The sequence below is a fragment of the Labilibaculum filiforme genome, from assembly GCF_002843315.1.
Lineage (GTDB): Bacteria > Bacteroidota > Bacteroidia > Bacteroidales > Marinifilaceae > Labilibaculum > Labilibaculum filiforme.
In genome coordinates, this window is the sequence record NZ_MVDD01000003.1 from 1 (window position 1) to 115,343 (window position 115,343).

The 115,343-nt window shown below is 35.3% G+C and carries 83 protein-coding genes and 2 riboswitches (1 of these 85 running past the window's edge); of the genes, 36 read left to right on the plus strand and 47 right to left on the minus strand.

The window, feature by feature from the left end:
* Positions 1–362: 362 nt before the first annotated feature.
* The 8 genes from BZG02_RS04940 to BZG02_RS04975 all read right to left on the minus strand — a co-directional run bounded on the left by BZG02_RS04940 (position 363) and on the right by BZG02_RS04975 (position 7,015).
* Entirely contained in the window at positions 363–932 is a 570-nt protein-coding gene (locus BZG02_RS04940) for a hypothetical protein (RefSeq protein ID WP_101260306.1), read from the minus strand.
* A 1-nt stretch (position 933) separates the two neighbouring features.
* Entirely contained in the window at positions 934–1,323 is a 390-nt protein-coding gene (locus BZG02_RS04945) for a hypothetical protein (RefSeq protein ID WP_101260307.1), read from the minus strand.
* A 159-nt stretch (positions 1,324–1,482) separates the two neighbouring features.
* A complete protein-coding gene (gene blaOXA / locus BZG02_RS04950) occupies positions 1,483–2,262 on the minus strand; it encodes a class D beta-lactamase (protein WP_101260308.1) in 780 nt (259 codons plus the stop codon).
* A 238-nt stretch (positions 2,263–2,500) separates the two neighbouring features.
* Positions 2,501–3,382 (minus strand): DUF695 domain-containing protein, encoded by an 882-nt coding sequence (locus BZG02_RS04955; RefSeq protein WP_101260309.1) that lies wholly within the window; start codon positions 3,380–3,382, stop codon positions 2,501–2,503.
* 167 nt (positions 3,383–3,549) lie between these two features.
* Entirely contained in the window at positions 3,550–4,329 is a 780-nt protein-coding gene (gene blaOXA, locus BZG02_RS04960) for a class D beta-lactamase (RefSeq protein WP_101260310.1), read from the minus strand.
* A gap of 121 nt (positions 4,330–4,450) precedes the next feature.
* Positions 4,451–5,557: a tyrosine-type recombinase/integrase gene (locus tag BZG02_RS04965; RefSeq protein ID WP_101260311.1), complete on the minus strand. Its 1,107-nt coding sequence runs from the start codon at positions 5,555–5,557 to the stop codon at positions 4,451–4,453.
* Positions 5,558–6,026: 469 nt separating this feature from the next.
* Positions 6,027–6,185, minus strand: coding sequence for a hypothetical protein (locus BZG02_RS20765; protein ID WP_180335638.1), 159 nt, complete (start codon positions 6,183–6,185; stop codon positions 6,027–6,029).
* Positions 6,186–6,811: 626 nt separating this feature from the next.
* Positions 6,812–7,015, minus strand: a complete 204-nt coding sequence (locus tag BZG02_RS04975) for a hypothetical protein (RefSeq protein WP_101260313.1) — start codon at positions 7,013–7,015, stop codon at positions 6,812–6,814.
* Positions 7,016–7,279: 264 nt separating this feature from the next.
* On the opposite strand from BZG02_RS04975, the gene BZG02_RS04980 reads away from it, so the two are divergent.
* The gene (locus BZG02_RS04980) at positions 7,280–7,486 is read left to right on the plus strand and encodes a hypothetical protein (RefSeq protein ID WP_101260314.1); all 207 of its coding nucleotides are present in this window, start codon (positions 7,280–7,282) and stop codon (positions 7,484–7,486) included.
* A 30-nt stretch (positions 7,487–7,516) separates the two neighbouring features.
* Here the strand turns inward: BZG02_RS04980 and BZG02_RS04985 are convergent, their stop codons facing one another.
* Positions 7,517–8,638, minus strand: a complete 1,122-nt coding sequence (locus BZG02_RS04985) for a DEAD/DEAH box helicase (RefSeq protein ID WP_101260315.1) — start codon at positions 8,636–8,638, stop codon at positions 7,517–7,519.
* A 296-nt stretch (positions 8,639–8,934) separates the two neighbouring features.
* On the minus strand, positions 8,935–9,411 hold the full coding sequence (locus BZG02_RS04990; RefSeq protein WP_101260316.1) for a hypothetical protein: 477 nt from the start codon (positions 9,409–9,411) through the stop codon (positions 8,935–8,937).
* 234 nt (positions 9,412–9,645) lie between these two features.
* A riboswitch (cobalamin riboswitch) is annotated at positions 9,646–9,833 on the plus strand.
* 451 nt (positions 9,834–10,284) lie between these two features.
* Between BZG02_RS04990 and BZG02_RS04995 the strand changes: the two genes are divergently transcribed.
* The 4 genes from BZG02_RS04995 (at position 10,285) to BZG02_RS05010 (ending at position 15,584) form a co-directional block, all read left to right on the plus strand.
* Positions 10,285–11,940: a putative transporter gene (locus tag BZG02_RS04995; protein WP_101260317.1), complete on the plus strand. Its 1,656-nt coding sequence runs from the start codon at positions 10,285–10,287 to the stop codon at positions 11,938–11,940.
* Between the two features lie 68 nt (positions 11,941–12,008).
* Positions 12,009–13,550, plus strand: a complete 1,542-nt coding sequence (locus BZG02_RS05000; RefSeq protein WP_101260318.1) for an acyl-CoA carboxylase subunit beta — start codon at positions 12,009–12,011, stop codon at positions 13,548–13,550.
* A 31-nt stretch (positions 13,551–13,581) separates the two neighbouring features.
* Positions 13,582–15,069 carry an acetyl-CoA carboxylase biotin carboxylase subunit gene (locus BZG02_RS05005; RefSeq protein ID WP_101260319.1) on the plus strand — a complete coding sequence of 496 codons (1,488 nt, stop codon included), beginning with the start codon at positions 13,582–13,584 and terminating at the stop codon, positions 15,067–15,069.
* Between the two features lie 2 nt (positions 15,070–15,071).
* Positions 15,072–15,584 carry an acyl-CoA carboxylase biotin carboxyl carrier protein subunit gene (locus tag BZG02_RS05010; protein WP_101260320.1) on the plus strand — a complete coding sequence of 171 codons (513 nt, stop codon included), beginning with the start codon at positions 15,072–15,074 and terminating at the stop codon, positions 15,582–15,584.
* 213 nt (positions 15,585–15,797) lie between these two features.
* Here BZG02_RS05010 and BZG02_RS05015 read toward each other — a convergent pair whose 3' ends face one another.
* Both BZG02_RS05015 and BZG02_RS05020 read right to left on the minus strand, forming a co-directional pair.
* Positions 15,798–16,508 (minus strand): anaerobic ribonucleoside-triphosphate reductase activating protein, encoded by a 711-nt coding sequence (locus BZG02_RS05015; RefSeq protein WP_101260321.1) that lies wholly within the window; start codon positions 16,506–16,508, stop codon positions 15,798–15,800.
* 11 nt (positions 16,509–16,519) lie between these two features.
* Positions 16,520–18,673, minus strand: coding sequence for a ribonucleoside triphosphate reductase (locus BZG02_RS05020; protein ID WP_101260322.1), 2,154 nt, complete (start codon positions 18,671–18,673; stop codon positions 16,520–16,522).
* Between the two features lie 107 nt (positions 18,674–18,780).
* Positions 18,781–18,964, minus strand: a riboswitch (cobalamin riboswitch).
* Between the two features lie 532 nt (positions 18,965–19,496).
* Here BZG02_RS05020 and BZG02_RS21190 point away from each other — a divergent pair.
* From BZG02_RS21190 to BZG02_RS05075, 12 genes are all read left to right on the plus strand, one after another.
* Positions 19,497–19,631 (plus strand): hypothetical protein, encoded by a 135-nt coding sequence (locus tag BZG02_RS21190; protein ID WP_281253649.1) that lies wholly within the window; start codon positions 19,497–19,499, stop codon positions 19,629–19,631.
* A 351-nt stretch (positions 19,632–19,982) separates the two neighbouring features.
* The gene (locus BZG02_RS05030; RefSeq protein WP_101260324.1) at positions 19,983–22,394 is read left to right on the plus strand and encodes an Ig-like domain-containing protein; all 2,412 of its coding nucleotides are present in this window, start codon (positions 19,983–19,985) and stop codon (positions 22,392–22,394) included.
* A 286-nt stretch (positions 22,395–22,680) separates the two neighbouring features.
* Entirely contained in the window at positions 22,681–23,064 is a 384-nt protein-coding gene (locus BZG02_RS05035) for a hypothetical protein (RefSeq protein ID WP_101260325.1), read from the plus strand.
* Between the two features lie 341 nt (positions 23,065–23,405).
* Entirely contained in the window at positions 23,406–24,140 is a 735-nt protein-coding gene (locus tag BZG02_RS05040; RefSeq protein WP_101260326.1) for a peroxiredoxin, read from the plus strand.
* Positions 24,141–24,314: 174 nt separating this feature from the next.
* The gene (locus tag BZG02_RS05045) at positions 24,315–26,423 is read left to right on the plus strand and encodes a hybrid sensor histidine kinase/response regulator (protein WP_101260327.1); all 2,109 of its coding nucleotides are present in this window, start codon (positions 24,315–24,317) and stop codon (positions 26,421–26,423) included.
* A gap of 254 nt (positions 26,424–26,677) precedes the next feature.
* Entirely contained in the window at positions 26,678–28,114 is a 1,437-nt protein-coding gene (locus BZG02_RS05050; protein WP_180335639.1) for a TlpA family protein disulfide reductase, read from the plus strand.
* Between the two features lie 264 nt (positions 28,115–28,378).
* Positions 28,379–30,052 carry an asparagine synthase B gene (gene asnB / locus BZG02_RS05055; RefSeq protein ID WP_101260329.1) on the plus strand — a complete coding sequence of 558 codons (1,674 nt, stop codon included), beginning with the start codon at positions 28,379–28,381 and terminating at the stop codon, positions 30,050–30,052.
* Positions 30,053–30,361: 309 nt separating this feature from the next.
* Positions 30,362–31,345, plus strand: a complete 984-nt coding sequence (gene rlmF, locus BZG02_RS05060; RefSeq protein ID WP_101260330.1) for a 23S rRNA (adenine(1618)-N(6))-methyltransferase RlmF — start codon at positions 30,362–30,364, stop codon at positions 31,343–31,345.
* A 545-nt stretch (positions 31,346–31,890) separates the two neighbouring features.
* Positions 31,891–33,009 (plus strand): family 16 glycosylhydrolase, encoded by a 1,119-nt coding sequence (locus tag BZG02_RS05065; protein ID WP_101260331.1) that lies wholly within the window; start codon positions 31,891–31,893, stop codon positions 33,007–33,009.
* 178 nt (positions 33,010–33,187) lie between these two features.
* Complete coding sequence (locus BZG02_RS20770) at positions 33,188–33,340, plus strand: hypothetical protein (protein ID WP_180335640.1); 153 nt, start codon at positions 33,188–33,190, stop codon at positions 33,338–33,340.
* 275 nt (positions 33,341–33,615) lie between these two features.
* Positions 33,616–33,747, plus strand: coding sequence for an IS3 family transposase (locus tag BZG02_RS21290; RefSeq protein ID WP_425432611.1), 132 nt, complete (start codon positions 33,616–33,618; stop codon positions 33,745–33,747).
* Between the two features lie 279 nt (positions 33,748–34,026).
* A complete protein-coding gene (locus tag BZG02_RS05075; protein WP_101260333.1) occupies positions 34,027–35,142 on the plus strand; it encodes a LamG domain-containing protein in 1,116 nt (371 codons plus the stop codon).
* Positions 35,143–35,474: 332 nt separating this feature from the next.
* Here the strand turns inward: BZG02_RS05075 and BZG02_RS05080 are convergent, their stop codons facing one another.
* The 12 genes from BZG02_RS05080 to BZG02_RS05135 form a co-directional block, all read right to left on the minus strand.
* Positions 35,475–36,443, minus strand: coding sequence for a glycoside hydrolase family 130 protein (locus tag BZG02_RS05080; RefSeq protein ID WP_101260334.1), 969 nt, complete (start codon positions 36,441–36,443; stop codon positions 35,475–35,477).
* A 12-nt stretch (positions 36,444–36,455) separates the two neighbouring features.
* Positions 36,456–37,757 carry an MFS transporter gene (locus BZG02_RS05085; protein ID WP_101260335.1) on the minus strand — a complete coding sequence of 434 codons (1,302 nt, stop codon included), beginning with the start codon at positions 37,755–37,757 and terminating at the stop codon, positions 36,456–36,458.
* 33 nt (positions 37,758–37,790) lie between these two features.
* Positions 37,791–40,022 (minus strand): GH92 family glycosyl hydrolase, encoded by a 2,232-nt coding sequence (locus BZG02_RS05090; protein WP_101260336.1) that lies wholly within the window; start codon positions 40,020–40,022, stop codon positions 37,791–37,793.
* A gap of 361 nt (positions 40,023–40,383) precedes the next feature.
* Entirely contained in the window at positions 40,384–42,402 is a 2,019-nt protein-coding gene (locus tag BZG02_RS05095) for a glycoside hydrolase family 97 protein (protein WP_101260337.1), read from the minus strand.
* Positions 42,399–44,441 (minus strand): kojibiose hydrolase, encoded by a 2,043-nt coding sequence (locus tag BZG02_RS05100; RefSeq protein WP_101260338.1) that lies wholly within the window; start codon positions 44,439–44,441, stop codon positions 42,399–42,401. Before BZG02_RS05100 ends, BZG02_RS05095 begins: the two co-directional genes overlap by 4 nt.
* Positions 44,442–44,554: 113 nt before the next feature.
* On the minus strand, positions 44,555–46,222 hold the full coding sequence (locus tag BZG02_RS05105; protein WP_101260339.1) for a PNGase F N-terminal domain-containing protein: 1,668 nt from the start codon (positions 46,220–46,222) through the stop codon (positions 44,555–44,557).
* A 216-nt stretch (positions 46,223–46,438) separates the two neighbouring features.
* Positions 46,439–48,733 carry a GH92 family glycosyl hydrolase gene (locus BZG02_RS05110; protein ID WP_101260340.1) on the minus strand — a complete coding sequence of 765 codons (2,295 nt, stop codon included), beginning with the start codon at positions 48,731–48,733 and terminating at the stop codon, positions 46,439–46,441.
* Between the two features lie 6 nt (positions 48,734–48,739).
* Positions 48,740–51,022 carry a GH92 family glycosyl hydrolase gene (locus BZG02_RS05115; RefSeq protein WP_101260341.1) on the minus strand — a complete coding sequence of 761 codons (2,283 nt, stop codon included), beginning with the start codon at positions 51,020–51,022 and terminating at the stop codon, positions 48,740–48,742.
* 104 nt (positions 51,023–51,126) lie between these two features.
* On the minus strand, positions 51,127–53,184 hold the full coding sequence (locus BZG02_RS05120) for a LamG-like jellyroll fold domain-containing protein (protein ID WP_101260342.1): 2,058 nt from the start codon (positions 53,182–53,184) through the stop codon (positions 51,127–51,129).
* Positions 53,185–53,406: 222 nt separating this feature from the next.
* Entirely contained in the window at positions 53,407–55,281 is a 1,875-nt protein-coding gene (locus BZG02_RS05125) for a LamG domain-containing protein (protein WP_101260343.1), read from the minus strand.
* Positions 55,282–55,348: 67 nt separating this feature from the next.
* Entirely contained in the window at positions 55,349–56,908 is a 1,560-nt protein-coding gene (locus BZG02_RS05130) for a SusD/RagB family nutrient-binding outer membrane lipoprotein (protein WP_101260344.1), read from the minus strand.
* A gap of 19 nt (positions 56,909–56,927) precedes the next feature.
* Positions 56,928–60,089: a SusC/RagA family TonB-linked outer membrane protein gene (locus BZG02_RS05135; protein WP_101260345.1), complete on the minus strand. Its 3,162-nt coding sequence runs from the start codon at positions 60,087–60,089 to the stop codon at positions 56,928–56,930.
* A 444-nt stretch (positions 60,090–60,533) separates the two neighbouring features.
* Here BZG02_RS05135 and BZG02_RS05140 point away from each other — a divergent pair, with 444 nt between their 5' ends.
* The gene (locus tag BZG02_RS05140) at positions 60,534–63,059 is read left to right on the plus strand and encodes a hypothetical protein (RefSeq protein WP_101260346.1); all 2,526 of its coding nucleotides are present in this window, start codon (positions 60,534–60,536) and stop codon (positions 63,057–63,059) included.
* A 180-nt stretch (positions 63,060–63,239) separates the two neighbouring features.
* Here BZG02_RS05140 and BZG02_RS05145 read toward each other — a convergent pair whose 3' ends face one another.
* The 4 genes from BZG02_RS05145 to BZG02_RS05160 form a co-directional block, all read right to left on the minus strand.
* Positions 63,240–64,667, minus strand: a complete 1,428-nt coding sequence (locus tag BZG02_RS05145; RefSeq protein ID WP_101260347.1) for a glycoside hydrolase family 125 protein — start codon at positions 64,665–64,667, stop codon at positions 63,240–63,242.
* A gap of 19 nt (positions 64,668–64,686) precedes the next feature.
* Positions 64,687–65,790, minus strand: a complete 1,104-nt coding sequence (locus BZG02_RS05150; protein WP_218972148.1) for an ROK family protein — start codon at positions 65,788–65,790, stop codon at positions 64,687–64,689.
* Between the two features lie 25 nt (positions 65,791–65,815).
* Complete coding sequence (locus tag BZG02_RS05155; RefSeq protein WP_101260348.1) at positions 65,816–66,973, minus strand: MFS transporter; 1,158 nt, start codon at positions 66,971–66,973, stop codon at positions 65,816–65,818.
* 63 nt (positions 66,974–67,036) lie between these two features.
* The gene (locus tag BZG02_RS05160; RefSeq protein WP_101260349.1) at positions 67,037–68,032 is read right to left on the minus strand and encodes a LacI family DNA-binding transcriptional regulator; all 996 of its coding nucleotides are present in this window, start codon (positions 68,030–68,032) and stop codon (positions 67,037–67,039) included.
* 352 nt (positions 68,033–68,384) lie between these two features.
* On the opposite strand from BZG02_RS05160, the gene proC reads away from it, so the two are divergent.
* Positions 68,385–69,182: a pyrroline-5-carboxylate reductase gene (gene proC, locus BZG02_RS05165; RefSeq protein ID WP_101260667.1), complete on the plus strand. Its 798-nt coding sequence runs from the start codon at positions 68,385–68,387 to the stop codon at positions 69,180–69,182.
* A gap of 50 nt (positions 69,183–69,232) precedes the next feature.
* Here the strand turns inward: proC and BZG02_RS05170 are convergent, their stop codons facing one another.
* Complete coding sequence (locus BZG02_RS05170) at positions 69,233–71,320, minus strand: PKD domain-containing protein (protein WP_101260350.1); 2,088 nt, start codon at positions 71,318–71,320, stop codon at positions 69,233–69,235.
* 308 nt (positions 71,321–71,628) lie between these two features.
* On the opposite strand from BZG02_RS05170, the gene BZG02_RS05175 reads away from it, so the two are divergent.
* Positions 71,629–72,009, plus strand: coding sequence for a response regulator (locus BZG02_RS05175; protein ID WP_101260351.1), 381 nt, complete (start codon positions 71,629–71,631; stop codon positions 72,007–72,009).
* A gap of 16 nt (positions 72,010–72,025) precedes the next feature.
* Here BZG02_RS05175 and BZG02_RS05180 read toward each other — a convergent pair whose 3' ends face one another.
* The 5 genes from BZG02_RS05180 to BZG02_RS05200 all read right to left on the minus strand — a co-directional run bounded on the left by BZG02_RS05180 (position 72,026) and on the right by BZG02_RS05200 (position 78,387).
* The gene (locus BZG02_RS05180) at positions 72,026–73,210 is read right to left on the minus strand and encodes a SpoIIE family protein phosphatase (RefSeq protein WP_101260352.1); all 1,185 of its coding nucleotides are present in this window, start codon (positions 73,208–73,210) and stop codon (positions 72,026–72,028) included.
* Entirely contained in the window at positions 73,210–75,063 is a 1,854-nt protein-coding gene (locus tag BZG02_RS05185) for a [Fe-Fe] hydrogenase large subunit C-terminal domain-containing protein (protein ID WP_101260353.1), read from the minus strand. The genes BZG02_RS05180 and BZG02_RS05185 overlap by 1 nt, the downstream gene beginning before the upstream one ends.
* A 36-nt stretch (positions 75,064–75,099) precedes the next feature.
* The gene (locus BZG02_RS05190; RefSeq protein WP_101260354.1) at positions 75,100–75,351 is read right to left on the minus strand and encodes an NAD(P)H-dependent oxidoreductase subunit E; all 252 of its coding nucleotides are present in this window, start codon (positions 75,349–75,351) and stop codon (positions 75,100–75,102) included.
* A gap of 126 nt (positions 75,352–75,477) precedes the next feature.
* Positions 75,478–76,662, minus strand: a complete 1,185-nt coding sequence (locus BZG02_RS05195; protein ID WP_101260355.1) for a SpoIIE family protein phosphatase — start codon at positions 76,660–76,662, stop codon at positions 75,478–75,480.
* Between the two features lie 9 nt (positions 76,663–76,671).
* Positions 76,672–78,387 carry a [Fe-Fe] hydrogenase large subunit C-terminal domain-containing protein gene (locus BZG02_RS05200; RefSeq protein ID WP_101260356.1) on the minus strand — a complete coding sequence of 572 codons (1,716 nt, stop codon included), beginning with the start codon at positions 78,385–78,387 and terminating at the stop codon, positions 76,672–76,674.
* A gap of 684 nt (positions 78,388–79,071) precedes the next feature.
* On the opposite strand from BZG02_RS05200, the gene BZG02_RS05205 reads away from it, so the two are divergent.
* The gene (locus BZG02_RS05205) at positions 79,072–79,278 is read left to right on the plus strand and encodes a hypothetical protein (protein ID WP_101260357.1); all 207 of its coding nucleotides are present in this window, start codon (positions 79,072–79,074) and stop codon (positions 79,276–79,278) included.
* A 31-nt stretch (positions 79,279–79,309) separates the two neighbouring features.
* Positions 79,310–81,679 carry an ABC transporter permease gene (locus tag BZG02_RS05210; RefSeq protein WP_101260358.1) on the plus strand — a complete coding sequence of 790 codons (2,370 nt, stop codon included), beginning with the start codon at positions 79,310–79,312 and terminating at the stop codon, positions 81,677–81,679.
* 78 nt (positions 81,680–81,757) lie between these two features.
* Here BZG02_RS05210 and BZG02_RS05215 read toward each other — a convergent pair whose 3' ends face one another.
* The gene (locus BZG02_RS05215) at positions 81,758–82,135 is read right to left on the minus strand and encodes a RidA family protein (RefSeq protein WP_101260359.1); all 378 of its coding nucleotides are present in this window, start codon (positions 82,133–82,135) and stop codon (positions 81,758–81,760) included.
* 71 nt (positions 82,136–82,206) lie between these two features.
* On the opposite strand from BZG02_RS05215, the gene BZG02_RS05220 reads away from it, so the two are divergent.
* The gene (locus BZG02_RS05220) at positions 82,207–82,779 is read left to right on the plus strand and encodes an anthranilate synthase component II (protein ID WP_101260360.1); all 573 of its coding nucleotides are present in this window, start codon (positions 82,207–82,209) and stop codon (positions 82,777–82,779) included.
* A gap of 55 nt (positions 82,780–82,834) precedes the next feature.
* On the opposite strand, the gene BZG02_RS05225 is transcribed toward BZG02_RS05220, so the two are convergent.
* Positions 82,835–85,471, minus strand: a complete 2,637-nt coding sequence (locus BZG02_RS05225) for a putative LPS assembly protein LptD (protein ID WP_143470421.1) — start codon at positions 85,469–85,471, stop codon at positions 82,835–82,837.
* A gap of 164 nt (positions 85,472–85,635) precedes the next feature.
* Here BZG02_RS05225 and BZG02_RS05230 point away from each other — a divergent pair, with 164 nt between their 5' ends.
* The 10 genes from BZG02_RS05230 to BZG02_RS05275 all read left to right on the plus strand — a co-directional run bounded on the left by BZG02_RS05230 (position 85,636) and on the right by BZG02_RS05275 (position 96,454).
* Complete coding sequence (locus BZG02_RS05230) at positions 85,636–86,814, plus strand: N-acetylmuramoyl-L-alanine amidase family protein (protein WP_101260362.1); 1,179 nt, start codon at positions 85,636–85,638, stop codon at positions 86,812–86,814.
* Positions 86,815–86,870: 56 nt separating this feature from the next.
* Positions 86,871–88,100, plus strand: a complete 1,230-nt coding sequence (locus tag BZG02_RS05235; protein ID WP_101260363.1) for an MlaD family protein — start codon at positions 86,871–86,873, stop codon at positions 88,098–88,100.
* Between the two features lie 389 nt (positions 88,101–88,489).
* A complete protein-coding gene (dnaA, locus tag BZG02_RS05240) occupies positions 88,490–89,920 on the plus strand; it encodes a chromosomal replication initiator protein DnaA (protein ID WP_101260364.1) in 1,431 nt (476 codons plus the stop codon).
* Positions 89,921–90,024: 104 nt separating this feature from the next.
* Positions 90,025–90,885, plus strand: coding sequence for an EamA family transporter (locus BZG02_RS05245; RefSeq protein ID WP_101260365.1), 861 nt, complete (start codon positions 90,025–90,027; stop codon positions 90,883–90,885).
* A gap of 24 nt (positions 90,886–90,909) precedes the next feature.
* On the plus strand, positions 90,910–91,521 hold the full coding sequence (locus BZG02_RS05250) for an IMPACT family protein (protein WP_101260366.1): 612 nt from the start codon (positions 90,910–90,912) through the stop codon (positions 91,519–91,521).
* 387 nt (positions 91,522–91,908) lie between these two features.
* On the plus strand, positions 91,909–92,814 hold the full coding sequence (pyrB, locus tag BZG02_RS05255; protein WP_101260367.1) for an aspartate carbamoyltransferase: 906 nt from the start codon (positions 91,909–91,911) through the stop codon (positions 92,812–92,814).
* Positions 92,815–92,846: 32 nt separating this feature from the next.
* A complete protein-coding gene (pyrI, locus tag BZG02_RS05260; protein WP_101260368.1) occupies positions 92,847–93,305 on the plus strand; it encodes an aspartate carbamoyltransferase regulatory subunit in 459 nt (152 codons plus the stop codon).
* Positions 93,306–93,435: 130 nt separating this feature from the next.
* Positions 93,436–94,095, plus strand: a complete 660-nt coding sequence (locus BZG02_RS05265; protein ID WP_101260369.1) for a hypothetical protein — start codon at positions 93,436–93,438, stop codon at positions 94,093–94,095.
* Between the two features lie 403 nt (positions 94,096–94,498).
* Positions 94,499–95,986 (plus strand): dihydrolipoyl dehydrogenase family protein, encoded by a 1,488-nt coding sequence (locus BZG02_RS05270; protein WP_101260370.1) that lies wholly within the window; start codon positions 94,499–94,501, stop codon positions 95,984–95,986.
* Between the two features lie 156 nt (positions 95,987–96,142).
* Complete coding sequence (locus BZG02_RS05275) at positions 96,143–96,454, plus strand: hypothetical protein (protein ID WP_101260371.1); 312 nt, start codon at positions 96,143–96,145, stop codon at positions 96,452–96,454.
* Between the two features lie 164 nt (positions 96,455–96,618).
* Here the strand turns inward: BZG02_RS05275 and BZG02_RS05280 are convergent, their stop codons facing one another.
* The 3 genes from BZG02_RS05280 to BZG02_RS05290 form a co-directional block, all read right to left on the minus strand.
* Entirely contained in the window at positions 96,619–97,134 is a 516-nt protein-coding gene (locus BZG02_RS05280; protein WP_101260372.1) for a hypothetical protein, read from the minus strand.
* 51 nt (positions 97,135–97,185) lie between these two features.
* The gene (locus BZG02_RS05285; RefSeq protein WP_101260373.1) at positions 97,186–97,545 is read right to left on the minus strand and encodes a hypothetical protein; all 360 of its coding nucleotides are present in this window, start codon (positions 97,543–97,545) and stop codon (positions 97,186–97,188) included.
* Between the two features lie 247 nt (positions 97,546–97,792).
* On the minus strand, positions 97,793–98,113 hold the full coding sequence (locus BZG02_RS05290; protein WP_101260374.1) for a hypothetical protein: 321 nt from the start codon (positions 98,111–98,113) through the stop codon (positions 97,793–97,795).
* 860 nt (positions 98,114–98,973) lie between these two features.
* On the opposite strand from BZG02_RS05290, the gene BZG02_RS05295 reads away from it, so the two are divergent.
* Entirely contained in the window at positions 98,974–101,319 is a 2,346-nt protein-coding gene (locus tag BZG02_RS05295) for a TonB-dependent receptor (protein WP_101260375.1), read from the plus strand.
* Positions 101,320–101,378: 59 nt separating this feature from the next.
* On the opposite strand, the gene BZG02_RS05300 is transcribed toward BZG02_RS05295, so the two are convergent.
* The 4 genes from BZG02_RS05300 to BZG02_RS05315 form a co-directional block, all read right to left on the minus strand.
* Positions 101,379–102,248: a family 16 glycosylhydrolase gene (locus BZG02_RS05300; RefSeq protein ID WP_101260376.1), complete on the minus strand. Its 870-nt coding sequence runs from the start codon at positions 102,246–102,248 to the stop codon at positions 101,379–101,381.
* A 107-nt stretch (positions 102,249–102,355) separates the two neighbouring features.
* The gene (locus tag BZG02_RS05305) at positions 102,356–103,033 is read right to left on the minus strand and encodes a TonB-dependent receptor plug domain-containing protein (RefSeq protein ID WP_101260377.1); all 678 of its coding nucleotides are present in this window, start codon (positions 103,031–103,033) and stop codon (positions 102,356–102,358) included.
* Between the two features lie 122 nt (positions 103,034–103,155).
* On the minus strand, positions 103,156–104,700 hold the full coding sequence (locus tag BZG02_RS05310; protein ID WP_101260378.1) for a sulfatase family protein: 1,545 nt from the start codon (positions 104,698–104,700) through the stop codon (positions 103,156–103,158).
* Positions 104,700–106,325 carry a DUF5060 domain-containing protein gene (locus BZG02_RS05315; RefSeq protein ID WP_101260379.1) on the minus strand — a complete coding sequence of 542 codons (1,626 nt, stop codon included), beginning with the start codon at positions 106,323–106,325 and terminating at the stop codon, positions 104,700–104,702. The genes BZG02_RS05310 and BZG02_RS05315 overlap by 1 nt, the downstream gene beginning before the upstream one ends.
* Positions 106,326–106,579: 254 nt before the next feature.
* Here BZG02_RS05315 and BZG02_RS05320 point away from each other — a divergent pair, with 254 nt between their 5' ends.
* Complete coding sequence (locus BZG02_RS05320) at positions 106,580–107,671, plus strand: SGNH/GDSL hydrolase family protein (RefSeq protein ID WP_101260380.1); 1,092 nt, start codon at positions 106,580–106,582, stop codon at positions 107,669–107,671.
* Between the two features lie 78 nt (positions 107,672–107,749).
* On the opposite strand, the gene BZG02_RS05325 is transcribed toward BZG02_RS05320, so the two are convergent.
* The 3 genes from BZG02_RS05325 to BZG02_RS05335 all read right to left on the minus strand — a co-directional run bounded on the left by BZG02_RS05325 (position 107,750) and on the right by BZG02_RS05335 (position 112,821).
* Complete coding sequence (locus BZG02_RS05325) at positions 107,750–109,891, minus strand: T9SS type A sorting domain-containing protein (RefSeq protein ID WP_101260381.1); 2,142 nt, start codon at positions 109,889–109,891, stop codon at positions 107,750–107,752.
* 296 nt (positions 109,892–110,187) lie between these two features.
* Positions 110,188–111,306 (minus strand): glycoside hydrolase family 88/105 protein, encoded by a 1,119-nt coding sequence (locus BZG02_RS05330; RefSeq protein ID WP_101260382.1) that lies wholly within the window; start codon positions 111,304–111,306, stop codon positions 110,188–110,190.
* 219 nt (positions 111,307–111,525) lie between these two features.
* Complete coding sequence (locus BZG02_RS05335) at positions 111,526–112,821, minus strand: BNR-4 repeat-containing protein (RefSeq protein ID WP_101260383.1); 1,296 nt, start codon at positions 112,819–112,821, stop codon at positions 111,526–111,528.
* A 209-nt stretch (positions 112,822–113,030) separates the two neighbouring features.
* Between BZG02_RS05335 and BZG02_RS05340 the strand changes: the two genes are divergently transcribed.
* Positions 113,031–114,182 carry a hypothetical protein gene (locus tag BZG02_RS05340; protein ID WP_101260384.1) on the plus strand — a complete coding sequence of 384 codons (1,152 nt, stop codon included), beginning with the start codon at positions 113,031–113,033 and terminating at the stop codon, positions 114,180–114,182.
* Positions 114,183–114,259: 77 nt separating this feature from the next.
* Here BZG02_RS05340 and BZG02_RS05345 read toward each other — a convergent pair whose 3' ends face one another.
* Positions 114,260–115,343: the 3' portion of a RagB/SusD family nutrient uptake outer membrane protein gene (locus BZG02_RS05345; protein ID WP_101260385.1), read on the minus strand. The gene runs 440 nt beyond the window's last position; only the last 1,084 of its 1,524 coding nucleotides appear in the window; its start codon lies off the right edge, out of view; its stop codon occupies positions 114,260–114,262.

Sequence of the window (115,343 nt, forward strand, 5' to 3'; positions counted from 1 at the left end):
CTTTAAAACCAAAGTCATTCAAATCAATACTATCAACAAATAAATCGATTAATCGAACTTCATTGTCTTTAGCAATTGATTGGTCTAATGAGATGGGAAAAAGATGAGTTTGCGTTCTGTCTTGTCCGTGTATAAACCTCATACTCTAAGATAACAAAGTGCTGAAAATCTTTCAAATATAGGTGTGTTTACTTATTAACAACTTATCAAGCTTTTTAGACAGTCTGACGGTGCGTATATGACTAGTTGGCAGTTTGCGGCGCTATTTCCTATCAGCCCGCAACCAAAATCAATGCGGCATTAAACCGCTGAATACCAAGTAAATACTGCCATTAGTTATATACATTGTTGGGCATAGTTTATTATTCATTATCAATCAGTTGAATGTTTTTTATAATCGGATAGTTCCAGAATCCTTTTTTCAAATCAATCCTTACTTGTCTTGTTTTTTGAGCGTCCTTAAAATAATATGAACTCAATTTTAGTTTCCTATCAATTCCGTCAATTTTTACTGTAATAATCGGAACTAAATAACTTCCTCGATTTCTCTCGGTTTTATGTTTTAATTCAAGTTTTTGAATATAATAATCATTTGTCTCTATTTTATCTGTTGACAGTAAATCATTTGATTTTAGAAATATAAATATTACAATAAATCCAATGGTCAGGTTATGAAACAAAGACCAAATAATTCCAAGTTCTCGCTTATAAAACTTAATAAAAATCAAAGTAATCAACACAGAAGTGACACAACCAATCCAAATTAAAATGTTTATCGGAATCAATGAATTTTTGAAATCGAAATATATTATCAATAAACAGACTAATCCAATGATTGATATATTTTGATAGTATATTCCAAATTTCTCTCTCGCTTTGAAAATATGAGCAAAGTCAATAAGTTGATTTATGTCTTTCTTAGTAAATGGCATTTTATATCGAAGTCAAAATCATAATTACATAAAATATTAATCCAGTCAAAATTAGTTGAATACGTCTTTTAGCTTTAAGGGTATATCCGTCTCTTTTTAAATACCATCCATGAAATAATTCTCGTGGCCAAAATAGAATCATCCAAATTTTCTCGAAAACTGAATAATCCTCCTCTGATGCAATTTTTAGTTCTGTTTCAATCTGCTCATTAAACTCCTTCTCAAGTTCTGAATATCTCGAATCAATCTGAGTTTGGCTTAATCCTCTTTTTTTTAATTCACCTTTTGATATATCAATCGCTGATTGTTGCCACTCATCTATACTACTTTTGCTTATCAGTATCAACTCGTCTGTATCTCTTGATTCAATCGGTGGATTGTATTGTGTCATGGTGTCTCTTTAAATTATGCCCAACGGTAAATTGTATGAGTAGTGGCAGATTGCGTGGTAGTTTCCTGTCAAACCGCGACGCAGTTTGAGCGGGCTACAAAGATTGATATTTACCACATCGCCTGCCATTACTTATACAAAATGTTGTAGCCAGTGTTTTTATTCAATTATCTTTTGTTCTTTTAAAATATCGTAAGTCAATGTTTTTCTTAGTTCCCCTTCGCTTGAATTTTTCATATCTATATTCAATGCAAAAATCCAAACATTATCTTTTGTTTCAACATATCCGACATTCCAACCAATATTTTGACTCCAACCGGTTTTGGAATGAATGATATAATTTTGAGTTGAATCTGAAATCATAATTCCTTTTACCGTTTCTTGAATGTCTTTATCGAAAGGTAATTCATTTCTAACTAATTTTTCAAGAAAATCAATTTGCTCGTTTGCAGAAATTGCAAGATTGCCATCAAGCCAAAATCTGTCAATTTTATTTTCAATCTTTTTATTACCATAATTTGTTTTATCAATCCATTCTTGCATTTTCTCTTTTCCAGTCCTACGTGCCAATTCTTGGTAAAACCATACGCAAGAAATTGGTAATGCAGATTTCATAGTTTGGTCTTTATTCCACAAATCAAAGCTTCTGTTTATTCCATCCCATTTAATTGTATCATTGATATTTGCGATTGATGATTCTTGCAAAGCTATCATTGAATTTAATATCTTAAAAGTCGATGCAGGAACAAATTCTTCATTACTTCTTTCCTTGTTGTAAATTAGCGGTTCGTTTGTATTCATATTTTTCAGGACAAAAGTTCCATTAACATAATTTTCTTGGAAAAATTTCTCCCAATTATCTGTGCTTCCATGTTGTTTACAACTTGCTAATCCAAATAAAGCTAAAATTAATATTATCGTTAATTCTTTTATTCTCATAATAATGCAGGGTCTCTTTAACATTGGCTACAACGTTGAGTATAAGAAATGTAAGTGATTTCGAAGCACTTACCTATCAAATTGCACTGAGCCAAATTTGCGATTAGACACAAATTTACTTTTTTAAAACAACCCGTCAAATCGCAGATTTGGCGGAGCTGATTAAACGCTCTAAAGTTCCCTAAACTACTGAGCCACTTATGTTTTTTATACATTGTTACCTGCTGGCATTTATTCATTATTCCTTTTCAATCGATGTTTCCCATCCATCATAATCTCCATTGCACTCATTTGCTAAATTCCACAAATACAGCACATATTGGTCAACACTATTTAAATCAACTTTATCAACTCTCTTTATGTGCAATCGATATGGAAATTCTCCAAATGACTTATCAAAGTCGCTCAAAACAATCCCAAATCCTTCATTCTTAATCTTAACAAGAAAGGTTTCTCTATCTGAGTCTGTTTTGAAGAAAATCCAATGGTCAACTTGTCTTTCTTTTTCTAATTTATCACCACCTTTTTCAAGTTGTTCAACTACAAGTCTATTTTGTATGCTTTGATATTGCTGTGGTGAAGGATATAAGAAGTCAAAATACCCACCCCAATCAGAATCTTCTTTGATTCCGTAATCAAATTGATAATCGGGAAATATGACCATAGTTTCAGAAATTGTCTTTTCGTATAAAGTCGAACTTCCAATATAGAAATATAAGTCACGTTTAAAATCAGAAGTCAACCTACCTACGAATGTTAAATCGAACTTTTGTTTCAACGCGTCTACCAATTTGTCCTCAATGTTAAATAGTTTTGAACTTTCCTCTTGTGAAGACAATCCATCTTCTCTGGGATTATTCATTTTTATCGAAATCCACATGACGTTAGGTTGACTTTTAATTGGAGCAATATTTTTTAATCCTAAGTCAAGATAAATAGAGCTTAATTTGTCATCCACATTTATAAAATAGAAATCCCATTTTTCTTTGTGTGTTACAGTCGTTTCTATTTTTTGAACTTCCTCTTTTTGTTTTCCTAAAATCTTATCGAATAATCCCATTGTGATTGCAATTATGATAGCTCCAATTATTATTAATCCTATTATTATAAATCGTTTCATTTTATGCAGTGTCGTTCATTATGCTTGCAGGTAACGTTGAGTATATGAGTCGTTGGGCTTTTTGAAACACCTAACTTTTAATTTAATATGCCGTTTATTAATATTTATCATATCCAATTTAACTACCACTCGCCCAATGCCTTATATACATTGTTGTAGCCAGTGTTTTATTTAATTATTCTTTGCTCTTTTAAAATATCGTAAGTTATTACTTTTCTGATAGGTGCCATTTTTATGTCATTCATATCTATGTTCATAACAAATATCCAAATATTATTTTTTGCTACAATATATCCGACATTCCAACCGATATTTTTACTCCATCCTGTTTTTGAATGAATAACATAATTTTCAGTTGAATCCGTAATCATTATGTTTTTAACAGTTTCCTGAATCTTTTTATCAAATGGCAATTCATCTTTTATCAGTTTTTCAAGAAAATCGATTTGCTCATTTGCTGAAATTGCAAGTTTTCCATCAAGCCAAAATCGGTCAATTTTATTATCAATTTTTTTATTGCCATAATTTGCTGCATTTATCCATTTTTGCATTTTCTCCTGACCTGTACTACGAGCTAATTCTTGATAAAACCATACACAAGAAATTGGTAATGCTGTTCTCATTGTTTGGTCTTTATTCCAAGGTTTATATTCTCTATCCACTCCGTCCCATATAATTGTATCGTCTACACTTGCAATTGATGAAACTTGTAATGCAATCATTGAATTTAGAATTTTAAAAGTAGAAGCTGGAACAAATTCTGTATCGCTTCTTTCTTTGTTATAAGTTAAAGTTTTACTCGTGTTCAAATTTTTTAATACAAATGTTCCATTTACATTATTGTCTTGAAATAATTTTCCCCAATTATCTATGCCTTTGTTTTGATCACAGCTTGTCAAACCAACAAAAATAATTGTCAATAATATTGTTAATTTTCTTATTCTCATAGTTATTCAGTCTCTCCTTTACATTGGCTACAACTCCTAAATAAAGCAATGGGCTTTATTTCGTTTATATTTTTTTAAAAAGTGTATTTACCGACCCATATCGGGCGGTAATGTACACATATTATGATGAATCACTAAATATGTCATCAATTGGGTTCTTTATTTGACTAATATTTTGAGTGGAAACATGAGTGTAAATTTCGGTTGTTTTCGACGAACTATGCCCCAGTAAGTTTTGAATGTATCGTAAATCCGTACCTTGTTCCAATAAGTGTGTTGCGAATGAGTGGCGCAGGGTGTGTGGACTAATTTTTTTCTTAATTCTGGTTTTTGTACATGCTTGTTTTAATATATTCGCTACACTGGTGGTACTATACTTGCTTCCAACTTCCTGCCCTTCAAATAAATATACTTTTGGCTTGTAATTTTTATAGTAATCTCTCAATTCATTTACAAGTAGGGGCGACAGTAAAGAAACCCGGTCTTTATTTCCTTTGGCATTTTTTATTATTACTAATCCCCGTGTAGAATCAATATCGCTCAGTTTTAAATTAACTAATTCACTTCTCCTGAGTCCTGCCGAATAAATTAACGATAGAATACATTTGTGTTTTTTATTTGTACAGCTATTAATAATGGCTTTTACTTCAAGTTTGCTAAGTACGGTGGGCAATATTTTAGCCTTATTGGCACGATCTATCTTGTAAACTTTTCTATCATTACCTAAAACTTTTTCGTAGTAAAATTTAATGGCATTGATTCTTTGGTTCTGCTGACTGGTAGAAATGCTTTTGGTCTTTATTAATTTCAGAATGTACGTATTGGTTTCATCTGTGGTGATATCGAGTAGGTTTTTGTCTGAAAAATGTTTTTGAAAATCATTAAAATAACTGGTGTATATTTTTATAGTTTGTGGGCTGTACCTTTTTTGTTCCAGTTTCTCAAGGTATCCTTTAGGAAGCTTTAATTTAAACTTTGTATCTTTTTTAGTGCTTGTAATACTCGTTTTTTGATCAGTAATAATAATTTCATCCGAGGCGAATACCTCCTTAAACTTCTTGTAATCGAAATCTTTCCGGGCTATCCACCAGCATTTTTTGGTTTGACTCCAACGGGCAGGAAAATTCTGCTTTAGTAGGTTCACAATTTCTGTATTGTAGTCAAATTGAATTGCTACTACTTCTTTATTGCGATGCTCGTTAGCCGATAGGTGGATTTTTGTGCTCATTAAATGCTGTTGTTGCGAATGCTCTAAATTATAAAACGAATACTGTTTATCAAAGTAGAATCATGCTAAATAAGACAGGGAAGGGACTGAGCTTTTTTGCCTTATCCTACAAAATCAAAAACATCCCCAGCCTAAGCCAGAGATGTTTCCTTCTTTCAGTTGTATGTAGTTGTTAAAAAGAATTCCAATTGCTTGAATCGGTATTCCAGTTGTAGGTAGTTAATCGGGATGTTGAATTCCCATTTGTTGAATTCCTATTCCTTACAGTAGTAAGAATATAGCTTACAGGTAAAAGGATATTGCTTACGCCCAAATTAAACCCCTTACACATAAAAAGCCTGTTCTTACAGCTAAAGAATACCTCCTACATGTGTTTTGTGGCATCTTACAGGTATTTTGGTATTTCTTAACAGGTAAAATACCCGCCTTACAAGTACGAGGGCGCCCTACGCGTGACTTTCAGCTATTATTACTCTTCAATAGTTTCTTTTTTTGTTTTTCTTGAGTTGCGCAAATACTCACTCGTATACCTCTTCTGTTTCTCTTCGTCGTTCCAAAAAGCATATTTTCCGTAGGTACGAATTTCATCAACCAACTGCTTTAAGTAAGTGTAGGCTCTGTCGCGCATTATTTTTTCCGGGCGATAGGTACTGTTTTTTGCACCATCTATTTTTTGCCATAAATCGTAAAGTTCATGAGCGAATCGATCTGATTTTTCTGCAATTCTATTAGACTTATATCATTTCCCGCATTGTAATCGATCTTTATATACTGGCTATTTATTTCATCTCGATACGTATTGTATTTTTCAATTCTAATAAATGAGATTGTATCAGATTTATAAAAGCTCTCATTCTTATTATTAACAAACCAATTAGTGTCCTTTAAGTCTATATTATAGTGCTTCTGACCTGAAACATATTCGGTCAAAATAAATACAAGAAATATTATAATTAAAGTTCTTTTCATAATTGTTGCTAACGTATGTGTAACATCCTATTGATGTTATATCACCTATCTGTTGTTTTATGTAAGTTGTTGTTATCCTTTTTGTTATCTGCTAAAATTACGTCTATCGGACTTATTATTTTTGCAAGAGATGTTTTACTTAGGTGGGTGTAAATCTCACTTGTTTTTTTATTCTTGCCCACTAAAAGTAAGCATAAAACAGAAAAACAATCCAGCTTATTTGTCATCAATAAAAATAATGTGAAAGGAGGCTGGGGTCTTGTTGTTTATAGTTCTATTTGTTTGTTACCTTTTTAAAGTGAAGTGACTTGGTAAGGGTGTAGTACCAAAAAACTCCAATTTGCAGGCTTTTCGCTTCGACCGCGCACCTTTTTGCACCGATTTGGTACCTTTTAGCTTCGGCATCGATCCTTTTTGCACCGGTTTGGTACCTTTTTGCACCGGCATCGATCCTTTTTGCACCGGTTTGGTACCTTTTAGCTTCGGCATCGATCCTTTTTGCTCCGGTTTGGTACTTCTGAGGTACCCCTATGACCTGTTCAATAGAAGTCAATTATTTTTTTTTAATACCCGAAAAATTCATTCTTCTAAATCCTCTATTAATAGGGGGAAATAAGAAGTAAAACTCTGCTTCACACACTACTACTTAGCCTATTTACAGACTTAACTAAGCTCAACTTATTGTTTAATAAATGCAAGTTTTACATTGTATCGACTTGCCACAAGCTAAAGAATGAAATTCATTAAAAATAAATGCTTGATGGTTCTAATGGTCGGGAATATCGCAATTTATTTTGGAAGTGCTTGCAATATGGCTTAGATGTAAAGGAGTATCAGCAAATAATTGTTCAAAAAAAAGACGCGAACGAAGCGCGTCTTTTCAATTTGTATTTTATTGGTGCTGGTCAAGCACAAGCTTTTGCTTTGCTTATTCCTTATTTTTCAGACGCTAACAAGTGAAAAAAAAGCTGTCAGGTCTTATCAGTAAAACTATTTTCTTGGTCGAATTTGGTTAAAAGCAATGTTTAATGCCTTTTGAAAATAGCGAAGGTTTTTTAATTCTTTGCTATTCACCAGCGACAGGGAAACGCCTTCTTTACCGGCCCGGGCAGTTCGTCCGCTACGGTGGGTGTAATATTCCTCTTTATCGGGCAATTCGTAATGCACCACAAAAGAAAGATCCACAATATCGATTCCACGAGCCGCAATATCGGTGGCAACTAAAATCCGCAGACTTTCATTTTTAAATGCGCGCATTACTTTATCGCGTTCAATTTGCTTTAAATCGCCATGAATGGCATCGGTAGGAATATTTTTTGCAACCAACTGTTTGGCCAATAGTTGCGCCGAAGTTTTGGTTTTACAAAATACTACTCCTCTATTTTTTTGCTCCGATTTTAAGAACTGAACCAAAATGTTCAATTTTTCGTTGTCTTCGCAGATCAGAAACTGATGCTGAATATTTTTATTGACTACATTTTTGCCACTCACCTCAATTTTGTGTGCGCTTGGCGAAAAGTGTCTTTTTATTATCTGCATAATTTCTTTAGGCATGGTAGCCGAAAACAACCAACGGTTTTCTACGCTTGTAAGGTGAGTCAAAATCTCATCCAGCTGCGTTTTAAATCCCATGCTCATCATTTCGTCGGCCTCATCCAAAATTACGGTTTTCACCTGACTCAAATCCACTGCTTTTCTCTTCACCAAATCGATTAATCGACCTGGGGTTGCAACAATAATGTGTGTTGGACGGCGCAAAGCGCTAATTTGTATCTCAATTTTTTCGCCACCATAAACCGACTCTGTAAAAATTTTATCGGAGTACTTGGTGAACTTGAATAGCTGCTTGGCAATTTGCTGTCCTAACTCGCGGGTAGGACAAAGAATTAAACCCTGAACCTTATCGATTTTCGGATTAATTCGGTGCAGCAATGGAATTCCAAATGCTGCTGTTTTACCTGTACCGGTTTGGGCCTGTCCAATTAAATCGGTGTTTGCCTGAAGAAGTACCGATATTACTTCTGCTTGTATTTGAGTAGGCTTAGTAATATTAAGATCGTTTAATCCCTTAATAATATCTTTATTTACGCCTAATTCCTTGAAATTTTCCACAACAAATAATTTAAATAGTTCGCAAAGATACAGCAAACAAAGAATAAAGAACAATTAAAATGAATAATTAAAGGGAAAAGATTGAATAAGAAAGCAGATGTAAAACGAAAAGGTTAAAATTCTTTGAATATTTCTTAAGCTGCACTGACTGAAGCAAAAGGCCAATCGTAAATTAAGCAAACCCTTCTTTTTTTATGCGCTGATGTACCCAAGGGACGCAAATGATATTAGTTCGGGAAAAAAGATCATAACCAATACCTCCGCAAGGTAAAAAAGCGGTAGTGAACCGCGATTACTTAAAACAATTCCCGGTGTTCTTCATTTTCGATTTGCATGGCATGCACCAATGTCCACTTAAAAGGATAGGATTTGCTTAAGGTATACAATACCATAATCCATGGTAAAAACCATACTAAATCCTGAGTGTAAGTATAGGCTAACAAGCTAACAAGACCTGCTAAGGCACTAAAAATCATTTTAAAGGAATATGCTTTTCTAAAATACTTCAGCTTCTCCTCCAGACTGTCGTACAAACTCACATATTCTAATTTCTTTTTATAAATCATCTCCGAAAGGATGATTTCGACGATAAGCATCGAAATTCCTATTACATTTTTCCAAATTGGAAGGTTAAAATGGTCGTTTATGTTTATAAAGGAATAGTTTTCGCTAACAGCAAGCACCCCAAGTTCTAATTCTATAATAACAACAATAAAAAATGCCGAAACCAATCCGAACCTTGTCCATTGAACCAATTGTTGTAAATTCTTCATAATAATAAATCGAGTAGTTTAATAATATTTTTTCCTTAGTCGAAGAAGGCTGACAATCTTAGTGAATAATCGGGTGAATTTGGGCAGTACTACTCAAAAAGGCTGCTTTTTTAAACTTATTTAACACACAAACGATTCCTGGTAATTCTCGAAACCGAAGAACTTTTTCATCGAAGGCGATCCATCAAATAAACAATAGAAATTTGTTTTGCGTATTAAAAAATTAATATATTTGCTCCCGTTAACGAATAAGATACCCCTTAAAAAGGGTTTAATAGGGAATCACGTTTAAATCGTGAGCTGACGCGCAACTGTAATTCCAATAGCAGTTTGCAACACAAAAGCCACTGTTCCAATAAGAAGGAATGGGAAGGCGTTGCAACAGGAAAAGCCAGGAGACCTGTCTTATTTTAATTAGATTGATGCTTTCGCGACATGAAGCTAAAAATCAGGATTCACTAATCGATTGAAAGTTCCCTTTCAATTTTCAACTCCTGTTTTTTTTATTGAATAAGCGCAAAGCAGACAATTTCACATTAAAATTGTATTGTAATGCAAAAAATTAGCACAACTCCTCGCGCAACGGAGAAAGCACAACCTACAAATGCAAAATGCATTTTGATTTTACCCACAGGCTTTTCTCCAAAAAAGAAAAACTCTTTTCATCCATTCCAACAAAATTGGCATCGCCCAAACTGATTCCTTCATGCACTTAGAATCAAGTTCGAGCTGGTGCTTTCATTTCTCAATTCTGTAATCTTGGCTTCATATCCCAAGAAATGGAAGTGCCGGCTCTTTTGTTAAACTACCCTTTAAATACACAGCAATGATCTCATTTACAGATCTTGCCTTTCTTAACGCAAGTAAATCAACATGGAACTATTAGAACTATTCACTAAAGCAGGCACAGCATCAACTATTATCATTATCTGTCTGGTTGCCGTTTTGGGAATTTTATTTGGAAAATTATCCTTCTTCAAAATTAAATTAGGCATTGCCGGAATCCTATTTTCAGGTTTACTAATTGGTCACCTGGGTGCCATTACCGATGCACAGGTATTGCATTTTATTAAAGAGTTCGGATTAATTCTTTTCGTGTATTCAATTGGTTTGGAAGTAGGGCCTCGATTTATCTCCTCTCTAAAAAAGAACGGGTTAAAAATCAATTTGCTGGCAACGGGAATTGTTATTTTAGGTTTTATTATCGCAGTTGCAATTAAATTTATTTTCGATGTTCCCACTTCCGTGATTACGGGAATAATGTGCGGTGCGGTAACCAATACGCCAAGTTTAGGTGCGGCCCAACAAACCATTGGCGATGTAATGGGTGCCGGCGATTCTATCGAAATTGCTGGTATGGGATACGCCGTAGCCTACCCTTTCGGGATTTTTGGAATTATTATCAGTATGATTCTGCTTCGCTTATTTTTTAAAATAGATGTGAAAAAAGAAGAAGAACAATACAAGAAAGAGCTAACCGGACTCCAAGGAAAATTAATCGCCATTAATATCGAAATTACCAACCAAAACCTGTTTGGTAAAAGCATTCAATTTCTAAAAGATACATGTAATAAAGACTTTGTTTTATCGAGAATTAATCGAAAGGGCGACTTTATTGCTCCCGATGGTGAAATTATTCTTGAACAAGGAGACGTGTTATACGGAGTATCGGTTGCATCCAACTTTGATAGCATTAAGCTGAACCTAGGAAAAATAAATACCACCAAAGAATTTGAGATATCCGGTAAGCTGGGAATAAAACAAGTACTGATTACCAATAAGAAATTAGCTGGGAAAAGTATTAAACAAATTGGAATATCCCGACAATTCCCTGTAAATATCACCCGAATTTACCGAAATGGCAATGAACTTATGCCCACCGAAGAAGATAGTATTGAATTTGGTGATACGGTGCGTATTGTTGGCGAAAAAGAAGCATTAAATAAGGTGGCCTTGATGCTCGGCAATTCTGTAAAAGAGTTATCTCATCCTAACATACTACCCATTTTTATGGGAATACTACTTGGCATTCTTATTGGCATACTCCCTATTAATATACCCGGATTACCAGCACCAGCCAAACTTGGTTTAGCCGGTGGCCCCTTATTAATTGCACTGATACTTGGGCATAAAGGACGAATCGGAAAATTAGATTTCTATATGACTCCCAGTGCCAACCTATTCATCCGCGAATTAGGGATTGTATTATTCCTTGCGTGCGTTGGAATTTCGTCGGGAAAATATTTTGTGCAAACCCTTTTAAACGAAGGATATATCTGGATGATTTACGGCATAACCATCACCTTTATTCCGCTTATCACATTTGCCATTATTTCCCGAATCATGAAACTAAACTATCTGTCTATTTGTGGTTTACTATCCGGATCGATGACCGATCCACCAGCTTTAGAGTTTGCCAATTCTATTGCTCCGGTTCAGGCACAATCAACGGCATATGCAACTGTATATCCTTTGGTAATGTTCCTACGAGTTTTACTTGCTCAGCTGTTCATCTTGCTTTTTACCTAAAAAAAAGCATAAACCTGTAATGCATTAAAAACGACCAATACATTCATTAAAACTTATACCAAAAAACAATGAAAGACAACAGAATACCATTTCAAAAATATGCATGCCGACAAGAACAGTTGGCAACACAATACAATTGGGAATATTTCTCGAAACAACACCAAAAAGGAAAACTGACTGCTAAAGAAAGAATTGAAATCCTGTTCGACGAAGGAAGCTTTGAAGAAATTGATGCTTTTGTAAAACCAGCCGGAAATATCACAACTAACGTTTATGGGGATGGCGTAATATGTGGTCATGGTAAAATTAACGGACGCAAAGTATTTGCCTTTGCACAGGATTTCACCTTTATGGGAGGTTCATTAGGGGCTGTTCATGCAGATAAAATTATGAAAGTGCAGGATATGGCTCATAGTATGGGACATCCTATTATCGGATTGATTGATTCGGGAGGAGCAAGAATACAGGAAGGAATAGCAAGTTTAGCTGGATATGCAGGGATTTTTCATCGTAATGTGAAATCTTCGGGTGTCATTCCTCAAATATCAGTAATTCTGGGCCCTGCCGCTGGTGGTGCCGTTTACTCTCCTGCCCTTACCGATTTTATTTTTATGACCCGACAAACGGCATACATGTTTGTTACGGGGCCCGATATTGTAAAAGAAGTTTTAAACGAAGAAATTAATTCGGAAGATTTGGGTGGTGCAAGCATTCACAGCTCGAAAAGTGGAGTTGCTAATTTTATTTACGATGATGAGGAAAATACCCTTTTGGGAGTTCGAAAGCTACTACAGTACCTTCCCTCGAACAACGTAGATTTTCCACCCGCACCAATTCAAGATGCCATTGCTCCCGACAATCCCCAAAAATTAGGCATTATTATACCCGAAGAAGCCAACATTCCTTACGATATGATAGATATTATTCAAAATATTATCGATAAAAACAGCTTTTTCGAGATATCGGAAAATTTTGCCGGAAATATAATTACAGGACTGGCTCGTTTGCAAAATAAAGTGATCGGAATAGTTGCCAACCAACCAAAAGTATTGGCTGGAGTACTAGATATTAATTCGGCAGAAAAAGGCGCTCGTTTTGTTCGCTTCTGCGATGCTTTTAATATTCCCCTACTCGTTTTGGAAGATGTACCCGGATTTTTACCCGGAAGTGATCAGGAACATTCGGGAATTATTCGCCGAGGAGCAAAATTACTTTATGCGTTCAGCGAAGCTACCATTCCCAAAATTACAGTTATTGTGCGAAAAGCATATGGGGGAGCCTACATTGTTATGAATAGTAAAAATATGGGAGGTGATTTTAATTTTGCCTGGCCAACTGCCGAAATTGCCGTTATGGGACCCGAAGGTGCTGTAAAAATTCTTTACCGAAAGGAACTTGCACAATCAAAAAATGCCGAAGAGCTTAAAGCGCAACTAATTACTGATTACAAAGAGAATATTGCAAATCCCTACATCGCCGATGAAAAAGGATATGTCGACGAAGTTATTGCACCCGCTAACACCCGGCCTAAGTTGATTTCCGCTTTTGATGCTCTGGAAAATAAATTCATGGAAAAAAGCGCGAAAAAGCACGGAAATATTCCTTTGTAAACACTTAAAAACAAATTCACATTCAAAAAAAATGATTAAATCGATATTAATAGCAAACCGTGGTGAAATTGCAATTAGAATTGCTCGTACTGCTACCAATATGGGGATCATGGTATATTGCATTCAAACCAATCGCGAAGCAAATGCCTTGTATCTGGAATATGCCGATGAAATAATTACTCTGGAAGAAAATCCCAACGGCTCTATCTTCTTAAATGCCGAAGAACTTATTCGAATAGCAAAGTTACATCATATTGAAGCAATTCATCCAGGTTATGGTTTTCTTTCCGAATCGCCTTATTTAGCAAGCCGGTGCAAAGATGAAGGCATTCTATTTATAGGTCCAAGCGAAAAAGCCATTTATACTATGGGAAACAAAGGAATGGCTCGAAATATTGCTCAAAAAAGTGGTATTCCGGTATTAACAGGCAGTACAAGTAATATTACCAATTTTTACGATGCTAAAGCCTGGGTAGACCAAATTGGATATCCGGTAATTATGAAAGCCGTAGCCGGCGGTGGTGGGAAAGGAATGCGCATTGTTCGAAAAGCTGACGAATTAGAATTAATGTACAAATTGGTAAGAAACGAAGCCAAATCGGCTTTTAACGACGATTCTCTTTTAATTGAAAAATACATAGAAAATCCTAAACACATTGAAATACAAGTGCTGGCCGACCGATATGGAAACGCCATTCATTTGTTCGAACGCGAATGCTCCATTCAGCGCAAGCATCAGAAATTAATGGAGGAAGCTCCTTCCATTGCCCTTACCGATGAAATGAGGACAAAGATGGGAGAAATGGCCCTTTTCCTTTGTCGAAAAATTAATTATCACACGCTAGGAACAGTTGAATTTTTATTGGATGAAGACAATAAATTCTATTTTCTGGAAATGAATACCAGAGTGCAGGTAGAACATCCGGTAACCGAAGCCATTACTGGAATCGACTTAATTGAACAGCAAATAAAAACTGCTGCCGGCGAAAAATTAGAATTGCAGCAAAATGACATACAGAAAAAAGCCTGGGCAATTGAATTACGAATAAATGCAGAGGATGTACAGGCCGATTTCGCACCTAATCCTGGAATTATTGATAAAATGGAATTTCCAGAATGTAGCTTTCTGCGTGTTGATACAGGTTTTGAAAGTGGAAAACTAATTCCTCAAAGCTTCGACTCTTTAATTACCAAATTAATTATTACCGGAGAAAATCGACAAGAAGCGATTGAGCATGCTAAAGCTGTAATTGAAAATACAGTTATAAAAGGAGTAAAAACAACCATTCCATTTTTTAAACAAGTGCTCAACCATCCCGATTTCATTAATGGCACCTACAACACTTCTTTTATAAGCAAAAAGCTTAACAAACCTTTTTTTCAGGAAAAAGAGGAAGAAAAAACGGCTGCAATAATGGCTCTGCAAGCTTACCTAAACGAAAAACAGAAAATAGAAAGTAACTTAACTCAGGAAGAGGATTCTGCATGGGCTAAGAAAATGAGAATTAAACTTTTTTAAACATGACACTACTTAAAAAAAATAAAAACTTTGTGCTTTCGGGCGATCAATGCTACCACTTAAAAGCACAAAACTATCAGGTTCTTTCTTCCCGATCGAAAAAAGATAGATTTACGATACAAGAAACAGAAAATGAATTTATAGTAAGCTATAAAGAAAAGAACTTTATAGGCGAAATTGCTGACTTAAAACAGAACAAATGCACGGTATTGATCAACGGAAACACCTACCGTTTTACAATCGACACCGAAGCATCCTTTGAGAGAAAAGAAAAACTACAAAAAAATAAACCTATTAAAATTAATTGTAATGTACTTGCTCCTATGCCAGGTAAAATAACCGAAGTATTAACTAGCGAAGGGAGTTTCATTGAAAAAGGCAACCCACTGGTATTACTCGAAGCTATGAAAATGCAAAACCAAATATTGGCTGCTCAAGATGGAACTGTATCTAAAATATTAATAAAAGATGGTGATAGTGTAATGTCTAATCAGGTACTAATAGAAATGGTCTAGTTTTGGCGATTAGTGATACCAATTTAATTTCAAAAGCAACTCCAATAAAAAGATGTGATTTTTAAATATATCAATACAAAAAAGTAATTGGTATAGTTAAAACAGCTACATTTTAAATGCTGAGTTGTAAAGTTAATTTGGTATTAAATCCCCTGCCGAAAGTTTTCTGCTTACGTGCAGGGGATTACCAGTAACTACTATTGTTTACAAACACTAAATATTGCCAGTTACATTACTGTTTACATCCTTATTGTAACCAATCATCTCCTCTATTTCTAAAGGAGAATAGCTGGAATAAGTTTCAAAATCGGCATCCAACACTTTGTGCGGTGAAAAGGCTTGTAGATTATATTTGCAATCTCCTTCGAGCAGTTCACACATTTTTCGAACATCCAAACTGGAATGACACTCGCGAATAAGTGTAGTTCTAAACTCTACTTGCAGCGAAGCATCCTTCAAAATTTCGATCGTCTTTTTAACGTTCAGCAATTGATTTTCGGTAAACTGATTTCCAACCAGCTTTTGGTATGCAGGCAACTCAGGAATTGTTTTCAAATCCATCGCAACATAGTCAATCAATTTCTGTTGCAAAAGCAATCGTAACAGCTTTGGATTTGTTCCATTCGTATCCAATTTCACATACAAACCTAAGTCCTTCACTTTACGGATAAAAGGTATCAAATCGACTTGTACGGTAGGCTCTCCGCCAGTAATCACCAGAGCATCTACAAATCCTATCGATTTTTTTAGGTAGTGAAACACGGTCTGCTCATCAACGGTATCTCCCATTGGATGACAATTCGGTATTAATTCCCAATTATGACAGAATTTACATGCCATATTGCAACCTTGCGTAAAAATTACAGAAGCTATTTTCCCAGGACAATCAATTAAACTGTTCTTTATAAATCCAGATATTTTCATTTCGAACCCCTTTAAACCAAGTCTAAGATTACTTCCTTCACAATTGCTCTTTTATCAAATAGTTTTCGTTCTTTAAACTCTTGTCGTTTTCCTTCATTCCATTGATGCACAGGACGTAAATAACCTACAATTCTCGAGAAAACTTCACATTCTGTCCGCTTACCCAAGTTGGCACATTTAGGACACAATTCATGTTCTCCATAAATATAGCCGTGCTCATGGCAGATACTAAATGTAGGCGATAAGGTAATATAAGGCAGGTGATAATTACCGGTTATTTTTTGCAGGAGCAACTTCACGGCATCTATCGAAAGTTGCTTTTCTCCAATAAAAGTATGAAACACAGTTCCTCCGGTATATTGAGTCTGTAATTGATCCTGTAAGCTTAAAGCCTCGAATAAATCGTCGGTATAGGCAACCGGAAGCTGCGAAGAATTGGTATAGTAAGGTGCTGCTCCTTTTTGGTAATTCTCCTGATTCGCCACAATTATATCCTTGTAGGTTTTGGTATCGAGCTGTGCCAATCGATAGGTGGTTCCTTCGGCTGGAGTAGCCTCCAAATTGTAGATATTCCCGGTCTCCTCCTGAAATTCCTGCAACTTTTGTTTCATAAAATCAAAAATACGAAGTGCAAAAGCGTTTCCTTCTTCCGAAACCAAATCGCTTCCTATAAAATTCAGACAACATTCATTCATTCCCACAATGCCAATGGTAGAAAAATGATTCTGCCAAAACTTCCCATTCCTTTGTTTTAAATGACGCAGGTAAAATTTTGAGTAAGGAAACAAACCATTCTCCGTTAAATTTTCGATCACTTTACGTTTTATCTCCAAACTATTTTTCCCCAGCTCCATTAAACGAGCCAAGCGCTTAAAGAATTCCACTTCGTTGCTCGATTCATAGCCTAAACGAGGAAGATTTATGGTAACCACCCCTACCGAACCAGTTAACGGATTTGCACCAAATAAACCGCCTCCTTTTCGGGCCAATTCCCGTTTATCCAATCGTAACCTGCAACACATGCTTCGCACATCATCGGGCGACAAATCGGAGTTCACAAAGTTGGAGAAATATGGAATACCATATTTAGCGGTAATTCTCCAAATATTTTCATACTCTGGTTTGTTCCAATCAAAATCGGAGGTAATATTATAGGTAGGTATCGGAAAAGAAAATACGCTTCCATTGGCATCCCCTTCCTCAATTACTTCGGCAAACAGAGCATTAAAAATATCCATTTCGGCCTGAAAATCACCATAGGTTAATTCCTGCGCTTTCCCTCCAATAATTACAGGCTCATCTTTCATAAATGCAGGAACATTTAAATCCATTGTTACATTGGTAAACGGAGTTTGAAAACCAACTCGCGTAGGAACATTTACATTAAACATGAATTCCTGCAATGCTTGTTTTACCTGTTTTCTATCCAGCTGATCAAATCGAATGAAAGGAGCTAGTAAGGTATCGAAATTAGAGAATGCCTGCGCTCCCGCTGCTTCTCCCTGCATGGTATAAAAAAAGTTGACCACCTGTCCTAATATGGTTCGGAAATGCTTAGCGGGCTTACTCACCAATTTTCCCGAAGCACCTTTAAAACCAGTAATTATAAGATCTTGTAAATCCCATCCAACACAGTAAACACTTAAAAAACCCAAATCGTGAATGTGCATGGCTCCATTTTTATGCGCATCGCCAATCTCCTGAGGATAAATTTTATTCAACCAGTATTGCGAGCTAACAATGGTAGAGATATGCTGATTTAAACCTTGCAGGGAATATGAAGAATTGGCGCTCTCTTTCACCCGCCAATCCTGAAGATTCAAATAATCATCTACCAAATTTAAATTGGAAAAAAGCTCCTTGGTATCCCGTACCGACTCGTGCTGTTTGCGATACAAAATAAAAGCTTTGGCTACCTCAAACAAATCGTATCGAAACAAGGTTCTTTCTACCAAATCCTGAATTTCCTCTACATTGGGAATCCCATCAAATTGGATATCTTTCTCAATTTGCTTTACACAAAATTCAATTAGTTCTGTTCGCTCCTCTCCAACAGCCCGAAAAGCTTTTGCAATTGCTTTGTTAATTTTATCAAGCTTAAATTCCACAACCTGACCATTTCTTTTCCGAATTTGAGAATCGGATACACTACCATTAATTTTCATTCTATTGTAATTTTTGTTTTGAAAAAAATGATAGCTTCTGAGGAAAATATAGAATAGGAAGATAGGTTAAAATACATATCCTCATTCTCTGCTTTTCTCCCGAAAGCTACGAATAATCATTACAGGCAGGTCTTCTGGCTTGTCCTATTTTGGTTTGCCTTCCCATTTTATTTGAGATAAAAACAGTGGCTTTGTGAACCAAAAAAATTGGACTTACAGCTGCGGGGACAGCTCACGAATTAAACGTGATTCCCTATTATTCCTTTCGGAACCTATAAATCGAAACAATTTTACACATAAATAATAAGTTAAACAATTCTTGTTACTAACAACCAATCGTTAACCGCCTGATTTTCTATCACTCTTAACCGTTCATAACTTTTATATTTCGCTCCAAGTTTTCAATTACCACAACTTTAGCATGCGCAAGCCTGCCTATTTTTAGTACAGCTTGCAATAGAACTGTGTACTTTTAATTGGAAACTATTGCACTCAATTATGTACGAACTAAGAAATCTGGACCTATTATCAACAGAGCTCTTCTGTAACTCTCAACAATTATAGTACGGATCAAAACGAATACCCCACCCCTTCCTAATTGTGGTATTGAGGCATATATGTAGGAGAATTCCCCACTTATGCACCACTTTAAAAATCGCACATCCTTCACCTCTTTCTCTATTCCCCTGATTCATATCATATAAGTGCACAGGTAGAAATAACTGGCATGCATCTTGGTTTTTATTATGTATTAAAGTGAAGCAAAAATTCATTTTTCACGTTTCAAATCACCCAATCCGATTTAATTAAAATTAAATACATAATGAAGATGTATAAATCACTAAGTGCAATTACGGCAACAAAATTGGCAGTAAAGAATTCCACCCAAACCAAGAAGTTTACATCGTTGCCTCATTCATTATTTAAAATACCATTAACTACCTATAAGTACGGCTAGGAAAATAGAAACGAATTGACAATCAAAATAATATATATCATCACTAATAATTCTATATGAAACGTCCATGACAAGGGTGTTTTGACACACAGGGGGATGATTATTCCGGCATGGTAAGTTCCATATGGCAACTAAAAAACAAATAATAATCATATGAAACGTCCATGACAAAGTTGTTTTGACACACAGGGAAATGATTATCCCAACATGGTAAGTTCCATATGGCAACTAAAAAACAAATTATAATCATATGAAACGTCCATGTATAAAGCTTTCTACACACAGGGAAATGATTATCCCAACATGGTAAGTTCCATATGGCAACTAAAAAACAAATAATAATCATATGAAATGAAAATTACACACAAAACTTTAAAAAATTCCATTTTTGTAAGATGGTGTAGCAATTTAAGTTTGCTTCTAGTATTCCTGTTTCTAATTACGAGCACAAAGGCTCAATCTCCAGCAGGAACGCATGGTACTATTCACTGTAACACTGCAGAACAGATACTTGAAGCAATGGAGAATGCAAAACCTGGCGATGAAATTATTATCGCGTCGGGTACTTATATTGCAACAAAGAAAACACAAGCACCAGATAATCGTGGCAAATGGGCACGTTTTGTAGGTATAGGCAGTGGAAATTCAACAAAGCCTATTACCGTGCGAGGAGCAAGTTTAACCAATCGCCCTATTTTACAAGGACCTACCGGTGATTATAATGGCTACACCATGCGAATTTTTGGCAATTACTGGATAATTAAGGATTTAATAATCACAGAAGGTGCAAAAGGTTTGGTTTTAGACCGATCTTATGATTGCCAATTAACCAATATTCTAGTCCACAATGTTGGCGATGAAGGCATTCACCTTCGCGATGGCTCTAGCAATAATGTGGTGAACAAATGCGAAATAATGAATACAGGAGTTGTTCAAGCTAAATATGGAGAAGGCATATATGTAGGATCTGACAAAAACCAACATACTACCGACCCAAGTAAAACGGACTATAATCCTTATTGCTTTGATAATACCATTGAAAATTGCAAGATTGGACCTGATGTTGCCGCCGAAGGTGTTGATGTTAAGGAAGGCACACAAAATACCATAATTCGTAATTGTGAATTCTCTGCAAAAGGGATTTCAGGCGAAAATAGTGCCGATGCTTTTATTGATTTAAAAGGAGCTCTTGCTTTTGTATATAACAATACTTTTAATGTAGATGGATCTGCAATTCTAGCTGCTGGTATTGATATACTGGATAGAGGTACGAACGATAATACCGGTTACCGAAATGCTGTTTTTGATAATGATTTTTACTTGGGTTCGGGAAACGATGCAATTCCAAGTGTGCGTTTTAAGCAGGGTGATCCTAAGGAAACGCATTTTTGGGATAATAGACGTCATCCTGAATCGCCGGAACCGGAAGCTTACTGGACAAAAGACATCACATACAGCTGTCCTTCCTGGAACATTGTTTCCTGCAATGATGATAATCCTGCAAATCATGCTCCTTCGGTAAGCATCTCATCCCCAAGCAACAACGAGGCATTTACAACCGGATGTAAGCTTACATTTACAGCCAATGCAAGCGATTCCGATGGTAATATTGCTAAAGTGGAGTTCTACTTAGGAGGAACTAAAATTGGTGAAGATTCTGACGAAGAATACAGTTTCACCAAAAATAACATGGCGAATGGAACCTATTCCATTACTGCAAAAGCTACGGATAACGATGGTGCATCCACCACGTCTGCAGCAGTCAGCTTTAAAGTTGAAAACCCTGCTTCTGTGCCGGTTACAAGTGTGGTTATGAGTCCAACAAGCGTTACATTAGCAAGAGGGGAAACATATGATCTTCATGCAGCAGTAGCTCCCTCTAATGCTTCGAATAAAAATGTTTCTTGGAGCTCAAGCGCTACTTCTGCAGTAAGGGTAAACAGTTCAGGAATTGTTACTGCCGTAAAAGCTGGTAGTGCAACAATTACAGCTACAAGTACCGATGGAAATAAAACAGCAACTTGTGCTGTAACTGTTACAAGCGATGATAACAATGGGGACAATAATAGCAATTGTAACTTTGAACCAATGGAAGTGGCATTCCCATCCATTAACACTTCGTATAGCAATATTTATATAACTGATAATGGTCCGGACCTGAGTAATGTTAAAAAGTTTAGTATTAATTGGAACCTAGTTAACAATGGCTTATACACTTTTGCTTTTAATACTCACAATGGAACTCCTGAATGGTATGCAGATCTAAAATCGAAAGTAAGCCAGTCCTTAAATAGTTCTCAACCATCTATTACCATTTTGGGTAGCGGATTTTCAGGCTTCGATGGCAATTACTACACAATAATGGATGGCGATAATTTGGTGTTGGTTGAAAAATCCAATTCCTATTCCATTTATTTTAGCAACAGCAGCACCGCACCAAATTGTGACTCATTTAAATCTACTGTAAAAACTTATCAAAGCGAATTAAATCCTACCAACAGCAATTTAATTACTGATAACAGTGATTTAAATTCTGTCTCCATCTATCCAAATCCTGTTACATATGGCTATCTAAACATTAAAGGCTTAAACGAAGAAAAGATGGACATCGTAGTAAATAATATGCTTGGTCATACCGTCCTAATAAAAACAGTTTACACCAATCAATGTAAAATTGATGTATCTAGTCTTAGAACTGGCTCTTATATCCTAGTGGTTAAAGGAAAAAAAAGGCACACTTCTAAATTATTCAATAAATTATAATACTTAATTATTAAACCAGATAGATCCAATGATTATTTGCCGAATTAAAATTTGTTATGGATGTATTTGTAGGTCAAATATTTTCGCTCAAGAAAAAAATAAAATATTACGGATGCAGGAACAACCGGAACTTCAATAAATTTAAAAATAAACACTACTACTACATTTTTAAAGTTGTCCATTTTATGGGCAGCTTTTTTTTAAAATCGTTCGTTGTATCAATAGAAGCGCTTTATTTTTGTGTAACTAATCTGATCTTCCTATATTTATTTGAAAAGAAGCAGACATGAAATTCAAATACAAAATATCTCCCGGTTTAAAATTAATTAATGAATACTATTGCGGATATTTCAAATGGAATGATCTAATTATTAACACTTTGAAAACACGCGAAAATGCTTTATACAAGGAAAGCTACAATGTAATTGCCGATTTTACTCAAGCAAAAGTTATTCTAAACATCAAAGATTTAGACGATTACATTGAAGAGTATCAAAAGTATAGTTTAATAACAAATAAATGTGCCATTATTGTAAGTAGCACCTATGACACTTCCATGGCAATGCTATTCGAAATTCAAGTGCGAATTCAAAATGCCAAAGTCTTCCATTCTCACAAAGATGCCTACGAATGGCTTGAAATAGATCCTGTTCTCCTGGAAAAAGAATAGAATTGCTCCTTTAAACTTATTAAAACTGATTTAAAATTACCTCTCCATCAGTCATTTAACTTGACATCCCTAATACAATGCGTTAACTTTAATAATACGCTCGGGGATAAATGAAAATTTATTCCAACTCCCTAAGATTCCTATCCTAAGGAATCGATATTATTGGGTTTACTCCCATAGCTATATTGAGTCTGTTACTAGTTGAATTGGATTGGTGATATCAATTTATCTTATTCCATTAAAAGCTATTTTTTGGAATAATTCCTTGGTAAAATTCCTATCCATAAATCACATCAATGCCGTGAATTATCAGAAAAACAAACCTCTTTAAACCTTGAATTATGGAAGAAAAGAATGAGAGAAGCCTAACTCCAATGCCACGAATCGGCGATAAAGCTCCCGAATTTAGAGCAGTAAGTACCCAAGGAAATATCCATTTTCCGAATGATTACAGTGGTTCTTGGGTAATTCTGTTTAGTCACCCTGCCGATTTCACTCCTGTGTGCACTTCGGAATTTATGACTTTTGCAAGTATGGAAAACCAATTTAGAGAAGCTAATTGTGAGCTCGTTGGCCTGTCCATAGATGGTTTATACAGTCATATTGCTTGGTTACGAACCATTAAGGAGAAAATTGAATACAAGGGAATGAAAAATGTAGAAGTGAAATTTCCTTTAATTGAAGACATTACCATGGAAGTAGCGAATCTATACGGAATGATTCAACCTGGCGAAGACAATACAAAAGCGGTTCGAGCCGTATTTTTTATCGATCCTCATGGTATTATCCGCACTATCATTTACTACCCCTTAAGTATTGGAAGAAATTTTGATGAAATTTACCGCGTGATTATTGCTTTACAAACGGCTGATAAATTTTCAGTAGCAACTCCGGCGGATTGGCGCCCAGGCGATGAAGTGATTGTTCCTCCTGCCGGATCGTGCGGTGTTGCAAAAGATAGAATGGAGAACGAAGATGAAAATATTCACTGCTACGATTGGTTCTTCTGCACAAAAAAGATTGAAAAAGAAGAAATTCTGAATACAATTCTAAAAAAAGAAGAACACATTCACTAAAATAATAAGGATGGTTGCACAAGAGTAATTCTTCTGCAACCATTATTTTTCACTATTTATGTTTCTATTTACATTTATACATTTAAATAAATCTGTATTATTTCATAAAAAACATCGTAGAAATGCATTTTTTAAATATCTTAAGGAAGAAAATATACTCCTAGAAAACCAAAGATGAAGAATGATTTGCATCACGAAATAATCAAATCTCTACCCTATCCGTATTATGTGATTGAGGTGCATACCTTAAATGTAATTGAATCAAACGATCCAAATTTCACAAAAAATCAGAATTGTTGCAATCTTATCTTCCCCAATAGCCCTGCATGCGAAGTTAAACGCCAAAACAAATGTTCGGTACTGGAGGTATTAAAGAAAAAAAACTCCACACAAACCAAAATCAACAACCTAACTATCAATGGAGAACCAAAATCTATTTTGCTTCATGCCAGTCCCATATTCAATACCAATCAAGAAATTACACATGTAATTGAATATTTTATAGATATTACCGAACAAGAAAACTTGCACCTCGAAGTAGGTAACAAAACACAAGATCTTGAAAAAGCTATTTCCGATCTTTCCAAACTAAATTCGGAGTTAAACGATACAAACAACAAATACAAAGCATTATTTGAAAACTCTCCGGAGTCGCTTTGGGAGGAAGATTTCACCCTTTTAATGCAAAGCATAAGCGAACTTAAAGCGAAAGGAATAACAGATTTTAATAGTTATTTTAAAGAACACCCCGAAGTTTTAGTTGAATTAACCGAGCAGGTTAGCATTATTGACGTTAACCAAACAACAGTGAATTTACACAAAGCAAAATCAAAAGAAGATTTAATTGGAAACCTAGCAAAAACATTTCTACCCGAATCTCATTCCGTATTTAAAGAGGAATTACTGGCGATTATTCGTGGCGAAAATTCATTTGAAAAAGAAGCAAGGGTAAAAACATTTGAAGGAGAAGTAATTGATGTTATCATTAAACTATTTTACACCAAAATTGGGAATAAATTTACAGCATATGTCTCAACAACAGATATAACAAAGCTTAAAAAAGCAAAATTAGCATTGAAACAAAAAAATAACGAGATTCTTAAAACTAATGTTGAGCTTGAAAAGGCTAAAGAAAAAGCAGTGGAAAGCGATCTTTTAAAATCGGCTTTTTTAGCAAATATGAGTCATGAAATTCGAACTCCAATGAATTCAATAATCGGTTTTTCTGATTTACTTGGAGAACCAAATCTCACCCTTGAAAAACGACAGAAATATTTAAAATTAGTTCAATCGAGCAGTGAACATTTGTTGCAAATTATCGATGACATAATTGATATATCTAAATTAGAATCCAACCAACTAAAGATCTCCAAAAAATCATGTCCTTTAAACGAATTACTTTACGAAATTAAGGAATCGCAAAGCATGATTAAAATTGTAAGAGCCAAAAGTGACATTCTTCTTCAACTAAATATTCCTAAAGACACAGATAACTTAATGATTAACTGTGATCCTACCCGTTTCCGGCAAATTGTTTACAACTTGGTTTCTAATGCATACAAATATACCAATACCGGTTTTGTAGAAATAGGCTATTCAGTATCAAATACCAATTCCATGGTACATGTATATGTAAAGGATACAGGTTTTGGGATTCATCCAGAGATGTTTCAGCTCATTTTTGAACGATTCAGACAAATTGAAAATAAAAATTTGCAAGAAGGAACAGGGATCGGACTCAGTATTTCAAAAGGTCTGGTGCATTTGCTGGGCGGAGAGATATGGATTGAATCGAAAGTTGATGAAGGCAGCACTTTTCATTTTACCATTCCAATATCCGAACAAGACAATACCGAATCCGGAATTCATAAAAACAGGAAACCATCGAAGCACCTTAACCTTTCACAATTTCTTGTATATGTTGCTGAAGATGATATTTCCTCCTACTTACTACTCGAGGAATTATTAGAATCTACCGGCGTTCAGCTAAAACATGCTGTGAATGGCCAAGAATTAATCCAACTTATTAATTTACAAACACCCAATTTGGTTCTCCTAGACATAAATATGCCAGTTATGACAGGCTTTGAGGCTATTAAAATATTAAGAAAAACACATCCAAATCTTCCAGTTATCGCACAAACAGCATATGCGATGATTGAAGAAAAAGAAAGATGTATTGCACTTGGTTGCACCGATTATATTTCCAAACCAATTAACGCAAGCATTTTATTAGAAAAACTAAGAACCCATCTAAGTTGTTATAGTAACTCCCAATACTAGTTGCTTTCAATAAAAAATACTGATTAAAATTCTATGGAGCAATTTTTGTTTCTTTCCATAAATACATCAGCGGCTTGCTAATAATTGGAATTCTTGCAAAGCTAATTTCATTGGCATGTAATTTGTTTTACCATTACCATATAGAAACTTTCGTAGAGTAATAATATCCCACAATTGCCGGTCATGAACGTTTCAAATTAAAAAAAGTTTTGTAATTTTCGCTTTCAATTATGCTTATCAACCTTATTATAAACATGAAGAAGATTTTTATTACTCTTATTTGTGCAGGATATTGCCTGCTATCCTCTTTTACTGGCAACGCACAAAAATATGATATCAACGTTAATTTAATTGGCAGTACCGATAGCGTTGCGTACTTAGCACATTATTTTGATGGTAGAATATTCGCTGATGATACCACACGTTTGGAAAATGGAAAAGGATTATTTGCGAAAAATAAGCTGCTGGACGAGGGAATTTATGTAATTTATCTTCCATCACAAAAATATTTCGACCTGTTAATTGGTAAAGATCAGGAATTTTCCATTACTGCCGACCCACTTAACTTTATCGAAACTATTCAAATAAGCGGCTCTAAAGAGAGCGTGGCATTTCATGAATTTCAAAAATTCATGAAATCTCAAAATGAAAATTCCAAAAAACTTCAGGAAGCATATGCGGCTAACAAAGACAACGAAAAAGAAAAAAAGAAATATCAGGAAGCCTACAAACAGGCAGATATAGATGTACGTGCCTATATTCAAAAACTAAATCAGGAATACACCAACGGAAGTTTTGTTTCGAAATTTGCGCAATTAACTTTAGCACCAAAAGTACCTGATTTTTCCTTAGAAATTCCAGAATCTACTCCTGACAGAGATCAGAAAATCAATAAAAAATCGTACTTATACAATAAAGCACACTATTTTGATTACGTAGACTTTACCGACGAACGCTTTTTAAGAACTCCTATTCTTAAAAATAAATTGGAGTTTTTTTACGAAAAAATTCTGGTTCAAAGTCCTGATACTATCGTAAAAGAAGCAACTGCGCTTATCGAAAAATCTAGAACCGATGAAGTATTCTACCAATATTTAGTACAATACTCTCTAAACTATGCAGTTAAAAGCAAAATTATGGGAATGGATGCCGCCTTTGTTCATTTAGCAAAAAAATACTATTTGAGTGGGGAGGCTAATTGGGCCGATTCTACGCTATTAGCTAATATTCGCGAGCGAGTTATAAAACTTCAATACAATTTAATTGGGATGAAAGCCCAAGATTTAAAAATGGAAACACCCGAAGGAGAATTCGTTAGTTTGCATGAAATTGATGCTCCCTTCACCATATTGTATTTTTGGGAACCTGATTGTGGTCACTGTAAAACAATAACTCCTAAACTAAAGACGGAAATATTGGATAAATACAAACAAAAAGGAGTTAAGGTTTTTGCGGTTTGTACTCAAAACGAAAAGAAAGAATGGGAAAATTTTATTGCAGATAAAAATCTATTCGATTTTATTAATTGTTACGACCCCCACTATCAAACTAATTTCAGAATTTATTACGACGTTTTTAGTACTCCGATTATTTACTTGCTCGACAAGGATAAAAAAATTATTGCCAAACGACTCGATGTAGAAACACTAAAAACCTTTCTGGATCATGAATTAGAAATCAAAAAAAATTAAACAATAGGACACTTTCGAGTGTCCTTTTTTATTATTCAATATTTTTTAATTTATAGCCCCTGTAAAAATCACTCCTCGATACAAAACAAGCCTTATTTTTGATCAAATAAGGTGAAAAAATATTTTATCCCTTTCCGCAAACGATATAGAGCTAAAAACATAGTAGAAAATAGATTGAAAATCGTATTTTCATCCATCAATACCAAAATTTTAAACAGCTTAACCTCATTTTACAGGCTGAAAATAACTATTAAACAATTTTTTATGTGTGGATTTGTAGGAGTTTTTGATTTGAAGGTAGATGCTCAAGAGCTACGCCCTCAAATTTTAGAAATGTCTAAAAAGATTCGTCACAGAGGTCCAGATTGGTCTGGAATATTTTGTGATGAAAAAGCGATTATGTCTCATGAGAGACTATCCATTGTAGATCCTCAATCGGGAGGTCAACCACTTTACAGCAAAGACGGAAATCTGGCTTTGGCTGTTAATGGTGAAATCTATAATCACATCGACATTCGAAATCAGATGAACGGATCCTATGAGTTCTTAACGAAATCGGATTGTGAGGTAATTCTTGCATTATATCAGCAAAAAGGAATCGATTTTATCGATGACCTAAATGGTATTTTTGCTTTTGCTTTATACGATAAAAAGAACGATTGTTACCTAATTGGTCGCGATCATATGGGAATTATTCCTTTGTATCAGGGATGGGATAAACATGGTAATTATTATGTAGCCTCGGAATTGAAAGCATTAGAAGGTTATTGCAATAAAATTGAAGAATTTCTTCCTGGCAAATTCTTGTATAGCAAAGATGGTGTTGTTAAAGAATGGTATCAACGCGATTGGAAAAATTACGAAAATGTAAAAGATAACACCACCGATATGGCTGTGTTACGTAAAGGTTTGGAAGATGCTGTTCATCGTCAATTAATGTCTGATGTACCTTATGGCGTACTACTTTCGGGTGGTTTAGATTCCTCTATTATATCGGCTATCGCAAAAAAATATGCCTCGAAACGTATTGAATCTGGGGATCAAAAAGATGCTTGGTATCCACAACTGCACTCATTTGCAATTGGTTTAGAAGGTTCTCCCGACCTAGCAGCTTCGCGAAAAGTAGCAGATCATATTGATACAATTCACCACGAAGTTACTTTTACAGTTCAGGAAGGATTGGATGCTATTCGTGATGTAATTTATCATTTGGAAACCTACGACGTAACCACTGTTCGTGCCTCCACTCCAATGTATTTAATGGCTAGAGTAATTAAATCGATGGGGATTAAAATGGTACTTTCGGGCGAAGGTGCTGATGAAATGTTTGGTGGTTATTTGTATTTCCACAAAGCTCCTAATGCCGAGGAATTTCATAAAGAATGTATTCGAAAATTAGATAAACTGCATCTTTACGACTGTTTACGTTCCAATAAATCGATGTGTTCGTGGGGCGTGGAAAGTCGCGTACCATTTTTGGATAAAGAATTCCTTGATATTGCCATGCGAATTAACCCAGAAGATAAAATGGCGAAGGATGGAAAAATGGAGAAATGGGTGTTGCGTAAAGCATTCGAGGACTATTTGCCAGAAAGCGTTGCCTGGAGACAAAAAGAACAATTCTCGGATGGTGTTGGATACAGCTGGATTGACACTTTGAAAGAAGTTGCCGGCAAGGAAGTTTCTGATGAACAATTAGCAAACGCTAAATTCCGTTTCCCGATTAATCCACCAATGTCGAAAGAAGAATTTTACTACCGATCTATATTTGCAGAGCATTTCCCTTCGGATAGTGCCGCCAAGTGTGTTCCTTCGGTACCTTCTATTGCATGTAGTACTCCTGATGCTTTGGCTTGGGATGCATCGTTCCGTAACAATGCCGATCCTTCGGGAAGAGCAATTAACACCGTTCACAACGACGCTTACAAAATGAAATAAATAGCTTAACTGAAAATAAACAGAGGTTGCCCCAAAAGGTCAGCCTCTTTTTTATGCCTCCAAACTTTTCAATCGAGGCATCAAGATATATTTTAATCCAAAAAGATAGGACACATTGTGGTTCGAAGCTCTTTAAAACCTAAAAATTTTGACTTTGCAATCAAAAAATAAACGTTATTAATCACAATAAAAAAATCTCCATCCCTAGAGCAGAAAACTTTTTGAAGAAGAACTCCTAATAATTGAATAAAGGTGACTTTCTCCCAATTATATTCTAATTTAGCAGATTCAAATTAGAGAATTATTCCCATGCTAAATAAGAAGAAAGAACACCCAAAAGAAAAATCAAAATTACATCCTAGAAATAAAAACCGGGAACGCTACGATTTTAAACTACTGGTAGAAACTTGTGCTGCTTTAGCACCTTTTGTTATTCTGAACAAGTACGAAGATGAATCGATAGATTTTGCTAATCCTGATGCTGTAAAAATGCTAAACAAGGCACTTCTTATGCATCATTATGGACTTTGTGATTGGGATATTCCAGCTAATTATTTGTGCCCTCCTATTCCTGGCAGAGCAGATTACATTCATCATATTGCTGATTTGCTTCGACAGAATAACTACGGTAAAATTCCTATGGGCAATAAATTTACTTGCGTAGATATTGGTGTAGGTGCTAATTGTATTTACCCAATAATTGGAAATAATGAATATGGATGGTCTTTTATTGGTTCGGATATTGATCCTATTGCGATTCAATCTGCAGAGAACATTATCCACTCAAATCCTTCGTTACAAGGAAATGTGAAATGTGTTTTACAGGAGAATCCGAAAGATTATTTTTACGGCGTTATTCCGAAAGATGGATTTGTTGATTTATCAATTTGCAATCCTCCTTTTCATGCCTCAGCCAAAGATGCGTTGGAAGGAAGCATGCGCAAAACAAGAAATTTATCATCTGAAGGAATTACAAAACCTAATCTTAATTTCGGCGGACAAAGCAACGAGTTGTGGTGCGATGGCGGAGAAGAACGCTTTGTTAGAAACATGATTAATCAGAGTAAGAAATTTTCTAAATCATGTTTCTGGTTTTCTACACTAATCTCGAAAGAATCGAACCTAAAAAGTGTTTACCAAGCACTTACTGAAGCAAATGCGGTAAAAATAGAGACCTTGCCAATGGGACAAGGAAACAAAAAGAGTAGAATTGTTGCTTGGACTTTTTTATCGAAAGAAGAACAACAAAAATGGAAGAACGTAAAATGGAATAATCAGGCGGTTAAAAAATAGTGCACAATTAAATGCACAAATAAACCAACTCCTTAAACCAATTATTACACCTTAAAAATTTATGAAACAACACTATACATGCAGTATTTATTACTAAGTAGTGCTCTGTATTATTTTTTCTCCAATTCGCCTGTCTCAAGTGAAAACTCACAAATAAGAGTTTCTACTTGAGATTTGTTTTTTTATACCTAGCAAGATCCTTTAAAAAATAATCAACCAACTTTTACTGTAATATAAGAGGTAGCATAAAATAAGTCTCCATTTTTTTTCTACTATTTCCTCCCTAATTCCTGCCTGCATTCAATGAAAGACACAATATAATTTCCCTTTTTAACAAGACTCTATTTTAACATCAATTAAAAACACGATCTAACTATCACATAGTACATTATGATTTTTTTTTGTTTTCAAATAAGCCTGTAGGTTTTTTCTTTTACCCCCTTATTTTTAACACTTATTTGCTTCAATATCAGCAAACTAATTTGACAGCTACAATTATAAAAGTTAATTTAGATTAAACAAAACATTTATAAAATTAAATTGTTATGAAAAAAATCTATTGCTTAATTTTACTGCCTATTTTATTCTTAGCAACCAGTTGCGAAGATGATAATAACGACTTGCAGTCTGAAACTACCGTTTCAAATTCGTCGGATCAATTATCTTTAAAATCGGCCGGTAGTGGGTGGACAAGCCTCACCTCAAATTGTAAACAACCGAGCAACACGATAGAGTTTCTTGCTCCAACCAGCAATACGGAACACCGAACAAACCTTAACGATTCGAACAATGGAATGGTTGGTTGGGGTTTAGTTACTACTTTATCTGATGAATTTAATTATTCTGCAGGAAAAAATGCAGCAGAATTTCAATCGAGATGGAAGCTAGGTTATATTAATGCCTTTACAGGTGTAAAACCAACGATATGGTCTGATAGCCAAGTTAATTTTGAAAACATCAGTACAAATAATCGTGCCTTGGTTATAAAAGCAGATAAATCGGGAGATAACTTACTATGCGGAATGATAACTACCAAAGCAACGAGTTGCTATCCATTGTATCAGGAAGCCAGAGTTAAAGTAAGCAAGTCTCAATTAGCCAATGCCGTTTGGATGATTAGTAATGATGCAAAACAATTAGAAGAAATTGATAACCTAGAGACTTATGGTCCGGCCACACGTTCAGATGGTTCTTCCTGTTTATATCCTTGGTTTGCCAATAAGTTACACCTTAGTCATCATACATTCGCATACGATTCGGCTGGAAAAAGACTTGATTACCAACCTCTAACAGCAACTTGGATGTCGAGAAAAACGGGAGACTGTAGTTCGAATTTAGTTAACTGGAGCGCAAAATATCATATTTATGGTGTGAAATGGGAAAGTGCTACCAAATTGGTTTACTATGTTGATGGTGTAAAAGTTAAAACAGTAACGAATGGCGATCAAGGAATTGATCCTAAGAGTTATACAACCTGTGGAGGTCTTAAAAAAGAAATGCACATGATTATTAGCCAAGCAGCACAAACTTGGAGATATGGAACAATAGCCGATTTTTGGGCATCTGGAGATGACTTGACTGGAGACATCACCAAAATGTATGTGGACTGGATTAAAGTATACACCCCAACTGGCAAAGAAAATAGAAGTACTTGCAATGAATAAAACAATTGTGAGTACAAGAGATCTGTGATATGCGACTTATAAACATGGTTCTTATCTCGTTGTAACAAAGAACTAAACATACCAGGTAGATCTGTAAAACGTTCTGCCTGGTTATTTTTTGTTCAATTCTCATGATTTTTATGGAAATAGTATTTGCTTAAAAACGTAAAAAGCTCCTATGAGAAAAGCGCTAGGGATTGGAGTGGAAACTCCACAACGAAGTATGAGCGAGAAGTTGAACGAATTGCACCCAAAATCCTTAAACGAGACTTTAAGACTGATAGGCCTTATCCAAAATGGGTTACGCGCCTTACGGAGTTTTCTCTTATAGGAACTAAATGTTATCTCTCACCTATTATGAATTTATATAATATGGAAATATTTAGTTATAACATATAAACCAACCTTACTTCTGGTTATGAATATGGTTGACAGAGCATTTTCTATGCTCCCATATAATACAAATCTAACTCTTCATTCAAATCAGGATTGGCATTATGAACATCCTAGCTATAGGTATAAACTTCAACAAAAAAGTATTAGGCAAAGTGTGTATAGAAAAGGAAATTGATTAGAGAATACAGCAATAGAGAAGTTCTTTGGAGGTTGAAATCTGACTTGGTGTATTTGAAACAATTTAGTTCCTTGGAACACTTTCTAAAAGAGCTGGTAGAGTATGTTGATTATAATAATTTCAGAATTAAAAAGCGTTTAAATGGAATGAGTCTGGTAAAATAAAGAACTCCACTTTATTAATCGATTTAATTACCAACCATCTTTTAGACTCACTTCATTTCCCTTTTTAATAAGGCTCTATTGTAACATAAATTAAAAATACTATCTCACTATATAATAATACATTATGATTTTTTTAGTTTTCAAATAAGCCTGTAGATTTTTTCTTTTACCCCCTTATTTTTAACACTTATTTGCGTCAATATCAGCACACTAATTTGACAACTGCAATTATAAAAGTTAATTTTGATTAAACAAAACATTTATGAAATTATAATTATTATGAAGAAAATCTATTACTTAATTTTGCTACCTATCTTATTCTTTGCAACCAGTTGCGAAGATGATAGTAACGACTTGCAGTCTGAAACTACCGTTTCAAATTCGTCGGATCAATTATCTTTAAAATCGTCCGGTAGTGGGTGGACAAGCTATACCTCTAATTGTACACAACCGAGCAACTCGGTTGAGTTTCTTGCTCCAACCAACAATACGGAGAACCGAACAAACCTTAACGATTCGAACAATGGAATGGTTGGTTGGGGTTTAGTTGCTACTTTATCTGATGAATTTAATTATTCTGCAGGAAAAAATGCATCCGAATTTCAATCGAGATGGAAGCTAGGTTATCTTAATGCATGGACAGGTGTAAAACCCACCGTATGGGCTGATAGTCAGGTTAATTTTGAAACTATCGGCACAAATAATCGTGCCTTAGTGATTAAAGCAAATAAATCGGGAAACGATTTACTTTGCGGAATGATAACTACAAAAGCAAAAAGCTCCTATCCCTTGTACCAAGAAGCAAGAGTTAAAGTGAGTAAATCTCAATTAGCCGATTGTCTTTGGATGCTAAGTGGCGATACTCATAATCTAGAAGAAATTGATAACATAGAGACTTATGGTCCGGCTACACTTGCTAATGGAAAATCCTGTAAATATCCTTGGTATTCCAACAAGTTACACCTTAGTCATCATACCTTCAAATATGATGCAAACGGAAATAGACTTGACTACCAACCTCAAACAGCAACTTGGATGTCGATGAAAACTGGTGATTGTAATTCTAGTATTGTTGACTGGAGTGATAAATACCATATTTATGGTGTGAAATGGGAAAGTGCCACCAAATTAGTTTATTACGTTGATGGTGTAAAAGTTAAAACAACAACTACTGGTAGCCAGGGAATTGATCCTAAAGGTTATACTGCTTGTGGTGGCCTTAAAAAAGAAATGCATATGCTTATTGGTCAAGAGGCACAAGCCTGGAGATATGGCACTACAGCTGATTTTTGGGCATCTGGAGATGACTTTACTGGCGACAGAACCACAATGTATGTGGACTGGATTAAAGTATACACTCCTACTGGAAAAGAAAATCGAAGTACTTGCAATTAATAAAACAAATAGTAAGCACAAGAGATCTGTGATAGGAGATTTATAAACATTGTCCTGTTCTCATTGTAACACAGAAGTAAATATACCAGGCAGACCAGTAAAACGTTCTGCCTGGTTATTTTTTTTACAAAACTCTTGTAATTTTTATGAAGATAGAATTGGCTTAATACGCAAAAACCACTATTCGGAAAGCGTTAGGGATTGGAGTGGAAACCCCGCAACGAAGTATGAGCGAGGAGTTGAAATGGAAAGCCCGCCCGAAGGGAACGCCCCTAAAAAAAAAGACTGGCACCTGAGAGAGTACCAGCCAATTAAAATCTAAACTAACTAATTTATAATGAGTTCTTTTTGATGAAATCAATTACTTCGTCGATGTAAGCAAAACTCATTCCTACCACCGTATCGGCTGCTCCATAGTACACAGCAACTTTATTTCCTTCGGTTAAGGCGGCACATGGAAATACAACATTAGGCACATCGCCCATTAGCTCATAAGGAGCCGCTGGAGCCAATAAGTATGGTTTCGAGCGATACAATACCTTATCGGGATTTTCGAGATCGAGAAGGGCTGCTCCCATTGAATAACGAAACCCGTTGCAGGTGTTGATTACCCCATGGTAGAACATTAACCAACCTTCGTTGGTGCGAATAGGTACCGAACCAGCTCCAATTTTGGTACACTGCCAAGCACTATCGGTGAAATTAGATACTTTCATTACGCAACGATGCTCTCCCCAATATTTCATATCGGGACTGTAAGAAATGTAAATATCGCCAAAAGGTGTGTGTCCATTATCGCTTGGACGACTTAGCATTGCATATTTTCCATCAATTTTTTCGGGGAACAAAACTCCGTTACGATTGAATGGTAAAAATGCATTTTCGCACTGGTGAAAGGTCTTAAAATCGAAAGTATAAGCAATTCCAATAGTTGGTCCGTGATAGCCATTGCACCAAGTAATCCAATATCGGTCTTCGATCCAACAAACGCGAGGATCGTATTTGTAATCCGAATCAATCATCGAGGTATTTCCTTCGACCATTTTAATTGGATTGTGGTTGATATCCCAATTGATTCCATCTTTACTAAACCCGGCAAAAATATTCATTTGCACCGATTTATTATCGCAACGGAATACTCCAGCGAAACCATCCTCGAAAGGAACTACTGCACTATTAAAAATACTATTGGAAGTAGGAATATCGTACCTTCCAATAACAGGATTCTGAGAAAATCTCCACATTACATCTGTAGATCCTTCCGGCCTGTCTTCCCAAGGCATTGTGCTTTTTGAACTCATTCTGATAAAAATTTATTTGGATTCGTTATTTGTTTCTGACTCACTATTTTCGGAATGCGGAAAAGGAATAAATTTGGCTCCAAATAGGATAGGTATAGTAGCAAACAGCACTACAATAAAAAATAATTTGTAACCTAACCAATCGCTTAAAAACCCACTAAACATTCCGGGCAACATAATTCCTAAATTCATTATTCCTGTGGCAAATGCGTAATGTGCCATTTTGTATTTTCCTGGAGCAACCTGTTGCATCATATAAAGCATTAATCCAACAAATCCGAAGCCATAGGCAAAATACTCTGCCACCACAGCACCACCAATCATGTATATGTTATCGGGACGATAAATGGCCAAGATAGCATACACTGCAAATTGTACGTTAAAAATAAGAACTAAAGAGAATAAAGATTTTTTTAATCCGCGCCTGGCAATGTAGTAGCCTGCTAAAACTGAACCAAGCACAAAAGCTGCCGAACCAAATACGCCATAAATTAATCCAATGTCGGAAGTACTTAAGCCTAACCCACCATCGGCAACACTAGCTTTAAAAAATAAAGGTGCAATTTTTATGGCGAAACCTTCGGCAAAACGGTAAGCTACTATAAAGGCAATGAACCAGATAATATATTTTTTTTGAAAAAAGGTTTTAATCACATCCACAGTAGTGGCGAAACCTTCTTTTAAGCTTTTTACTTCGCCCGATTTTTCTCCTCCTGATGGTAACATACGTATGTGGTAAACCCCAAGCACAACCATAATAATTGCATAGGTAAGCATAACAACCATCCAAGCATGTAAAACACCAAACTTCTCCTCGAGAATACCTGCCAAATACACCAACGCACCAGCAGTTAATATTTTTGCCATGTTGTAAAAGGCTCCTTGCCAACCAATGTATTTGGCTTGTTGCTGTCCCGAAAGTTCACTTAAATAAACTCCATCGGTAGCAATATCGTGAGTAGCACCACTAAAAGCAATAATTGCAAGCAGAGCAATTGAATAGGTGAAGAAAGCATCGAAATGCAAAGAGAAAGCAACCAAAGCAAAGGTAATACCTGTCAGCAATTCGGTAGCTACCACAAAATGTTTTTTAGTTTTAAACATTTCCAACAAAGGACTCCAGAGTGGCTTTAAAGTCCACGGCAACATAATTAAAGATGTCCAAAATGCAATTAAAGAATCGGATACCTCGAAACTCTTAAACATGAGTACCGATGCTTGTGCAATTGCAATAAAGGGTAAGCCCATTGCAAAATAAGCTGTAGGAATCCAACTTGCCGGATGTTTTGCTTTGCTTTTTTTAGTAAGTGACATTAGTATTTTTTGTTTTTTAGATAGGGATATGAGTTAGTTGTTAAAGAAGAAATCCAAAGTTCCGCCCTTACTTATATCTTGATGATTAATAAAATAACTTTTATATTCTTTGCCGTTACGCATCATTTTAGAAATGTACTTTCCCTTAGAATCTTGATGCTTTACAATTTGAAAACTTTTCCCTTCGTAAAATTCAGCATCCAATTCGATTGTTACTTTATCGAAAACTGGTGTTGTAATAGCATAATCGGTATTTCCCGGACAAACAGGATAAATTCCCATCATACTATAAATTACCCATGCCGATAAGGTACCACAATCATCATTCCCAGGAATACCATCGGGAGCATTTTTGTAATAGGTGTCGATTAAACGACGCACCTCTTTTTGTGCTCTCCACTCCTCGCCCTTCACATAGTTAAAAAGAAATGGATAATGAATATCTGGTTCGTTGGCCATATCAAACAATCCTTCATCGAAAACCATTTGTAATTTATTTACAAATTTCTTTTTTCCCCCCATCAAATTTGTTAACCCGATTACATCATGCGGTACACAAAAGGTATACTGCCATGCTGTTCCTTCGTGAAAACCTGGGCTAGGTTCAAAATTTTCGCCTTGTTTCGGATTGAAATTTGCTAAGAATTCTCCATTCTTTAATCGCGGACGAAGCATCTCAAATTCAGTATCGAAATATTCTTTGTATCGAAGTGACTGCTTTAAAAATCGCTTGTAATCGTCCTTCTTACCCAAAGCCTTAGCGAATTGTGCCAAATTCCAATCGGCAATGTAATATTCCAAAGCATGAGAAACTGAGTTGTCAAACTCCTCGACTAAAGGCACATAACCTGCTGTCAAATAATGATCGATATCTGGACGTAGCTTATTATTTTTTCCTGCCGAAGTTGCAGATTTTATCATTGCCGCATATGCTGCTTCTACATCAAAATCGGTTAATCCACGCAAGTAGGAATCAACAATAACCGGAATGGCTGGATCGCCTTCCATAACGTGTGTTTCTTTGCTGTTGAGTTCCCATTTAGGCAACCAGCCACTCTCCTTGTACATGTCGACCATAGAACGAAGCATATCTTGCTGTTCCTGAGGGTATAACAAGGCCATTAACGGATGATAGTTGCGGTAGGTATCCCATAAAGAAAACACGGTATAACGATTGCAATTATTGGTCTCGCGAATTTCGAAAGATTCCATTGCCGGATATTGCCCGTTTACATCGTTAATGATGTTTGGATGGATTTGTGTGTGGTATAATGCGGTATAGAAAATTGTTTTTTGATCGTCGGTTCCGCCTTCTACTTTTACTCGACTCAAATTACTATTCCATTCCTGATTAGCCTGTAATCTTGTTTTCTCAAAATTGAACTGATTCGATTCAGCATCTAAATTCATTCTTGCATTTTCGATACTCACATAGGAAACACCAACTTCTACAATTACTTGCTCGTTGTTTTTAGTATCGAAAGTGAAATAAGCACCAACTTCATCGCCAAAAAGTTCCTGCGTATAATTTTTGTAGTATTTAAACTGACCGTCGGTATCGCTCCATGCAGCTTCCGCTTTCATTTCCGGCATTTTTTTCCAAACCCCAAATTCGTCGGCTTCTTTACTAAAACGAGCAACGAAATAAACCAGTCGTTCCGATCCATCGTTGTAACAAAAAGATCCTGTCATTCGAGAACCTTCAATTTCCTGATTGTTTACGATTCGAATTTTAGCACCCGATTCGTTGGTTAAACCTAAACCTAAATTCAAAAGAATATTTGATTTCCCTTTTGGAAAAGTATAACGACTAATCCCGGTTCTTTTTGTTGCGCTTAGCTCTGCTTTAATTCCATATTTTTCTAAATCGGTGGCATAATATCCAGGTGTTGCCTTCTGATTTTTTTGGATGGAACCATACTCTTTGTGATCGGCTTTTACCTCACCAGTAGTTGGCATCAATAAAATTACGCCCAAATCGGGACAACCAACACCGCTTAGGTTAACATGTGAGAATCCGGTAAGAAAGGTATTATCCCAAGAATAGGGAGTTGACCACCAGCGAGCATCTTTATCCCATGTATTGATATCAGAACCCGAAACATTAAAAGGAGTTACGGAAACCATTCCTCGAGGTACAATTGCTCCCGGGTTTGTGGTGCCAAAATTAGTTGTTCCAATAAATGGATTTACGTATTCGGTAAATTGTGCAAAACAATTAATGTTTAGAAAAAAAAGAATCAAAATTCCTGATAAGCGCTTCATCAAGTTGAGTTTTGTTGAGGTGTAATTCAAAAATAAAATATTACCGAACGGGAACTTTGCTAGCCAAGCTCTTCCCCCGAACGGTTTTTCTAATTTCTAATCTATAAGTCAAATTAAAGCTTTAGAGATTAAAAGCCGATTAATTTTGTAATTAATCCCTTTATTAATTCATTAATCCCTCTAAAAATAACAAATTAACAAGGAGATAAGAAGAAGAAGCAATATGTATGTAGCATTTATCTTGTTACCCCTAAATCCCCTAAAGGGGACTTTTTTGCTACAAGCAAACAATCGTTCCGCTATCTGATAGATTAACTCCCATTACTTACAATCATAACTTTTTGCTACTAATTGCTTTAGTTTATTTTTCAGATTCTTTGATTTCGATAGCCTGTCCTCCACTACTTTTCATTACCACATGTAAAGTAGTTTTGCTATCGACTTCCTTTGTAATAATTTTTATTTCCGTTGGATTTTCATTCAAAGATGTGTTTTCGGTATCCGCATAAATAGTGGCTATATACTTTTTATCTGCATCTAAAAAATTTAAATCTAAATCAATTTCTCTGGCATTTTCGTCGGTAATTGCACCTATGTACCAATTGGAAGCTTTCCGACGAGCAACTGCATATACATCGCCAATTTCGGCAGATAATACTTTCGACTCGTCAAATTCTGAAGGTAAATTCACAAAAAACTGAAAAGCTGGTTGACCCTCGTAATTACTTACTAAATCGGAAGCCATTTGCAAAGGACTGTACAAACAAACCCATAAAGCCAGTTGTTTGGCCAAAGTCGTATTTACACGAGAATTTCCTTTATCGTTGCTGTTCCATTTAATATATTCCCCTCGGTTTTTATACAAAATATCAAAAGTTCCGGGCGTATAATCAATTGGCCCTCCCAAACATCTGGTAAATGGCAAAATAACATGGTGCTCTGGCGGATTTCCTTCACTCCAACCATTCCACTCCATTCCACGAGCACCTTCGCGAGTCATCATGTTTGGATAGGTTCGACTGATTCCGGTAGCTTTTATAGGTTCGTGAGCATCGAGCATTAATTGATATTTGGTAGCGGTTTCGACCACCTTGCGATAGTGTTGCACCATTTTTTGTCCGTGATGATATTGACCATTTGGAATGGGACCAGCGTAGCCTGTTTTTACCACCCGAATGCCATTCACATGCAATTTCATAAAGGCGTCATCCATACATTCTTCATAAAAAAGATAATCGCCACCAGTTTCGTGATGCCCGATTAACTCAACTCCCTTACTTTTCGCGTAACGCACAATTTCATCAAAATCAAAATCAGGATAAGGAGTTAGCTGATCGAAAGCCTTTGGTTTCCCCCAATTTTCCCATCCTGTGTTCCAACCTTCGGCCAAAACAGCCTCGATATTGTGCTCGGAAGCAAAATCGATGTATTTTTTCATATTCTTAGTGGTGGCACCATGCAGTGGCCCCGGAGTCCACGTTTCTACTCCCAAATGCATTCCCCACCAAATTCCTATGTATTTCATGGGTTGAATCCATTCGGTATTTGGAATTGCACATGGCTCATTCAAATTCTGAATTAAATTCGATTCCACCAATCCTGAAGCATTTTGACACAGCATAATGGTTCTCCATGGAGATTTTAGTGACGATTTTGCTTTCACTTTTACTCCATCGGGCCAAGGAACCAAATTTGCCTGAAAATTAGTTCCTCCCATATTCTTCAAAGTCATCCCTGCATAATCAGTCAGGTTTGCCTCGTGAATACTCACATAATATCCGCCATCTAATTTTGTTGTAATTGGCGTATTTGCATCGGCTACTTCACTCAATTTTGTTGTTCGGTACAACATTTCGTAAGAATCGAAATTGGCAGGAATAGACCATGCCGTTCCGTTTTGCACAAAATTAAACTCCGTTAACTCGTTCACAATATTAATACTATCAATTCCATTTTGTTGCGGAATTTCATATCTAAATCCTAAGCCATCATTAAATAAACGAACGTGCAGTTTTAACTCTTTACCAGTACCATTTAGAAGACTGACAGTTAATTGGTTGTATTGATTTAAAATGGTATCGTTTGGTCCCCAAATTGGTTTCCAAGTTTCATTCACCCCATTTTCCGAATGGGAAACAATTTTCAGATTATCCGTAAATGCAAGCTCTTCTTTTAATTGCAATCCGAGCTTTGAATTCGCTAACATCCCATCTCCGGAAACACTCAAGCCATAATACATTTGGCCCTTCTCATTCATTTGAAGATGATATGCCAATTTGCCATCGGGAGACAACAGTTCAATACTTTTTTTAGAGCCACAAGCAGTTGTCAGCAATACAAATGCAATTAATACACTCGTTAATTTTAAGTAGTTTTTCATTTTCCGTCAATTACAAAAGTTTTCGAATCAGGACCAAGGCCTTTAATTGTTAATTTTTTCCATTGTTTTGGCAAACATGGATTTTTCTGTACAATTCCATTTTCGGTGATATGCAAACCTCCAAAACCAAAAAGAACAGTTTGCAGCATTCCTCCGGCACCCGTAGCAAAATATGGATTGTTACTAAAAGCCGATTCGGAAAGCGCTCCGAAAGGTGCTCGTTTGTTAGGTTCGTAAGATTTCTTGAATAGCTTAAATGCTTTTTCGGGTTCACCCAATCGTGCGTAGAGCACTCCCAAAACAGAATGCGACATTGCCGGACCTTCGGGAGCTATTTTTGGCTCGTAATATTCTAAATCTTGCAGAATAGACTTAGAATCTGTAATCACATTTAATGGGTAAGCTAAAAGATTTACATCCACTTGTTTAATGATTTCTCCATTGTATTCGGAGTTCTCCTTAGTAACACCACTAGTAAAGTGGTTAAAGACCAATCCATCAGCAACATCCTGCCAAAGCAGATTCCCCTTTTCCTTAAGAACAAGTGTCGCTTTTAATGCAAATTGCAAGGCTGTTTTCGCCGATCCATTGGTAAAGGCATTGTCGTTGGCATGATGATAAAATTCATTCGCTCCTACCACATTGTTAATGGAATACGTTCCATCGGAATTTGCAATTGCTCTGCTTAGCCAAAAATCGGCAACCTCTTTCAATACCGGATAGCCTGTTTCCTGCAACCACCGCTTATCTTTAGTAATTTGGTAATAATTCCAAAAAGCGATGCCAATATCTGCAGTAATGTGATGTTCGAAAGTTCCGGTTAATGCCCAAGTTGGAGTTGCTTCTTCTCCTGTATCATCCGATTCCCAAGGAAACATTGCACCCTTATATCCGTAGTTCTGAGCCTTCTTTTTAGCCATTTCCAACCTGTCGAACCTATAATTCAATACTGATTTTGCAATTGCCTGATTAAAAACCAAAAGAGGTGGAAACATCCATAATTCTGTATCCCAAAAAATATGGCCGTTGTAGCCTTGTGCGGATAAACCCATTGGTGCAATGCTCAAATTAGAACCTTCTCGAGCAAAAGAGTACAAATGATACAAAGCCAATCGTATATCTCGTTGCGATTCTAAATCTCCTTCAATTTCAATATCTCCTTTCCACAATTCTGCCCAAAGCTCAATATGTCGATCAATAACAGCCTGTTTATTTCCTAAAAGTTGAAAAATGACCATTCTTTCCGATTCATTTTTCGGATCGGTAAAATCCTGAGAAGAACACACTGCTCCAGACCATGCAAAATGATAATTTTCATCCGCTTTAAGCGATTTAATAAAGCTGAGTTGGGCATTTAGAGTATCCGCAAGTTTCGGAACTAAGAGTGGCCTTTCTTCCTGGAATATAAAAGTGGCGGTAGTTGCCAATTGATGCTTTCCGAATGGACTTTCAGCTGTTGTCTGAAGAATTGGCATGCGAGCATCTAAATCTCTCAGAATTCTATAACTTGATTGTACATTTTTATAGTTGCTAGGACAATTAATTTGACCAGCTACTTGTAGGCTAATATCCTTCCTTAAAACTTTAATTGCAACATCTACCATACCCGAATATGGCATTCCGCGCAAAGCATAAAGGGTAAAAGAAATATCTGCATACTCTTTAAATCGACAAGTTGTTGTGAATGAAGCTTTTTCCATATCGAGCACTTGTTGCCAATTGGAACAATTCTCAAGAGAAAGTGTGTCTTGCTGAATAACAATCTGAAGGTTTGCAAAATTGATTCCCAACAATACTTTACTTACGCCAAACTCAGATTCTTTGTCGTAAACATTATTCAAGATAATAGCTTTGGTTTTTCCGGGTTCGGCAGAAGGTAAGATTCCAATGCGTCCGTTCGCAAGTGAAATTCCTGTATAATTGGAAAAATCGGCAGTGGCAATTTGCCAAGGAGATTTATTAAGGTCTTGAGCTTGAACTGGCTTCAGAGAACAGCTAAACAAGACTAGAATATAAATTATCTTTTTTAATTGAACCATCGATCTTTAATTTTAGAATAATTCTCTTCTTCCTTTATCTGAAATTTATGCATTCTTTTAAAAAGTACACCTGCAATCCTTTAGCTACTAAGCAAATAGCACAATACTAAGAATTACTTTTTATTCCCGACAAGAATCCCGGAAACACTCCAATGATTAAAGCTGGTTCCTTCATCATCTCCCTGATCGATAACGACCTTTATAAGATGTTTTCCAGCTTTTAAATTATTTAAAGGAATAAAATACGGATTCGTTAAGCTAGCTGGGCACCAATTGGAACGACTTAAGTCACTGCTCGACAAACCATTATCGAAGTTGCCCGATGCCGGATTTGACATGCGATAACTTGCACAATCGCTTCGCCACGGCACGTGTTTAAAAACTAACTGATCATCAATAAATACTTGATTTAATTTTGGCACAAATTCATCTCCATTTCCCCATCCTCCATGACCAGTTGAAGTATATAACAAGTTCAAATTATCAACATCTTCATTGATAGAAAACTCCATGCTTAGCGTATCGTTTTTAAACATTCTTCCATAATTTTGCCCGCTAGCTTCCATTATATTTAGCGTATAAAACAATGGCTTTATCATTTTTTCGGCAACTGCTCTACTTTCAAAGGGAGGATAATAATCTATTTCCAAACTTACTTTATGACCGCCTTTATCGTAATTACCAATAAAAACCCCAATCCACATTTCCTCTTGATTGGTAGAAATAAGTTCCGTAACCTCTTGTTTGTAAACTACCGAATCTTGCCAATTGTAATTATTTATCGGTCTTTTATTATTAAAATGACCCACTCCAAACGAGGTGAAAAAACGCATTAATTCGATAGGAACCGTGTACGCATCGTCACTTACAACGCCCTGATATTCTATTCCTTTAGCATCCAAGTAAATTGGTAATTCCTGCAAACCATTTTGTAAAGCATTTAGAATCGATTTTTTTTGATCGCTAGCAATTGTAAAAACACAAGCCGTTCTGTCGTAAGCATCTCCGTTAGACCAGTTTGTTAATTTGACAAAAACATTTCCTGCAGGATCAAGTTTAGGAAGCCTAATTTTTTTCATGATCACCGTACCATTGGAGAAACGATAAGTGTGATCGAATTTCTCTTCCTTAGGATTAGTAATTCCTCCTTCGAAATTGATTTGTTCCTTCTCAAAAACAGGAATAGTTGTATATCTCGACTCAATAATTAATTCTCGATACCTTGCCTGATCAATTTCCTGAATATCTGCCTGAGGATATTCCATACAAGCTTTTTCTTTGTTTATGGATTTCGCAACCACAGTACGATTGCCATTCACAACATATTTAAGCACCAAAGCATCATCAACAAGAATAGATAAAGACGGCGAAGCTTTAAGATCGGTATCGGTAGTGTACCACAGCTCTACCCTATTCGAAAAAATAAGGAAAGTAGCTTTTTTGCATTTGTATCCTAATATGCTTTCTTCGCCTGCCACAAATTCTGGTTCTGCTAAATCAGAAAAAGGAGTTGTTTCCCGGAACTGTCCCGAATCTACATCTACTATCTTACTAACAATCTTTGAGTTATAATCGATAAAAAAACGTTCTACACTTGATGAATTGGACAATTCTACAAAGCCATTCAGACAATTCACTACAATTTCCTGGTTGGGTAGCAATTTTCCCTGACTGTACTGCTCATAAGTAATTTTTGTAATACTTTCTTTTTGGTTCTCTTTTGCAGATGAGAAAAAAGCAATCAACAAACTGGCTACTACGAATAAGGTTTTAAGCTTCATGTGTCAGGTATAAATTAAAAAAATAAAAACAGCAACTAGTAAGAAGAATAGCTAAAAACGATCCTTCTTATTAATTGCTGGTTTACGCACTAAGTAATTGAAAATTAATACTGAGCAATTAACATTTATCAAACAAGCTGTATCGCAGTTAATTATAAAGAATAAAATACGACAATCCATTACTCGCAGAACTTAGATATAGTTAACTAACAATTGTTATTCATTACTCATGGAATAAGGAAAACTATCCTCTGATGTTCCTCTTTCCTTATTTGGTTCTGCACTCATATTAAATTCAAGACTTCCTCCCTTTAAAATGTCATTGTGTTTGATGAAATTGAAAGGATAAGATTCTCCATTTAATTGGATATCTTGAACAAAAACATGATCAGATGAATTCTCGGTACTCGAAACGGTAAATGTTTTTCCATTTTCGAGACTCAAAGTAATTTTATCGAAGATGGGAGATCCAAAAACATATTCGTCGGTTCCCGGACAAACTGGATAAAATCCCATGGAACTAAATACGTACCAAGCTGAAGTTTGACCATTGTCTTCGTCACCACAATATCCATCGGCTTGTGGCGTGTATAATTTATCCATTACTTCGCGAACTCTTGTTTGCGTTTTCCATGGCTCACCTGCATAGTTATACAAATAAATCATGTGCTGAATTGGCTGATTTCCATGTGCGTAATTTCCCATGTTGGCAATCTGCATTTCACGAATTTCGTGAATTACTCCGCCGTAATAAGAATCATCGAATTTTGGAGGCATCTCAAAAACACCATCTAAAGTAGAAATGAAATTCTCTTTTCCTCCCATCAAGTCGATTAAGCCATTCACATCCTGAAAAACAGACCATGTGTAATGTAAACTGTTTCCTTCGGTAAATGCATCGCCCCATTTTAATGGATTAAACGGAGATTGGAAAGTTCCATCTTCATTTTTCCCACGCATTAATCCTGATTCATTATCGAACACATTGGTAAAGTTTTGAGCTCTTTTAGCAAACAAATCAATTTCAGCTTGTGGTCGACCTAACTCTTTAGCTAACTTCCAGATACAAAAATCTGCGTAAGCATATTCTAATGTTCTAGCGGTGTTTTCATTGATATTTACATTGTAAGGTACGTAACCCAACTCGTTGTAATAATCTGCACCAAATCGTCCAACGGATGTTACCTCTTCATTGTAGCCTTTTGTATTTTTTAGAATTGCTTCGTACAATGTTTCGATATCGTATCCACGGATTCCTTTTAGGTAAGAATCGGCAATTAAGGAAGCCGAATTCGATCCAATCATGCATCCTCGGTGGCCAGGACTCGCCCATTCTGGCAACCAACCACTCTCCTTGTAGGTGTTGGCTAATCCTTCCATAATTTGAGCATTAATATCAGGATACATTAGTGTGAAAAATGGAAAGACTGCCCGGAATGTATCCCAAAAGCCATTATCTGTAAACATATAGCCGGGCAGGACCTCACCATTGTAAGGACTGTAATGAATTACTTCATTTTTATCGTTAATTTCGTGAAACTTGCGAGGGAATAATAAAACCCTGTATAAGCAAGAATAAAATGTTTTTAGTTGATCATCGGTTCCACCTTCCACGCGAATTCGGGAAAGTTCTTTTTCCCAAGCCATTGCCGCTTCGGTTTCCAGTTCAGCGAAATTTTTTGCTCCAATTTCCCGATCTAAATTCAATTGTGCTTGTTCTGGGCTGATAAAAGAAGAAGCTACTTTTACATGAACCTCTTCGCCTTTTTGAGTTTTAAACCCAATAACAGCGCCAACATGTTCGCCACTGGCTTTCTGTGAATTTTCAGTTAACTGATCTCCACTCCAAGTATGTGTTATTTCAAATTCCTTATCGAATTCGGCTACAAAGTAGTTGTGAAAATTATCTGGAACTCCACCACTATTATTTCTGCAATAACCAATTATCTTTCGTTCTTTAGGCAGAATCGTTACTTCAGACCCTTTAAAAAATCCGTCCAACAAAATGTAGGAAGATTCATTTTCGGGAAAAGTAAAACGAAAAATTGCTGCACGTTCGGTTGGTGTAATTTCAGCCGTAACATCATAATCCGCCAAGTAAACTTTATAATAATTTGGTTTGGCAACTTCGGCTTTGTGCGAAAACCAAGATGCTCTTTCGTCCTCTTTAAACTTTAAATCGCCGGTAACAGCCATTAATGAAAAGGCCGCATAATCGTTGATCCAAGGACTTGGTTGATGAGTTTGCTTGATTCCTCTTATTTTTTTTGCGTCGTAAGCATAACACCAGCCATTTCCCATTTCACCGGTTTGTGGCGTCCAAAAATTCATTCCCCAAGGCAATGCAATTGCAGGATAAGTATTTCCGTTTGACAAGGAATAATCGGAATCGGTTCCCATTAAAGGATTTACAAAATCGACTAAAGTCTTTTCCGTACTTACTACTTTCTCGCCTCCACATGCAGTTAAAACTGCAACAAATAACAATATAATTAGGTTTGCTTTTTTCATACTTAACTAGTAAACAATTGATTTAGGTCTGTCTTCTATCGCTTTTCCAAAATTTAGATTTGGCTTTGCTCCCATTTCAAATGTAAGCTCGCCTCCTTTTAAAATATCTTTATGGGTGATAAATGATTTTGTATAATCCAATCCATTTAAGCTTACAGATTGAATGTAAATATTAGTATCGCTGTTGTTATTTGCCTTCACAATAAATTTCTTATTCGCTGGCAAATTAATAGTCGCTTCATCGAACAAAGGACTTCCAAAAACATAAGCGCCGTTGCTTGGATTAACCGGATAAAATCCCATAGACGACATCACATACCAGGCAGACATTTGACCGCAATCTTCATTTCCACACAATCCATCGGTTTGATCGGTGTACAATTCGTTCATGATGTATCTCACTTTATCAGCAGTTTTATACTGCTCGCCAGCATAAGCATACAAATAAGTAATATGATGACTTGGCTCGTTTCCATGTGCATATTGACCAATTAAACCAGAAATATCAGAGGAAGCTCCTTCTTCCAATTCCGAAGAAATAGAAAACAGACTGTCCAACTTATTCAAAAATGGTTTTTCACCACCCAAAAGTGCAATTAAGCCTTCCGGATCTTGTGGAACCAACCACAAGTATTGCCATGCATTTCCTTCGCAATAATCGTTTATACGATGCTGTGCCGAATAAGGATCAAAAGGAGTCCTCCAAGAACCATCGGTCATTTTTCCTTTCATAAACCGATCTTTCGGATCGAAATACTTAGCATATGCCTTAGCTCTCTCCTCAAAATATTTTGCAACCTCTGGTTTTTCTAATTTTTCGGCCAATTTACTAATGGCCCAATCGCTAATTGCATATTCCATTGCACTTGCAACTGACTCGTGCATTAAATCACCAGGAATGAAACCATATTCCTGCAATTCCTTTACTCCTGGTTCATAATCGCCCATTGCAGTTGCCGTAACCGCCTCGAGTGCTAATTCGTAATCTATTCCTCCAAATCCTTTTAAACAAGCATCAACAATTACAGGAACCGCACTATATCCAACCATGGTATTGGTTTCGTTTCCTCGCAAATGCCAAACTGGTAGTTTTCCCTGTTGCTTGTAAATTGTCAACATCGAGTTAATCATATCCGGCACCCGTTCTGGTTGGGTTAAAGTATACAAAGGATTTGCAGTACGATAAGTATCCCACAATGAGAATAAAGTATAATTTGTAAAATCGGCTCCTTTATAAACTTCCTTATCAACACCTCGATAATCTCCATTTGCATCATTAAATAAATTAGGAGCAATTAAAGTGTGATACATTGCTGTGTAAAATATCTTTTTCTTTTTAAGATCCTTCGTTTGTATCTCGACCTTTGCTAATTCTGTATTCCATTTGGCTTGATTTTCAGCAAGAACTTTCTCAAAATCCCAATCTTTTATTTCTGCTTTAATATTTGCTAAAGCGTTCTCCATATTAACCGGCGACATTCCAAATTTAACTTGAATTTGTTCCGAGGCTTCTGTTTCAAACTCCAAACAAGCTTTCACAGCACTTCCTTTTGCCGCATCCCCTTCCATCAACTTATCGCCATTGTACACCACAACATTCTTAATTGGTTTGGATAAAACCATCGCAAAATATTCTCGTTGATCCTCGGCCCATCCTGTTGAAAAGCGATATCCAGCTACAATTGTATCGTTTACTTTATGAAAAAATGTTTCGGTAGCAATATCTCCATTTCCCTCTTGCAAATCGAGAATTATTTTTGCTTCCGCAGATTTTGGATAAGTAATTTTATGAAGCGCTACCCGTTCACTACTAGTCATCTCCATATCAATATTGTAAGTATCCAGGTGAACTTTGTAGTAACCAGGCTCTACTTTCTCGGTTTCATGACTGTAATAGGAAGCATAACCATTTTCCGGATTTTCCTGTGTGCCAGGATTCATTTTCAATTCTCCAACCGTAGGCATCAATAAAAAATCACCTAAATCGGTACATCCCGTTCCACTTAAATGCAAATGAGAAAACCCTTTTACAATACTATCGGAATAATGATAAGACGAACACCAGTCCCAGCCTTTATGAAAATTACTCGGTCCGGCCTGAATGGCACCAAAAGGTACACTTGCTCCTACAAACACATGACCATGTCCTGCTGATCCAATTAACGGATCAACAAATTGAATGTAATTGTTCCCTTTATTTACTTCATTTTTACTATTGGTACAAGCAGTTAAACCTGTACTGATGAGTAGGATCGCGAGTAATGATTTGAAAGTACTTTGGTGTCGCATTTGGTTTTGTTCTTAATTAGTCAATAATCTTATCTTCAACAAAATATAATTAGATTGCACCTCTCTTTTTATCGAAAAAAGCATGCAATAGTCTCTTATTTTTTTTATTTTAATCCTTCATTTATTGCATTCGCATAAGCTTGTGTTTTTCCAAAATCCGAACAACTTTTAATATCGTCGTAAAGCCAAATGAAACCACCAGCAATAATATTTTTTTCGGAGCTAATCCTTGATTGAATGCTTGCAGGAGAATCTCCATCACTGCAATTCGTTCCATTTTTACACCATAGTCCCATGGAAACATCGATATCACCAAAATATTGATTCCAATCGGAAGGAGTATTACTTGCCCCTCCTGCATAACATTGTAAGTAAACTCGATCAATAGTACCAGGTCTTTCTGCTTCTACCTGCTGATATACTGATTGCCAGTAAGATGTTTTAGTATAGGGACACAAGCTCACTTTTAATCCCATATCGGCCAACATCAAACTAAATTTTACGCTCGACTCCACATCATAGGTTAATTCATCGTCGTAATTTATGGCTGTAGCACCAGTTATTTCTTTTAATTTATAAATCGCCTTATAAAGCTTTGTATCTGATCCCGTTCCTTCTTCCTCAATCAATTTTTTGATATTCTGCCATGATTTTGCACCCCAGGCACCAATCCCTAACTCAATTCGATCTATTGTAGTTGGAGCTTCCAATAGTTTAGACAAACGTGTTCCCCATTCAGGATCTCCAATATAATCTCCACTTGCATTGATAACCGCTTTATCGTTATAAATCATACTGCCATCTTCTTCAATATGTATGGTCCATAAAATTGCTGTAGTAAATCCTGAATTTCGCATATCCAGAATTACAGCATCGCCACCCGAATAGAAACTACCACCGCCAAATATTGCGGAATACTTACCAGTTGGTGGAAGTGTAGGTTTACTAGTAAGGCCTTTTATAATGCCCAAAGCATCACTAATATTTTTAGTTTCATTATCGATATCTTTTTGCCATTTTGCAGTAGCCTTTGTTGCTGCTCCATTATCAATTAATGATTGAATTACACTTTTTGTTCCGATTGGATATTCTCCTTCGTTCGTTCCCTCTACAATAGTTGGTTTTAATTCCTCGGCAGCTTTAATTTCGGTATCTAATTCTGAATAATCCAACACGATTTCGGGTAGTTTTCCATCATAAAGTAATTCAATACTCCCAACAAATGTTGCTGTGTAGCTATCTGTAATATCTCTAAACTCTGTTCCTAAATCAACATTTAATGGAAAATAAGCAGCTAAACCAGACTCCTCTCCGGTTAAAGCTAGATCCATACCATCGTATATTTCTACTTGTGTTCTTGTGGTATTCCAAATTCTTAGATCCTTTACCATTGCATTCACAACACGATCATTAAAAGCGTATGCATTACCAACAGCTAGAATAGCATCTTTTGCAACTACATGTTGCGCTTCCAGAGATACCACTTCGATACCATTCACATAAAGCTTATGAACACTGCCAGTGCTGGTTAGTGCGATATTCATCCACTCTCCCACTTTTACTACTCCTGATGCAGATTTAGCAACAAACCAATCGTTATTCCCAATAACTATTTCTAGATGTCCATCCTGAAAAGTACGAACAACAAAACCGCTATTAGGTTCCGTTTGCACACACGAAAAAACAGTATTACTAAAACCAATTGGATTTAAATCCATAAAGTAATAATCGGTTTCCATCGTAAATGTGCTACCAATGGTGTATTTAATGTTATCGGATATTTTTATGTATGTTCCTTGTTTTTGATGAATATATGGAATAACTCCTTTCAACAATTTAGTTTTAAACAAATCTATACTTTCCTGAAGCTTAAGGGAAGCTTCTTTAATTTCTTCTTGTGATTTTGGGCTATTTATCACACTTAGCGTGATATCAATTTCTTTTTGTAATTCTAATTTGGATCCAGGGAAATAAAACCCTGCTTGCATGCCTTCTTCACTATTTTGAATTAGTGCTTCAGCTTCTTGTATTAGTGTTTCAATTGCAGTAGTCTCGTATTGAACTAATTTTTTACTATCATCGCTACAGGCTATAATGGAGAATACCATTACAACAAGCATAAGGAAGGATGATGATAATTTATTGTATTTGAAATAATTCATATCTGAGGGTAAGATTTAATTAGAAGTAAACTATGTTCTAAAATTTATTCTACTAATTAAAGTTTCCACTTTTGTGTCTATTTTATATAGCTACAAGCCTAATAAAACATAAAATGGGATTAGTAAATAAAAGTGCTTGGGAATTGCTTCCCAAGACACTTTATTTGATCAATTAAAATACCTTACACACTATTAATAAAGCATGTAACATTCTAACAACTACTATTTATTCCAAGAAACATCTCTCATTTCTCCAGTAAAATTACCAGTGACATCACTAAATTTAACTCCAGCGACTTTATCAAGAGGAAAATAAATTTTCAATCCAGTTTCTGTTCCATCAATACTGCCATCTAAATCTGCAGCATCTCTTGCAACATCCCACATACGGAAATCTTTAATTGCTCCATCCATTACATTTCCCCAAGTATTTCCTAATAATCTTATTTCATTCTCTCCAGCAGCATTTGGCACTCCAATATTATCATCAACTCCAGCTACAACACCATCAATATACAAAGTTGTTGTTTTTTCACTCTCATTATGAACTACTGCAATATGCTGCCAATCTCCCGATTTTATTGCTTGAACATCAGAATCTGGACCTTGCCAACCACTACCAGCATCCGTGAAATTCCAAACTTTACCTGATTTCAATACATTTTCTTCTGTAAAATCAGAATAACCAGTTGCCCAGATTCCATAAGTATATCCGAAATAAAATATCGCTGTTCCGTTACTTAAGCTATTTACTTTCGAGTTAAACTCTATCGTATAATCACCAGTAGGAGCTACAGAATACCCTTTAATTGGCTTAATACTAAAACCATAAATATCAGATTCTGCTTTTACAGAAATTCCATCAGTTTTAGCAACTAGATATTTCTTAACCAATTTCAACTGATCCTTAATAGATTCAACAACAGCATCTAGTTCATCTTGCTTTTCAGCATCTGTTCTAATTACATTAGCATCGTCAATCATTGATTGCAAATATACTATGGTTCCTACAGGATAATCACCATCATTTTCGCCCTCAACAACTTCAGCTTTTAAAGCTTTTACATCCTCTATTGCTGCATCAATGGAAGTGTATACCAGTTCAATAACTGGAGGAATTCCATCAGGAGCCCAGCTTACACCATTTCCAACGAACTTTGCAGTATAATTTCCAGTATTATCAGAAAAATTAGTACCTAAATCTGCATCTAATGGAAAATATACTTCCAATCCAGCTTCTGTTCCTTCTAATTGTTCATCTCTATTAGCAATCAGTTGATCCGCAGTTCTTACTTCGCTCCAAACACGGAAGTCACGTAACATTCCATTCCAAGGACGATTACCCCACCAAGAAGTTTCTCCCAAAGTAAATGGAGCATCAGAATTAAAAAGTGTTTCGGTTGGGAAATTTGCTTCTGAAATAACTTCTACTCCATTCATATACACTTTCCACACAGAGCCACTTTTGGTTACCGCATAATGCACCCATTCGCCAATCTTAACACCTTGTCCACCTTCATAATATGATTCATTCCAACCACCGTTTCCAATTACAAGATCCAGTCGATCGCCAAAAATTCGAAGATTAAAACCAAATTGACTTCCATTATCACCTTCTCCAGCTGAAAACATCGTTTCTATCCATTCAGAACCAGTAAAATAGGATTCAATCTCAATAGTGAAATTATCTGCCAATAATGGTTTAATATTTTCAGAAATTTTAATATAAGAACCATTTGTCTTATTAAAAATAGGAATTGCAAGACTTACAGTATTGGTCTTAAATACATCGATATACTTTTGTAATCTTAAAACAGCGTTTGAAATCTCCTCTTGTGATTTAGCATTTGCGATTTGCCAATCTACCCAAGTAAGTACTTCTTCTAATTCAGCCTTAGAACCTGGTTTAAAATCACCTGGAGAAGTACCTTCCTCGCTTGTGGCAATTAAATTCTCAGCTTCCGAAATCAATGCCTCTAAAGAAACGGTCTCATAAGACCCTATCTTATCGTCATCATCACAAGCTACAAAGGCAAAAGCCATTAGAAAAGCAGCGAGATAGGACAACATTTTTATATTTAATTTTATTGCTTTCATATAATAAGGTTTAAATGATGTGTTTTGATTCACTAAAAATCAAAACACAATCACCAGATATTATTAATTACAAATTACTATTCATTAAACCATTTGCTTTGGTTTTGGTATCCGCAGTATCCCACCATACTTTAATATCCATTCTATCTGTCTCTGTAGTATTCTGAGACGATGGCATATTTGCTTCGTTGTTTAGGTGAGCACTATTTGGGTAACGTACACGCTTCACCCAAGTACCAGAAGCAACCGAAGCACTTCCGCTAACTCCATCCTTAGGTAAAGTGATGTCTGGATAATCTGTTCTTCTAAAATCTGCCCAAGCTTCCACTCCATTAGGGAAATTCGCTAACCACTTCTGAGTGATTAACTGTTTTAATGAAGATTCGTTAGTACCAGAAAGATTTGGTAAACCATCCACGTAAGCACTTGTTGCTGTTGCATCAACTCCTACGTATTCCATAGATGCTTCAACAGCTTGTTTGTACAATGCATTTGCATCTCCAGAAATCCATCCTCTCATTGCTGCTTCCGCTTGCAAGAAAAGTACTTCTGAATAGAACATTACTGGTACATACATCTGAGCTTGATCTCCATCTCCAACGAAATCAACATACCCACCTTTTAAATTGATGGTTGCAAAATTTTCATCGGCATCAGTTGGCACCAAATTATATCCATTTTCAATACCATCATAGATATCAAAGCCTGCTTCTTCCTTCGTTTTTGGCTCCCCGTCTACTTGATAAGCAAACCATATCGAAGCACGTGGATCCTCTCCAACACTTGATTGATTGTATAAATAATTTGAAAATGTTTTTGACATTCTAATGTTATTCCAATTCCAAGCCATTTGATTCAAATAATCAAACCATCCTTCACTCCACAATGGAACTTTAGTAACATCGTCATTACTTGTCATTAGTCCATTTGGTCCATTTACGGCTGCTGCAGCCTCTGTTTGTGCTCTAGCAACATCCACATTTGATAAACGCATTGCTAAACGTAAACGTAATGAGTTACCAAACTTCTGCCATTTTACAACATCACCAGCATAAATTAAATCATACCCATCGCCATAAACATACTGTTCTTCACCTCCGGTAATTGCGTTAACCGAAATATCCAAACGTTTTAGCAAATCATCATAAATCTCTGCCTGTGTATTATAAGCTGTTTTTTCACCTGTTCCAGCTCCAAAATATGGAATATCACCATAAGTATCGGTCATACGAGACCACATGTAACACATCCAGATATCTTTGATTGCTATCGCATCCACATAGTTTGGATCTTCTCCATACATATCCTGAATTGCTAATGCTCTTCTTAGGTTAGTGGTATAATGCTCGTTCCATTGGTTACCAATCCAACCATCTACGTACTCATATCGAGGGGAACCAAAACCAGATACTGTATTTGCCCAATATTGAGAATACAAATCAGGGTATAGGTTCACATTTCTTTGATAGTTTGCAACAACTTGTTGTTGCATTGCATTAAAAAAGAATTTTGGCTCTACTTCTGTCACCGAATCTGATGGCGTATTCATATCACCAAAATCATCAGAACAACTACTGCTTAGAACAATTAGTCCTAACACAAATAGTATTAAATTATATTTCTTCATAATAAATTTCTTTTTTCAGTTAAAATCCAACATTTAGAGAAACACCATATGTTCTTGCAGATGGAACTGGCGAAAAATCATATGCTTGTGCTGCATACTCTGTGCTGTATGCACTCGCATCTGGAGCTGTTCCTGGAGTATTTTTATAGAAATAGAATAAGTTTCTTCCTACAAAGGATACTCGTGCTGATTTTACAGGGTTATGAGGAATCTTGCTAAGAAGAGATTTTGGAAGGTTATATCCAATTGCCAATTCTTTCAATTTCATGTGAGAAGCATCATAAAGAAATTCTTCATCTACTTTTGAAACTTGTCTCCAATACTCTTCTGCAGAAATCATTACATCATTTAATCCACCAGCTTCTGTTACACCATCTGCAAAAAATGCAATTCTACCATTTGCTGTAGTTTGGGCCGCTGTTCCTGCTGAAGTAGCACTGCGCTCTGATGATGAAATAATATCTCCACCTTGCTGAACTGAAACCAATGCAGACAGAAACAATCCTTTGTAATCCACACTTAAATTGATAGCTCCAGTCCAATCTGCTTGAAGATTACCAATTACAATGTTATCGTCTTGATTAATGGTCATTAAACCATTTTCATCGATAATAATAGCTCCACTTTCGTTTCTATTATAAACATTACCTAATATATCACCAAGCTTACCACCTTTGTAGGCAACAACACTAGATCCAAAATCATATCTACTGATTTCGTCTTTCAATTCTTCTAAAGTACCTTCGTTCATCGCGAAGTTGAAGTTAACACCAACGGTTAAATCTTTCGTTTTAACTGGAACCGTTGAAAGTGTAAATTCAATACCTTTATTTAAAATTTCACCAATATTAGTTAACTCTTTGCTATAACCTGTTTCCTCAACATTTTGCAAGTAACCAATCTGATTTTCGGTTTGTTCGTAATAGTAAGTGAAATCTAATCCAATTCTATTTTGTAAAAATCTAATATCTGCTCCAAATTCGATAGAAGTAGATAACTCCGATTTTAATTTTGGATCGATACTAATAGATGGTACATTTCCTACTGTTAAACCATAGTTCCAGTTTCCTAGTGAATAGTTTTGAGCAGTAAAAAATGGCTGTGTTCCCTTACCTACCTGAGCCCATGATCCTCTTACTTTTGCAAAAGAAATCCAATCTGGCATTTCAATCATTTCTGATACTACACCACTCAAACTAACTGATGGGTAAAAATAATCGTTATCAAAATCAATATCTGCTGAAGTTAGAGTTGAAGACCAGTCATTACGTGCAGTAAAATCCAGGAATAACATATTTTTATAAGCTACCTGTCCAAATGCATACATAGAACGAACTTCTTCTTCGCTTAAACTTTCTGAAGCATTAATATTTGAACCTGCTGCTAAAAAGAAGTTTCCTTCGGATGCTAATTTACCTGAACTTGCACTTAGAGTTTCTCTAATACTATTTCTATTGTTAGCCCCAAAATTTAAGCCAATTGTGAAATCATCATTAATCACCTTATTGTAAGACAATAAGAATTCATAGTTTTGTTCCTTAAATTTCGACTGAGTTGGATTGTAATTTGGACGATTGGCATCTACATTATCGCCATATATATATCCACCTACTCCAGAAAACTGATAAAAATCCATACCATATTTAAATTTAGCTGTTAAATCTGATGTGATTTTTAAATTTGCTGCTACATAGCCAAATGTTCTGTCTTTCTCGTCTTCATTAACTGTTTGTGCCTGTAAAAAATAAGGATTTCTGTAGTTTGCATTTGTTGTTGTGTATAACTTCTCAACATGCTCTCCTCCAATAATATCATAACCCGGAGCTAAATCCTGATTACGAATATTCATTGGCATGGTATTAAAATAGGATACGTAAGAATAGTTTCCTATCTCAGGCCGTGCTTCTCCTTTAGTATTGAAAAATGACACCTTAGTATCAATATTTAACCATTCATTAATATCATAATCAGCTCGCAAATCAAAAGTAATTTTCTCAACCTTGTGATCTTCATAAATACCATTCAAAATATCTTTTCCCAAAGATGCACGGAAGGTTCCGTCATCGTTACCTCCTGTAAAAGCAACGCTGTGCTTTTGTGTGGTTCCAGTTCTAGTAAAATCTTTTAAACGATCTTTCTGAGCTTCATATGGCATCATTTCTCCTGTCCACGACTCCAACATTTGACCATTCATCTCCGGTCCCCATGATGATGTTGAACTATTATCATAAACACCATTACTTCCCTGACCATACTTATCTTGCAAATCTAACATATAAGCAGCCTCAGACATCGTAAATCCACCTGAATAAGAAATTCCAAGTCCTTTTCCTCTTGCACCTTTTTTAGTAGTAACCAAAACAACACCATTACCTCCACGTTCTCCATAAAGAGCGGCAGCATTGGGTCCTTTCAAAATAGAAATTGATTCAATATCCTCAGGATTCAAATCATAAGCACCTCCGGCACGTGAGGTACCACCCCAAACTCCACCTTCACTGCTATTTCCATTGTCAAATGGCACTCCATCTACAATCCAAATAGGTTGATCATTACCAATAAGAGAACTCGAACCTCGAATGTCGATTCTTGAAGTACCACCAACACCTCCACCTGATTGGTTGATTTGTACACCAGCTACTTTTCCTTGCAGTGAACTCACTAGATCCGAACTACCAGCTTTTGTAATTTCATCAGCTTTTACATCCTGAACTGCATAACCAAGAGCCTTCTTGTCTCTTTTAATACCGAGAGCTGTAACCACTACCTCATCAACTTGCAAAGCATTTGTTAGCATTACTACATTAATTACAGATTGAGAACCAATTGTAATTTCTTTTGTTTCCATACCTACGAAACTAAACACCAATACACTGTTTGCATCTGGTGCAGAAATTTCATATTTTCCATCAATATCGGTTACAGTACCGATGGTTGTACCTTTTATAACAACCGAAACTCCAGGCAGTGACATTCCCGAGTCTTCGGTAACTACTCCGGTAACTACCTGCTGAGCGGCTAAAACCGCTGTGTTGTCATTTGTTAATTTGTTAACGTTTGCACCTGCCGAAAATGGAAAAACCATTATTCCAAGTAGCAACGCAAAAATCCCAATCTTACTTCCAAGTCCTAATGGGTTAGCTAGGCTTGAATGAAGATTTCGTAAATAGCATTTCTTCATAGTTAGAATTATTAATTATACAATGAACAAAAAAATAGTGTTATTTTTTCTGTAACCAATATTAGCGCAAACGTATTAATTCGCGATTAATATTGAATTAATTAGGCTCTTAAAAGCATTAATCAAGCCGTTTTATTTTGATTTACAATTACTTACACCACACACCTTATTATTACAATTAATTAAAGATTTTTAACCTTTTCATATTCCTTATTACTTATTCTGCATCGTCAACTTTAAAAACCTCTACAAGCATCCAAATTCTAGGCACTTCAACTCTATTTTAAGCTATAAAATCATTAAAAAAATTCAATACTTATCCGTCGCAAACAATCCTCTGTTTTATTCCCTTGTTTTGTGCAATAAACTTAGGCTTTATAGGCTTTTATCCTTAAAGTCTTACTATATTTAGGTATATTTGAAAATTAACAAACCACACAAATAATGATGAAATTTCTACTTGCATTATTTACTCTAATTATATCCTTTTCTACCCTCTATGCCGACCATGGTATTCATTTTAAGTCAAACGAGGTAGCAAAAGAAAATCGGACGGGAGTTGACATTACACACAAGAATAATATTTCGTATGAAAATAGTTTCACTATTGCTTTCATGCTTTCTTTGCGGGAAACGGATACTCATTACGGAGAAATACTATCCTTAAAAGAAGAAAATGGAAAAAACTTAATTCAGGTTACTTTCCGTGAACCCGATTTGTACGTAATTCACAATAAAAAAGAAACTAAATTTCATTGTAATTTTAACACATTACATCTTCTTAAAAACAGATGGATTCCCTTTCAGTTAAAAATTGATAGCGAAAAAGGAGAAATCTCCTTAACTCTTGGAGTCAATCATTTTCAAAATTCAATTCGGTTTCCAAAAAAATCTGAATTTTCCTTATCCTTAGGGGTAGTAAACAAGTATGGTTTTTTTATTGATGAAGTTCCTTCCATGTCTATAAAAGACTTGGCAATTCATATTGATGGATCCAAAAAATATTTATGGCCATTTCGAAAAGATACTGATGATGAACTTAAAGACATTTTATCTAAGAAAACTGCAAAACTTTATAATCCTGATTGGGTAATAGATTATCACAATCGTTGGTCTAAAATTAAAACCTTATCATTTCCATCGCTTCCATCGATGGCATATGACAAAAAAAATGAACTGATTTATTTCTCCCTTCAAAATGGTGTTACATATACTTACTCCATTAAAACAAGTACAATAATCACAAATAGTAAAAATTCCGGATATCCTGTTTTTGAAAAATCACAACAACTAATTGTTGACAACAACAACCAATTAGTTTCCTACAGTTTTAACCAAAACAACATCTCCACTTACGATTTAGAAGACCACAGCTGGAGCCACAAAGACAGTGTAACCGATAACCTTCCAAAATGGTGGCATCATAACAAACTTATCCACCCTATCAGTCAGCAAATCACAACTTTATGTGGGTATGGTTACTATTCTTATTCTAATGTAATTAAATCATTCAACCCTAAAACGAATGTTTGGAACGAGCTTCATTTAAATGGAGATGCGATGCAACCAAGATATTGTAGTTCCCTTGGTTTTTCAGCAGAAAATAGTAATGTTGCTTATTTATTTGGAGGAATGGGGAATTCCCTGGGGAAACAAATTTTGGGAAAAGAATTCTACTATGATCTATATCGAATTGATTTTGAGAAAAATGAGATAAAAAAAATGTGGGAATTGGAGCAAAATGATCAATTTCAATACTTGCCCGTTAATTCATTAAAAGTAACTGAAAAAGACAGCGCTTTCTACACTTTAGTGTTTCCTTGTCAAAAAAGCAGTACGCATCTTAAAGTGGCAAAAGCATTTATAAATGATCCTAAACTGTATTTTATTGGGGACAGCATTCCGTATGAATTTATTGATATCAAGTCATTCGCTGATTTATATTATTGCGAAAGTGAAAACAAGCTAATTGCTCTCACCTCTCAAGAGTCTAACTCTGAAGCCGAAACATACGAAGTATCTTTATATTCTATAAGCTATGAACCTGGATCGAATGTAGAATCGGACCTGAATACGGGTTCTTTTTCTTTATTCCGAAAAATATTCTATTTCTTTTTAGCAAGTATTCTTCTATTCTTACTAATTTTTGTGCTTAGAAAAGCAAAAATCAAAAATGAAAAAATACAGAAGCCTGCTATCTTAACAATCCCAGACAAAATAGTGAGTTTTAAAATTCCACAGGTAAACTCCATCCTTTTATTTGGAGGCTTTCAGGTTTTCGACAAAAAAGGTAGAGATATTACCTATCGATTTAGTCCTACCTTAAAAGAATTGTTTCTTTTAATTTTATTGTATTCGCTTGAAGATGGAAAAGGAATTTCGTCGAGAAGAATTCAAGAATACCTTTGGCCAGATAAACCAGAAAGTAAAGCCAAAAACAACAGAGGTGTAAATATTAAAAAACTACGTGGAATTATCGAAGATATTCAAGGAATCGAAATAACTTTCGATAATAATTACTGGAAAATTAAACTTGAAGAGAATGTATTCTGTGATTTAGCTAGTATTCAGACTAGTATGAAGTCGAATATATCACATACGAATGAAGAAAAAATTGAAGAAATTATTCAAATTCTACACAAAGGAACCTTACTTAGAGATATCGCTCCCGAATGGTTAGATTCTATTAAAGACAAAACCACAGGAACCATAGTAAGTACTCTTGAAGAATTACTAAACAAACACGAATTTGAACCGTTTATTCGTTTATCAATTTCGAATGTAATTTTTGAATTCGACCAAATGAATGAAACCGCACTTCGAGTAAAGTGCAACCTACTTTCGATGCAAGGAAAACACAGTTTAGCCATGGAAACTTACGAAAGTTACATTAAACTCTATATGAAATTATACAACGAAAAGTATCAATTTTCGTTCAAAGAGATTATTGCTGAACATACCACAGCATAAAAAAACCAGGCTTTCGCCTGGTTTTTTTACACTAATCTAACTTACTAACCTATTTCTAAAAAAATCCGGAAAGAGAAAGCTTTTCGCCTCCCAATCCGGGATAGCACACTACTACTACATAATTTAAAAATTTCTTTCACTTTTATTCTCAATAACGTAGAGAACAAATACTATTTTCCCCTACACAATAGTTAAAACAGAAGGTCTTTCTCTAAACAATTTAAAAATTAATTCTCCAAACAAAGTGTTTGCCCAAGCAAACCAAGATCGTGTAAATTTTTCAGGATTATTTTTATGAAATGTTTCATGCATAAATCCTGTTTCCGCATGAGTAGCAATCAGCATCTGTAAACAAGAAATTATTTCCTGTTCATCATTAGAGGTCATCGCTCTCATAATAATACTCATTGGCCAAATCATATCGACACCAACATGAGGACCGCCAATTCCTTCGGCATATTTTCCCTTATAAAACCAAGGATTATTCGTACTCAAAACAAACTTTCGAGTATTTATATAAAGAGAATCAGCTCCTTCCATTGCTCCTAAATAGGGAAGAGATAATAAACTAGGAATATTTGCATCATCCATAAATAGTTTATTTCCAAAACCATCTACTTCAAAAGCTAATATTTTACCATAATGTAAATGATCCGAAATAGCATAATTCGTTAATGCGTCTTCTACTTCGCTTGCTAATAGTAATGCCTCCTCAGCCAATTTGCTTTCTAAATTCAAATGACTTGCTATTTCGGCCAATTGTTTCAATGAAACCACTGCAAAATAATTTGAAGGAATTAAGAAAGGCAATACCGTTGCATCATCCGATGGACGAAAGGAAGAAACAATTAATCCAACAGGATTCACTGGATTTCCAAAACCTCCACCCGACAATGAATCGTATGGCTTGGTAGTTTTTCGCTGAAAAGAATAGGGTCCTTTGCCTTTTTTTCGCTGTTGTTCTTGAAATGTTTTTACAATTAATTTGGTAGCTTCTACCCATTTTGTATTAAAACAACTATCATCACCCGAAGTTTTCCAATAATGATACGCCAAACGAATGGTATAGCACAAAGAATCTATTTCCCATTTTCGCTCATGTAACTCTGGCTTCATTTCAGTTTGATCACTTTCCCAATGACTTCCTTCTGCTCCTTTGTTAAAAGCATTTGCATAAGGATCAATCAAAACACATTTAGTTTGTCGATTGATTAATCCTTTAAACAGTTTTTTTAACTCTTCGTCTTCTGCAACCAAAGGTAAATAAGGCCATACCTGAGCGGTTGAATCTCGCAACCACATGGCATCTATATCGCCAGTAATTACAAAAGTATCAGAAATACCAGATTGTTCAGAATATTGAACTGTTGTATCCAAGGTATTTGGAAAACAATTCTCAAACATCCATGATAGTTCAGGATTGGAAATCTGACCTTTTATTTTCTCAATAATTTTATCGACAGAAGGACTAATAAAATTACGATCCGCTTGCACTGGTCGTTTCGACACGTAGCTTAAGCCTTGTGCAGATGCAACAAAACCAGCACCAGTTAATGCCAATCCTCCTGCGAATAAAACAGAGTTTCTTACAAAAGTTCTTCTTTCCATAGCTTCAAACGAAAAAGTATTACTTCAATTTTTTTAGTGCAAACGCATATGCTCCAATGGCAATTGCTTTACTTGCTCCCAACTTGCTGGAACAAACTGCTAAGCGAGGGTTTGGGTCGTATTTAATCGTTTTATCAGTTCCAGGAATCTGAATATCCTTTGAATAATCGCCAGCAAACTCCTTAAATTCTGCTTCGTTATCGATATTGTAGATTTTCTGAACCAAACGAGGAAGTGACTCTCCACTTGCAGTATAACAATTTCCATTCATTTCTTTCAAAGCTGCTGGCATATACAATTCGTGAGCACCAGCTAATCCACCACCAATAACCGCAATTCCATCGGTAATAGTAAGTAAGTTTGCCAGACTATCGCCCAAGCATTTTCCGAACAACTCAAATGCTTTTAAAGCCGCTTTTTGATCTGGATTCTTGTCATCCACAGCTACATCATAAACATCTTTTGGCATTAATTCTTTAGGATAACTTCCTTTTGCCTCTTCGAGGAATGTTCTTTGAATCGCTCTAGTACTAATTCCTTCCTCGGCAAATCGCTCCGGAAAAACACGAGAACTAGTTAACCATACCTCGGTGGCAATTGAATTATCACCAATAAGCAATTCGTTATTAGTAACTAAACCACCACCAAAACCAGTACCTAGCGTTACTCCAATTAAATTTTTATAGCGTTTCGCACTATTTGCTTGCTCTAAACGGCTATTCATAGCTGGTAATACTCCTCCCAAAGCTTCGCCGTAAGCAAATAAATCACCATCATTATTTATATAAACAGGCAGGTTAAAATGTGCCTCAAGCATTGGTCCTAAAGCAACACCACCTCTAAATGCAGGTAAATTAGGCAAATCACCAATAATACCATTTTTATAATCTGCTGGACCAGGAAATGCAAAACTTATTGCAACAGGTTTCTCAGCTAGCAAATTAAGAACCTCCTGAAATCCATCAATAACCGTTTTCAAACACAAATCGAGTTGATCTGCATTAGAAGCCTTGCGAATTGGTTCAATAATCTCTTCTCCACTTCTCATTGCTGAAAAAACAAAATTTGTTCCTCCTGCATCAAGGGTCATCACCACTCTTTTATCACTCCAAATATTCATCATATTCTTTTGTTAGAAATTAATCAAGCTAGTTAGCATCTGTTTTCGTAAATAATCTTCCTAGATAAAAGAAGTAAAGCAGGCAAAGAAGTAAAACAACAATACCTCCAATTTGTGTTCCTACTGCATCCGAAACCATTCCTAAAAATAATGCGATTGCTCCTCCCGAAACTCCCATAATCATTAAACCAGAAACTTCATTTGCGCGCTCAGGCTGACGTTTCAAAGCATAAGAGAAAATGATTGAAAATAAATTTGCACAGGCAAATCCAACAATAAATATGAAGATGGATAATAAAACTAAATTACTCGAGAATAACATTCCGATAAAACCCAAAATACCTAAACTAACACTGTACTTAAATATCTTTCCTGGTGCATATTTTGCTAAAATAAGTGCTCCTAAAAACGTTCCAACTGTACGTGCAACAAAGTACAAACTAATACCAAGACCAGCCTGTTCTAAAGAAATACTGCAACGTTCCATTAAATATTTTGGAATCGTTACGTTTAATCCTACATCAATTCCTACTACCAATAAAATTCCAATAAAAAATGCTAGAATGTAACGATCCTTAAGCAATCCGAAACAACTAACTATGGATACATTATTACCTTCCTGAACCTCTTTTTTAATTGAAGTAGACCATAACCATATGGTGGAGATAATTGTAATACCAGCATAAAGTGGAAAAATTAACTTCCAATTACCTAAACTTACGGCAGCAAAACTAGCAATGATTGGTCCTAAAAATGCCGCAATTGCTTTTACAAACTGACCTAATGTTAAGCTACTGGCAAGTTTATCTCCTGCTACCACATTAGTCAATAATGGATTTAAGGCAACTTGAATAATAGTATTCCCAATTCCCAACAAGGCAAAAGCAAGTAAAACTATAGTGAAATTATAAGAAATCAATGGAACCAACATTGCTAAAAAAGTGATAAACATACTTAGCAACACTGTATTTTTTCTTCCTATTTTATTCATTAACAACCCGGTTGGTACCGAAAATACCAAAAACCAAAGAAACACCATTGCTGGTAAAATATTGGCAACCGTATCACTCAATGCAAAATCATGCTTTACGTAATTCGTGGCAATCCCCACAACATCAACAAAACCCATGACAAAAAATCCAAACATTACCGGAAGGATTTTACCAATTGAAGCTTTCTCTTTCATAATTAATTTAAATCTAGTTTTTACTGCTTAATTAAAACAAGCTATTTGCTTTATTTAATCTCTTTAACGTACTATTAACTTAGGCTTTAATTCTATTCTTGTATTCTTAATCTTTTTGCTTTTAATTACTTCCGCCAATATCTCTACGGATTGCTTAGCAATACTATCGATAGGTTGAGCAATTGAAATTACTTTTGGCATCGAATAATCGAAAATGTCCAAATTATCAAAACTCACAAACGTAATTTCTTTTACCTTTTCAGGATAAAGCATATTCATTAACCAAATAGCGGTAGCTGTAATCTGATTATTGGTAAAAACCACTACCTCTACCCCAGCCTCAATTAAGTATTTTAATTCTTTTTGAGCACTTTCTTTAATCCGATTGTGATCTACAATACGAAGCAAATTTTGGTCATATTCCAATCCATTATCTAACAAAGCCTGCTTGTAACCATCTATTCTTAGTTTTAATGAATAAACATCTGGTGTAATCGATAATAAACCAATTTTTTTTGCTCCCTTGTCAATCGTTTTCTGGATTGCTTCCTTCATGGGTGTTTTATTTTCAACCAAAATATAATTGGCTAAACACCCAGGATCTTCGCGATCGAAAAAAACCATTGGGAAATTATGCTCCGACAAAGATTTCAACACCTCTCCTTTTATAAAACAGGAAGCAATGATTAATCCATCTACTTGTCGATTCAAAAACATATTGAGTAAACGTTCCTCTTTTTCCTTTTTTTCGTCGGTACTACCAATAATTAAATGATATCCTTTCTCCCAAAGTAAATCTTCAATAGTGCGTCCTATTTTAGCATAAAAAGGATTCGAGATATCAGGAACCAAATAACCAATGGTATTCGTAGTACCATTTTTTAAACTCTTGGCAATTTGATTTGGCTGATAACCTACCTTCTTGATATAATCCAATATCATTTTTTGAGTTTTTTTACTAATGTTCTTTTCATCCCCTTTTTTGTTTAAAACAAAGGATACAGTAGTTTTTGAAACTCCTAAATCTTGGGCAATATCTTTAATTGATTTTTTTTTCAAAGGTTTTCGGTTTGCTAAATCGGTTTACTAAATCGGTTTACCAAAAATATGACTTTTTTTTCAAATTCAAAAAAAAATATTTCCAAACAGATTGCCTAAAATATAAAAACAACGCACGAAAAATAACAATCCACTCACTAGTAGACTTTTAAAAGCACACTGCACCTTAGCAATAAAGTAAACACATTATCTTTAAGTTCTGTTTTACTTTCAAAAATAATTGTACTTTTAGATCTTGTTACAGAATATTCACACCTCTTTACTTCCTCTTATAAATTTTTTAAGCTTGATTTTTACAAGGTATTAAATACCTTATGTTTAGATTATGCTGATCAGACAAATTGGAATAAATATGAAAAATCAAAAAATTTGTGTTATTGGTTGTGGTAATTTAGGACGATCAATTGTTAAAGGACTTTTGAATAAGAATACTTTTGATTCAAATCATGTAACCGCCACTAGAAGAAACGTTGATTTAATTGCAGATTTAGCTACCGAAGGCGCACTTGTAACCTCTGATAACTGTGAAGCAGTTCGAAATTCGAATATTATTTTAGTGGCAGTAAAACCATACAATGTTGGTAAAATAATCCATGAGATTAAGGGCGAAATTCGTAAAGGACAACATGTGCTTGTTTCCCTTGCCACCGGCTTAACAACAGAAGAAATTTCGGAGATGCTGGATCACAAAATTCCGGTTTTTAGAGCGATGCCAAATATTGCTGCCAATATTTCGGAATCTGCCACTTGTATTTGCAGCAGAGACGCTTCTCCTCAGGAAACAAAAAACATTAAAGCTGTTTTCGATTGTGTGGGGGAAAGTCTTATTATCAATGAAGAGTTAATGGAAGCTGCCACCATTTTAGGTGCTTGTGGAATTGCTTTTGTATTCCGATTTATTCGTGCAATGATTCAAGGGGGAATTCAAATTGGTTTCGATGCAAATACTGCCAAACAAATTGTATCACAAACTGTAAAAGGTGCTGCCGAAATGCTTCAAATTAACGATGACCATCCCGAATCGGAAATTGATAAGGTAACCACTCCCAAAGGTTGCACTATTGTTGGATTAAATGAAATGGAACATCAAGGATTTTCATCCGCATTGATTAAAGGAATTGTAACGTCCTTTCAAAAAATCGAAAGATAAAAAATAAGCTTTCCATCCATTCGGATTACCCGTTTGGATGGAGGACCTTTTTAATTGGTAAGCAACAGTTTCCTTTTTAAATCTACACCGTCGATATTGATGTTTAAAATATAAGATCCCGAAGCCAATCCTCCAAGATTAAATCGAATACTGCTTTCGTAGCTAGAAACAACTCCCGAGCGAATTTGAGCACCTTTAAGATCATAAACAGTCCATGTGCTGCGTAAAAAAATAATCTTGCTTAAATCAACGGTAAAAACGTCATTCGAAGGATTTGGATATATCGTTAATAAATTGTCGTATCGGGTACTTATTTCTTTTGTAATTGAATGTTCACCACAAAAATTTTCAGCAAGCATCGTCAACTTATAAATTCCTGTTTTATTATACGTATGAATTGGATTTTCCTCATCAGATAGGGAACCATCGCCAAAATTCCAATTGTACGCCATACCTTCTATCGACGTATTTGTAATTTGAACTTTATTAAGCTCTACAGTATAGCTAAAATCCGCTACAGGAATATCCATTGCTAAAACTGAGCGAACAACACTATCAACAACAAACTCTTTTTTTACAATTAATTTAATTTTCTTAAGACCTGGACTACTATAACTCACAACGTGCGGTCCTTTTTCTGTTGATGTTGCAGGAGTAGCTCCTTCGCCGAAATTCCAATAAAATGTTTCGGGTTCTCCTAAAGAAACATCTGTAATCGTAATTGGAGAATCGTAACAAATGCTATCCTGAGAGACAGCCACAACAGCTCTTAATCCTTTATAAGGATCAACACCATCAAGCGTTAATACTCCCAAATTTAATGGATCTAACCAAATTTTAAGTTGCTGATTGGAAGCCGAATAATTATCCCAACTTTCAGAAAATTTTGCAAAGTAATCATTTATGGAGCTTGAACAGCTAGCCTCGCCTCCTGTTAAATCACCAATTAAACGATGATTTTCGTCAAATAAAGGTGAGCCTGAAGACCCGCCTTCTGTTGTTCCTAAATCCCATTCTAAAATTCGCCAATGAGTATTCGAATCAAAAGTAAATTTTGTGTCAGAATAGGTAGCGGTTATAGGGGAATCCAGATCCAAGGATATTTTTTTTACATCTCCGCTAGGATGATGAATACAAGTTGTATTTACCGGCACTCTTCCAGATCGATCCCAACCAATGTAATAGGGTAAATAGGAAGCAGGAGGCATTACTGATAGTTCTAAAAGTGTAAAATCTAAATGATTCGTAGTCGCCAATAAATTAGCTCCTGAAATAGATTGTGATTTCGATCCAACGGTAGATTCACAATCCGCAGCTTCATAGTTAAAATAGAAAATTGCAGCATCTGCTTCTTCTTGAACGTTAATAGCATGATGCGCTGTTAATAAAAATGGTCTGCCATTAAAACTAGTATTATTTATTAACGCACCCGATGCAATATACCCATCATATAAAATATGACATACTGCTTTTTTTTCCACTTGCCAGGAATCGCCCTCAGCACAATTAATATTCACATTACAAGTTCCTGATGATTTTAAAAGTGATACTTCTCCTCTTAACTGATTAAAAATATTTTTATAGTCGTGCAAAACACTTCCAATTTCCAGAACGGCAATAAATTCGGGTTGTAAAGGTTCTATGTACTCCACAGTAATTTCGTCTCCTTGCAAAGGTTCAATCGAAAACTTACCCGATTCTTTATTGTTTTTTTCAGTGTATGCTCCTAATATTCGGTTCGATTGATTGTTGTAAACAAACATCTGACTTCCTGTCGGAATTCTAAATTTTGAGAAAATCAAACCTAAAGAATAAGCCCCCGACGAAGTAATAGATAATCGCCAAACTCTTCGCCCATCGTCTAAAACTTGCCATGTACCGGCGTTTAATGAATTAAAAGAAACCTGATACCGATAAGCATACTGAGCATTCTTCAGGAAACTTTTGCCTTCCGATTGTTCTTGACTCTTTAGCATTGTTGCTCTCTCGAAGCGAGGCAAGTAAACAGTCGATAATTCAGACTTTATTGTGCCCGTTTTAAGTAAAGGCTCCCCACCGTAAGAAATTTGAGCTTTGGTTGAAAGCCAAAAAAGACTTAAGCTAATCAATAGCCCGTAGCGAATAATTTTAGAAATCATGCAGGTATTTTTCAATCAAATATTCTCAAAAATAGCAATTAAGTAAGGAATGCCAACCAATTACATAAAACAATTAAATTTTCATCAACAAAAGCATGTATTCTAAAGCGAACCTATTAGCAACACCCAATTCTCATTTTCCAATTTTGCCAAACATAAATTCTAATCAAACATTAAAAAAGAAAAAAAATAATTCCCCTATAAATTCAGAGTAAATCTATATTAAGTAAGTACTTTTAAATTCTGATTATTTTATATAAATTTGATTGAAGTGAAAAAAACCATTTATTTACACCAAATATAACTACATGACTCTTAGAGAACGTAATTGGTCCTCAAAAACTATTCTTATTGCTGAAGATGTAGAATCCAATTTTCTTTTTTTGGAAGAAGTAATTCGTAAAACAGGAGCGGAAGTTCTTTGGGCTAAAAATGGTAAAGATGCTATTGAAATGTTTAACAACAATAAGGTGGACCTTATTTTAATGGACATTCAAATGCCACTAATGAACGGTTTCGAGGCAACAAAAGTGATCAAGAAACAAAATCCTAAAATTCCAATTATTTCGCAAACAGCATATGCCATGTCCGAAGACCGTGTGAAGAGTTTAAGTGCAGGTTGCGACGACTATATTGCAAAACCAATACCAAGCCAAAAATTGTTAGATTTACTCTCGATTTACATTTAATGAGAGGCAATTCAAACTAAATAAAGGTAAGTGTAACGTCTTTTAAAAACTTATCTTCAAGCAGACTTACTATTCTTTTCACCACTGTTCTTCTTATTTCCAATTCGATAGGTAGGCTAGGATCCTGGTGAGCAAAATTAATTCTTGTTCCCGAAATAATAGAAATTTTATCGCTTTGCAATAGGTAATGAACAATCTGATCAGCAGGACCATCGCCCAAATTATAATCACTATTGTAATCCCCGAGAATACGGGAAACCTTACCAATTGTTAAAATACCTTCGGTAACCAAATTAATACTTTCCATATAGGAAGCTGGAGGAAGTTCCGGATCTGTAATTTTCATTCCAGCGGCAAATTTCAAATTTAATTCTCGTCCCAAAATTTCGGCAGTAGTTCCTCCGCAAATAATTTTTTTCCCTTTAAAATGATACACTCTCATGGCAAGTTCCGCATCCTTATCTTTTTCGAAGGGAGGTCCTGTACAAATTAAAAGTTTTCGAGGTTCTCTATAATAGATAACTCCTGCGCTAGTATCGTCCTTTAACTCATCCTGATCGTTTTTTGCAGCTCTTTTCACTAACTGTATTCCTAAATTACGAGCCGAAATATAAGGGGTCGATTTTACGATACTAGTAACATACTTTAAAGCACTCTCATGTCCCCATCCGAAAGGCAATTCTCTGCTTCCCATTCCCGACTGCATTATTCCATCGGACCAAAAAAGAATGCGATCCTCTTTCCGAGCTATAAATTCGCAGGTACGAAGTTCCTTTCCTTGATTTTCTTCGCTATCGAGCAAAATGGTTCTCCATCCCGGATCGAACACTTCTGAACCACGCATTACAACACACAAAGGATTATCGAATTCAATAATTCGAGTGGTTCCATCAAATTCTATATCTATAATGGTAAAGGTGGAATAACTTACTTTTCGAACACTGCATACGGGGAGCGTATTCATGATTATTTCGGCAATAGTTTTTACATCTTTATGTTCTGCGGTAAAATTCATTGCCATAGATGCCGTTAAAGTTGCGAGAACATTTGCTTTCACACCACTTCCCATTCCATCGCTCAATACCGCAATAGTCCGGTTCTCTTCTTTAATTCGTTTCGAAAGAAAAACATCTCCACAAATCATTTCACCATGATGAAAAAGTTGCTGACAATCAATATCAATATGAAATTTTTCTTCCATTATTCGCCTTTCCCTTCTTCCCCCGAAGCATGGGATTTAATGATAGAACTCAATAATTTTTCCGTTTTAGAGGCACTTTCACCCAATAAAAATGCAATTTGTTGTACCGTCTGTAAATTCTCTTTTATTACCGCCCTTGCTCGTCCAATCACTTCTTCCCTTCTTACTTCCGGAGCATACAAATCGCGAATAATACCTCCAACAATTTTATTCTTTTTAATAGTGAAAACCGAAACATTAAACAATCGATTACCAAAATGAACATCCTTATTCAAAATATCTTCTCCATTTAAAACTACCGTGGAAAAAAATTTGTGAAAACTGATCAATTTGGTTAAATCTGCATCCACTAATCCGGGAATAATATCATTCAGGATTCTTGCCTCTTCGCCCAGCAAATCAACGAAAGTTTTGTTTGCTTCAATCACTTTCAAGCTCTCATTAACAATTACTACTCCCGATGGAAGCTTCTGAAGCATAGCCGATACGGTTTCTGAAGCCTCCTGTGCTAAAATTCTTTCTTCGTTGGCAATTCGTTCCGACTCCTTTAAGGCTGCCTTTGTTTTTGTAAGCTGTAAATTTGTATTCCCCAGCTCTTTAATGTAGTTGTTCATGTTTTTGATGGTATAGGAAGAACACATCTCGTAATTGGCTAATCCTTGGCACTTTGCTATCGCAAATTCCCTGCACGATTCATAACCGCAAGAACCACAACCCAATTGATCCTCAATTTTTCCTTTTCCCATCTCTACCAAAACATCTGATATTTCCTGTTCGTTTGGTATTGGTAACTCTCTTCCCTTCGACTTAAAAGTCCGACTTAAATCAAGATCACTGTATTCTTCAATTTCTTTCCTCCAAATAGCTTCGTCGAGCGTTTTTAATCTTTTACGAACGTATCGTATAACTTTCGAGCGACGAGAAAATTTTCGTCCACCTGGCGAAGTTCCCGGTCCCATGATACAACCTTCACAATAAAATAAATCCAGATGCTGATATAAATCGTGTTGCGTGGTAAACTCATTTACCGACCTCAGAAAATTGTTTCGTCCTTCGGTACTAATAATTCCTCCATTTAACATGGATATATCAATATCAGCAGCTTGAAACAGACCGTGACTAATTGGAAATAATCCGCCTAAGCGAGCAAAAGGAGGATCGAACTCCGAAAATTCAACTGAGTTTTCCGAAACTCCATACTCTTTAAATAACTTTCTTAATTCTGCAAAACTTAAAACTGCATGCACACATCCATCGGTACCATTAAATACTTTCACATCATCTTTACTGGCAACACAAGGCGATAAAGACACAATTTTAACATTTTTGCCATACTTTTTTCGTACGACTTTTGCCATAGCAATACCTGGAGGTACTATTGGTGCCAGATTATCAACCAATCCGGAATGAAAATTCTCAACATTATTTACAACAGCTGGGCATTTTGTTGATATATAATATTTTCCATGAAAATTATCGAATAATTCCTTATAGCGATAAGCCACCAAATCTGCTCCAAAGGCAGCCTCCACCACATAATCAAAACCCAAAGCCCGAATCATCCCAACAAAATTTCTAAAATCAAGAATATCATCAAACTCTCCAGAAATACTAGGATCGCAAATTGCAACAACGGGCTCGGTTCCTGCCAACAATTGCTTCACCAAATCTTCCGAACTTCTATATTCTATTGCATTTTGAGCACAAACGGTAACACAATTTCCACAACCAATACATCTGCTTTTTATAATATTTGCAAAATCATCCTTTATCTTAATTGCTTTGGCAGGACATACCCGAATACATGTATAACTAAGATTACATTTATTCTTATTGGTTACAATTAGTGGCATAATGAGGTGTTTTTTAGGATGGAAAGACAGTATTAGTTAAACGAGCCCAAAAACTCCGTTTAATATTTCAACTACATTATCTGGATCGACTTCCTCATGTAGTTCATCTCCAACTTTTAAAATTGGCCCTTTGGCACAATTCCCTGTGCATAATTCCCCATGAAAGAACACTTTATCTTTCAACTTATTTTCTTCGAGAAAGGTATTAATCGTCTTTAAAGCCTTTCCGTTACCCCTTGAGAAACAAGAGCTTCCCAAACAAATGGTAATTTCGATTTTTTCAGCCATTTAGTTATTGTCTTTATTATCTGTTTCATGAGGATTGTTACTTACTTCCAATTCACCAATAAAACTAATCACCAAATGGAAACTTAATCAACAATGCCCCATGTTACATATGGGTTAGATTTCATTTTAAATATAACTAAGATCTACTTCTTTTAAAAACTTTTCCTCTAGTAGTGTAACAATATTCTTTACTACTGTTCTACGTATCTCTAACTCCATTGGTAATTTAGGATCTTGATGTGCAATATTGATGCCCGTACCATTCACAATAAATATTTTATCGCTTTCCAAAAGAACTCGAACAATTCGATCGGCAGGACCATACCGAAAGGAAGAATTTTGCTTGTAGTTCTTAAGTAAACGATGTACTTTTCCTAAAGTCAGTATTCCTTCTGTGACCAAATCGACTCCGGTAATATAAGATATTGGTGGCAATTCTGCATCTGCAGATTGTAGTTCCATTTTAATGGGACGATGCAATTCTCGAGAAATAATTCCCGCTGTAGTTCCTCCACATATAATCTTCTTTCCCTTAAACTCGGTTACTTGTTTAGCCAGTTGACTATCCTTCGACTTTTCATAGGGCGGACCGGTACAAATCAGCAAGTTACGTGGCTCCCGAAAATAAAGTACCCCACAAGAGGTATCATCTTTGGGTTTATTGCCGTAGTTCGCACATGCTCTATTAACCACTGCTTCGGAAAGCTGTCGCGCCGACAAGGAATTTTGTTTTCTGATCAAAGCTTTTACAAAAGCATCTAAATTTTCCAATCCCCAACCAAAAGGCATTCGTATTGCGCCCATTCCCGAATTGGTTACTCCATCGGAACAAAATACGATTCTATCCTCTTTCTGTGCTTTAAAGCGATAAGAATAGAGTATCTTCCCCTTGTTATGATCTCCTTCGAGAAGCAACTCCTCGCATTCTGGTGCCAGATTCTCTTCTCCTCGTAAAATAAGACATTCTGGATTATCGTAACGGATGATTCGAGTTTCCCCATCGCACTCAATATCAACAATAGTAAAAGTGGAATAACTAGCTTTTCGCTTGCTGCAAACCGGAAGTGTCTGCATGATAATCTCGGCTGCTTTACGAATATCCTTGTTCACCTTCATGTAATTCAAAATCATCGAAGCCGTTAAGGTACCCAACACATTTGCTTTTACGCCACTTCCCAATCCATCCGATAAAACAAGAATGGTTCGTCCCTCCTCTTTTATTTTTCGCGACATAAATACATCTCCACAAATAGACTGTCCTTCGAAGCTTTTTTGCTGGCATTCTACTTCTATGTAATAATCAGATGTCATAAGCAACTATTAATCCTGCGATAAACTATAAAATTCGACAATAGAATTCAGCATTTCCTCTGTTTCGGAAGCATTCTCTCCTAATAAATATGCAATTTTTTGAACGGTCTCTAAGTTTTTCTTATTTACCGATTTAGCTCTTGATATTACCTCTTCGCGCTGAATAAAAGGTTGCGACATATCTCGAAGAATAGCTCCTACAATTTTGTGTTTATGAATACTAAAAATAGTAATATGAAACATTTTATTTCCAAAACGAATGTCTTTCTCCAAATTATCAATACCAGTAGAAAGTGCCGATGAAAATAGCTTATAAAAAGGAGCTATTTTATGCAAATCGGCATCGACCAAACCAGGAATGGCCTCGTACAATTCTTCAATCTCAGATCCCATCATTTTGGCAAAACTCAAATTCGCTTCGCGTATTTTTAATTCCTGATTTACGATTACAACACCCGAAGGAATCTTACTCAATAAAGCTGCCGACTTATCGAAGGCAATTTTACGCATGTAGGAAACACACATATTGGGCTCCGACCGATCCTCAAGCATTGCCGCAGCAAACTCTTTACAGCTATTATATCCACATCCCCCGCAATTCATCTCATCTTTTTCAGAATATTTTCCAATCCTACTAAGCGCCTCCTTAATTCGATTTGAAGAATGACTGTTTTTTTTGACTGCCTCGATAGAATTAAAATTGCGTTCCAAAGAAAAATCCGTTTCAATCTCAAATCCTTCCTCCTTATTCTGCCTTTTTATTACCTCTAAACGCTTTATTGCGGTAGAGTACGATTTATCGGTTCCCGGACCATTTACACATCCTCCGCTACAGGCTAATAACTCTAAGAATAGAATATCCGACTTTTTATACTTATCTAAATCCTTCAAAACCGATTGAATAGTACTTATTCCCGAAAATGTCATACAAACAGCATCGGTTGCCGTTGTATTATTCTTAACGCCCATAATCATGCCGCCATCAATTGGGTACAAAGCCCCTTTCCCTGCTTTTCCAGGCACAAATACCTCCGCATTTTTTTCTTCTCCAAACAAGTAAGGATCTATATTTTCCTCTTCAAACCATTTTCTTATGTCGGAGAACGTAAGTACTGCATCTAGCAATTCGGGAAATTCATCGCTCTCTGTTTTTTTGGCAATGCATGGTCCTATAAATACAACTGGCGTACCTTCGCCATAAGTTTTTTTAAGATATTTCGCATGTGTTAATAATGGTGACAAAAAGGGCGTAATGTTATTTCTATATTGCGGATAATGCTTACAAATCATCTCTACCACCGAAGGACAGGCAGAAGAAATATACACTCCACTCTCATTATTTGCTATAAATTTAGACACTTGCTTCGAAACTTCCTGTGCACCCAAAGCAGTTTCGGATACATGAGCAAAACCCAATGCCTGCAAGGCAAACACCATTTGCTGATCGGACAAATTTGGAAACTCGGTTACAAAAGAAGGAGCGAGAGAAACTATCACATTCTTATTTCGATGCAACAAGCTCTTCACTTTTTTTACATCATCGCGTAACTTTTTTGCCGAAACCGGACAAACAAGAACACAAGCTCCACAATAAATGCAGTCGCTATGAAGAATTTGAGCCGCATTATTCAGCACTTTTATGGCTTTTAATTCGCATTCCCGAATGCATTTATAACAATCCTGACAATCGTTTTGCTCGGTATAAATCGGTTTTAAAATATCCATATTATTCTCCTCGTATTATTCTGAATAGTAGCCAATATTCCTTTTTAACTTTTCGACCTTTCGTCCTACAAATCTCTTAATTTATGTTTTAGATAGATGATTTAGAAAGCTATTTTAGAACACATTAATACTATTCATATGTATTTTAAATAATTCGCAATAGACTGCGTAAAATCTAAAAAGACGAACTTTTCCTACATCCTAACAGATACTGTTCATAACAGCATAACCTCTTGCGTAATATAACCAATGTCCTTCGTGACCAATTCAGTTTATTCGTCAACATTACCTATCGTAACATCACAGAAAAGATATTGGTTCTGTAGAATACTAAAATCAGCTTTACGGGTGAGAAAATCCATTAAAAAAAAAATCAATAATTCGTATCTACTAAGTTCTACGAGTAATATCTTGTCGTATTTTTTTATAGTTAGCTGAAATACAGCTTGTTTTATAATTGTTAATTACCCGTTATTAATTTCTAATTACTTAATTATTGATATTAACAGATGAGCCTTCGATTTTTTATTTTAAATTTCGCCTAAATATACTTATTGAAAAAGCCTTTCTCCTCTATCATAATTTAGATCGATTATAGATTTCAATTCACTATATTATGATTACATTTAAACTCTTACACTTACAAGCTAAATAAGTCTTTCAGAAAACCTTATTACTATAAATATGAACAATCTATTCACCATATTTACATTTGCTCTTCATCTGTTTGCCATCATCGATGCCCTTAGTCACATAAAAGAACGGAATGGAGGTTTCAGAATGGTATTGGCAGTTCTGCCTCCTTTAATTGGACCCATAATATATTTTTTAACCAAAAGAAGCAAAACAGTAAAACGAGGATTTATGCAGAATAAAAAAAGATATTCTTAAATGTACAAAACCAAGAAAAGCAAATTAGTCCATGATCAAGAACTATATAAAATCGGCACTGCGAAACCTCAAACAAAACTATGTATTTACAGGAATCAATATTGTAGGACTATCAATAGCCTTAGCTGCTTCCTTCATCATTATTCTATTTGTAATTAATGAATTTAGCTACAATAATTGTCACAATAACAGAAAAACTGTTTACAGGGTTCTTAACTATTACAAAGGATTCGATCGTACTTTAACCGGAACTCCTTATATTTTAGCTTCCACTTTAAAAGAAGAATTTCCTCAAATAGAACATGCTATTAACATCAGAGATATAAAAGATCTTACAATTCGGCACAAAGGGGAGGATATTCAAGTAAAGGATGTAATAGGAAGTAGCTCCGAAGTATTTGATATTTTTACACTTCCACTGATCAACGGTAAAAGTACGAAGACATTGCTCAGTGATAAAAATTCAATTTGCCTTTCGAGTAGCCTTGCAAACAAAATATTTTCGGGAACAGATGCAATTGGGAAAGAAATTGTTGCAACTATAAATAAGCAAGAACATGTATTAACAGTAACAGCTGTATTCGAAGATATCCCCAAAAACTCCACCTTCAGAGCAGAATGTTTGGTAAACGACTCTTTTTCGATCACCTACTTCAATAAGAAATTTGAAACTATAAATGCCGAAACAAGTTGGGAGGAGAATTACTGGCAAACTTGGGTGCGATTGATTCCAGGTAGCAATCCCTCCCTAATTGATAGTCAGTTCGCAATGCTTGAAAATAAATACATGGGCGAAAATCCGGTGTATCACTATACTTTGCAGAATTTATCGGATGTTTATTTGGGATCCGAAAAGGTGATAAATAACAGCATACAAGGAAATTGGAACAGTATTGAAATATTTTCGGCTATTGCTTTACTAATCGTGTTGGTTGCCATGATCAACTACATCATTCTCTCTACAGCAGTTTCATCGGGCCAATCAAAAGAAATTGGCATCCGAAAAACATTTGGTGCTAAAAACAATCAAATAAAGTGTCAACTTCTTACAGAATCGGTTCTGCTCACAATGATTGTATTACCACTTGCAATTGCATTTATGATTCTGGGCTTACCTTGCGCCGAAGAACTTTTCCAAACCAATCTGCCAATAATCGAAGCTAACATTTTATATTACATCCTATTCTATTTCATTTTAACTGTTTCAATCGGAATAATTTCAGGGCTATACACATCTGTTGGATTATCAAAATTAACGATTCTAAATGTGTTGAAAAATCAGAATCTGGCGGGCAGGAAGAAGAGCTATGTTCGTTCATCCCTAATCATATTTCAATTGGTTATTTTTTGTTTCTTTGTTGCATCGGCATTAGTTATTCGGGCACAATATCAATATTCTTTAGAGAAGAATCCCGGCTTTCACAACAAAAATGTGCTTCTGATAGATATCAACGACAGTAAAAACTACACTCCATTTTTAAACGAAATACAAGCCAACTCCAATGTAATTATGGCTTCCGGAGCTTATAGCGGTCTTCCCACCTATAGTTTTATGGCAATGATGCTTCCTCATCATCAAGACAGGGAGAAAAAGGTGGAGGTAGAAGGCATGTCTGTTGATTTTGGTTTTTTACAAACCATGGGCATTTCGCTTACTGAAGGGCGTTACTTCTCTACTGATTACGGAAGTGATCTTGCAAATTCATGCATTCTGAACGAAATGGCAGTGAAAGCTCTTGGAATTAAAGATCCCATCGGCAAAAAAATTGGAGAACAGACCATCGTTGGTATAGTAAATAACTTTCATCTTCATTCCTTTCGCTCTGATATTCCTCCTTTAAAAATCAGTTTAACAGAGAAATACCTTAAACAAATAGCCATTTATTACAGTGATCGAACTGGAAAAGATCTAATCCCCATGCTCGAAAAATCCTGGGAAAAGATTGCTCCTGAACAGGCATTTTCTTATTCTACTGTTGAGGAAATTATAGAAGGAATGTATTCCGAAGAAAAAAGCAGATTTAGTCTCGTGAGTATATTTGCCTTTTTTACCATGCTAATTGCCTCTTTTGGTCTGTTTGGATTAACCCTTTTCATCGCTAAAACCCGCACAAAGGAAATCGGAATAAAAAAAGTATTGGGATGCTCCGACACAATTATCATTCTCTCCTTTTTACGGATCAATATTCTTTATGTAGCTATAGCTTCGTTTATCTCCATTCCAATTACATTTTATGCCATGACTGAATGGTTAAGTGAGTATTCGGTAAGAACAGAAATTCATTGGTGGATATTTGCTCTTTCTTTTCTATTTGCCGGAATCGTGGTAACAACAACTGTATTCATCCACGCCTACCGTGTAAGCAAGTTAAATCCAATTGAGTCTCTACGATATGAATAACTGAACTAAAAGAACAGTCAAAAAAAAGGCTACTAATCTAAAAATCAGTAGCCTTTCCTATATTACCTTTCTGTGAAATTATTTCACTGCGATGGTCTCTATTTCAATTAACGCTCCTAAAGGAAGATCTTTAACTGCAAAGGCTGCACGTGCAGGACATTCTTCTTTGTAATATTCACCGTAAACAGCATTCATAGTTGCAAAATTAGAAATGTCACTTAATAAACAAGTCGATTTAACAACATCTTTAAACGAATAACCTGCCTCTTCTAAAATATAACCGATATTTTTCATTACTTGTACGGTTTGCTCCTTAACGCCACCGTCAACAAATTTTCCAGTTGTAACATCTACTGGAAGTTGCCCTGAAATGTAAAGAGTTCCGTTCGCTTCGACAGCTTGACTGTATGGTCCGATTGCTTTTGGAGCTTTTTCTGAATTAATAGTTTTTTTCATTTTTTTTAATCTTAGTGTTTGTAAAAAAATCACTTATTTTGCGACAGCAAAGTTAAAATAAAAAAGCTTGAATGAGAATAGTAATCATAGATAATTACGACTCCTTTACGTACAATTTGGTTCATATAGTTGAGCCGTTTTGCAAGCAAGTAATTGTGATGCGAAATGATCACATAAACTGGGAACAAATAGAAAAATGTGATAAACTTATTTTTTCTCCTGGTCCTGGCCTTCCCTCCGAAGTAAATGCAATGAGAGAAATTATGAATCAATATGCTAAAAAAAAACCAATACTCGGCGTTTGCCTGGGAATGCAGTTCATTGGTGAATACTTTGGTGCCGAGTTAATCAACCTAAAAAACATTGTTCACGGCGTACCTAAAGCTACCTTAATTACAGATAAAAATGAAGCTATCTTTAAAAATGTACCAACAATATTTGATTCTGGAAGGTATCATTCTTGGGCATTATCAACTCTTAATTTTCCGGAATGCTTACGCATAACAGCAATTGATGAGCAAAAGGTAATTATGGCTATTCGTCACAAAGAATTCGATTTATGCGGTGTTCAATTTCACCCAGAATCTATTATGACCCAGAATGGAAAAGAAATTCTTAAGAATTGGATACAAAGTGGCACATAAAAGAAAACCAGTCTGACTTCAAACTGGTTTTAATTATATCATCAACTACTCGACTTTAAAAACTAACATCTTGCCAAGCCTGTTTTTTCTCATATTTTAGATCTTGAAGAATAGAGGATTCCACATTAATTCGGAAATTATAGGATTGATACGTTCCAAATGGAATCGCATTAAAAGACATTTGCCAACAGTGCAAATCACGAGTAACCGTAAACTGTGAAGACGTAACCTCTTTATCCGTAAAATCATATCCCGTAGAAAAACTCACCTTCCATTTTGGGGTTAAGCTAACATTACCGGTTACACCAATATTTTGCCGTACTGTACTGGTTGTTGTTGGCTTTGAATAAGTCCATCCATAATCAATAGAAAACGACCATGGAATATCAAAATCAACATATCGGGTATCTCGCCAAGGCTTCGCTGACTTATCATCTTTATCGCCCTTGCCACTTTCTCCTTTCGCATCGCTTGCCGAAAAACTAAAATCTAAATCGATAGAAGCATTTGTTAAACGTGGACCAAACTCATTTATTTTAACTTTATTAGCATTTAATTTATACGGATCTACAGTCGACCCCACACTTAAACCTAATTTTTTATTAAAGAGCTTCGTTCTACCAGACATTCTAATAGTGGACCAGTTTAACGAATCGGCAAACATATTATAGGAGGTAGAAAATTTTAAACTCTCAATAATTTTCACTTTCTTAAATTCTTCGGTTCCAGTAGTATCATTTGCTGTTCGAACTTTTGCTTCCACATTATTGTCCAAACCAAAGCTTACACTTCCCGATTCCATAGCTCCACTCGGAGTTCCGTAAAGACTTCCTTCAAACATAGAATACTCTACATCCGTTCCAGTAGCATCGTTTCGATAGGTTTTATAATATTTACTTCTTCGAACTCCCATTTCAGGCGTATAACTTACACTCACACTTGGAGTCATTACGTGTCGAATAGCCGCCAATTTAGAACTTTCCTTAAAGGTGTACATTCCATAAATTTTCGGACTTAAAGAAAGGGAGGCACTTGTAGAATAATTGTGCGCATAATTAAACCCCTGAATGGTATCGGTATGAACTCCACCATCGCCATCATTCAAATCTTGATCCCAACTTTTTCGAATCGATTTTGTATAGGCAACCCCCTGATAATTTAAGGTTGGAGAAAGAGTAAGGTCTTTTGTTAATTTAAAATTTGTACTAATTGGAATACTGTGCTGATATCCATTCGTCCAGTCCTTAGCCAAGGATGAATTCATTAACTCACTCTCCTTTGTATTAATTCTATTTTCCATTTTTGAAGAATAGCTAATTCCTACCTTATCGTACCATCTTAAATTAGTACTTTTTCCTTTCGCTCGAAACGGATAAATTTGTGTCATATTTAATGACATACTTGGCAGTGTAAGTGAAATAGTAGTATCGATACTATTCTGAGAGTGACGCAAACTGGCATTTAAACTAAACGGACTATCTGGCCATTTTTTACTGTAAGAAATACTAGATTGCTTTTGGTTATTTGTAATCCGTTGAATGGATTGTGAGTTATTTCTATCGTTATTACTAGTAGAAAAGTTTACCGAGGCAGAAAAAGTTCGATATGGATTTGCCTTAGAATCTTGAGTGTGTGTCCATCGAACTGCAAAATCGGTTGATTCCGAATAATCTGCTAAACCTTTATCACCATAAGTATTAGAATGGTATTCTGTTGCAAGATTACCACTATATCGATATCTTGTTTTGTAGGATGATTCTACATATCCACCCCATGATCCATTGGCGAAAATATCTCCGGTAACGGCCAAATCTAAATATTCGTTAATTGCCCAATAGTAACCACCACCGCGTAGGTTAAATCCTCTTCGTTGCTCCTCCCCATAACTAGGAACAATTACACCTGACGAATAAGAGGAACTAAAAGGAAACATGGCGAAAGGCAAACCAACTGGCATCGGCACATCTTCAATAACTAAATACAAAGGACCCGAAACAATTTTATCGTCCTTAATCATCTTTGCCTTAGTCATTTTTACATAGTAATGAGGATGCTCGTGATCGCAAGTAGTATATTTTCCATTTTTTAGATAAAAGGTTTTATCATCAATTCGTTTCGTAATCTCCGAATGAACAAATCCTCCCTCTTGCTCGGTAATAATTTCATGCACCAACCCCTTGCCCGTATCAAAATTATATTTCAGCTCCTTACAGGTAAACTCTTCTGCACCATCTTTAAATTCGGGAGTATCAATAAAAGTGCCAGTTGTATCTTTTATTCCGTAAGCGAAAGCTTCTTTCTTTTCCAAGTCCAGCTCAATAAAGTATGCTTTTAATTCAATCTCACCATATTTTACAAAAGCATTCTTAGTTAAGAATACCTTTTGCCCCGTCAACGAAAAAACAATTGTATCGTCAGCATTGTATTCAATTGTTGCTTCAAAAAAGGCTTTTTTCTCCTTTTTCACTGAATCAGAAACGATAGAATCAGACCTTAATGTATCGGAGGTGGTTTTTAACAAAGTATCTTTTTCAGATATTTCAAAATTCAACAAGTGGGTAAAATCCTCACTATTCCAATTTGTAATAGGCTGATAATTACCATAATCATAAGCTGAATTAGTGAACGCGAAGCTACTCAATGGAAGTGTTATTCCAATGAAAATAATAAAAACCTTTTGTAGTAATTTCAATTGCAATTTTTATCTGTTATTTTTGTAAAATAATCGAATTAAATGGCGCTAAGCTAGTTTGAGCAAATTTAACAGTCACACTTTCTTAGGACGCCAAAAATACAAATAAAAGTGCTATATTCCCTAATCGAAACGAACTTCAAAAACATTTTTTAAGTTCTTTTATGAAGATTTTTCTAATGAACATTATTCAAGAATATATATATCGTGGTCTAAATATAAGATCATCAGTGATTTTATTGTTGCTGGGAGCTCTTGTTCTTCAACCTCTTGTTGGAGTATCGCAAAGTAATCATTCCATGATTAATACGGTAGTAATTGATGCCGGCCATGGAGGAAAAGACCCTGGAGCCGTAAGCAAGATTGTTAACGAAAAGGACGTTGTTTTAAGTATAGCACTTAAATTAGGTACTTATATCGAAAAATACTTTCCTGCGGTTCATGTTATTTATACCCGTGATACGGATGTTTTTATTCCTTTAAATAGAAGATCGGAAATTGCCAACCAAAATAAGGCCGATTTATTTATTTCCATTCATGCAAATGCAAATAACAACACTTCTATTAGTGGAACAGAAACCTACACATTGGGATTGCATAAAACTCAAGAAAATTTAGAGGTTGCAATGAAAGAAAATGCGGTAATGCTCTACGAAGATGATTACAGCACCAAATACGAAGGCTTCGACCCACAAAACCCTGCCTCTTATATCATATTTAATTTAATGCAAGGTATGAATAGGGAAAAGAGTATTAATTTGGCTGAATTAACCGAATTTCAATTTAAAACAAGAGTTGGCCGTCACTCGCGAGGTGTTCGGGAAGCAGGATTCTGGGTTTTGAAACAAGTTAGTATGCCCTCTATATTAGTGGAAGTTGGTTTCGTATCCAATCCAACCGAAGCAAACTACTTAAAACATTCCGATAATCAAGATTACCTTGCCAGCGCTATTTTTAGAGCTTTTCGCGATTACAAAACCAAAGTGGAAGAATCGAGTGTTGTACTAGAAAAGAAAGAAGAATTGGTGCAAGCAGATACAAGTTTAATAGTTCCAGAAACAACGGAGCCAAAAACCGATTCCCTTATAGAATTCTGTGTTCAAGTAAAATCATCCTCAAAACAAATACCTTTAAATTCTGTTGCTTTTAATAATCTTGAAGATGTAAAAGAACGAATTAGTGATGGTATCTATAAATATACTGTTGGCTCAACAAACCAATACAACGAAATTGTTCAGCTACAAAAAGAAGTAAGAAAAGTAATTAGCGACTGTTTTGTTGTCGTATTTTATAATGGAGAACGTATTTCTCTCTCAAAAGCAAGAAAACTTCAAAAAACATAGGTAGTTTTACTTAAAATTACCTCCATCCACTCAATCTGAAATTAAAACACCAAAAAATGAAATTTTCAAAAGACGCAAAAATTGGACTTGTTGTTATTGGAGCTATAGTAATTTTAATTTGGGGTGTGAATTTTCTCAAAGGATTTAATATATTTTCAAGCGAACAAGTTTTTTACGCGAGATACGAACGAGTCGACGGACTAAAGAAATCTAGTTCGGTAACACTAAAAGGTTACAAAGTTGGTCAAATAAAATCTATTCAATTTAGTAGTTCCTCTGCAGATCATCTTTTGGTTGCATTTGCAATATCAGATCAATTTAAACTTCCTGCCAACTCTGTTGCCCATATAGAAAGTGCAGATATTATGGGTACAAAGGTGATTAAAATTATCCCTGGAAAAGGAAATACCTTTGTTCAATCGGGGGATACAATTAAAGGCAGTATTGAAGGGGATTTGAAAGAACAGGTTAGCATGCAAATGTTACCCCTAAAGAAAAAAGCCGAAAAATTAATGTCAGGAGTTGATTCGGTTCTTACCGTAATACAATATATATTTAACAAGGATACCCGTGATAATTTAACCCGAAGTTTTGGTAGCATTGAACAAACCCTTCAGAAACTTGAAAATGCCTCTGGAACTTTGGATACAATAATTACCGGACAAAAAAGTCATTTAGAAAATATTTTCGCCAATGTAGATTCAATCACTGGTAATTTAAAAGACAATAATAAAAACGTTTCAAGCATTCTTACTAATTTTTCTAGTATTAGTGATTCTCTATCGGCATCGGATATTAGCCAAACCATTAATAATGCCAAGACAACCCTTAAACAAACCAATGAAATTCTTGCGAAGATAAACTCTGGAGAAGGCTCTATGGGCATGCTTATAAATAATGATACATTATATACAAATCTAGAAGCAGCCTCGAACGGATTAACCAATCTTTTAATCGATGTAAAAAACAATCCAAAAAAATACATGCACTTTTCCTTATTTGATACTGGAAAAACTGTTTACATGGATTCCGAGAAATCACAAAAAAAACGAGATAAGGAAAATCAAATTTACTACAAGGTTCAAATTATGTCTTCTTCCACACAAATCCCTTTGGACTCCCCTGCCTTTAAGGGACACAAAAAAATTGAAGAAATCTATTTTAATGGAAAGTATAAATATACCATTGGCGACACTCAAAACTATAAGGATATTATCCGCCAACAGAAAAAAATACGTGATGATTTCCCAGATGCCTTTGTAATTAAGATCAGCCCAAAGAATTAATTTTTATTTAACCTCCATAATTATAGTAAATCAAAATAGCTTAAACAACTGAAACTCTAGAGCCTAAGTCCTTACCGAACTTCTATTTAACGAACCTTTAGTTATGTTCGATTTAGACTCATTATAGATTGCGCTAAAAAGACCTTAAAGTATCGTATTTCGAAACCACTATTAACCAGAAAGTTAAGCTACTAGCGCATTTATTAGGTTGATTATTAGAACTTTAAAAAATTTCATTTTTTTTACATTTCTGTATCCCTTGTTTTATATAGAATAGCAAATGTTTTGTAAAAGTCAATAGCTAAATAATTTTTTTTTCAATTTTTTTTTGACAATCTTGCATGAGCAAAATTTAGCACACCCTACATTTTTAAAACACTGACACAGAAATGAATAATAATCACCTCCAGGTCTGGAATAATTGCTTGGCTGTAATAAAGGACAACGTGCCCCCAATAAGTTACAAAACATGGTTCGAACCTATCGTACCATTAAACTTGGAGAATCAAATCCTGACGTTGCAAGTCCCAAGCCATTTTTTCTACGAATATTTGGAGGAGCAATACATTGATATTCTAAGAAAAACATTGAGAAAAGAAATTGGCAACAGCGCCAAATTGGAATACAATGTTGTGATGGAGAATAATCACATTGCTAATTCAAAACCATTTTCTGTTGTTGTACCAGGTAATAATGGTACAAGCCCAAAAAATCGTCCGGTTAGTATGCCTTCCGATAAGGAAGAACTAACCATTCGAAATCCTTTTGTAATTCCAGGAATTAAGAAATTACATATCGATTCTCAACTAAATCCGGATTATTCTTTTGCAAACTTTATTGAAGGAGATTGCAACAGACTTGCCAGATCAGCAGGTGTGGCTGTTTCTGAAAATCCGGGAGGTACTGCTTTTAATCCATTAGTATTGTATGGTGATTCCGGTTTAGGAAAAACACATCTTGCTCAGGCTATTGGAATTAAAACAAAAGAATTACATCAGGACAAAACAGTACTTTATGTAAGTGCTAATAAATTCCAAACACAATTTACAGAAGCAATCAGGAATAATAATAAAAATGACTTTCTTCATTTTTATCAAATGATTGATGTTCTAATTATTGATGATATTCAAGAATTGGCAGGAAAAGAAAAAACACAAAATACATTTTTCCATATTTTCAACCATCTTCATCAATCAGGTAAGCAATTAATTCTTACTTCTGATAAAGCTCCAATCGAGTTAAAGGGAATGGAGAATCGTTTACTTTCTAGATTTAAATGGGGACTTTCGGCTGATCTTCAGAATCCTGATTACGAAACAAGAGTTCGTATTTTACATCAGAAAGCATATAAAGATGGTATTGTTTTAGATAATGAAGTTATTGAATACATAGCCAGTCATGTTACCAATAATGTTAGAGAATTGGAAGGAGCATTAATTTCACTATTAGCTCAGTCTACTTTAAATAAAAAAGAGCTTAATCTTGAACTAGCTATTAGTATTATCGATAGACTAGTAAAAAACACCAAGCGTGAGCTTTCTATTGATTACATTCAAAAAGTAGTGTGTGATCATTTTTCATTGCCGATTGATGTATTACAGGTAAAAACAAGAAAAAGAGAAATTGTACAAGCCAGACAAATTGCAATGTACTTCTCTAAAACACTAACAAAAGCTTCTTTAGCTTCCATAGGTTCGCAAATTGGAAAAAAAGATCATGCTACGGTGTTACATGCCTGCAAAACAGTAAACAATTTGATTGATACCGATAGAGGTTTCAAAACTCAGATTGATGAAATTGACAAAAAACTAAAAATGTAATTATTACTAACTATTATATTACGCCCGGAAAGCAGATTCAATTTGAATCTGCTTTTTAATTTTAGCTAAAGTATTTTTTATTATTTTGCGCAAAAATTACAACTATGCTTAACCTACTATTTGCAATTCTTACTTCCACAGGAATTTTTATCACCTTTAAATATCTGGAAAAATTCAAAATTGATATTCTATACGCAATAATTATCAATTACCTTACCGCCTCATTATGTGGCTTTTTTCTATCTGACACAAGCTTTAATTTTACCGCTATAATTAAGCAAGATTGGTTTAACCTATCCATAATAATAGGTGTTCTTTTTATTATCGTATTCTTTATTATTGGACGTTCTACCCAAAAAGCAGGAATATCAGTAACCATATTGGCAAGTAAAATGTCTTTTGTGCTCCCTTTGCTTTTCTCTATTATGTACTACCAAGAAGCACTTACAGCGAAAAAAGTATTAGGAATTTTAATCGCGGTTAGTGCCGTGTTGCTTAGTATTTATAAAGAACAAGGTGCTAAAGTGAATCGTAGGTATATTTGGTTGCCAATTCTTCTCTTTTTTGGTGCCGGAACTGTTGATTCCTTAGTAAAATATGCTCAGCAAGAATACCTACATACTACCGGAACCGAACAATTTTCCACCCTACTTTTTGCAATTGCAGGCATAGCTGGATTAATCACTTTACTAATTCGAAAAGATAAATTCAAAGAGTTGTTTCAGCTAAAAGTTTTGATTGGAGGGTGTATTTTGGGACTTGTTAATTTTGGTTCTCTTTACTTTCTAATTGCATCCTTAAATAACTCTGGACTAGATAGTTCTGTTGTTTTTAGCATTGTAAATATTGGCATAGTAGCCTGTTCGGTATTTATTGGATTAAGCATTTTTAGAGAAAAACTGAACAAAGTAAATATATTGGGAATACTACTAGCTTTTATTGCTATTTTTATTCTAACAAATTAATTCAACGAGTATTTGGAATAAGGAATGAGCAACGATACCTATAATACAATCCATCTTGCTTCCGAAGGAATATACAAGGAGAAAGGAAGTAAATTCATTGCATATGCCTATCCGGTAAGCAATGAAGAGGAGATAAAAGAACAAATAGCAACTCTTAAAAAAGAATACTACGATGCCCGTCATCATTGCTATGCTTATATGCTTGGTGCCGCAAAATTAGAATATCGCGCCAATGATGATGGGGAACCATCCTCGACAGCGGGAAAACCCATATTAGGTCAAATTTTATCGAATGATATCACCAATATACTAATAGTGGTAGTGCGTTATTTTGGAGGAACTAAATTAGGTGTAAGTGGTTTAATTCAAGCTTACAAAAGTGCTGCCGCCGATGCCATTGCTAATGCTGAAATCATTGAAAAAACAGTGAATGATATTTACGATGTAAATTTCGATTACTTGGCTATGAATGATGTTATGAAAATTATTAAAGAAGACCAACCCGAACAGTTAGCTCAAGATTTTAATTTAACCTGTCAAATCACTTTAAGTATCCGCCAAAGTGAGGTTGATAAAATTATCGAGAAATTTTCAAAAATTGAAAGCGTAAAAACAGAATTCGTAAAAACTATTTAGTTTATTCGATATCAACCCAATACACTGGTACATCATCCTGCTTCTTTTTCCGGCAAAAAAAAATGTTAATAATTAATCGATTGTTGATTTGATTTAGAGTATAATTTATACCTATATTTGTAATCTAGAATGGAGATACAACTAATTCAATCTAGAACTGCAAATTATACCAAGAGAAGTAAGAATCTTTACTTCTTTATAGTCATTTTCCATTATTTATTTCGAAGCAAACACGAATTAAGGACTAATCCCCGATTTTGTTATTTGGATTATCCTTTTCCAAAATATTTATTAAAATATCCAACATTACTATCCATTATAGTAATTGTTGGATTTTTTTTGTGCCAAAAAAACAATCATATTATAAACACACTTAATTTTTAATCAATGGATAACAAAAGTTTAGTATCGATCGACGACTACTCAAAAGAGGAAATCCTGGAAGTATTAGCGAGAGCTGCTCAGTTTGAAAAAAATCCGAACTGCAACTTACTGGAGGGTAAAGTGGTTGCCTCCTTATTTTTTGAGCCATCTACCCGTACACGTCTTAGTTTCGAAACTGCCATTAGTCGAATGGGAGGAAGAATTGTTGGTTTTACCGATTCGTCATCTTCCAGTGTTACTAAAGGAGAAACTTTAAAGGATACCACAAAAATGGTAAGTAACTATTGCGACCTGATTGTAATGCGTCATCCTATTGAAGGTTCTGCCCGTTATGCTTCCGAAGTATCTGATGTACCTATTATTAATGCAGGCGATGGTGCCAACCAGCATCCTACTCAAACCATGCTCGATCTTTATTCCATCATGAAAACTCAGGGGACTCTTGAAAACCTGAATATATTTATGGTTGGAGATCTTAAATACGGGCGTACTGTTCATTCTCTATTAATGGCACTTTCTCACTTCAATCCTACCTTCCATTTTATTGCTCCTCCCGAATTAGAAATTCCTCGCGGATACAAAATTTTTATGGAGAAAAACAATATCAAATATTTCGAACATTCGGAATTTAACGATATTATTAACGATGCGGATATCCTATATATGACTCGTGTTCAGAAAGAACGATTTGCAGATCCATTGGAATATGAGAAAGTGAAAAACGTGTACATTCTAAAAAATGATATGCTAGACAATACGAAAGCTAACATGAGAATTCTTCACCCGCTTCCAAGAGTAAATGAAATTGCTGTGGATGTTGATAACAACCCAAAAGCTTACTATTTTCAACAAGCTTTAAATGGCGTTTATGCTCGACAAGCAATCATAGCAAAAGCTCTTAATCTATAAATTCATACTCACGAATAAAAGCACATCATCATATGAACACAAAAAAAGAATTGCAAGTAAGCGCTATTGAGAACGGAACTGTAATCGATCACATTCCTGCTGAATATCTTTTTCAGGTAATTACTATTTTAGGATTGGATAAAAGTAAAAACTCGGTGACTTTTGGAAATAATCTAGAGAGTAAAATATTAGGAAAAAAAGCTATTATTAAAATTTCTGACAAATTTTTTAAAGATGAAGAAATCAACAAAATTTCATTAATCGCTCCTCACGCAAAATTAAATATCATTCGCGATTACAAAGTTGCGGAAAAGAAAATTGTAGAATCGCCTAAAAAAGTGGTAGGCATTGCTAAGTGTATGAATCCAAAATGCATTACAAATGTTGAAGCTGTAACTACTCGCTTTCAAGTGATAAATAACGCTCCAATTACTTTAAAATGTCACTATTGTGAAAAAATAACTGATCACAAAAACATTGAAATTGTATAAATTGCCTGTTTTTGTTTCTCCACTAAAAAAAAGAAGTCCGTTTGGACTTCTTTTTTTATAGAATATAAGTTAATTTCCTTAGATAAACAGATAATTGCTAACTTTGCCAGCTCTAAAAAAACACGCATACATGACATCTTCAGTTGAACAACTTAGAAAACTTACTGTACAAGCAATTGAAAAAGGACAAAATGGTAAAATAAGAGCTTGTAAAAAAGACTTGAATACCATTTATATGATTCTTAAAAAAGATCCATTCTTGCTTTGGGATGATAATGCTATTTCGCAATTGGGGAAAGCAATAATTATGATGCTTCATTTCGATTTAATTGATGATGAAGAACAAAACATAGGCTTAGCTCATCTCTCCTATCTGTATATAAGTAAAGGAATTGAACAAGAGGAAAGTTTATCTCCAGAAGAAAACCCTGCTGAACTATTTCGTTTAAGAAAGGATCGTGTTATTCTGATGAAAAGTTGTGATGATTCGTTCGTAGATAGTTTACAGGAATTCTATTTTGCAGATAGTAAAGCCAAAGATTTAGATGAATACAACGAGCAGAGAAAAGCGGTTTTAAGCCGTCTTCCCTACCTTCAATTTGCTGATATACATTTAATTGAACAAGAATATAAAAATCTTAAAGATGATGTATATTTGTTGGAAACAGCAAATTATATTGAACACGAAAATAACATTAGCAACGAGAATTTAAAGGAGGGACTTTTACTTCATAAGATATTGTACAAACATACGCATCAGAAATTAAGAGAAGGCAGATTGTTATTTTAAAAAGCCACACAATTAAGCTCGTAAAATACTGAATACTATTCTGTTTGTGCTTTACGTGTGAAAATGAAATTAGAATATATTTGCGTACTACCAAATTCCTTATATGTTGTGCCGCTTCATAAACAGACTTGGGTGAGGGATAGCAGCGATATCCTTTTTTGAGGAACGAAAAAAAGATTTAGCGAATAGCCCGGCCCGAAGGGACACCCCCGAACATAAAAAAAAAGACTTTTTTATCCGCAAAACATATAAAAGCTTATCGGTTTGCAGTTTTATTTATATCTTTCTACTAGATTTTACAGAAAGCAAAAAATGGCTGCAATTCTTACCAAAACGAGTTCGTTTTATGCCTCACGAAGGGTAATTAAAAATCAGCCAATTAAACAATAAACTAAAATTTTTTATGAGTATAGAAAAATACGACCTTGTTGTTTTGGGAAGTGGCCCGGCTGGTTTCTCGGCAGCAATGCGTGCCATTGATTTTAATAAGTCTGTTTGTTTAATCGAGGCCAATCATTTGGGTGGTGCTGGAATTATGAATGGTGCTTTAACTTCGAAAGCAATGTGGGAATTATCGCGCGATTTTTCCATTGCATCATCGGTGATGAGAGGCTATCGAGCTTCGGGCTTAAATGTTGACTACAAAAAAGTACAACAAACTGTGATACAAGCTGCCAAACAAAAGCAGCTACAAATGCTATCGCAAATTGAAACTTATTCGAAAACGGCTGAAAAATGCGGAAATATTACCTTAAAATATGGTTGGGGAAAATTTATTGATTCGCATACGGTAGAAATAATATCGAAGGATAAAACCGAACAAATAAAAGGCGATAATTTTATTATAGCGACAGGTTCTCGACCACGACCATTACCCGATGTAGAGATTGATAATGAACGAATTATAGATTCGGAAGGAATTATTAAATTGAAAGAATTCCCAGAACGAATGATTATTATTGGTTCGGGAATTATTGGTTGCGAGTACGCTACTATTTTTTCCAATTACAGTCAGACAGAAGTTCATTTGCTCGACCGACAACACAAGGTAATTCCTTATGAGGATGATGATTTAAGTAATTTTGTATCGAAAAACCTAGAAAGTAACGGTGTAACAATTCACCATACGGCAAACTTGAGAACCATTCGAAAACGCCCAGATTTTTTAGAAGTTGTTCTCGATTATCAAGACGGTCATTCGACAGTTTTAGAAGTGGATGTTGCCATTGTTGCTATTGGTCGAATGCCAAATCTTGATAATATTGGTTTGGAAAATGTAGGTATCTCGACTACAAATCGTGGTTTTCTTGATATTAATGAGGTATGTGCTACCGACAATTTTCAATCGTGCAACATTTTTGCGGCTGGAGATGTTTCTGGTCATGCTCAATTGTATTCAGTTGCCGAACTTCAGGGAAGATATATTGTAGAAGCTCTATACGGCAATTTGGAGTATCCGCTAGATTACTCGAACATGTCGACACTCATGTTTTTTAAGCCTGAAGTGGCTGCAGTGGGTTTAAACGAGAAAGCTTGCCGAAAAAAAGGGATTCCCTACAAGGTTGCTATCTATTCTAACTCGCTAGTTAATAGAGCGGTTGCCATGAGAGCTACCGATGGTTTTGTAAAAATTATTGTTAGCGATGATGGCAAAGATCGAATATTGGGAATGCGTGCTGCCGGTCCGCAAGCCTCTACGCTAATTACCTCAATTGCCTATCAAATTACACAAAAAGGAACCTTAAAAGATATTCGTCAAAATGTACATCCACATCCTAGTATTAGTGAAGGAATACAAGAATGCTTACGAGTATTTGAGGGAAAATCGATTTATAAACCCAAAGCTTTTCCAGATTTAATTAAATTGGATACTTGGAAACCTGAAAGTTAAACATTAAACTGATACTTACTTAGAAGCAAAAGAACGCAAGTTAAATTGCGTTTTTTTGTGCCCTGTTTTTTCTTGCTATTGTTGAAAAAATGTTTTGATAGAAATTGCAGAAGATTTCGTAACTTATATAAAATCAAAATATTAAAATAACAAGCTATGAACTCAACAGAAATGATGCGTATTATTGTGAGCGGTGAATGGCGAAATACAGAAACAGATGAGATATGCTCTTTTTCTTGGACTGATTCGGATCATTCCATCGGCATAGAATATAAGTTGGGCAAGAAAGTAGGTCAAAGTAGTTCTCATCAATCTGTAAAACTATATCATGATGCCGAATATTTAAAAAATTGCAATCATCTTCGATATCAGAGTAATTTGTTTACCAGCGAATTTACCCTTGATTCGGAAAATGGTCCGCTATTGGTAGTGTCGAATGTATTTGGAAAATTAAACTTAGTGCGGTAAAGTAAATGAATGAAAATTGCATTTCCCAAATTATAGGTAAATGATAAAAAGGGAACAAACGGCAATTTACTGCACTTGTTCCCCTTTTTATTCGCTAAAAATTGTTACAACCACAATTTAAAACATATATTCTTAACTAGACTTATTCTTAAAACAATTGCTTTTCATCGTCTTGCCGCTTCTGCAACAACAAATTCTGAGTCATTTAATTTAGTCTGCTCTTCCTTATTTAATTCTAATTCCCGAACTAATTTATCTTTACTTGGATAATAAGTCGCAAAGAGTAGCATAATTATTACTGCAAAACCCAACAACAGCATTTCGCCGGTAAGCAAATAGGTGATGATAGCAAAGAATGCACTTCCTTCCAACATTGCATATTTAATAATATTTAAAGATCGATAGGATTCGATTTTTGTTTTTAACTCGGTTTCCACTATTGCAAATTTAAGTTTTTTACCTACAACTATTTTGCTAACACTAAAGGTTCCCAAGAAAAATAATGGAACAATAATCATAAACAAAGTACGTAACTCTTCAGCATCTGCAACGAGTGGGCCTTGTGTTTGATGGAAAAACACCGTAAATGCAGTAAAAAAAACTTGTCCCATGAGTAAGGCTACGTGAATAAGTATGCTACTTTTTAGATACTGCTGAAAATTTTGTTCGTTTTTATTCATATTGATTTAAAATTTTTTTGGAGATAGATACTATTTCTTAAGCAATCAACTCTACTTTGAATTCAAATAAAAAGCAACTGATTTCGATTTTAACAATACCGCAAGTACAATTAAAGTGATAAACAATAGTGAATACGCAATAGCGTAATTAATGCCCATTGCAAAAGCCATAAATATAGTGGCAAACAATATAAATCCAACAAATATTCCTGTAAGGTACCAAGCAAATTTCCACTTACGAAGCAAGCCAATTGCCAAAATAATACTTAAGCCACCCATTATTTTAAAGTGTCCGGTTGCACCCACAAAAGAATCTTTATACATATCAGTTACAATAGGAATTGCAATAAGAATAAGGGCTGCAAATAAAGTGGAGAAAAATCCTTTGTGTTTTAAAAATTGTAAATTCATCAGTTTATAATTACCAATTTGTATTTATCCGTAATAATTTTAATTCTAGTTTCAATTTCCTAAACTACAAAAACAAACCTAAGCAACAAAATATTTATATCGAAAACTTAAACTATCCAATTAGATCCCCTGAAAAATGATTTTTCAGCCTATTTATCAAATCATTAAAATAAAATATTGGAGCAACAAAAAACCCGATTCCTTACAAAATCGGGTTGTATAATATTATTTTTAGCTACTAATTAGTTTAAGACACTAGTCTATTTCCATCATTAGAATTAAAAGCATCGGTATTCCTATTGAAATAATTGATAAGAATTTCACCGGACAACTCGTTGCCGTTGTGATCCCAGCCATATAATCTATTTTTCGCAATTTCATGTGAAAGCTCACAAATAAGATATCCTTTTTCCGAATCGAATAGATAAGTGAATTGCCAAGGCGAAAATTTGTAAAATTCATTATTGTATGGCTTGCTGGTAAAAAATCGTCCATTTAATTCAGTTAATAGACAAGGTTCTCCACATAAATTAAAGTAATTCTGTTTTTGTATTTCGGATAAAATCATAGTCTAATTTTTTCTTTACTGTTTACATTAAATTTACTCCTAAAAACTTGCTTACCATACCATTTACGGAAGAATTACTATAAGGTTTCTTAATTCATAAGAAACAAAATTTTGTGAAATTAATATCACAATGGAAAAGTGCGGAAAGTGTAGTAATTCTTAATTATTTTGCTCTTGAATAATTTTAAGCAGAGCGAGGCTACTAGTTTAGCCCCTGCATTTCTAAGCAAAAACTATTAGTACTTTTAATTGCTATTTTCGGTTTGCGATACATTATTCTGACTAAAGAAAAAAGACGATCACATTTACTAATTCCAAATTGTCTCGATGGATAATGTTGTTTTAAAATTTACCAAATAGCAAGAAGAACAGACGAAACTTGTAAAGTTTTAATGAAATCTTGTAAAGTTTTTGTGGCTATAAAACGCTATATCCAAAAGTTCGTTTCCAAATTAATTCTATTCAACCACAAGTAGAATTAACATCAATGTAATTTGCATCAATTCTTTTTTTGACGACAACAAACCTTTAATGTGTTGATTATATGATATTTGAAGTAGACATACTAAAATTTGTAATTACTATTCCAAAAATAAATAGTTGATTAATAAATTCATTATTCAACTATTTTTAAATCAGAAAATAGAAAACTAAATTCTTTACATTTAATTTTATCAGCGTATTAAAATAAATTGAAAACGCCCCAGCAAAACCTATGAATTAACACCCAAGCTTCGGACGTAAAAAACTTACCTTACCTCCTGAAAAAGGCAATTGTATAGAAACAAATACACCACTATTATTTTTGAAGTTTAAATTCATCTGCTATTCAGCAAAAATTACTCATTCTTTTTTTAACCATGAAAATTACCATACTTACTCTTATTACTTTTCTATTATTGGTTTGGAGCAATACAATGCTTTTGGGGCAAAAACTGGAAATTAAAGGACAGGTTTTCGAAAACAAAAGAAACGAATCTCTCCCCTTTACACAAGTTGCTTTGTTTGAAAAAGAATCGAATGTATCCTTAAGTGGCACTTTGACCGATGATTTAGGAAATTTTACCCTGCCAGTACTTTCGAAAACCAGCTATCGAATTCAAATTCAATTTTTAGGTTACGAAAGCCATGTTTCTGAAATTCAGGTAGACACAACTTCGGTTGATTTGGGTAAAATAATTCTTCAAGCATCAGCACAAAATTTAGCTGAGATTATTGTTACCGCCGAAAAGAAAACTATTGGTAAAGAAGATGGTAACTGGGTTCTTTATCCCGATAAATTACCTGATGGAGGTACAAATACCACTATCGAATTATTGAGTACCCTACCTGCTGTTGCAGTAGATATGGATGATAATGTAAGTATTCGTGGTAGACAAGTTACTATTTTGATTGATGGTGTGAAAAGCGACGATTTAGGAGCATTAGATCAGATTTCGCCCTCTTCCATCGCAAAAATTGAGGTTATTCAAAATCCTTCTGCCAAATACGATGCCGAAGGAAGTGTAATTAATATTCAATTAAAATCGCCATTACAATCGAGTTCCTCTACCCGATTAAAGGCTAACGTTGATCATTTTGGTAATCATCAGGAAAGCTTTATAACCAACAAAAGATATAAAAATTGGGGTGGGTTTCTTCAGGGATCTTCGAATCGTAATCAATTTGATTCGAAAATATATTCGGTACGAGAAAATTTCATTAACCAGTACACCCCTTTCATTCTGGAACATAGAACTGATAATGTTGAAAATAATTCGATTCAGTTTAGAGGCGGAATTAACCATCGTTTTTCAAAAAATCATTTCATAAAATTTGATGCTCAGTGGCAAGAAAATGATTATTCTCCGAATTTATCTTCGGATAAAGAGAATCGAAATCAGGAAATGGAATTGTTAAAATCTACGCTACAAAATCAACAAACGGATAAGGACAAAAATATGAACTTACTTCGTGCCCAATACATTGGAAATTGGGATACTCAAACACTAAAAATTAGACTGAATTATCGGAATCAGAAAGAAACTGAAGATAGAAATTTTCAAAGTGAAGATTTTCTGCCAAACGGAGATCGCTCTAGCGCTAATCCATATCTTAGAAATGATTACCAGGACATAAAGATTAACGACCTTCAAACAGCAGTAGATTACGAGAAAAGCTGGACTGAGGGATTAAAACTTGAGGCTGGAGCTGATTACAGCATAGAGGAACAAAATCAAAATTCGCTTCAGGAAAAATTTGATTATAATTTAAACGACTGGAAAAACAACCCTAGCAAAACATTTGATTATCAATATAATAAGAGCACTTCGGCAATTTATGGTATTCTTAATGGAAAAAAGAACAATTGGCATGCCTTTGTTGGTGCGCGTTTGCGATCTATTCAACTGAAAACAGAAAATTTTGGAGACGAAATTACAAATAAACAAAGCAACGCCTACCTTTCTGTTTTGCCAAGCATCACTTTAGGGCACGAAAGTGAATTTAGTGGCATTTCTTTTTCCTACAAAAAAAGTCAAAAAATACCACATGCAAACCGTTTAAATTCTTACCGAAATGATGCAAACCCATTAAACGTAACTTTTGGAAATCCAGATTTAAAACCGGAAAAAGAACACTCGTTATCTCTTGATTTTTCGTGGCACAATGAAAAATATCAGATGAGTATTGCTGCTTTCGAGAGAATTATAAAAGATGTTGTAATGACAGAGTATAGTTTTGTTGGGGATACGCTGTTTAGAACCTATAAGAACATGGCAACTCAATATCTTCATGGTAGTGAATACACGTTTACCTACAAATTGATAAAATGGTGTCGTTTAAATGGTAGTGCAAGTATATTTCATCAAACTTTTTCGGGAGAATCTCTTTCGATACCACAAAAAAGTATCTGGAGTTATAACGCAAAAATAGCTGCATACGTTCAATTGCCGAAAAATTATTCGATGCAAGCCAATTACACAAACAATTCAAAAACTATTTCTACCTATGGATTGAAAGGGAAACTGTATAATTTAGATCTTGGAATAAGTAAGAGTCTGCTCGATAAAAAATTACAGTTATCGCTTCGAGGAGTGAATTTATTGGATAGTAAAAAGCAGTGGAATGAATCGGAAAACATGCAATTTACCTCACGTTCTACGAAATATCAGGATACCCGCAGATTGGTGTTGGGTGTAATCTACAAATGGAGTCATTCGCAGTAACGGGTTTAAAATAGGAAACAACAAGCCCAAATTTGAGCTTGTTGTATTGTAAATTTGTATTACTCTTTTTCCCAAACTCTAAAATAGTTCACTTTATATTCTCCATCCAAACGATCATCATCGGGCAATGCACCAAACCATTTATTCGATTCGCAATTAAAATTGATTTCCAATGCTTGGTGCCAATGGGTATTTTCAGCTTCGCGAAACAAGATTCCATCGATATAAAAACGGATAGTTTCCGGAGTCCATTCTAAACCCCATGTATGGTAATCGGCTTGCAATTCTTCTGGGAAATAATATTTTTTTGTCCGTGAAAAATGCTTTTTTACGTCGCCTTTGTCTTTAGGTGCTTTAAACACATGAATATTGGAATTTAAATCGTGACGATTGTAATACAATCCAGGTGCATTCTCACAAATATCAATCTCGGTCCACCAATCTTTACTAACATTTGTCATCCAAAAACCCGAAACCCATGGCGCATCCATTAACTTCACTTCTGCCTCGAAATATCCGTACAAGAATTTTTGTTTACTTTTAATAAAGCCCGTAGAATGAGTAAAACCTTCGGGAAGTAGCTCTTTCCCATGCTGATTTACACGAATAACAAGTTTTCCATCCTCTAATTTCACATTGGAAGCATGAAAATAGGTTGGTGCTCTGCCTTTCCATTTCGGATTATTTGGATACCATTTTACCTCGTTCAATTTATGATCGTTGAACTCATCTGAAAATTTCTCCAACTTTTTCCAGCCTGTTTCGTTTTTTTGATCCGAAAGAGGAAGCTCAGGCGTAAGCCTATCCACCCTATTTTCCAGCTTAACCGAATCTACATAATTTTTAGGCGGAATAGTTAAATCTTGAGAATGAGCAACACCAGCAAATCCAATTACCAATGTCATTAATATGATTTTTTTTACTTTCATATGATTATAATTTCAAGTTTTTGCCATATGGAACTTACCATGCTGGGATAATCATTTCCCTGTGTGTATAAAGCTTTATACATGGACGTTTCATACTGCGATTTAATTTAGTTCTTTAGCTTAATAATCACCACTCCGTTGGCTGCACGCGATCCATAATCTGCAGCTTCATTCCCAAGTAAAACTTCTACCGATTTCACCTGACCAGGACTAATTCCTGTAATATCCTCGGTAATAATTCCATTTACAACTAATAAAGCTTGCAAACCCGACGAAACGGAACTAGGACCTCTGGAAGTAAGAAAAACCTGATTCATTCCATTCACACTTTCCATTTTAGAAGAAGGATAAACGTATTGTATAACTTGAAAAATAGAAGACATGCGATCGAAATTGTTATTCTCCTCCAAACAATTTTTGATACAATAATCCAAGTTTTCCTCCGTCAAGGTCTTATTGTTTATCACATTGTAATGAGAACTTTCGTTATTGATATAAAGAAGGTTAACAGAAGATTCGGTTTCCCCTTTTATACGAATTGTTTGTCCGACAAAACCATCTGCTCTAAACTTCACCACATCCTTTTTAGCATTTATAGTAATTTCATAATTGCCATTTTCATCAGTAAGAGTATTCTGCTTACTTTTCGAGGATTCTATCAACACCTTGTTTAACGGGTAAGTTTTAAAGGCAGTAACCTTTCCTTTTAATACTGTTGTTTGCGCATGGAGAGTTGCAAAACCACATGCCAGCAAAAAGACAATAATACCTAGTTTTAGTTTCATATTTAGTGTTTAGATGTTGATTTAATCAACGATTTGTATTGTTTTTTACTAATAAACCTTCATTGGGATCTTCTAAAATTCAACAGAAATAAACAAAATAAAGGCTATTCTTATTTCGTAGCTTATTTTCTACTTTGTTCTTGAACTCTAATTTTCTTGATTTTTTCGTTCAGCTTTTTTACCAATTTGGGATATGAAGCTGCAAGGTTGTTTTGCTCGCTAGGATCCTCTTCCAAATTAAATAGTTGTGCTTCGGTACTTAATCCGCCTTCGATATCTTTCAACTCCATAATCCAAGAACCTGTATTTTTCGATGGCTCGATATACTTCCATTTCCCTTCTCGAATCGATAAAGCATAGGCCTCTTCTATCAATTCTGATCGTCCTTTGCTATCATTTCCTAAATAAGTATCCAGTTGATTAAAACTGTCTGGAGCTTCCCCATTTTTCAATTCATAATTCAGTAAAGACGCAATAGAAGCATATAAATCGACATGCCCAACCAAAGCATTGCTAGTTTGTCCGCCTTTAATTTTATTTGGCCAGTAGGCAATGGTTGGCACGCGCGTACCCGCTTCGTAGCAAGAGTATTTTCCCCCGCGATAAATTCCACCTGGCTTATGCTCTCCAACCAATTCTACCGCTTTATCAGAGTATCCATCGTTTAAAACCGGACCATTATCCGATGAAAAAATAATTAAGGTATTGTTTAAAACTCCCTTTTCCTCTAAATAATCAACCAATTGTCCGGTAATGTAATCCATTTGAGCAATAGCATCGCCACGAACGCCTAAAGTACTTTTACCAGCAAAACGAAGATCCGGCAAACGAGGAACATGTATATCGTGGAAAGCAAAATACAAGAAAAATGGTCTGTCCTGATTTTCATCAATAAAATTTCTAGCTTTTGAAAGCATTTGATAAGGTATTGTTTCATCTTTCCAGCGAGCAGAATTTCCTCCTGTCATATATCCAATACGACTCACTCCGTTCACAATGGTATTTGCGTGTTGCGTATCTGCGCCATAGCGCAATAAATCAGGATTTTCGGTTCCGGTAGGATCGTTTCCCACTTTATCGCCATAGCTAACTGTGATCGGATCTTTTTGATCGAGACCAAGCACTCTATGATTTTCTAACAATACACAAGGCACACGATCTCCGGTTGCCGGAATTAAATAAGAATAGTCGAAACCAATCTCAAGCGGACCAGGTTTTACATCACCATTCCAATCTACATTACCATTCCCTAAACCCAAATGCCATTTTCCAATTACTGCCGTTTTGTAACCATTCTGTTGTAACATAGAAGGTATAGTAGGTGTTCCTGGTGCAATTAACATCGGAGCATCTCCCTTTAAAACAGCGGCATTTATTCTAAATGCATAACTTCCCGTAAGAAGAGAATAACGAGATGGTGTACAGGTTGCTGCAGAGCAATGTGCATCGGTAAACAGAATACCACCTTTTGCCAATTTATCCACATTAGGAGTTTCTACACCTTTTGCTCCGGTACACGACAAATCACCATATCCTAAATCGTCTACATAAACTACTACAATATTAGGCTTGTCGCCCTCTGCTTTCTTTTGTGCATAAGTTAATGTACTTGCACCTATTATGGCTGTAACCGCCAAAGAACAAACGATACTTTGTTTCCAATTCATTACTTCTTCTTTGTTTTAATTATTAATACCGCATCCGCTTTTCCATACCAAGGCGATTCAAAATCTTGTTTTTTACTCACTTCTACTAATTCGCTGTACTCCCCACTTAAAGTGTTCATCCATTGAAATGTAATAGATGAATTTTCCTTAAATAAAAATTCCCCTCTAAATTGATAACTATCCATGGGAACATAAAAAAGGTAAGTATCATCGCTTTTTAGGCAATATCCCGACTGGTTGTGCCAAGGCGTTGGTGTAAATTCACTAAAATTGTACTTGGCAAATAAATCTGTCATGTATTTAAAATATTCAAACTTTGGTTTGATAAAAGCTTCTGATTGCTCGTAAGGATTATAAATTACGACATTCCAGCTAGCCGCTTGCCAGTAGTAAGTTGAGTAAACACCGGCAAAAATACATTGATAATTTCTTCGTAAACAAGTTTCGGGCTTGATATAACTCCCAACAAAAACTTCGTAGGGAGCATCTTCATATCCTCCGTGCTCTATATTAAATACTGGCTTAGTTTTATATTGATTGTGATCCTCCAGCATATTATTGTAGAGTGAATAAGTCCAATCCTGACGAGAGATAAAATCAACAGAATCGGAATGACGTTTGCAGAAACCATAATCGTGAACGGTTACCAATCTATTGAACGCATTTGCTTCGCGCAACCTTTTTATGCGCTCCAATATGTAGTTATCATCGGCTCTGCCATAGTAAAGTGCTTCTTTCGAAACATCCCACATTACATTTGGAAAAGCACCGTAACGTTTCACTACATAATCGTAGTACATGTTATCGGCATCGGAATTCATTTCGGGCCAAGCTACCAACTTATTCCATACGTAAATCATTAAATGAGAAACGATGTTCTTATCGTGCATTAAGGAAATAGTACGATCTAACTTTTTAAAAAACTCAACATTCAAACTGGAATAATCAGGCTTTTCATTGTTCCCTAGAAAAGGAAATATGTCTTTCGGTGCTCCATATTCATGTTCTGGATAATTCTTAAGTTTCTCATCTTTTTTCCAGCTAACATCATAAGAGAACACATTCATTACCACCTGATTGAAACCATTCTCGTTTAGTAAATTGAGTAAATGTTCCGTTTTAGGCAAAGCTTCTTCGTTGTGATAGTCCAAAGCATATAGCCAATCACATTCAAATGCCATTAGGAAGTATGGATCGCCATTCTCATAAAAAAAATGAGTTGGTTTTTCTTCATTCAGTACAATTGCCCCTTTTTGTGCTTGTAAAGCTTCCTGGTGAACAAGTAGTTTCCCTTTTTTACCATTCAAGGCTTTTATTTCGGAATGAGTTTCGTAAGTCCAATTTCCAGCTACGGCGGCCGAAAAACGAAGTAACCAAGTATTGTCTCCGTTATAAAATCCCGGAACCGTTTGCAGTTTGCCATCTGGGTTGGTGAACTCCGCAAAAAATTTAATCTGAAATGGATCTTTGTTTTTGACATCGGCCTTAAAAGTAATGTCAATCACCTCCCATTTTTTGATGCTGGTAATTTTCGTTGAATGCTTGGTGTTTCTTAATTCCGCTTGGGTAGCATTAAAATAAAGTAAACCCAAAAGAACAAGAACAAATTGTTTCATTGTAGACATAGGAATAAGTATAAGCTGTTAATATGTTCTCAAAATTACTCAAGCTATGACTGGCATAGCGGAATAGAATCGACTAAAAATAGGGGGCATTTAAAAATACCAAATCCCTTTCCCTGCGAATCTTTTCATTTATCCGTGCTTCAGAAATATTGGAGCTACTTAATTGGCTGGCTAATAAAAACAATTTATGTCTCTGTTTATTGATGAAAAAATGCGAAATTGCGTTTCATAATTTCAACTCAAGTCGATTAATCATGATGAAATACTTTATCGCTTTAGCGATCTCCCTCTCGGTATTCGTTTCCTGTACCAATACAAAAAAGCCCATACTTGTTCCCGCAAAATCGGAAGCCTTATCGTATATGGGGCGAACGGTTTGGACTGCTGATTCGCTAATCGCTGAATTGTGTTGGTCGGGAGCTTCAGTAGCTATTAATTTTGAAGGCAAAAGTTTAAAAGCAAGCCTGAAAAATAGTGAGCGAGACAATTTTTACAACGTAATTATTGATGGCATAGTAGATACCATTTTACACATTGACACTGTAAAAACGGAATATCTTTTGGCTAATAATCTATCCAAGGGAGCGCATCAGGTTGAATTGTTTAGAAGAACAGAATGGACCTTTGGTAAAACTCAGTTCTTTGGTTTTGAAGTAGATGGAGATGCTCTCCTTCTTCCTGCCTCGCCTAAAAAGAAACGAAGCATCGAATTTTACGGAAATTCAATTACCGCTGGACATGGTGTTGACGATCCAACAGATCAGGATAGATGGGATAGTATTTATTCGAACAACTTTCATACCTACGCTTCGATTACTGCACGCCACTTTAATGCTGATTATAGTTGTATTGCCCGTGGTGGTATTGGCATAATGCTTAGCTGGTTCGATCAAATTATGCCTGAATTATACTATCGCCAAGATCCTACTAAAATAAACAGCCAATGGGATTTTACAGCCAGCCCTAAAGATATTATTGTGGTAAATTTATTCCAAAACGATTCTTGGTTAGTGGAAAATCCAGAATATGAGCAATACAAAAAACGATTTGCCAAGCAACAGCCTACAAAGGAATTTATTATTAATTCCTATGCTAGTTTTGTATCTAAAATTCGTTCTCACTATCCCGATGCAAACATTATTTGCATGTTGGGCAATATGGATATCACTAAAGAAGGTTCGGAATGGCCGAATTACGTAGAAGAAGCCGTTTTGAGCTTAAAAGATGATAAGATTCACACCTTTTTTATGCCTTATAAAAACAGCAAAGGCCATCCTAAAATCGCAGACCAAAAATTGATGGGAGATGCTCTTATTCAATTCATTGAAAGTAAACTAAACTGGTAAATGTGTTTTACAAATAAAAAAAAACTCACACCGCAAGGATGTGAGTTTTCTCTTTCTAATTTATTGAACTAAACTTTACTAATTAACCACTATTTTTTGAGTGTAAACTGCATTCTCTCCTGTTAACCGTACAATATAGATTCCTTTCGTCGACGGCATGTCTGAAATATACAGTTCGGATAATCCTCGGCTTATGGTTTCTGATTTCACTACATTTCCATTTATTCCCACAAGCTCATATTTATCGAAACTATTTTCTTTCATAATCACCTTCATCCATCCTTCATCGATTAAAGTAGGATAAATTGAAATTCCATATTCCTCTGCATCTACAATACCTACTGCAACTGCTACTGCTTTTTCGTACACGCCAATTTCCAGAACAACAGAACTCACCCTTCCCTCCGAGTCAGAAAACTGTATACTTACTTCGTTCTCTTCTTTTAAATATTCAAAAGGTACAGGAATGCTGATCATGCCAAAAAAATCGTCGCGATTAGCCTGATCTCCACCAGCCCAATTATTAGGAACCTCCACTTGGTTGCCATTGACGTAAACAATTGGTTTTTTAGACTTACTATGCTTTCGCCCGATGGACATTCTCAAATTTGCAGTCCCTCCATTGCTTCCTATTTCAACATCGTTAAAATTAAATTTTAAACTTCCTGAAATAGTTTGTAAATGCTGGCTGGTATAATACTTTTTATTTTTTAAGCTATTGGTAAATTCAACAGTGCTACCAAAGGTATATTCAAGAACAACCGTTTCGTCGGGAATTAATGTTAGTTGAGAAGGTGATGTTGATTGTGTATTATCCTTGTACTCCGGATTTTTATCGTCCCAAATTTTTAGACTTTTAATTCTTACGCTTGTAACCTCCTCCTGACCTTCAAATTGATCTAAATCCACCACTAAACTATTTTCATCGAGATTACTCAAAGCTACATAAAGCTTATCCTTATCAACAAAAGCCTGAGTTTGAATATCTGGGTTGTTGGCCGAAATTTGAACCCGTTTTCCTTTTACCTCTTGCCACAACTCAAAAAAGTGAACTCTTGGCGTAAAAATCCATTCGGTGCTTGCGCTAAGAGGCACTCCTAACTCTTTTGGCCGCCAAAGTACAGATCCATAAGGTTGGTAGTTATTTGCTTCTGTAATATGCCAAGTGGCTTTTGAACCAATAAATGGAATAGCAATCAGCAAATTATTCTCCCGATCTAATAAATTGAAAAGAATGTGATTTATTGATTTAATGGACTGTACGCTTCGAATATCGCTATAATCATCACCAAAGCCTTTTTCAATTCCTCCAAACTCTGAAATTGCATGAGGTTTCACAGCACCCCATTTTGTATAACTATAGGTTTCAATCAAATCTAATATTGCCTCAGAGTTTGATCCTGACCTTTTACTATCGGCTCCGGTTACATTTATACCATCGTAAAGATGCGTTGCAAAAGCATCCATGTGATCGCCTGCCACATCCATAAACATTTTCATTCTTGTGTTCCAATGTTCAAAATCCCATAACTCAACCGATGGCCAAGCACTAGAGTAGCCAATAACGTTAACATTCTCTAATTCTGGCGTTTCATCAAATTTCTTTCCAATTGCACCAAACCATTCTGCCATTCGTTCTCGCATTTTCTGATCATCAGGCTGTTCTGCACTAAAGTCGGCATCGCCAGCATGAACAAATGGTTCGTTCATTGGCTCAAACCATAAAGGTCTATCTTCATTTGTAAAAAAATGCTTAAAATATTGCGCCGACCAAGTTGCCGCCTTTTCTTTATCAATGCTCCAGCGAACAACATTTCCTGGGTGTTCGGTAACGATCTGACGATTGGAATGCCGCCACCAAGTAGATAGAGATTGCGTATAATTTTTTTGACCATTCCCTTGACTTATGATCGAAGCTTCATCTTCGGGATAAACTCCTACAACCCCTTTTGCTTTTGATTTAGCTACAGAAAACGGCCCCCAAAATCCGCGTCCAAAACCAGCATTTAATTCTTCCGTATAAAATTCGTATTCATCATCTGTAATTTCACCTTCCCCCCAAGTAGCATGCATGTTAAAAAACTTGGTTCGATCCAGTTCTGAAACATCACCAATATAACGTTGTATTGATGGCACAACAGTCACCTTATTTTGTGCATTAATGGAAGTGCTGCAAACAAGTAAAATTAAAAAAGCACAAAAAATAAAAATTCTATTCATACAAACTATTTTAAATCGTTTTCGATACTACAAAGAGGTAAAAAACTGATCATAGTTCAGGAAAAAAAATCGAAGCAATTACAGGGGCATTTTCAAACCAATTTGTATAAATAGTTAAATAACCCAAGCTAAAAAGCATGGGTTCCTTACTGTTTAAGAGACCCATGCTATAAAAATAGAGTAATTTGTTAATGTCTAACTAATTTCAATGAAAACTTAACAGCAACAAACTAACACATAGTATTTATTTCATCATTGGTAGTCTATTTTTTTAAGTTAAAACTGTTCCAAGCTTCTTATTTCTGATTTTCAGAGTACAACTTGTATACTTCGGAACCGGCACTTAAAAATGCACCACTTCCATATACTTCCGATTGATCAGCCCAAGCTTTACCCGGTGCCGCACCTATTGGTTGTACGAATCCTAACATCCCCTCTTTTGTAATGTGACTGCACATTGCATTCCATCCTTTACTAACAGCAGGCTCGTAGGTTTCACGATCTAAAATTCCTTGATTAATTCCCCACGCCAAACCAAAAACATAAAAGGAAGAACCACTGGTTTCTGGTGTTGGATAAAATTCCTGACCTAATAAACTCATGGCCCAATGACCTTGTGGAGTTTGTATTTGCAGCAATTTTTTAGCCATTTTTTTATAGATGCTTAAAAAATACTTGTACTCCTTTGTTTTTGGATCCAATTCATTTAAAATATTCGCTAAACCTGCAAATACCCAACCGTTACCTCGCGACCAAAATATCTTTGTTCCGTTATCCAATTTCCCCATATAACTTTGATCTCTGTAGTACAGATTTTCTTTCTTATCGAATAAAAAATCGGTAGTCGCTTTGTATTCCTTCACCATAAAATTGAGGTATTCCTTCTCTCCTGTAATTTGATACAACTTGGCCCAAACTGGTGGCGACATAAATAATGCATCGCACCAATTCCATCTGTCTTGGTGAAATTTTGTTCTCCACTCTAAAGAACTTTTGGATGGATGATACATGATAAAATCGAACTGCTTGATCATTGGAGCCAGCATTTCTTTATCATCATATTTTCGATACAACTCGCAATACAACTGCCCAACTGTATGATCGTCGGCATGATATTGTCTGTGATGCAATTTCCACTCATTCTCTTCTCCAATCTTCCTCAACCACTCGTAATAACGTTCATCACCAGCCATTTCTGCCCATTTCACCATTCCAACATAAAGTGCACCGTTGGTCCAGTCGAGCGGATGGTGCGCTTTCTCTCTTCCACTATATGAATCGCTGAAATGTTCTATTTGCCAATCGGCAACACGTTTCATTTCCTTTTTCACCTCTTCGCACTTACTTCCTTGTGAAAAGCCAGGCAGAATTAATAATAGCAATAGGTTCAGTAAAATAAATTTATTTAGTTTCATATGTTTATAATTTTAAGTTTTTGCCATATGGAACTTACCATGTTGGGATAATCATTTCCCTGTGTGTCAAAATTGCTTTGACATGGACGTTTCATATGTTTATAATTTTAAGTTTTTGCCATATGGAACTTACCATATAATCATCTCCCTGTGTGTAGAAAGCTTTATACATGGACGTTTCATATCAACTGCATTAATGGTTTGATTTTTAAAATCTAACTAGTCTAAAATATAATCAATTCGTGTTTTATAATTGGAATAATGAACATATTTCTCGTTTACCATCCAAAGCAAGACCATCTTATCTCCTTGTTTCATATTTTTAGGAACAACAGGTCTAACATTATCGTATTTTGAATTTTCAGTAATAGCAGTAGTGTCCCACGACTTTCCATGATCAGAAGTAACTCTTTTTTCAATTTCAAAAATTCCATTCACTTCTCTCGAAATATAAATCGTGTTTGCCTGTAAAGGGTGAATAGTCATTCCAGCCGAATAGTGAGGTTCTTTTTCAATTTCGCCCTCTTGTGTTTGCGGAAACCACTTTCCCGAATTACAAATTTCATTATCGATCCATTCTCCTTTTACATATTGGGCATAATGATACAAATGCTCAGTTTCTTTCGGATATTGTGCATATAAAATAACCGGATTTCCTTTTTTATCAGCACTAAGATCGTAAACCCATGCTCTACCCTGCTCTTCGGTAGCTTTATAAACAACCGATGCATCTTTAGGCTCGAAAGGCAATTGGTCTACGTCACATATTTTTGCCCCATCAATTCTCCAAAAAGCACCCTTCTCGTAACAGGCATAATATAACGAATTGGTTTTCTCATTTCGCGGGTGACCATCGGTAAAAACAATATGAATTTTAGAATTTCCGTCGGAATAGTAGCGCACATACGGGCGATTCCCTCCACTAAACGGATGATTTGTGATAAATACTTTAGCATCCGAGAAGGTTTTTCCATTGTCATCCGACCACATCATGTTTGGCTTAAAACCGGTCCATCGTCCAAAACAATAAACACGCCCATTTTCCTTTTTTAATTGAAACGGGTTTGCATAAGTGACACACTTTCGTGGATATAATTTAAACTGATCGTCATTCAACACCTTTTTTGTATGAAGAGACGAGAAATTAGTTTCTCCCCTTTTCAAATGATGAAAACGAACAACAGTATCCATGTGCTTTGTGTAGGTCATTAAGACATCACCATTGTTCAATTCTAAAAAAGCAGGATTGGCATGATCATCCTTATCCAGTTTTGAGCTTACAATTTGAGTTTTCTTCTCGCCAGTTTTCAAATTAAGAATTGCTGTTTCAATAGAACCATTTTCACTCACCCAACCTGTTACTATTTCATCGGCAGCATTGTGATTATAAATAGCCCTTGGTGCAGTAAACCAACACCAAGCACCATCGTCGGTTAACGTTTTTTGTTGAGCAAATAAATGGTTTGATAGCACTATCAAACTAACAATTGATAAAATAGTTCTTATCTTTTTCATAAATTTTAATGGTTTAGAGTACGAATAAAAGAAGGCTTAGTTGAAACTACAATTCTGTTCAATACCTGATCCCAAAAGAACACTAACTAAAGCATTTTGTTTATATTTAACACACATTTAACGGTACTCATAACGGTTAAATGTGAATGCAATTAACTAAATATTAATCGATTATAAACCACAGCAATAACTCATTTCACCTTTGATTAATGAATATATCTACAGATAAAAAACGATTAATAATTGCAGAAATACGTAAATGTAGAACTTTTACGAAGGCTCCAACTAGTAGTTCCATGCTACAATACCTATTCGAGGAAACACTAAAAGGAACCGATTTAAAAGAAAAGCTTATTGAGATAGATTTTTTTGGAAAATCAAAAAGTACAGATAAAGGCAACCCACGAGTTCGTGTAAATATTTACAACCTAAGAAAAAAGCTGACTTCCTATTATGAGAAAGAAGGTAAAAATGATAGCTGGCAAGTCGTAATTGACAAAGGACAATACCAAGTAAAATTTGTTGCAAAGAATCCTAAGAAGCGTTTAATTAAGATGGGAAAACCCTCTATCCTAATCCCTTACTTACTTCTGTTTATTGTTCTATTATTACTTGTCCTACAAAACCTGCCTAAAAAGGCTCCAATGCTATGGAATTCTTTTCTAAGCGAAAAAAGTACCACAACTTTATTTATTGGCGATGTGTTTGGTATAATGGGAACCACTGCAACAGGAAATAGAGGATGGAACCGCGATTACAGCATTAATAAATTAGAAGATTTTTATGCATTTTGCGACCACAACCCTGAAATGGCCACTAACATTGAGCCATCAAACTACACCTATACCAATGGAATGGCTGCATTTTCAACTCAACGACTCACTCTTTTATTTAAAGAATACGAAAAAGAGTTTCCGATTCGCTTTTCGATGCAAAGTACCATCGAAGATATCACAGATGGCAATTCTATCTATATTGGCCCTATCAAAAACAACAATAAATTTGTTTACTTTTTTAATAAAGAAAATCCCTACTTTAAAATTGCTGAAGATGATCTTTTATTTTCGAATCATCCTACGATAAAAGATACTGTATTCCATCTTAATTCTGATGGAACTGAATCTGATTACGCAATTGTTTCTAAAGTCTCAGGTCCAAATAATAGCGAACAGTTCATTTTCTTTTCCAATCATGATATTGGTGTTCGATCTACGGTTGAATTCTTTACAAACACCGATTCCATAAAGCATTTTACAAATCAGTATTTAAAAACAAAAACTCATTTTACAGCACTATTTTTAACAAAAGGAGTTAGCAGAACCAATACTGATTTAGATCTAATTTGGGCAGTAGCACACTAAATAAATCAATTGTACGCCATAAAAAAAAAGAGAGTATTCCAAACAGAATACCCTCTTTTTTTACTATTTCGTACTTATTATTTTAAATTTGGATTTAAATCAATTTCTGTTTCAGGAATTGGCGCATACCAAAGGTCCTTATTGCTAGGATCTCCTACCAAAGGAATCTCACGAGCATCCCGTAAAGCAGTAACTTCACCAACTTTATTTAAACGAACAAGATCCAACCATCTGTTTCCACCAACTTCAGAAACAAATTCACATGCACGTTCATGAACAATAGCATCAATAATAGCCTGTGTTGAACTTAAGTCCGCTGCTGTATAATCAACAGATGCATCAGCATTTTCCCAGAAACCAGCACCTAAAGCCAAAACCTCTTTGGAGGTAGTAACACCACCAGCATAAGCTCTGCGTTTTACCATATTCAAATAATTAATTGCATCAGCTTCAGAACCTGTATTTGCACATGCTTCAGCATACATTAACAATACCTCTGCATAACGCATGGCTGGCATGTCATTATTAGTTTTGAAAATATTTACAAATTCAGGAGTTCCTTGAATCGTACCATAAAGTAGTTTTGTATTTACAGGATGCGCATAGGTAATTGCATTAGCAGAAATTGTAGATGTTGTTGCATTTTTACGATATCCTTCAGGAAAATTATCATAAAAAGTCCATTCTAAAAACATATCCATCCAATTGGTCCAAAATGCACCATACCAACGACACTCTGTATTAATTGGCCAAGCCTCCAGCTTGAATTGATGAGCAAAAATGGTTTCCTTATTATTCTCCCAAGGCTCTCCAAAATTGTGCATATAATCATCCATCAATGAATAAACACCTGCATCAACAATCTGCTTTGTGTAAGACTTTACTTGAGTCCATTTGTCTGTTTCGTTGTAAGGATATCCTGTTAACTGCATGTATGTTTTCGCTAAAAAAGCTCTTGCTGCAGTTTTTGTTGCATGTCCATCGGCAATTGTAACATCAGTATCGCGCGCAGTGGTAGACCATTTTTCCACATATTCTAAATCGCTAATTACCTGACTTAAAACCGCTCTACTTGAAGTTTTTTCCATTTCATAATCTGGAATAGAACTTAATGGCATGGGAATATCACCAAAAATTGTTGTTAATCGAAAATATAACAAA

Coding starts and splice junctions, on each gene's coding strand:
- BZG02_RS04940 (WP_101260306.1), bottom strand. CDS start 932: ATGCCATTTACTAAGAAAGACATAAATCAACTTATTGACTTTGCTCAT.
- BZG02_RS04945 (WP_101260307.1), bottom strand. CDS start 1,323: ATGACACAATACAATCCACCGATTGAATCAAGAGATACAGACGAGTTG.
- blaOXA (WP_101260308.1), bottom strand. CDS start 2,262: ATGAGAATAAAAGAATTAACGATAATATTAATTTTAGCTTTATTTGGA.
- BZG02_RS04955 (WP_101260309.1), bottom strand. CDS start 3,382: ATGAAACGATTTATAATAATAGGATTAATAATAATTGGAGCTATCATA.
- blaOXA (WP_101260310.1), bottom strand. CDS start 4,329: ATGAGAATAAGAAAATTAACAATATTATTGACAATTATTTTTGTTGGT.
- BZG02_RS04965 (WP_101260311.1), bottom strand. CDS start 5,557: ATGAGCACAAAAATCCACCTATCGGCTAACGAGCATCGCAATAAAGAA.
- BZG02_RS20765 (WP_180335638.1), bottom strand. CDS start 6,185: ATGCGCGACAGAGCCTACACTTACTTAAAGCAGTTGGTTGATGAAATT.
- BZG02_RS04975 (WP_101260313.1), bottom strand. CDS start 7,015: ATGCCGAAGCTAAAAGGTACCAAACCGGTGCAAAAAGGATCGATGCCG.
- BZG02_RS04980 (WP_101260314.1), top strand. CDS start 7,280: ATGCTTGATGGTTCTAATGGTCGGGAATATCGCAATTTATTTTGGAAG.
- BZG02_RS04990 (WP_101260316.1), bottom strand. CDS start 9,411: ATGAAGAATTTACAACAATTGGTTCAATGGACAAGGTTCGGATTGGTT.
- BZG02_RS04995 (WP_101260317.1), top strand. CDS start 10,285: ATGGAACTATTAGAACTATTCACTAAAGCAGGCACAGCATCAACTATT.
- BZG02_RS05000 (WP_101260318.1), top strand. CDS start 12,009: ATGAAAGACAACAGAATACCATTTCAAAAATATGCATGCCGACAAGAA.
- BZG02_RS05005 (WP_101260319.1), top strand. CDS start 13,582: ATGATTAAATCGATATTAATAGCAAACCGTGGTGAAATTGCAATTAGA.
- BZG02_RS05010 (WP_101260320.1), top strand. CDS start 15,072: ATGACACTACTTAAAAAAAATAAAAACTTTGTGCTTTCGGGCGATCAA.
- BZG02_RS05015 (WP_101260321.1), bottom strand. CDS start 16,508: ATGAAAATATCTGGATTTATAAAGAACAGTTTAATTGATTGTCCTGGG.
- BZG02_RS05020 (WP_101260322.1), bottom strand. CDS start 18,673: ATGAAAATTAATGGTAGTGTATCCGATTCTCAAATTCGGAAAAGAAAT.
- BZG02_RS21190 (WP_281253649.1), top strand. CDS start 19,497: ATGAAGATGTATAAATCACTAAGTGCAATTACGGCAACAAAATTGGCA.
- BZG02_RS05030 (WP_101260324.1), top strand. CDS start 19,983: ATGAAAATTACACACAAAACTTTAAAAAATTCCATTTTTGTAAGATGG.
- BZG02_RS05035 (WP_101260325.1), top strand. CDS start 22,681: ATGAAATTCAAATACAAAATATCTCCCGGTTTAAAATTAATTAATGAA.
- BZG02_RS05040 (WP_101260326.1), top strand. CDS start 23,406: ATGGAAGAAAAGAATGAGAGAAGCCTAACTCCAATGCCACGAATCGGC.
- BZG02_RS05045 (WP_101260327.1), top strand. CDS start 24,315: ATGAAGAATGATTTGCATCACGAAATAATCAAATCTCTACCCTATCCG.
- BZG02_RS05050 (WP_180335639.1), top strand. CDS start 26,678: ATGAAGAAGATTTTTATTACTCTTATTTGTGCAGGATATTGCCTGCTA.
- asnB (WP_101260329.1), top strand. CDS start 28,379: ATGTGTGGATTTGTAGGAGTTTTTGATTTGAAGGTAGATGCTCAAGAG.
- rlmF (WP_101260330.1), top strand. CDS start 30,362: ATGCTAAATAAGAAGAAAGAACACCCAAAAGAAAAATCAAAATTACAT.
- BZG02_RS05065 (WP_101260331.1), top strand. CDS start 31,891: ATGAAAAAAATCTATTGCTTAATTTTACTGCCTATTTTATTCTTAGCA.
- BZG02_RS20770 (WP_180335640.1), top strand. CDS start 33,188: ATGAGAAAAGCGCTAGGGATTGGAGTGGAAACTCCACAACGAAGTATG.
- BZG02_RS05075 (WP_101260333.1), top strand. CDS start 34,027: ATGAAGAAAATCTATTACTTAATTTTGCTACCTATCTTATTCTTTGCA.
- BZG02_RS05080 (WP_101260334.1), bottom strand. CDS start 36,443: ATGAGTTCAAAAAGCACAATGCCTTGGGAAGACAGGCCGGAAGGATCT.
- BZG02_RS05085 (WP_101260335.1), bottom strand. CDS start 37,757: ATGTCACTTACTAAAAAAAGCAAAGCAAAACATCCGGCAAGTTGGATT.
- BZG02_RS05090 (WP_101260336.1), bottom strand. CDS start 40,022: ATGAAGCGCTTATCAGGAATTTTGATTCTTTTTTTTCTAAACATTAAT.
- BZG02_RS05095 (WP_101260337.1), bottom strand. CDS start 42,402: ATGAAAAACTACTTAAAATTAACGAGTGTATTAATTGCATTTGTATTG.
- BZG02_RS05100 (WP_101260338.1), bottom strand. CDS start 44,441: ATGGTTCAATTAAAAAAGATAATTTATATTCTAGTCTTGTTTAGCTGT.
- BZG02_RS05105 (WP_101260339.1), bottom strand. CDS start 46,222: ATGAAGCTTAAAACCTTATTCGTAGTAGCCAGTTTGTTGATTGCTTTT.
- BZG02_RS05110 (WP_101260340.1), bottom strand. CDS start 48,733: ATGAAAAAAGCAAACCTAATTATATTGTTATTTGTTGCAGTTTTAACT.
- BZG02_RS05115 (WP_101260341.1), bottom strand. CDS start 51,022: ATGCGACACCAAAGTACTTTCAAATCATTACTCGCGATCCTACTCATC.
- BZG02_RS05120 (WP_101260342.1), bottom strand. CDS start 53,184: ATGAATTATTTCAAATACAATAAATTATCATCATCCTTCCTTATGCTT.
- BZG02_RS05125 (WP_101260343.1), bottom strand. CDS start 55,281: ATGAAAGCAATAAAATTAAATATAAAAATGTTGTCCTATCTCGCTGCT.
- BZG02_RS05130 (WP_101260344.1), bottom strand. CDS start 56,908: ATGAAGAAATATAATTTAATACTATTTGTGTTAGGACTAATTGTTCTA.
- BZG02_RS05135 (WP_101260345.1), bottom strand. CDS start 60,089: ATGAAGAAATGCTATTTACGAAATCTTCATTCAAGCCTAGCTAACCCA.
- BZG02_RS05140 (WP_101260346.1), top strand. CDS start 60,534: ATGATGAAATTTCTACTTGCATTATTTACTCTAATTATATCCTTTTCT.
- BZG02_RS05145 (WP_101260347.1), bottom strand. CDS start 64,667: ATGGAAAGAAGAACTTTTGTAAGAAACTCTGTTTTATTCGCAGGAGGA.
- BZG02_RS05150 (WP_218972148.1), bottom strand. CDS start 65,790: ATGATGAATATTTGGAGTGATAAAAGAGTGGTGATGACCCTTGATGCA.
- BZG02_RS05155 (WP_101260348.1), bottom strand. CDS start 66,973: ATGAAAGAGAAAGCTTCAATTGGTAAAATCCTTCCGGTAATGTTTGGA.
- proC (WP_101260667.1), top strand. CDS start 68,385: ATGAAAAATCAAAAAATTTGTGTTATTGGTTGTGGTAATTTAGGACGA.
- BZG02_RS05170 (WP_101260350.1), bottom strand. CDS start 71,320: ATGATTTCTAAAATTATTCGCTACGGGCTATTGATTAGCTTAAGTCTT.
- BZG02_RS05175 (WP_101260351.1), top strand. CDS start 71,629: ATGACTCTTAGAGAACGTAATTGGTCCTCAAAAACTATTCTTATTGCT.
- BZG02_RS05180 (WP_101260352.1), bottom strand. CDS start 73,210: ATGGAAGAAAAATTTCATATTGATATTGATTGTCAGCAACTTTTTCAT.
- BZG02_RS05185 (WP_101260353.1), bottom strand. CDS start 75,063: ATGCCACTAATTGTAACCAATAAGAATAAATGTAATCTTAGTTATACA.
- BZG02_RS05190 (WP_101260354.1), bottom strand. CDS start 75,351: ATGGCTGAAAAAATCGAAATTACCATTTGTTTGGGAAGCTCTTGTTTC.
- BZG02_RS05195 (WP_101260355.1), bottom strand. CDS start 76,662: ATGACATCTGATTATTACATAGAAGTAGAATGCCAGCAAAAAAGCTTC.
- BZG02_RS05200 (WP_101260356.1), bottom strand. CDS start 78,387: ATGGATATTTTAAAACCGATTTATACCGAGCAAAACGATTGTCAGGAT.
- BZG02_RS05205 (WP_101260357.1), top strand. CDS start 79,072: ATGAACAATCTATTCACCATATTTACATTTGCTCTTCATCTGTTTGCC.
- BZG02_RS05210 (WP_101260358.1), top strand. CDS start 79,310: ATGATCAAGAACTATATAAAATCGGCACTGCGAAACCTCAAACAAAAC.
- BZG02_RS05215 (WP_101260359.1), bottom strand. CDS start 82,135: ATGAAAAAAACTATTAATTCAGAAAAAGCTCCAAAAGCAATCGGACCA.
- BZG02_RS05220 (WP_101260360.1), top strand. CDS start 82,207: ATGAGAATAGTAATCATAGATAATTACGACTCCTTTACGTACAATTTG.
- BZG02_RS05230 (WP_101260362.1), top strand. CDS start 85,636: ATGAAGATTTTTCTAATGAACATTATTCAAGAATATATATATCGTGGT.
- BZG02_RS05235 (WP_101260363.1), top strand. CDS start 86,871: ATGAAATTTTCAAAAGACGCAAAAATTGGACTTGTTGTTATTGGAGCT.
- dnaA (WP_101260364.1), top strand. CDS start 88,490: ATGAATAATAATCACCTCCAGGTCTGGAATAATTGCTTGGCTGTAATA.
- BZG02_RS05245 (WP_101260365.1), top strand. CDS start 90,025: ATGCTTAACCTACTATTTGCAATTCTTACTTCCACAGGAATTTTTATC.
- BZG02_RS05250 (WP_101260366.1), top strand. CDS start 90,910: ATGAGCAACGATACCTATAATACAATCCATCTTGCTTCCGAAGGAATA.
- pyrB (WP_101260367.1), top strand. CDS start 91,909: ATGGATAACAAAAGTTTAGTATCGATCGACGACTACTCAAAAGAGGAA.
- pyrI (WP_101260368.1), top strand. CDS start 92,847: ATGAACACAAAAAAAGAATTGCAAGTAAGCGCTATTGAGAACGGAACT.
- BZG02_RS05265 (WP_101260369.1), top strand. CDS start 93,436: ATGACATCTTCAGTTGAACAACTTAGAAAACTTACTGTACAAGCAATT.
- BZG02_RS05270 (WP_101260370.1), top strand. CDS start 94,499: ATGAGTATAGAAAAATACGACCTTGTTGTTTTGGGAAGTGGCCCGGCT.
- BZG02_RS05275 (WP_101260371.1), top strand. CDS start 96,143: ATGAACTCAACAGAAATGATGCGTATTATTGTGAGCGGTGAATGGCGA.
- BZG02_RS05280 (WP_101260372.1), bottom strand. CDS start 97,134: ATGAATAAAAACGAACAAAATTTTCAGCAGTATCTAAAAAGTAGCATA.
- BZG02_RS05285 (WP_101260373.1), bottom strand. CDS start 97,545: ATGAATTTACAATTTTTAAAACACAAAGGATTTTTCTCCACTTTATTT.
- BZG02_RS05290 (WP_101260374.1), bottom strand. CDS start 98,113: ATGATTTTATCCGAAATACAAAAACAGAATTACTTTAATTTATGTGGA.
- BZG02_RS05295 (WP_101260375.1), top strand. CDS start 98,974: ATGAAAATTACCATACTTACTCTTATTACTTTTCTATTATTGGTTTGG.
- BZG02_RS05300 (WP_101260376.1), bottom strand. CDS start 102,248: ATGAAAGTAAAAAAAATCATATTAATGACATTGGTAATTGGATTTGCT.
- BZG02_RS05305 (WP_101260377.1), bottom strand. CDS start 103,033: ATGAAACTAAAACTAGGTATTATTGTCTTTTTGCTGGCATGTGGTTTT.
- BZG02_RS05310 (WP_101260378.1), bottom strand. CDS start 104,700: ATGAATTGGAAACAAAGTATCGTTTGTTCTTTGGCGGTTACAGCCATA.
- BZG02_RS05315 (WP_101260379.1), bottom strand. CDS start 106,325: ATGTCTACAATGAAACAATTTGTTCTTGTTCTTTTGGGTTTACTTTAT.
- BZG02_RS05320 (WP_101260380.1), top strand. CDS start 106,580: ATGATGAAATACTTTATCGCTTTAGCGATCTCCCTCTCGGTATTCGTT.
- BZG02_RS05325 (WP_101260381.1), bottom strand. CDS start 109,891: ATGAATAGAATTTTTATTTTTTGTGCTTTTTTAATTTTACTTGTTTGC.
- BZG02_RS05330 (WP_101260382.1), bottom strand. CDS start 111,306: ATGAAACTAAATAAATTTATTTTACTGAACCTATTGCTATTATTAATT.
- BZG02_RS05335 (WP_101260383.1), bottom strand. CDS start 112,821: ATGAAAAAGATAAGAACTATTTTATCAATTGTTAGTTTGATAGTGCTA.
- BZG02_RS05340 (WP_101260384.1), top strand. CDS start 113,031: ATGAATATATCTACAGATAAAAAACGATTAATAATTGCAGAAATACGT.